General features: G+C 67.3%; 85 protein-coding genes, 3 tRNA genes and 2 pseudogenes. 37 read left to right on the forward strand and 53 right to left on the reverse strand.

Annotated elements, in window-relative coordinates:
* Nucleotides 1-83 precede the first annotated feature (83 nt).
* The 8 genes from AU195_RS24560 to AU195_RS24595 all read left to right on the forward strand — a co-directional run bounded on the left by AU195_RS24560 (nt 84) and on the right by AU195_RS24595 (nt 7,523).
* Nucleotides 84-443 carry a hypothetical protein gene (locus tag AU195_RS24560; RefSeq protein WP_059161622.1) on the forward strand — a complete coding sequence of 120 codons (360 nt, stop codon included), beginning with the start codon at nt 84-86 and terminating at the stop codon, nt 441-443.
* A 45-nt stretch (nt 444-488) separates the two neighbouring features.
* Nucleotides 489-1,223: a hypothetical protein gene (locus tag AU195_RS24565; protein ID WP_059161623.1), complete on the forward strand. Its 735-nt coding sequence runs from the start codon at nt 489-491 to the stop codon at nt 1,221-1,223.
* A gap of 176 nt (nt 1,224-1,399) precedes the next feature.
* Nucleotides 1,400-3,133, forward strand: coding sequence for an AMP-binding protein (locus AU195_RS24570; protein ID WP_059161624.1), 1,734 nt, complete (start codon nt 1,400-1,402; stop codon nt 3,131-3,133).
* A 144-nt stretch (nt 3,134-3,277) separates the two neighbouring features.
* The gene (locus AU195_RS24575) at nt 3,278-4,210 is read left to right on the forward strand and encodes a daunorubicin/doxorubicin resistance ABC transporter ATP-binding protein DrrA (RefSeq protein ID WP_059161625.1); all 933 of its coding nucleotides are present in this window, start codon (nt 3,278-3,280) and stop codon (nt 4,208-4,210) included.
* Complete coding sequence (locus tag AU195_RS24580; protein ID WP_059161626.1) at nt 4,207-4,944, forward strand: ABC transporter permease; 738 nt, start codon at nt 4,207-4,209, stop codon at nt 4,942-4,944. The genes AU195_RS24575 and AU195_RS24580 overlap by 4 nt, the downstream gene beginning before the upstream one ends.
* Nucleotides 4,941-5,735, forward strand: coding sequence for an ABC-2 transporter permease (locus AU195_RS24585; RefSeq protein ID WP_059161627.1), 795 nt, complete (start codon nt 4,941-4,943; stop codon nt 5,733-5,735). Before AU195_RS24580 ends, AU195_RS24585 begins: the two co-directional genes overlap by 4 nt.
* A gap of 100 nt (nt 5,736-5,835) precedes the next feature.
* Complete coding sequence (locus AU195_RS24590; protein WP_286149479.1) at nt 5,836-6,291, forward strand: hypothetical protein; 456 nt, start codon at nt 5,836-5,838, stop codon at nt 6,289-6,291.
* Entirely contained in the window at nt 6,288-7,523 is a 1,236-nt protein-coding gene (locus AU195_RS24595) for an HTTM domain-containing protein (RefSeq protein WP_157531255.1), read from the forward strand. The genes AU195_RS24590 and AU195_RS24595 overlap by 4 nt, the downstream gene beginning before the upstream one ends.
* A gap of 40 nt (nt 7,524-7,563) precedes the next feature.
* On the opposite strand, the gene AU195_RS24600 is transcribed toward AU195_RS24595, so the two are convergent.
* The 5 genes from AU195_RS24600 to AU195_RS24620 form a co-directional block, all read right to left on the reverse strand.
* Complete coding sequence (locus AU195_RS24600) at nt 7,564-8,499, reverse strand: glycosyltransferase family 2 protein (protein WP_059161629.1); 936 nt, start codon at nt 8,497-8,499, stop codon at nt 7,564-7,566.
* A gap of 57 nt (nt 8,500-8,556) precedes the next feature.
* Entirely contained in the window at nt 8,557-9,450 is an 894-nt protein-coding gene (locus AU195_RS24605) for a glycosyltransferase family 2 protein (protein WP_059161630.1), read from the reverse strand.
* An 11-nt stretch (nt 9,451-9,461) separates the two neighbouring features.
* Nucleotides 9,462-10,424 (reverse strand): polysaccharide pyruvyl transferase family protein, encoded by a 963-nt coding sequence (locus AU195_RS24610; protein ID WP_059161631.1) that lies wholly within the window; start codon nt 10,422-10,424, stop codon nt 9,462-9,464.
* A gap of 66 nt (nt 10,425-10,490) precedes the next feature.
* A complete protein-coding gene (locus tag AU195_RS24615; protein ID WP_059161632.1) occupies nt 10,491-11,813 on the reverse strand; it encodes a UDP-glucose dehydrogenase family protein in 1,323 nt (440 codons plus the stop codon).
* 154 nt (nt 11,814-11,967) lie between these two features.
* A complete protein-coding gene (locus tag AU195_RS24620) occupies nt 11,968-15,156 on the reverse strand; it encodes an MMPL/RND family transporter (protein ID WP_059161633.1) in 3,189 nt (1,062 codons plus the stop codon).
* 158 nt (nt 15,157-15,314) lie between these two features.
* Between AU195_RS24620 and AU195_RS24625 the strand changes: the two genes are divergently transcribed.
* Nucleotides 15,315-16,580, forward strand: a complete 1,266-nt coding sequence (locus tag AU195_RS24625) for a glycosyltransferase (protein WP_059161634.1) — start codon at nt 15,315-15,317, stop codon at nt 16,578-16,580.
* On the opposite strand, the gene AU195_RS24630 is transcribed toward AU195_RS24625, so the two are convergent.
* From AU195_RS24630 to mutA, 8 genes are all read right to left on the reverse strand, one after another.
* The gene (locus tag AU195_RS24630; protein WP_059161635.1) at nt 16,562-17,950 is read right to left on the reverse strand and encodes a hypothetical protein; all 1,389 of its coding nucleotides are present in this window, start codon (nt 17,948-17,950) and stop codon (nt 16,562-16,564) included. The genes AU195_RS24625 and AU195_RS24630 overlap by 19 nt on opposite strands.
* Nucleotides 17,951-17,963: 13 nt before the next feature.
* Entirely contained in the window at nt 17,964-19,361 is a 1,398-nt protein-coding gene (locus tag AU195_RS24635) for a hypothetical protein (protein WP_059161636.1), read from the reverse strand.
* Nucleotides 19,361-20,827, reverse strand: coding sequence for a condensation domain-containing protein (locus AU195_RS24640; RefSeq protein WP_059161637.1), 1,467 nt, complete (start codon nt 20,825-20,827; stop codon nt 19,361-19,363). Before AU195_RS24640 ends, AU195_RS24635 begins: the two co-directional genes overlap by 1 nt.
* 61 nt (nt 20,828-20,888) lie before the next feature.
* Complete coding sequence (gene pks2 / locus AU195_RS24645; protein ID WP_059161638.1) at nt 20,889-27,161, reverse strand: sulfolipid-1 biosynthesis phthioceranic/hydroxyphthioceranic acid synthase; 6,273 nt, start codon at nt 27,159-27,161, stop codon at nt 20,889-20,891.
* Nucleotides 27,162-27,952: 791 nt separating this feature from the next.
* Nucleotides 27,953-29,218: an esterase/beta-lactamase LipL gene (gene lipL, locus AU195_RS24650; RefSeq protein WP_059161639.1), complete on the reverse strand. Its 1,266-nt coding sequence runs from the start codon at nt 29,216-29,218 to the stop codon at nt 27,953-27,955.
* A 77-nt stretch (nt 29,219-29,295) separates the two neighbouring features.
* Nucleotides 29,296-30,270: a methylmalonyl Co-A mutase-associated GTPase MeaB gene (gene meaB, locus AU195_RS24655; protein WP_059161640.1), complete on the reverse strand. Its 975-nt coding sequence runs from the start codon at nt 30,268-30,270 to the stop codon at nt 29,296-29,298.
* Complete coding sequence (scpA, locus tag AU195_RS24660; protein ID WP_059161641.1) at nt 30,271-32,559, reverse strand: methylmalonyl-CoA mutase; 2,289 nt, start codon at nt 32,557-32,559, stop codon at nt 30,271-30,273.
* A gap of 1 nt (nt 32,560) precedes the next feature.
* Complete coding sequence (mutA, locus tag AU195_RS24665) at nt 32,561-34,414, reverse strand: methylmalonyl-CoA mutase small subunit (protein WP_502687386.1); 1,854 nt, start codon at nt 34,412-34,414, stop codon at nt 32,561-32,563.
* Between the two features lie 130 nt (nt 34,415-34,544).
* On the opposite strand from mutA, the gene AU195_RS24670 reads away from it, so the two are divergent.
* The gene (locus AU195_RS24670; protein WP_172800715.1) at nt 34,545-35,258 is read left to right on the forward strand and encodes a TVP38/TMEM64 family protein; all 714 of its coding nucleotides are present in this window, start codon (nt 34,545-34,547) and stop codon (nt 35,256-35,258) included.
* Here the strand turns inward: AU195_RS24670 and AU195_RS24675 are convergent.
* From AU195_RS24675 to AU195_RS24685, 3 genes are read right to left on the reverse strand one after another with little or no spacing between them, the layout of a single operon-like run.
* Nucleotides 35,245-35,607 carry a DoxX family protein gene (locus AU195_RS24675; protein WP_059161643.1) on the reverse strand — a complete coding sequence of 121 codons (363 nt, stop codon included), beginning with the start codon at nt 35,605-35,607 and terminating at the stop codon, nt 35,245-35,247. The two genes, AU195_RS24670 and AU195_RS24675, sit on opposite strands and share 14 nt — an antisense overlap.
* Complete coding sequence (locus AU195_RS24680) at nt 35,604-36,782, reverse strand: SPFH domain-containing protein (protein WP_059161644.1); 1,179 nt, start codon at nt 36,780-36,782, stop codon at nt 35,604-35,606. Before AU195_RS24680 ends, AU195_RS24675 begins: the two co-directional genes overlap by 4 nt.
* An 18-nt stretch (nt 36,783-36,800) precedes the next feature.
* Complete coding sequence (locus tag AU195_RS24685) at nt 36,801-37,235, reverse strand: NfeD family protein (RefSeq protein ID WP_059161645.1); 435 nt, start codon at nt 37,233-37,235, stop codon at nt 36,801-36,803.
* Nucleotides 37,236-37,294: 59 nt separating this feature from the next.
* Here AU195_RS24685 and AU195_RS24690 point away from each other — a divergent pair, with 59 nt between their 5' ends.
* Complete coding sequence (locus AU195_RS24690; RefSeq protein WP_059161646.1) at nt 37,295-38,152, forward strand: Rv1486c family protein; 858 nt, start codon at nt 37,295-37,297, stop codon at nt 38,150-38,152.
* Nucleotides 38,153-38,159: 7 nt separating this feature from the next.
* Here the strand turns inward: AU195_RS24690 and prcA are convergent, their stop codons facing one another.
* The 4 genes from prcA to dop all read right to left on the reverse strand — a co-directional run bounded on the left by prcA (nt 38,160) and on the right by dop (nt 41,620).
* Nucleotides 38,160-38,912, reverse strand: a complete 753-nt coding sequence (gene prcA, locus AU195_RS24695; protein ID WP_059161647.1) for a proteasome subunit alpha — start codon at nt 38,910-38,912, stop codon at nt 38,160-38,162.
* The gene (gene prcB, locus AU195_RS24700; protein WP_059161648.1) at nt 38,909-39,820 is read right to left on the reverse strand and encodes a proteasome subunit beta; all 912 of its coding nucleotides are present in this window, start codon (nt 39,818-39,820) and stop codon (nt 38,909-38,911) included. The genes prcA and prcB overlap by 4 nt, the downstream gene beginning before the upstream one ends.
* On the reverse strand, nt 39,817-40,011 hold the full coding sequence (locus AU195_RS24705; protein WP_059094963.1) for a ubiquitin-like protein Pup: 195 nt from the start codon (nt 40,009-40,011) through the stop codon (nt 39,817-39,819). The genes prcB and AU195_RS24705 overlap by 4 nt, the downstream gene beginning before the upstream one ends.
* A gap of 109 nt (nt 40,012-40,120) precedes the next feature.
* Entirely contained in the window at nt 40,121-41,620 is a 1,500-nt protein-coding gene (gene dop, locus AU195_RS24710; protein WP_059161649.1) for a depupylase/deamidase Dop, read from the reverse strand.
* A gap of 210 nt (nt 41,621-41,830) precedes the next feature.
* Here dop and AU195_RS24715 point away from each other — a divergent pair, with 210 nt between their 5' ends.
* Nucleotides 41,831-42,970, forward strand: coding sequence for a G protein-coupled receptor family protein (locus tag AU195_RS24715; protein WP_082703203.1), 1,140 nt, complete (start codon nt 41,831-41,833; stop codon nt 42,968-42,970).
* An 87-nt stretch (nt 42,971-43,057) separates the two neighbouring features.
* Here AU195_RS24715 and arc read toward each other — a convergent pair whose 3' ends face one another.
* On the reverse strand, nt 43,058-44,905 hold the full coding sequence (gene arc / locus AU195_RS24720) for a proteasome ATPase (RefSeq protein ID WP_059161651.1): 1,848 nt from the start codon (nt 44,903-44,905) through the stop codon (nt 43,058-43,060).
* 147 nt (nt 44,906-45,052) lie between these two features.
* Here arc and AU195_RS24725 point away from each other — a divergent pair, with 147 nt between their 5' ends.
* From AU195_RS24725 to AU195_RS24735, 3 genes are read left to right on the forward strand one after another with little or no spacing between them, the layout of a single operon-like run.
* Complete coding sequence (locus AU195_RS24725; protein ID WP_157531256.1) at nt 45,053-45,541, forward strand: MTB12 family secreted protein; 489 nt, start codon at nt 45,053-45,055, stop codon at nt 45,539-45,541.
* Between the two features lie 26 nt (nt 45,542-45,567).
* Nucleotides 45,568-46,095, forward strand: a complete 528-nt coding sequence (lppK, locus tag AU195_RS24730; protein WP_059161653.1) for a lipoprotein LppK — start codon at nt 45,568-45,570, stop codon at nt 46,093-46,095.
* Nucleotides 46,096-46,098: 3 nt separating this feature from the next.
* Nucleotides 46,099-46,395, forward strand: coding sequence for a DUF503 domain-containing protein (locus tag AU195_RS24735; RefSeq protein ID WP_059161654.1), 297 nt, complete (start codon nt 46,099-46,101; stop codon nt 46,393-46,395).
* Here the strand turns inward: AU195_RS24735 and AU195_RS24740 are convergent, their stop codons facing one another.
* Complete coding sequence (locus AU195_RS24740; RefSeq protein ID WP_059161655.1) at nt 46,396-47,250, reverse strand: tRNA (adenine-N1)-methyltransferase; 855 nt, start codon at nt 47,248-47,250, stop codon at nt 46,396-46,398.
* A gap of 85 nt (nt 47,251-47,335) precedes the next feature.
* Here AU195_RS24740 and AU195_RS24745 point away from each other — a divergent pair, with 85 nt between their 5' ends.
* The 3 genes from AU195_RS24745 to AU195_RS24755 are packed head-to-tail and all read left to right on the forward strand — an operon-like array spanning nt 47,336 to nt 49,463.
* Nucleotides 47,336-48,169 carry a RecB family exonuclease gene (locus tag AU195_RS24745; RefSeq protein WP_059161656.1) on the forward strand — a complete coding sequence of 278 codons (834 nt, stop codon included), beginning with the start codon at nt 47,336-47,338 and terminating at the stop codon, nt 48,167-48,169.
* Nucleotides 48,166-48,960: a thioesterase family protein gene (locus AU195_RS24750; RefSeq protein WP_059161694.1), complete on the forward strand. Its 795-nt coding sequence runs from the start codon at nt 48,166-48,168 to the stop codon at nt 48,958-48,960. The genes AU195_RS24745 and AU195_RS24750 overlap by 4 nt, the downstream gene beginning before the upstream one ends.
* Nucleotides 48,957-49,463: a DinB family protein gene (locus AU195_RS24755; protein WP_059161657.1), complete on the forward strand. Its 507-nt coding sequence runs from the start codon at nt 48,957-48,959 to the stop codon at nt 49,461-49,463. The genes AU195_RS24750 and AU195_RS24755 overlap by 4 nt, the downstream gene beginning before the upstream one ends.
* On the opposite strand, the gene AU195_RS24760 is transcribed toward AU195_RS24755, so the two are convergent.
* Nucleotides 49,405-50,157 carry a TetR/AcrR family transcriptional regulator gene (locus tag AU195_RS24760; protein ID WP_059161695.1) on the reverse strand — a complete coding sequence of 251 codons (753 nt, stop codon included), beginning with the start codon at nt 50,155-50,157 and terminating at the stop codon, nt 49,405-49,407. The two genes, AU195_RS24755 and AU195_RS24760, sit on opposite strands and share 59 nt — an antisense overlap.
* Nucleotides 50,158-50,232: 75 nt before the next feature.
* Between AU195_RS24760 and AU195_RS24765 the strand changes: the two genes are divergently transcribed.
* From AU195_RS24765 to AU195_RS24780, 4 genes are read left to right on the forward strand one after another with little or no spacing between them, the layout of a single operon-like run.
* Entirely contained in the window at nt 50,233-50,610 is a 378-nt protein-coding gene (locus tag AU195_RS24765; RefSeq protein WP_059161658.1) for a VOC family protein, read from the forward strand.
* Between the two features lie 48 nt (nt 50,611-50,658).
* Nucleotides 50,659-50,976 carry an ArsR/SmtB family transcription factor gene (locus AU195_RS24770; protein WP_059161659.1) on the forward strand — a complete coding sequence of 106 codons (318 nt, stop codon included), beginning with the start codon at nt 50,659-50,661 and terminating at the stop codon, nt 50,974-50,976.
* Entirely contained in the window at nt 50,973-51,443 is a 471-nt protein-coding gene (locus AU195_RS24775; protein WP_059161660.1) for an SRPBCC family protein, read from the forward strand. Before AU195_RS24770 ends, AU195_RS24775 begins: the two co-directional genes overlap by 4 nt.
* Nucleotides 51,436-52,050 (forward strand): flavodoxin family protein, encoded by a 615-nt coding sequence (locus AU195_RS24780; protein WP_286149481.1) that lies wholly within the window; start codon nt 51,436-51,438, stop codon nt 52,048-52,050. The genes AU195_RS24775 and AU195_RS24780 overlap by 8 nt, the downstream gene beginning before the upstream one ends.
* Here the strand turns inward: AU195_RS24780 and AU195_RS24785 are convergent.
* Nucleotides 52,034-53,413, reverse strand: coding sequence for an FAD-containing oxidoreductase (locus AU195_RS24785; RefSeq protein ID WP_059161662.1), 1,380 nt, complete (start codon nt 53,411-53,413; stop codon nt 52,034-52,036). The two genes, AU195_RS24780 and AU195_RS24785, sit on opposite strands and share 17 nt — an antisense overlap.
* 1 nt (nt 53,414) lies before the next feature.
* Nucleotides 53,415-53,897 carry a hypothetical protein gene (locus AU195_RS24790; protein ID WP_059161663.1) on the reverse strand — a complete coding sequence of 161 codons (483 nt, stop codon included), beginning with the start codon at nt 53,895-53,897 and terminating at the stop codon, nt 53,415-53,417.
* 309 nt (nt 53,898-54,206) lie between these two features.
* On the opposite strand from AU195_RS24790, the gene AU195_RS25535 reads away from it, so the two are divergent.
* A complete protein-coding gene (locus AU195_RS25535; RefSeq protein ID WP_082703204.1) occupies nt 54,207-55,925 on the forward strand; it encodes a hypothetical protein in 1,719 nt (572 codons plus the stop codon).
* A gap of 7 nt (nt 55,926-55,932) precedes the next feature.
* Here the strand turns inward: AU195_RS25535 and hisG are convergent, their stop codons facing one another.
* The 6 genes from hisG to AU195_RS25860 form a co-directional block, all read right to left on the reverse strand.
* Entirely contained in the window at nt 55,933-56,784 is an 852-nt protein-coding gene (hisG, locus tag AU195_RS24805) for an ATP phosphoribosyltransferase (protein ID WP_059161696.1), read from the reverse strand.
* 5 nt (nt 56,785-56,789) lie between these two features.
* The gene (locus AU195_RS24810; protein WP_059161664.1) at nt 56,790-57,071 is read right to left on the reverse strand and encodes a phosphoribosyl-ATP diphosphatase; all 282 of its coding nucleotides are present in this window, start codon (nt 57,069-57,071) and stop codon (nt 56,790-56,792) included.
* Between the two features lie 56 nt (nt 57,072-57,127).
* Nucleotides 57,128-58,606 (reverse strand): sugar porter family MFS transporter, encoded by a 1,479-nt coding sequence (locus tag AU195_RS24815; RefSeq protein WP_059161665.1) that lies wholly within the window; start codon nt 58,604-58,606, stop codon nt 57,128-57,130.
* A 120-nt stretch (nt 58,607-58,726) separates the two neighbouring features.
* Nucleotides 58,727-59,413, reverse strand: coding sequence for an HAD family hydrolase (locus AU195_RS24820; RefSeq protein ID WP_059161666.1), 687 nt, complete (start codon nt 59,411-59,413; stop codon nt 58,727-58,729).
* A gap of 94 nt (nt 59,414-59,507) precedes the next feature.
* Nucleotides 59,508-63,257, reverse strand: a complete 3,750-nt coding sequence (gene metH, locus AU195_RS24825) for a methionine synthase (protein ID WP_059161667.1) — start codon at nt 63,255-63,257, stop codon at nt 59,508-59,510.
* A 205-nt stretch (nt 63,258-63,462) separates the two neighbouring features.
* A complete protein-coding gene (locus AU195_RS25860) occupies nt 63,463-63,609 on the reverse strand; it encodes a hypothetical protein (RefSeq protein ID WP_157531257.1) in 147 nt (48 codons plus the stop codon).
* Between the two features lie 82 nt (nt 63,610-63,691).
* Between AU195_RS25860 and AU195_RS24830 the strand changes: the two genes are divergently transcribed.
* Entirely contained in the window at nt 63,692-64,582 is an 891-nt protein-coding gene (locus AU195_RS24830; protein WP_059094871.1) for a PAC2 family protein, read from the forward strand.
* A gap of 48 nt (nt 64,583-64,630) precedes the next feature.
* Here AU195_RS24830 and AU195_RS24835 read toward each other — a convergent pair whose 3' ends face one another.
* A complete protein-coding gene (locus AU195_RS24835; RefSeq protein WP_059161668.1) occupies nt 64,631-65,938 on the reverse strand; it encodes an HNH endonuclease signature motif containing protein in 1,308 nt (435 codons plus the stop codon).
* A gap of 420 nt (nt 65,939-66,358) precedes the next feature.
* Between AU195_RS24835 and AU195_RS26320 the strand changes: the two genes are divergently transcribed.
* Together AU195_RS26320 and AU195_RS24840 are read left to right on the forward strand one after the other, a co-directional pair.
* Nucleotides 66,359-66,598, forward strand: a complete 240-nt coding sequence (locus AU195_RS26320) for a hypothetical protein (protein ID WP_286149482.1) — start codon at nt 66,359-66,361, stop codon at nt 66,596-66,598.
* Between the two features lie 138 nt (nt 66,599-66,736).
* Nucleotides 66,737-67,252 (forward strand): GIY-YIG nuclease family protein, encoded by a 516-nt coding sequence (locus AU195_RS24840; RefSeq protein ID WP_286149483.1) that lies wholly within the window; start codon nt 66,737-66,739, stop codon nt 67,250-67,252.
* A 307-nt stretch (nt 67,253-67,559) separates the two neighbouring features.
* On the opposite strand, the gene AU195_RS25865 is transcribed toward AU195_RS24840, so the two are convergent.
* On the reverse strand, nt 67,560-68,174 hold the full coding sequence (locus tag AU195_RS25865) for a hypothetical protein (protein WP_157531258.1): 615 nt from the start codon (nt 68,172-68,174) through the stop codon (nt 67,560-67,562).
* 15 nt (nt 68,175-68,189) lie between these two features.
* The gene (locus AU195_RS25870) at nt 68,190-68,642 is read right to left on the reverse strand and encodes a hypothetical protein (protein ID WP_157531259.1); all 453 of its coding nucleotides are present in this window, start codon (nt 68,640-68,642) and stop codon (nt 68,190-68,192) included.
* A 953-nt stretch (nt 68,643-69,595) separates the two neighbouring features.
* Here AU195_RS25870 and AU195_RS25540 point away from each other — a divergent pair.
* Nucleotides 69,596-70,023: pseudogene (locus tag AU195_RS25540) on the forward strand (transposase); the annotation flags it as partial.
* On the opposite strand, the gene AU195_RS24845 reads toward AU195_RS25540, so the two are convergent.
* From AU195_RS24845 to AU195_RS24870, 7 genes are all read right to left on the reverse strand, one after another.
* Nucleotides 69,996-75,368: a sacsin N-terminal ATP-binding-like domain-containing protein gene (locus AU195_RS24845; protein WP_059161669.1), complete on the reverse strand. Its 5,373-nt coding sequence runs from the start codon at nt 75,366-75,368 to the stop codon at nt 69,996-69,998. The pseudogene AU195_RS25540 and the gene AU195_RS24845 sit on opposite strands and share 28 nt — an antisense overlap.
* A 110-nt stretch (nt 75,369-75,478) precedes the next feature.
* On the reverse strand, nt 75,479-76,114 hold the full coding sequence (locus AU195_RS24850) for an MAE_28990/MAE_18760 family HEPN-like nuclease (RefSeq protein ID WP_172800716.1): 636 nt from the start codon (nt 76,112-76,114) through the stop codon (nt 75,479-75,481).
* On the reverse strand, nt 76,098-77,210 hold the full coding sequence (locus tag AU195_RS25545; RefSeq protein ID WP_082703205.1) for a DUF262 domain-containing protein: 1,113 nt from the start codon (nt 77,208-77,210) through the stop codon (nt 76,098-76,100). Before AU195_RS25545 ends, AU195_RS24850 begins: the two co-directional genes overlap by 17 nt.
* Before the next feature lie 41 nt (nt 77,211-77,251).
* Nucleotides 77,252-80,665, reverse strand: coding sequence for a DEAD/DEAH box helicase family protein (locus AU195_RS24855; RefSeq protein WP_059161671.1), 3,414 nt, complete (start codon nt 80,663-80,665; stop codon nt 77,252-77,254).
* 9 nt (nt 80,666-80,674) lie between these two features.
* Complete coding sequence (locus AU195_RS25550; protein WP_157531261.1) at nt 80,675-81,850, reverse strand: restriction endonuclease subunit S; 1,176 nt, start codon at nt 81,848-81,850, stop codon at nt 80,675-80,677.
* On the reverse strand, nt 81,847-83,301 hold the full coding sequence (locus tag AU195_RS24865; RefSeq protein ID WP_059161673.1) for a type I restriction-modification system subunit M: 1,455 nt from the start codon (nt 83,299-83,301) through the stop codon (nt 81,847-81,849). Before AU195_RS24865 ends, AU195_RS25550 begins: the two co-directional genes overlap by 4 nt.
* A gap of 263 nt (nt 83,302-83,564) precedes the next feature.
* A tRNA-Leu gene (locus tag AU195_RS24870) sits at nt 83,565-83,647 on the reverse strand.
* Between the two features lie 231 nt (nt 83,648-83,878).
* On the opposite strand from AU195_RS24870, the gene AU195_RS24875 reads away from it, so the two are divergent.
* The 7 genes and pseudogenes from AU195_RS24875 to pknB all read left to right on the forward strand — a co-directional run bounded on the left by AU195_RS24875 (nt 83,879) and on the right by pknB (nt 93,351).
* Nucleotides 83,879-85,267, forward strand: coding sequence for an FHA domain-containing protein (locus AU195_RS24875; RefSeq protein WP_059161674.1), 1,389 nt, complete (start codon nt 83,879-83,881; stop codon nt 85,265-85,267).
* A gap of 143 nt (nt 85,268-85,410) precedes the next feature.
* Complete coding sequence (locus tag AU195_RS24880; RefSeq protein ID WP_011557448.1) at nt 85,411-85,875, forward strand: FHA domain-containing protein FhaB/FipA; 465 nt, start codon at nt 85,411-85,413, stop codon at nt 85,873-85,875.
* Nucleotides 85,876-85,923: 48 nt separating this feature from the next.
* Nucleotides 85,924-87,327 (forward strand): annotated as a pseudogene (locus tag AU195_RS26425) (PP2C family protein-serine/threonine phosphatase); the annotation flags it as partial.
* Nucleotides 87,322-88,692: an FtsW/RodA/SpoVE family cell cycle protein gene (locus AU195_RS26040; RefSeq protein ID WP_059161697.1), complete on the forward strand. Its 1,371-nt coding sequence runs from the start codon at nt 87,322-87,324 to the stop codon at nt 88,690-88,692. The pseudogene AU195_RS26425 and the gene AU195_RS26040, both read left to right, overlap by 6 nt.
* Nucleotides 88,689-90,164 (forward strand): D,D-transpeptidase PbpA, encoded by a 1,476-nt coding sequence (gene pbpA / locus AU195_RS24895; protein ID WP_059161675.1) that lies wholly within the window; start codon nt 88,689-88,691, stop codon nt 90,162-90,164. The genes AU195_RS26040 and pbpA overlap by 4 nt, the downstream gene beginning before the upstream one ends.
* Nucleotides 90,161-91,474: a protein kinase domain-containing protein gene (locus AU195_RS24900; protein WP_059161676.1), complete on the forward strand. Its 1,314-nt coding sequence runs from the start codon at nt 90,161-90,163 to the stop codon at nt 91,472-91,474. Before pbpA ends, AU195_RS24900 begins: the two co-directional genes overlap by 4 nt.
* Nucleotides 91,475-91,476: 2 nt before the next feature.
* A complete protein-coding gene (gene pknB, locus AU195_RS24905) occupies nt 91,477-93,351 on the forward strand; it encodes a Stk1 family PASTA domain-containing Ser/Thr kinase (protein ID WP_059161677.1) in 1,875 nt (624 codons plus the stop codon).
* Here the strand turns inward: pknB and AU195_RS24910 are convergent.
* Complete coding sequence (locus AU195_RS24910) at nt 93,329-94,003, reverse strand: aminodeoxychorismate/anthranilate synthase component II (protein ID WP_059161678.1); 675 nt, start codon at nt 94,001-94,003, stop codon at nt 93,329-93,331. The two genes, pknB and AU195_RS24910, sit on opposite strands and share 23 nt — an antisense overlap.
* A gap of 22 nt (nt 94,004-94,025) precedes the next feature.
* Nucleotides 94,026-94,862 carry a DUF881 domain-containing protein gene (locus tag AU195_RS24915; RefSeq protein ID WP_059161679.1) on the reverse strand — a complete coding sequence of 279 codons (837 nt, stop codon included), beginning with the start codon at nt 94,860-94,862 and terminating at the stop codon, nt 94,026-94,028.
* Between the two features lie 65 nt (nt 94,863-94,927).
* Between AU195_RS24915 and crgA the strand changes: the two genes are divergently transcribed.
* Both crgA and AU195_RS24925 read left to right on the forward strand, forming a co-directional pair.
* Entirely contained in the window at nt 94,928-95,212 is a 285-nt protein-coding gene (gene crgA / locus AU195_RS24920; protein ID WP_011557440.1) for a cell division protein CrgA, read from the forward strand.
* 154 nt (nt 95,213-95,366) lie between these two features.
* A complete protein-coding gene (locus tag AU195_RS24925) occupies nt 95,367-95,786 on the forward strand; it encodes a PH domain-containing protein (RefSeq protein ID WP_082703207.1) in 420 nt (139 codons plus the stop codon).
* A 13-nt stretch (nt 95,787-95,799) separates the two neighbouring features.
* Here the strand turns inward: AU195_RS24925 and AU195_RS24930 are convergent, their stop codons facing one another.
* Nucleotides 95,800-96,327, reverse strand: coding sequence for a peptidylprolyl isomerase (locus AU195_RS24930; RefSeq protein ID WP_059093880.1), 528 nt, complete (start codon nt 96,325-96,327; stop codon nt 95,800-95,802).
* A 107-nt stretch (nt 96,328-96,434) separates the two neighbouring features.
* Between AU195_RS24930 and cwsA the strand changes: the two genes are divergently transcribed.
* Complete coding sequence (cwsA, locus tag AU195_RS24935; RefSeq protein ID WP_059161681.1) at nt 96,435-96,845, forward strand: cell wall synthesis protein CwsA; 411 nt, start codon at nt 96,435-96,437, stop codon at nt 96,843-96,845.
* Nucleotides 96,846-96,871: 26 nt separating this feature from the next.
* Here cwsA and AU195_RS24940 read toward each other — a convergent pair.
* From AU195_RS24940 to dnaN, 9 genes are all read right to left on the reverse strand, one after another.
* A tRNA-Ala gene (locus tag AU195_RS24940) sits at nt 96,872-96,944 on the reverse strand.
* A gap of 161 nt (nt 96,945-97,105) precedes the next feature.
* Nucleotides 97,106-97,179: transfer RNA gene (locus AU195_RS24945), tRNA-Ile, on the reverse strand.
* 57 nt (nt 97,180-97,236) lie between these two features.
* On the reverse strand, nt 97,237-98,094 hold the full coding sequence (locus tag AU195_RS24950) for a DUF3566 domain-containing protein (protein WP_059161682.1): 858 nt from the start codon (nt 98,092-98,094) through the stop codon (nt 97,237-97,239).
* A gap of 17 nt (nt 98,095-98,111) precedes the next feature.
* A complete protein-coding gene (gyrA, locus tag AU195_RS24955; RefSeq protein ID WP_059161683.1) occupies nt 98,112-101,885 on the reverse strand; it encodes an intein-containing DNA gyrase subunit A in 3,774 nt (1,257 codons plus the stop codon).
* Between the two features lie 30 nt (nt 101,886-101,915).
* A complete protein-coding gene (gene gyrB, locus AU195_RS24960) occupies nt 101,916-103,943 on the reverse strand; it encodes a DNA topoisomerase (ATP-hydrolyzing) subunit B (protein ID WP_059161684.1) in 2,028 nt (675 codons plus the stop codon).
* Nucleotides 103,944-104,163: 220 nt separating this feature from the next.
* Nucleotides 104,164-104,736 (reverse strand): DUF721 family protein, encoded by a 573-nt coding sequence (locus AU195_RS24965; protein ID WP_059161685.1) that lies wholly within the window; start codon nt 104,734-104,736, stop codon nt 104,164-104,166.
* Nucleotides 104,733-105,887 (reverse strand): DNA replication/repair protein RecF, encoded by a 1,155-nt coding sequence (gene recF, locus AU195_RS24970; RefSeq protein ID WP_059161686.1) that lies wholly within the window; start codon nt 105,885-105,887, stop codon nt 104,733-104,735. The genes AU195_RS24965 and recF overlap by 4 nt, the downstream gene beginning before the upstream one ends.
* Before the next feature lie 30 nt (nt 105,888-105,917).
* On the reverse strand, nt 105,918-106,811 hold the full coding sequence (gnd, locus tag AU195_RS24975) for a phosphogluconate dehydrogenase (NAD(+)-dependent, decarboxylating) (RefSeq protein WP_059161687.1): 894 nt from the start codon (nt 106,809-106,811) through the stop codon (nt 105,918-105,920).
* A 28-nt stretch (nt 106,812-106,839) separates the two neighbouring features.
* On the reverse strand, nt 106,840-107,701 hold an 862-nt coding region (dnaN, locus tag AU195_RS24980), incomplete at its 5' end, for a DNA polymerase III subunit beta (RefSeq protein ID WP_059161698.1).

The following is a 107,701-nucleotide window of genomic DNA, read 5'->3' on the forward strand; positions in this document are numbered from 1 at the left end:
TGACGGCCGTGTCAATAAAGGCAGAGGCATCCGATCGGTGGTTGCCACTGCCCAATGCGGGGAACAGCGTCTATCGTGGATGGATGCCACGCACTGACGAGAACGGCAGACAGCTCAAAGCGTTGCTCGACTATCTGCTCGACGGCGACGTGGAGGCCAAGGCGATCTACGACGCGCTGGGCATCTCCAGCAGCACGTATTACCGGCGCATCAAAGAGCACAACTACCCCGATGCCGAAGAGCTACGACGCGTCGCCGACCGGTTCGCGCTGAGTTACCCGGACCTCCAGATCCGGTTCGGCCTGATGAGCCGTCAGGAAGTGTGGCATTACGTCGAGTCGGCGCCCTTCACCGTGACGACCGTTGCCGAGGCCGCGCCCACGACACGGCGCAGGCCCAAACTGTCGGAATTGGCGCCGCGTCCTGACGCTCCGCCGCTGTAAGTCGTACAATTTGCTGAAAGCGATTCAGCACGAGAGCGACTCCCGATGACACTCGCGGTACTCATTGCCATCACGGTTGGCTGCATGGCGTGGAGTCTGTGGATCCGCCGGGTGACCTGGAGTTGCCGCTGGGAAGTTGCCGCGACCCTGAACATCGCGCTGCAGCTCGGCGCGGTCGTGCTGATGTCCCCGGTCGCTTCCGAAACCCTCGGCCACCTGCTCCACGACCTCACCGGCAAGTGGAACCTCGAGGACTACATCGCCCACGACCTCTACATCGTGGCGGCGTCCGCGGTCGTCTACAACACGCTGGGCCGCCTGCAGGACGACCACGCCATGCAGACGTCGTTCAAGCGGTACGTCGAACTCCCGGCCACCCTGTGCATCCCCCTGCTGCTGGCCGCGTTCTCCGCAGGCAACGGCGCGAACGTCTACCGCGCGGACTTCTTCAAGACACCTACCGACTTCTGGCTCAGCGCCTACTGGCTGATGCTCTGCGGCATGTTGATCTACCTGCTGGGCTACGGCGCCCGGGCGTTGATGGTGCTGCGCAGGGACCCGAGGTCGCGACGCATCGCGAACATCTACCTGGTCGCGTCGGCGTTCGGCATCATCGCCTGCGCGATCCGCATCGCCACCGCCTACGTGCCCTGGCTGCAGGCCGTCGAGGGCGGGACCCTGGTCTGGGTGTTCGCCTGTTCCTGCGGGGCCGGCTTTGCTCTCGCCTCCGCACACTCATGGCGGATCAAGACGAAGTGGTTCACCGGCGCACGTCGCTGAACGGCGCCGAGACAGCAACCGGATTCCGGCGTTTCGGAAGGTAGGAAGGCCGGGCCCGGTCGACACATCCACTACGCTCACACCGCATTTCGACGTCGCCGACGAATGCGCGATTTGGGCATCGGTTGCCTTATGCTCGACAACATTGTTCGCTAGGCAAGGACGAAGGGCCCGCTATGACTGCGTCAACACTTCCCACCGTGCTGCGGGAACGCGCAAGTCTGCAGCCCAACGACACGGCGTTCACGTTCATCGACTACGAGAAGGCCGTCGAAGGCGTCCACGAGACGCTCACGTGGGCGCAACTCTACCGCCGCACGGTGAACCTGGCGCACGAGCTGAGCGAGCGCGCGCAGCCCGGCGACCGGGTGGTGATCGTCGCGCCGCAGGGCCTCGACTACCTGGTGGCCTTCCTGGGCTCCCTGCAGGCCGGGCTCATCGCGGTGCCGCTCTCCACGCCCATGCCCGGGGTGCACGACGAACGCATCAGCGCGGTGCTGCGGGACGCCGCCCCCACCGTCGTCCTGACCACGTCGTCCATCGGCGCGATGGTCACCGAGTACGTGACACCGGAGGACGGCGAGACCGCAGCGGCGCTGATCGAGGTCGACCTGCTGGACCTGGAGAGTCGGCGGAAGTCGGCGGCGCGCCGGGTGGACCGGCCGGAGACCGCCTACCTGCAGTACACCTCGGGGTCCACCCGCACGCCTGCGGGCGTCATGGTGTCCTACCGGAACCTGTCGGCCAACTTCGAGCAGATCATGGCCTCGTTCCTGGCCCACTACGGCGGGATCGCCCCGCCGGGAACCACAGCGGTGACATGGCTGCCCTTCTATCACGACATGGGCCTGCTGCTCGGGGTGTTCGCCCCGATCCTGGCCGGCTGGCCGACGGTGTTCACCACCCCGCTCTCGTTCCTGGCCCGGCCGGCGCGGTGGATGCAGATGGTGGCGAGCAGCCCGCTCGCCATCACCGCGGGGCCGAACTTCGCCTTCGAACTCGCGGTGGGCAAGACCTCCGACGAGGACATGGCCGGGTACGACCTCGGCAACACCTGCATCGTCATCAGCGGCAGCGAGCGCGTGCACGACGCCACCCTGAAGCGTTTCGCGCAGCGCTTCCGCAAGTTCAACCTGCCCGAAGAGGTGTTGCGCCCGGCATACGGGCTGGCCGAGGCCACGCTCTACGTCGCGACGAACTCCCCCGGCAAACCGCCGACCATCGTGCACTTCGAACCGGAGAAATTGTCGGCCGGCCACGCCAAACGTACCGAGACCGGCACCCCGCTGGTCAGCTACGGCAGCCCCGATTCGCCCACGGTCCGGATCGTCGACCCGCAGACCCGCCGCGAGTTGTCCGCGGGTGCGATCGGCGAGATCTGGGTGCGCGGTGAGAACGTCTGCCTGGGCTACTGGAACAAGCCCGAGCAGACCGAGGAGGTGTTCAACGCCTTCCTCGACGCCCCGTCGCCCGGCACCGACGACGGACCGTGGCTGCGCACCGGTGACCTCGGCTTCATCTCCGACGACGAGTTGTTCATCATGGGCCGCCTGAAGGATCTGCTGATCGTGCGCGGCCGCAACCACTACCCCGACGACATCGAGGGCACGATCCAGGAGATCTCCGGCGGCCGGGTCGCGGCGATCTCCGTCGAACAGGACCGGACCGAGCAGCTGGTCGCCATCGTGGAGGCCAAGAAGCGCGGGGACACCGAGGAGGACGTGGCCGCGTATTTCGCGGACCTGAAGAACCGGGTGACCAGCGCGATCTCCACCGCGCACGGCATCAGCGCCGCCGATCTGGTGCTCGTGCCTCGCGGCTCGATCCCGATCACCACGAGCGGTAAGGTCCGTCGCGCCTCCTGCGCCGAGCTCTACCGCGAGGGTGCGTTCACCCGGCTCGACGCCTGACAGCACGCGGGTCACGCTGACCGTGAGCGACTCTTCGTGGAACCGGTGGCCGGCTCTGTGCGCACCGCAGAAGTATGAATGGACTCCTACGATGACACCACATCCCACTGATGGTTCGGTTCGCTTCCTGTATGGAGAGCGCCCGTGATCGAGCTGATCAACGTCTCAAAGACGTTCGGCGGGGGTGTTCCGGCGCTGCGTGACGTGAGCTTCTCCGTTCCGACGGGGTCCGTTTGTGCGTTGCTGGGTCACAACGGTGCCGGTAAGACGACGACGGTCAGGATCCTGTCGACATTGCTACGGCCGAGTTCGGGGCAGGCGATCGTCGCCGGTTGCGACGTTTCGCGTGCGCCGGCGGAGGTGCGTCGCCGCATCGGCGTCACCGGGCAGGACGCCGCCCTGGATTCACGGCTCACCGGCTGGGAGAACCTCGTGCTGTTCGGGCGCCTGCGGGGGCTGCGCCGCGCAGCCGCCCGGGCCCGCGCCGACGAGCTCATCGACCAATTCGACATGGCCGATGCGGCTGACCGGCGGGTCAACACGTACTCCGGAGGCATGCGTCGGCGCATCGACATCGCGGTCTCGCTCGTGGTCCCCCCGAAGGTGCTCTTCCTCGACGAGCCGACCACCGGTCTCGATCCCCGCAGCCGACGCGACGTCTGGAATCTGGTGTCCGCCATGGCCGCTCAGGACATCACCGTGCTGCTGACGACGCAGTACCTCGAAGAAGCCGACATCCTCAGCGATTCGATCGTGATCCTCAACGCGGGAGAGATCGTCGCCAGCGGCACCGCGGATGAACTCAAGCAGCAGACCGGTGTCAGCTACTGCCAGATGACCGCGAGGAGTCCGGAGGAGGTGCCGCGCATCGCCGCAGCGCTGGCCGACTTCGCCGAGGTCGAGGTCGACACCGACACCAGCAGTGTCTCCGTACCCGCGGCGCAGGGCTTCGCGACCCTTTCAGAAGTGTTCAGACGGCTCAGTGACTTGGACATCGAGCTGCTCGACATCTCGCTGCGCCGGCCCTCGCTCGACGAGGTGTTTCTCCACCTGACCACCCCGGTGACCTCGAAGTGACCGCGATCGCGCTCCTGACGCGCCGCACGCTGGTGCGCGGTCGCGTGGATCTGGTGTTCGCCGTGCTCATGCCGACGTTCGTGTTGGCCGGCCTGGTACTCCTGCTGCAGGATGTGATCGCCACCGGCCAGATGAGTTACACGCAGTACGTGTTGCCTGCGGTGGTCGTTCAGGCGATGCTGTTCGGCGCGCTGACCACCACCGATCGGGCGGCGTGGGACACGATCAGCGGTCTGAGCACCCGGATGCGCACACTGCCGATCTCCCCGTACGCGATGTTGACGGCAAGGATGGTCTATTGCCTGATCCGGGGCGTCCTGGCGGTGATCGCGTCGGTGATGGCCGCCTACAGCTTCGGGTTCCGGTTCACCACCGGGTTCGGGTACGGCGCGGCGTTCGTCCTGATGGCACTGACGCTGACCTTGGCATTGTCGCTTGGTGCGGATGTCACCGGGACCAAGGCCGGCCGGACCGAGGTGGCCAGCCAACTGCTCCTCGTCCCCCAACTGCTCCTCGTGCTGTTGTCGACAGGGCTGGCACCCCTCGACGCGTTCCCGTCGTGGCTCCAAGGCTTCGTGCACTATCAGCCGGTGTCCCAGATCACCGAGGCGATGCGCGGGTTCACCAGCGGTCACGTCGACGCCGGCAATCTCGGCGTGAGCCTGGCCTGGTGCGTCGGTCTGCTGGTGGTCTTCGGTACAATCGCCGTCCGGTTGCAGGGACGCACGCCGTGACCTCGACGTCGGAACACCGGCATTCACTCCTCACCGAGAGTTGGGTCTTCGCGGGCCGGCTCTTCATCCAGTGGCGTCGCTACCCGATGGTGCCGCTGCAGGCACTGCTGTTCCCCACCTTGTTGCTGATCATCTACGGCGCGCTGGTGGGCAAGTCGATGGTTCGCCTCACCGGTAGCAGCGGTTTGAACGAGTTGATCCCCGTCTGCATGCTCGCCGGTGCCATGGCGGGCGCCGTCGGCGCCGGCCTCATGGTGCCCTGGGACCGCGACAGCGGTCTGCTCACCCGCATGTGGGTCATGCCGGTGCACCGGACGGCGCCGTTGACCGGTGCGCTGCTTGCCGAAGCGCTGCGCACCTTCATGGCATCGACGGTCGTCCTCGCCGCCGGATACGTCATGGGATTCCGGTTCGCGGGCGGTTGGGCCGGGATCGTCGTCTACCTCACGATCCCCGTCATCGTGGTCGTCGTGTTCGCGATGGTGGTGATCACCCTCGCGCTGCGGCCGCAGGGCCGGATCATCTTGACGTGGGCCCAGACGGTGTGTGTCGGTTTGGCCTTCGGAACGCTCGCGCCCCTTGAAAGAATTCCGGCGTTCGTGCGACCGCTCGCGGAGTTCCAGCCGCTCGCTGCGCCCGCGGCGACCATGCGCGCGTTGGCATCCGGAGGCGACGTGATGCGGCCCATGCTGATCACCGCGATATGGGTCATCGTCATCACGGCCGTGTTCGTACCGCTCACCGTCCGGGGATATCGGGCTGCGGTCGAGGGCGGGAAGGTCGACAGCTGAGAACTACCGAACCGGGCACGGCACTGCAGTGCCGGCGCCGACGACGACCACTCTCTGGAGGGGATCGATGAGGCAGACCAGTAAGCGCACCGTACGAATCGTGTTCGCCGCCACATTCGTGTGGATCGCGCTGCTGCAATACGCCCTCTTCGCCATTGATCGTATGGAGCCCTACCCCGCCCTGGTCCTGCCCGGCTTTCCGGCCCACTGCCCGGGTTGTCTCCTCGAGACCGGCGAACCGGCGACACAGGAACCGGAGCTGCTGGTCCGGTTCGCCAACGGAACGACACAACGAGTCCCGACGGAAGCGGTGCTGCCCCCCGGGCCGTCGGTGCGCCTCATCGCATTCACGAGCGCTTACAAGACGGACAGTTTCACGTCCGACCCCGAGGCGGTGGCGTGGCTCAAAACACGGATCACCGAACGCTTTCCCGGTCAAGCCGTCTCGGGGCTCGACATAGTCTGGCGGAAGGCGACGTACAAGGCTGCCGATGAGTCTGCGACCGAATACGAACCCGCGCGCACCATCCACGTCGATTTCGGGAACGCGCGATGAGAATCGCCGAGAAATTCGATTCGTGGGTGGAACGCGGGCCGTTCACGCCGGCAGACCTGGGCATCTACCGCATCGTCTACGCCGTCAGTGTGCTGATGATCGCCCCGAACATCGCGTGGCTGGGCGACTACCCCGACTTCATGTTCAGGCCTCCGACGGGCCCGATTCAACTGTTCTCGAGCTTCCCGTCGCCGGGGATCCTCGTCGGGTTGGAGGTTCTCCGTTCGATCGCCCTGGTCATGCTCGCCTTCGGCCTGTGGACCAGGTTCGCGTCTTTCGCCACAGCGGCGATGCTCATCACCACGTACGGCATCACCTACAGCTTGGGTAAGGTCGACCACACGATTCTGCTGGTGCTGGTCCCACTGGTGCTTGCCTTCGCCAATTGGGGAGACCGCTACTCGATTGATGCGTTGAGGGCTGGCCGCCCACCGTCGCAACAACAGCAGTGGCCGTTACGCCTACTCGGCCTTCTGATCGGATGGGGCTTCTTCACCGCGGCACTCACGAAGGCCTTGACCGGGTGGCTGTCGTTCGACAGTCAAGCCGCGCGTGGTTATTTCGTGCTCGGCTTCGTAACCCAGGACCGGACGAACTGGCTGGCGGGGTGGGTCGCTGCGCACGACTACCGGCCCGTCTGGGAACTCGCCGACTGGTCGACCGTCGCGTTCGAACTGGCCATCCTGCTGGCACTGCCATGGTGGCGCGCATTCCGTACCACGCTGGCGATAGCGACACTCTTCCACCTGGGCGTCTACCTGGTCATGAACATAACCTTCAGTCACGCGGTCATCGCCTATGGAGCGTTCGTGCCGTGGGGCGCCCTCGTGCAGCGGATGAGTGAGCTGCGATTCGGGAGACCGGTCGCGGCGTACATCGACCGGGTACGACGGGCGGCCACGGGAAGGGTCGTGTTTCCGCTGCTATTGGCGCTCGCGGCGCTACTCGGAGTCGGCACGTGGTCCCTGATGCTGAGCGGCGGAAGTCGCTTCTACCTGTCCCTCATCATCTTCGTCGGCGCGGCCTTCGGAATGACGTATCTGGCCCTCGAAGCACGAACTGTGCTTCGCCGATCCCGACGTGGTCCCCGCGCCGCGGATGGCGATACAACCCCCGACAGCCGACCAGCCCGTGAAGCGGTGCCGACGGGCCCGGAGCACGCCGGCGCCGGGCGACCCGGGGACACCACCTGCGGATCCCCCGCAGACCGCGGCGAGCCCGCCGATCCGTGAGCGCCGTGGGCCACGCGATCGACCCCGTGGGGTGCCCAGGTCACTCAGGCGGAGCGAGATCCGGTGCCACGTCGAAGTACGCCGGCATCTCGAACTGCGAACTCTTCAACTTCGCCGAGAAGTAGCCGTACTGAAATGCCAGGCCGACGAGGGCGGTGGCCGCCAGTTCGGCCGGCGGTCGTCGCAGTTCGGCTCGAAGCGTCCCCCAGGCCTCCATCGGCGAATGTCGCCGCAGCGCGGCGTCGCCCTTGCTGACGTCGTCGTTGCGGTGCACCCAGCGCATGTACGCGTTGCTGTGCCCGTAACGCTTCCATTGGCTTGCCAGGTCCCGCATCGAAATACGCGGCTCCCACTCCATCAGGACGCGGGTGTCGGTGGCGATCGTGCCCAGTGACTGCTCTTGGATGCGCCAGCAGATGTCGGTGTCGCCGCCGCCGCGCATCGATCTGAACCCGCCCACCTTGGCGAATGCGGTCCTGTCGATACCGAGGTTGGCGGTCGGATAGTAGTCGGGCCGAGGCGGCACCATGCCGATGGTCGCCTTCATCGCCCCGCCACCGCGCGGAAGCATGAACGGTTGCATACGGGCGGCCAGTCGCGCAGCCGGCGTAGAGCCGGCCAACGTGCGGACATTGGTGCACGACAACGCAACTCCCGGTTGTCCCTGAAGGTTGCGATGCGCCTCGAGTAAACCCGGAAGAGGCCGGCATCGGGCGTCGGTGAACAGCAGTATGTCCGCAGATGATCTGCTCGCCGCGACCTGGCGCGCGTAGTAGGGGCCGCGACTGTCTTTCAACGCCACGACATCGGCCCCCAGAGACCGCGCCACCGCTTCGGTGTCGTCGCGCGAGGCGTCGTCGACGACCGTGACCCGATCGCCGCCCGCCATCTGGTCGGTCAGCGGTCGGAGCAATTTCGGCAGGTGCTCGGCCATGTCGCGGACCGGGATGATGACCTCGATCGTCGAGTCAGCCATCGATCAACCTCCTTGAACAGCCAGTGTGCGCCGCCCTATCGGCGGTCCGACCGTGGCTCAACGCGACAGAACCTTCACCTCTTCGACGAGCATTCCCAAGGCGAAGGCCACCCGCATCACTGTCGGACGCCGCCACCGGCGCAATCGGCCCGCGGTGGCCCACGCGGTGAACCACAGTAGGGCATGGACGACGGCGACCCCCGCCATGGGGAGCGACACCATAGAGGGCTTGAACCTGGTGGCCAGAAGGACTTCGCCGCGGCCGAAGTTGAAGTGCTGGTGGAAGGCCGCCGACAGGTCGGTGTGCTGAAGCTTGTCGACGACCGCGTCCGGCACCAACGTCATCTGATACCCGTTGCGGGAGGTGCGGGCAAAGAAGTCGATCTCGTCGGCGCCGCCCATCAGAGTTTCGTCGAAGCCGCCGACCGCATCGAACGCCGCCCGGGTGAACCCACAGTTCGTGCCGTTCGCGTAGGCACTACCGGTCATCAGCGATGAGTACAACTTCGATTCGCTGGCGAGCACCGTGCCGTCCTTCAGGATCCGACGCAGGGAGCCACCGGCCGTGTGCGCGCCGTTCTGGAATACGCGCCAATAGGCTTGGACCCACCCGGGATGCACGACGTCGTCGGCATCGGTCAGCAGGATGACCTGGCCCCTCGCGGCTCGAGCGCCCACGTTCCGGGCCACGTTCACGCCGGTGCCTCGGGATGCGTCCACAACGCGCACCCGCGGATCTCGCTCCGCGAGATTTCGTGCAATCTGAGCGGTGTTGTCTGTCGACCCGTTGTCGGCCACGATTATTTCGAACGTCGCGTTCGATTCCTGTCCGAGTAACGCTTCGATCTGCTGGCTGATGAACGGGTCCCCGTTGCGCACCGGGATCACCACACTGACGTCGACCGTATCCCCCACGGGCTGTGACGATAGCTGACGTTCTCGACTGCTCACGGTGGACCGACTCAAGACGCGGATCGGCGGCTCAGGCGTTCCGCCAGGGCGGTTTCCGCGTCCCTCCACGTCGGAGCGAAGGCCGCCACCGGCGCGTCGTGAGTCCAGGTGTCCCAGAGCGCACGGACCTTGCCATATCGATCGTTCACCACGATGTGCTCGATTCCGCAGAGCGTGGCGATGATGTGACCGTGCAGTCGATCGGTCACGAGGACGTGCCCGCCCGACAAGGTGCGGATTGCCCACCGAAGGTTCTGTCGCGCAAAGCGGTTCGCCATCGCCGACGTCAGCGAAGGGGCCGGCAGCTTGCCGGCCACGGTGACGGCGCTTCTTCCGACGTTGCGAAGACTGAGGATGCCCGCGCTGTTCCAATCAACGGTCGGGTGCCCCGAAATTCCTTGGTCCGAGGCTTCTTTGTCCTGCCGCGCCTGCAGCACGGCCTCCGCGACAGCCGGCCGACGATCGATGTCACCCAGCGCGAAGGCTGCGTCGGGTACGAGTTCGATGCGGCAATCGAATTCCCGCTGAGCGGTCGCGAGTGACCGACGGTCGCGCACGAGGAGCGTGAAATCCCGGTGCAGCCCGATCGCGCGCTTCAATCGTTCGAGTCCGGCGGAGTTCGTCAGTTGGATCGACTGAGGCATCTGCACGATCGGTCTCGTGGGGAAGTCGGTCATGATACGGATTCTCAGATCGTCGTGTTGCGGATAGAGGCCGCCGAAGTTGCCCCCGCCATGGATGACGACGGGCCCCTCGGCCCTCAACTTGTCGCGTCGGTACATCGGGGACGACGTTGCCGAGACCACCCTGACACCCAACTCTTCGGCGATCTCGACCTCCCCGAGCCAGATCGCGGAGTCACCACAGTTGAAGTGGTGCGGGAAATCGACCAGGTCCCACTCGGGCACCCCAGCGAAGATGGCCCTGAGGTCGGTGATCAGCCGGCCGCGAACCCGGTCGACGAATTCAGTCAAGATCGCCCTTGTCGTCCGGTGCGCAGGTGCGTCGAATGCGGCTTCAGCGTGCCATCGCCCGACCCGTCAGACATTCAGCTGCCCTCGGCCCATGCCATAGACCCGCCAACCGGCGCTCGACCAGAGGTCGGCATCGAGCGCGTTGCGCGTGTCCAACAGGCACGGCGTTCGGACGGTCGACCGGAGCGCTACCGGATCCAGATTGCGGTACTCGTCCCATTCTGTGGCCAAGACGATCAGATCGACGTTCCGGCATGCCTCCTCGACGCTTTCGCAGTAGGTGAGCGTGGGGAACCGGGATCTGGCGTTGGCGATCGCCTTCGGGTCGTGCACGCGGACGTAGGATCCCTTGAGGTGCATGGCAGCGGCGACGTTGAGAGCCGGCGAGTCTCGCACGTCGTCGCTGTCGGGTTTGAACGCCGCCCCCAGCACGGCGATGTTCTTGCCGAGGAAGTCCCCGCCGATGAGCGCCCCCGCCACAGACACCGCCTTCTCGCGTCGGCGGATGTTGATCTTGTCCACCTCATGCAGGAAGGTCAGCGCCGCGGAGGCGCCAACCTCACCGGCCCTGGCACTGAAGGCTCGAATGTCCTTCGGGAGACAGCCACCACCGAAACCGAGGCCCGCATTGAGGAACCTTCGCCCGATCCGGCTGTCGTATCCGAGCGCATCGCTGAGGGTGACCACATCGGCATCGACCGCTTCACACACCTCGGCCATGGCGTTGATGAACGAGATTTTGGTCGCGAGAAACGAATTGGCCGCGACCTTGACCATCTCGGCGGTCGCGAGGTCTGTTGTGAGATACGGCGTGCCCGCATCGAGGAGGCCGACGTACACCTCGCGCAGTGTCTTCTCGGCGGACTCCGACGTGACGCCGAACACCAGTCGGTCGGGCTGCAAGGTGTCCTCGATCGCCTTCCCCTCGCGCAGGAACTCGGGGTTCCACGCCACTTCGATGCGATGTCGCAGCGACCTCGCGGTCAGCTCGGACTCGAGCCGCTGGGCCGTCCCCACCGGCACCGTCGACTTCCCGACGATGAGACCGTCGCCGTCGGCATGTGTCGCGATCATCTCGACCGCGTTGTTGACGAAGCGGACGTCGGCGGCATCGGAATCGGGGAGTTGCGGAGTGCCGACGCAGACGAAGTGCACGGACGCTCCGGACACCGCCTCGTCGGGTGATTGCGTGAATCGGAGCCGACCCGAGGCCAATTCGGCGGTGAGCAGTTCGTCGAGCCCGGGTTCGAACAGCGGGGACATACCTGCGGAGAGCTTGGCGATCTTCGACGCGTCGGTGTCGAACGCGACGACCTCGTGCCCGAGGTGAGCCATGCATGCCGCATGGACGGCGCCAAGGTATCCGGTGCCGATGACGCTCAACCTCATGAAAAGGCCCTCCCCCATTCGAAACGATTCCTCGAAGTTGTGTGCGCGGCGGCGGTGTGTCCTCTCATCGCAGCGCGGACAGGTCCACTACTGCCCGAACCCGTCGTCGACGCGAAGTGTACTGATCCACGCGCATGTCCCCCCTGAAGAAATGCTAACCATCGGTGCGAGCTGTCGCCTCTGACACCTGCTTCGGCGTGCGACCGTCCCGCTCCGCCCGGTACGCCTCGGTGATCTCGGCGAGACGCTGGCGCACCCGTGCACGCGGACTGCGCGGCAACAGTGGAACGGTTTCCGCGTCGGTCACGTCACCCCGCGGCGCCCGCTCCTCGTACTTCGGTTTGGACGGCCACCAGTTCGCCTTACCGATCAGCACCGCGGCGGCCGGCACGGTGACGGTGCGGACGATGAACGTGTCGAGCAGGAGCCCGACGCCGATGACGAAGCCGAGCTGGATGACCGTCCCGATGCTGCTGACCGTCAGCGACAGCATCGACGCCGCGAAAATCAGGCCGGCAGAGGTGATCACGCCACCTGTGGCGCCCACGGTGCGAATGATCCCGGTGCGGATCCCGTCGCGGGACTCCTCGCGTATCCGCGCGATCAGCAACAGGTTGTAGTCGGCGCCGACGGCCACCAGCACCAGGAACGCCATACCGGGCACCGTCCAGGCCAATTCCTGCCCGAGGATGAACTGGAAGAACAGCACGCCGATCCCGATCGCGGACACATAGGACAGCACGACGGAGGCGACCAGGTAGATCGGCGCGACTATGGCCCGCAGCAGCATGGCCAGGACCAGGAACACCACCAGAAGTGTGAAGATGATGATGAACCGGATGTCGCCGTTGTAGTAATCCCGCAGGTTGCTCTGCACTGGCGAGAAGCCCACCATCGAGATGTCCGCGTTGGCCAGCGTGGTGTTGGGCCTCGCCCCCTCGGCGGCGGCGATGATGTCATCGACCTGGTCCATCGCCTCGGTCCCGAACGGATCCAGCGCCGTCTGTACGAGGTAACGCGCGGTGTGCCCGTCCTTCGAGACGAACAGATTTGCCGCCTTCTTGAACTCCGGCTGGGTGAGAACCTGCGGCGGGATGTAGAAGCCGGCCTGATTCGGCTCTGCGGCATCGCGTTTCATCGCGAGAAGGAAGTCCGACGCCTGGTCCAGACCGCCGCCGATGTTCTTGGTCTGATCGACCAGCAGCTGGACACCCTCAGCGAGTTGGCGGCTCGAATCGGCCAGCGTGTTCGCGCCCTGGGTGACCTCGCGGATCTTGTTCTGCACCCCGTTCGGCTCGTCGAGACCGAGTTCCCGGGCTGCGCTGGTCGCGGTCTTCAGACTCTTGCTCAGACCCTGGATGGTCTCATCGAGCGTCTGATACCCCTCGGTGTCCTGCAGTTGGCTGCCCAGGTCGGAGATGCTGTTCAGGTAAGGGCTTTCCCGGGTGCTGACGATGCGGCGCATGTCCTCTCGCGAGGTGACGCACTCGGGGTCCGCATCGCAACTCGGGCTGTTGTCGAGCGAACGCAGCACCGGATCGGCCCACGCGTAGATGTCGGTCATCCGGTTGACGTCGACACCGATCGCGTTGCCGAGGTCACGCATGTTGGTCACCAGCCGAGCCGTGCGGTCGATCTCGTCGAGCGTCTTGGCGCCGCCGTACTTGCGCGACATGTCGTCCAGCGCACCGGCCAGTCCGCGCACACTGCCCACCGCACCGACGACCCCGTCGCGAACCTCGTCGAGGACGTCCGCGAGCTGGTGTGCTCCACCGCTGAGCCGGTTGAGGTTGGCGTCGTTGTCCTCGATGAGGGTCGACGCCTCGTCGAGCTTTCCGCCCACCTCACCGGCCTGGTAGGTGGCTTTCGCCTGTTCGAGCATCTCCCCCGTCGGCCGGGTGATCCCGCGCACCATGTCGATGTCGGGCAGCGCGGCGATGCGCTGCGCCATCTCCTCCATGTCGGCCAGTGACCGCGGGGACCGCAGATCCTGGTCGGGCGCCTGGATCACGACGAACTGCTGCATCGTCGTGCTGATCGGGAAGTGGTCGTCCATCGCCTGGTAGGCCCGGTTGCTCTCCGAATCGGCGGGCAGCGCCTTGCGATCGTCGTAGTTGAACTTGATGAAGCTCGCGCAGGCCGCGAGCACGATGAGCACGGCAAGGCTCCCGGCCAGATGAACCACCGGCCGACGCACGATATGGATACCGGAGCGGCGCCAAAACCGGCCGGTCAGGTCCTTGCGAGGATTGACCCAGCCCCGCCGCCCCGCGAGCACGATGAGCGAGGGCAGCAGCGTGATCGAGGCGAGGAAGCCGATCGCGATCGTCACCGACAGCGCGGGGCCCACGGTGGCGAACACGCCCAGCGTGGTGAACGCCAGTCCGAGGAACGCGATTGCCGTGGTCGCCGCGGACCCGGCGACCACCTTGCCGATCGTCACCAGGGCGCCCACCATGGCGTCGTCGGACTCCAACCCTTCCCGAATGAGTTCGTGATAGCGACTGAAGAAGAAGATCGAGAAGTCGGTGCCCGCCCCCATCAGCATGCCGGTCATCAAGACGATGGTCTGCGGGCCCAGTCCGAGTCCGAGTTCGCCGAGTCCGGCCACCGCCTGGTTGGACACTCCCAGCGCCAGCCCGATCGTCAGCAGTGGAATCAACATCCCGATGATGCTGCGATAGACCACCAGCAGGATGGTCAGGATGGTTCCGACCGTGGCGATCTCGATCACCCGCTGGTCGCGCGCACCGATCGCGTTGATGTCCTCCAGCGTTGCCGCCGCACCCACCACGTTGGCCTGCAACGAGGTGCCGTCCGTCGTCTCCTTGACGATCTTGCCGGCGGCGCGGTACGCCGCCTGCCCCTTGGGCGTACCCATGCTGCCGACCAGGCTCACCGGCAGGTTCCACGCCTTGCCGTCCTTGCTGGTCATCACCTCCCGAAGTTGGGGAGTCGTCACGAAGTCCTGGGTGGAGATCACATGCTCTTCGTCTGCCTTCAGGCGTTCGACGAGCGTCTTGTAGGTCGCTTCGTCCTCGGGTGACAGTCCGTTCTGGTTGCTGAGGATGACGACGTTGAGGTTGCTGGTGTTGGTCTCCTCCGCCCCCTTGAACGCCTCGCTCATCTCCCGGCTGTCGATTTGGACCGGCGCGTCCTTGGGCAGGAACTCCGGTGGGTTCTTCTGCGACACCACGGCCAGCGGCGGGATGAGCAGGAACAACACGGCGGCGGTCGCGACCCAGGCGATGATGATGAGGACCGGATGGCGGACGATGAACCGCCCGAGGAGGGGAAGTCCCCCGTCTGCAAACGCACCACGGAGTTTGGTGCGATCGAACATGATTTTCACGCTACACGGCTCACAAGATCAAAACCCCTGACGCAGTTGCGCTCAGGGCACATCGCCGGTCTCATCGCCGAGCACCCACCGAAACAATCCATGTTGTAATCGGGTGTGCACTTCTGGTCGTTACACGCGCGCGGTCGAGGCGGGCGCCGGTGAGATTCGTGGTGGCCGTTCACGGTACGCGTGGCGATGTCGAGCCCTGCGCCGCCGTCGGTCTCGAACTGGCCCGGCGCGGGCACGAGGTACGGACTGCGGTGCCGCCCAACCTCGTTACCTTCGTCGAGGAGTGCGGACTCGGTGTCCCGGTCCCCTACGGCGTCGATTCGCAACAGCAACTGGACGCGGACATCTTCCGGGAGTGGTACCGGTTGCGCAACCCGATGACCGTGTTGCGTGAAGCGCGCGAGTACGTCGTCGAGGGCTGGGCGGAGATGAGCCGTTCGCTCGACACGCTCGCCGACGGCGCCGACCTGATCCTCACCGGGACGACGTACCAGGAACTCGCCGCCAACGTCGCTGCGGCGCACGCGGTTCCGCTGGCGGCGCTGCACTACTTCCCGGTGCGTCCGAGCACCAAGGTGCTGCCCGTCCCCCTGCCGTCGGCGGTGGTCGGCCCGGTGTGGGCGGTCGGTGAGTGGGCGCACTGGCGAGTGCTCAAACAGGCCGAGGACGAGCAGCGGCGCGACCTGGGACTGCCCAAGGCGGGAACCCGGGCGGTGCGGCGCATGATCGACGGCGGCGCACTGGAAATCCAGGCCTACGACCGGATCTTCTTTCCCGGTCTGGCCGAGGAGTGGGGTCCGCAGCGTCCCCTGGTGGGCGGCATCACCCTCGAGAAGAACACCGAGGCCGACGACGACGTGGTGTCCTGGATCGCGGCCGGGACACCGCCTGTCTACTTCGGATTTGGCAGCATGCCGGTGAAGTCGCCCGCCGAGGCGGTGGCGATGATCGAAGCGGCGTGCGCCGATCTCGGCGAGCGGGCGCTGATCTGCTCGGGTGTGTGGGATGTCGACGATCTGCCGCACGCGGAGCACGTGAAGATCGTGCGCAGCGTCAACCACGCGGCGGTCTTCCCGTTGTGCCGCGCCGTGGTTCACCACGGCGGCGCAGGGACGACGGCGGCCGGTGTCCGCGCCGGCGTCCCGACGCTGGTGCTGTGGGTGGGCGCCGAACAGCCGATCTGGGGTTCGCGGGTCAAACACCTCGGTGTCGGTGACTACCAACGGTTCTCGTCCACCACACGCAAATCGCTTGGGCAGTCCCTGCGCAGGGTGCTCGGCCCGCGGTACGTCGACCGCGCGCGCGAGGTCGCCGCGGCGATGACGAAACCGGCCACGAGTGTGGGTACCGCGGCCGACCTTCTCGAAGATGCGGCGCGTCAGGGGCGCCGGCATGATCAGACCATCTCGCCGTAGAGGTCGAACTCGGCCAGCGTCAGCGTCGTGAGGTCGCGCAGATGACGCTTGGTGTTGGTCGCGCCCGGCTGGTAGGACACGATGCCGAGCGAGATCACGTCGCCCAGGCGCACACTCACCACGACCAGCTGCCCGCCGGCCCGTTCGATCTGGTCGCGGGTCAGGTTCTGGTCGACGCCGCGCAGCATGAAGTACTCGGCGTCGGTGCCGTCGGGACGCCCCACCGCGAGGTCGATCTCGCCGAGATTGGAACACGACACCGGCAGGTCGCCGAACATGACGTCGGCGGCGCGCCTGACGGCCCGCTTCGGCACGAACGGGTTCAGCGGCAGCAGCGCGAACGTCTCGTCGGGCACGTCGCGCAGCGTCGTGATGGCGTGCCGGATCGCCGTGCGGCAGTCCGTCAGATCCGAGGTCACCCGCGCCGGGTCGACGCACGCGTTGGTCAGCGAAACGGCGTTCGCCCTGGTGTCCTCGGGGGTGCGCTCGCTGATCGCGATCAGCAGCGATACCGCGCCGTCGTCAGGACGGTGGCGTCCGGTGCGTTCGGCCAGCCGCGCCGCGAAACCGGCCAGCAGCGAATACGTCGTGCCGTTCAGTTTCTCCGCGCACTGGTCCCAGTGGGAGGCGTCGATGAAGGCGTTGATCACCGGGATGGTCACCGGCTCGCCGCCGTCGGCGACGGTCACCGCCGGACGCGTCTCGCCGGTCTTCGTGAACTCGTGGCGCCGCCGGTAGGCCAGCCGGGCCGCCGCGGCCAGTGTCCGGCCCACCTCCGGCAGGTCGCGCGCCGTCCGGCGGACGTCGGAACGCACCGCGTCGAGCGTGGATCGCGAACGGGCGGAGGCGTATCCGAGGTGACGGGTGCGGCCCTCGGCGGCGTCGGCGACCGAACGCAACAACCCGACTCCGTCGGTGACGCAGTGCGAGGCCGCCAGGCTGATCGCGGTCGATCCGTCGTCCATCGGCAGGATCCCGAGATGCCAGCTCGGCCCGAACTCCGGGTCGATCGGCACGGCCGAACGTTCGTCGATCCAGTCGCTGAGGTCCGCGCGCGACCGCGTGCGGGACGTCGCGGGCGGCCCAGCGGGCGCACTGACCCAGCGGTGCCTGCCGAAGGGCAGCACGGACGGCTCGATGCGTCTGCCGAGCAGGCTGTGGTCGAGGTTCGCGTGGAATCGCGCGAGCGCGTCGTGGTCGACGGGGTGCTCGTACACCCAGACCGCCTGCGCGAGCTTGCCGATGCCGGTCGCCCGCGTCTGCAGGTACGCCGCCTGGTCGATGTAGGCGAGCCGGTCGTCATGCGCCTGGGTGGCAAGGGATTCGGGTTGCCCAACCGTCGCCCGGGTGGGCCGCGTCTGGATCGCCATGGCCACCAGCCCCTCAGATGACCGCGGCGGTCAGACCGAAGTCCGCCAGCGCCGCGGTCGTCAGTTCGCGTAGACGGGGTTTCGTGTTCGTTGCGCCAGGCTGGTACCCGATGACCGCGATCGACATCTTGTCGCCGACCCGGGCGCCGATCACGGTGAGCAGACCACGGCGTTGCTCGAGCACCGAGCGCGGGATGAAGCGGTCCACCCCGCGCAGGATCACGTATTCGGCGTCGGAGCCGTCGATGCGGCCGATGTCGGGCGGGAGGTCGCCCAGGTTCGAACACGAGACCGGCAGGTCGGAGAACCCGAAAGCCACGTCGGCCGTGGACTTCACGGCGCGCTTGGGGATGAACGGGGTCAGCGGGAGAAGCGCCAGCGTCTCGTCGGGTTCGTCGCGCATCGTCTTGAGCGCCTGTTTGATCGTCGCCCGCGCGGCGGAGAGGTCACCGGTGATCCCGCGCGGGTCGATCCTGGCGTTGGCCAGCTTCACCGCGTTCGCGCGGGTGTCCTCGAGAGAGCGGTCGTTGATCGGGATGATGAACGGCACGCAGCCGTCACCGGGTTGATGACGACCGATCCGCTCCGAGAGCGTCGCGGCGAACCCGGCGAGCAGCGAGTAGCTGTTGCCGCCCAGCGCGGCGGCCCGCGCATCCCATTCGTCGCCGTCGACGAACAGCGAGACCGCCGGGACCACAACGTGTTCGTCGCGGCCGACGAGCGCGGTCGCCTTGTCCGACCGGGCGAAGTCCTTGCGCCTGCGGTAGGCGAGCTTGGCCGCGGCGACCAGCGTCCGCCCGATCTCCGGGGCGTCTCGCAACGTCTGCCGGGCGTCGGCGGCGATGCCGCGCATCCGGGTGCGCGCACCGGGCATCGGGTATCCGAAGTCCGGGGTGTTGCCGGTGACGGCGTTGAAGACCGTCAGCAGCGCACCGCCCCCGTCGCCGATGCAGTGCGACCCCACGAGGCTGATGGCGGTGGACCCGTCTGTCATCGGGAGCACGCCCATGTGCCAGGCCGGACCCCACTCCGGATCGACCGGCAACTGTGCGCGCTCGTCGATCCAGTCGCTCAGTTCCGCACGGGGACGGGGCGTCTGCTCGATGTGCATGCTCGACGGCGGGCCGAGCGAGGAGACCCAGCGGTGCCGACCGAACGGCAGCGGCGACGGTTCGATGCGCCGTCCCGCCAACCCGTAGCCGAAGTTGCGGTGGAACCGGCGCAGACCGTCGAAGTCGACGGCGTGCTCGTAGACCCACACGCACTGCATGACAGCGGCCTGTCCCGTCGCCCGCAGACCGAGGAACAGCGCTTGGTCGAGATACGAGAGCCGCTCGTCGGGCCGCTCGTCGAGTTTGGCCGCGAGACCGCGAAAAGGCCTGCGCACCGGCCTGATCTGCGTCGACAACATCAACCTCCGACTACGGGAACCAATTCGTCGCGACGCCGCACGGCGGCGGCGTGCCGACCGGCCAGTGGTCCGGCCGCGCCACCGTCCGCCACGCGCAGGTACCACGACATCATCACCTGCAGATACCGGTTGATCGACTCCCTGGCGGTCGGATTGTCCGGGAACGCAACGGTCACAGTCGTTTCCCGCTCGGTGCGGTTGACCCACATACCGACCTGGAAGGCCGCGCGCGCGTCGCTGTAGACCTTGCCGTTCATCCCTTCCCACTGGGCGATGACGCTCGGCGACAGCGGCGGCAGCCCGGCGTCGAGATAGGACACCATCGGCACGCCAGGATCGGCGGGCCGCACACCCACCGACTCGGCGAGTTCGAGCACCCGCTCGAACGGCACATGCGCGAGATCGAGCCCGGAGTCGAAGGACTTCTGCGCCGACCGGGCGGTGTCCCCGAAGCTGTTGCGGTCCACCGACACCGTGACCGGCACCAGACCGGTGAACCAGCCCGTGGTCATGAACTCGGCCGGAGTACGCCTGGTGGTCGTGGGCGTGATGATGTGGTAGTCGCTGTTGCCGGTGAACTCGTGATCGGTCAGTGCGGCGCAGGCGAACACGCCACCGATGAACCGCGCGTCGGCGGCGTTGCAGGCCGCCTCGAACCGCTCGCCCTGCTGCTTGTCGAGCAGTCGGACGGTGAGCAGTTCTCCGGAGCAGGGTTCGGCCGGATCGCCGAGCGGGAGCGGGAAGTGCGGCAGTGTGCCACCGTTGTTCTGGGCGAACCGCACCCAGTCCTGCACCTCGGGCGACCCGAGGGTGAGCGAATCGGTGTACTCGCGCTGACGGAGGCAGTAGTCGTCGTAGCTGCCGGCATCGGGCAGCTTCAGCGGCGCCCCGCCGCCGACGAGCGTGGCGTACATCATGTGGATCTCGACGAGCACCAGTCCCATGAACATCGCGTCGGTGTGCACGTGGTCGACGCTGATGTAGAACGTGAAGTGGTCCGCACGCTGAATGATGCCGAAGTGGAAGCAGTTCCACTGCAACGGATCCGGGGTGGACAGCACGTGCCGGCGCCACTGGTCGGCGGTCACCTCGCCGTGCTGGGTGGGCACGAACTTGATGTCACGCGGATTGCCGATCGTGCGCCGTACGACCTCGTCGGCATCGGTGATCTCGAACCGGCTGTGGTACGTGTCGTGCCTGCGGATGTAGGCGTTGATGACATGGGTCATCGCGCGCAGGTCGCACTGACCGGGCATGTCCCAGGCCGGGATGTTCAGGCGGGCCATGTCGGTGCCCTGCGACAGGTGCTTCCGGTAACCCCGGATGTGTTGCTCCTGTTGATAACTGACCGGCACCGGGCTGATCGGCGCGTCCTGCATCTTGGCCAGCGACGTCGCCGACGGATTCCAGGAGACGAGCGTACCCGGGGCGCCGATCCAGTCATGGATCGCTTTGATGGCAACCATCAGACCTCCCGTGCTTCGTGTGTGTTCCCGGGCGACTTCGTCGACGCCATGTGAGCCGCCCTCACGACGAACTCGATGTGGCCGCATCACCGGCGAGCGTGTCGGCGAGGCGCTGAGCCAGCGCCCGGACCGTGGTGATGTCGGTCGATCCGATGCGGATACCTGTCTCGTTCTCGATGCGCGTACGCACTTCCAACGTGCCGAGCGAGTCCAAGCCGTATTCGGACAGCGGCCGGTCCGAGTCGACCGACCGGCGCAGGATCAGCCCGATCTGGTCGGCGACCAGTTTGCGCAGCCGACCCGGCCACTCCTCCTGCGGCAGCTCGTAGAGCTCGGTGAGGAACGCGCTGGTGCCTGCGTTGCCCTGGCCGATCGACGCGAACGCCTCGGCGAACTTGCTGGTCTGCGCGAACGCCGTCAGCCACGGGGCACCGGCGACCGGCGCGTACCCGCTGTAACCACGGTTGTGGCGCAGCAGCGCGTCGAAGGCGTCGGCACCGTCGTCGGGCAGGATCGCCATCGCGGTGTCCTCGGCCATCCCCTGGCCCTTGCCGATCTCGGCCCAGGCACCCCAGGCGATCGCCGAGGCGGGCAGTCCCTGCGCGCGGCGCCAGTGCGTGAACGCATCGAGCCAGCTGTTGGCCGCGGCGTAGGCGCCCTGTCCGGGCGACCCGACCATCGCGGCGGCCGACGAGAACGAGCAGAACCAGTCCAGACGGTCGCCCTGCCCCGAATCCTGCAGCGCCGTGTGCAGATTCCAGGCGCCGTACACCTTCGGCGCCCAGTCGCGGTCGATCAACTCGTCGGTGATGTTGGGCAGGGTCGCGTCCTCGACGACGGCGGCGGCGTGCAGCACGCCGCGCACCGGCAGGCCGGTGGCGTTCGCCGCGGCGGTCACGCGGCCGGCGGTGGCCGGATCGGCGATGTCGCCCAGCGTCACCTCGACCTCCGTGCCGCCGGCGCGGATGCGGTCGATCACAGCCGCCGCTTCCGCTCCCGGCGCCGAGCGGCCGTTGAGCACGATCCGGCCGCACCCCGCCGCAGCCATCTTCTCGGCCAGGAACAGGCCGAGCCCGCCCATGCCGCCGGTGACGACGTACGCGCCGTCGCCGCGGAATGCCTCGGCGTTCTCCGGCGGCACCACGGCGGTGCTCTGCCCGGTGTGCGGGACGTCGAGCACGAGCTTGCCGGTGTGGCCGGCCGCACCCATCACGCGGATCGCGGTCGCACCGTCGGCCAGCGGGTAGTGCGTGGTCTCCGGCAGCGGCAGCACACCGTCGGCGATCTGCTGGTAGACCGTCTCCAGCAGGCGGCGCAGGATGTCCGGGTTGGTCAGCGTCAGCAGCGCCAGGTCCACCGCGTAGAAGGCCAGGTTGCGCCGGAACGGGAACAGGCCCATCTTGCTGTCGCCGTAGATGTCGCGCTTGCCGATCTCGACGAAGCGGCCACCGAAGGACAGCAGTTCCAGGCCCGCGCGCTGCGCGGCGCCCGGCAGCGAGTTCAGCACGATGTCCACGCCGTAGCCGGCCGTATCCTCTCGGATCTCGTCGGCGAAGGCGGTGCTGCGGGAGTCGTAGATATGCTCGATCCCCATGTCCCGCAGCATCTTCCGTCGCTCCGGGCTACCGGCGGTGGCGTAGATCTCCGCACCCGCGGCCTTGGCGATCGCGACCGCGGCCTGTCCGACACCGCCGGTCGCGGAATGGATGAGCACCTTGTCGCGGGCGCCGATGCGGGCCAAGTCGTGCAGGCCGTACCAGGCGGTGGCGTGCGCGCTGGGCACCGCGGCCGCCCGGTCCTCGGGAACGCCGGCGGGCAGCTTGACCGCGAGGTTGGCGTCACAGGTGACGAACGTGGCCCAGGCGCCGTTGGCCGAGATTCCCGCGACCCGGTCGCCCACCTGGTGTTCGGTGACACCGGGTCCGACGCCGGTGACCACACCGGCGAAATCGGCGCCCAGCTTCGGCAGCCGACCCTCGAAGCTCGGGTAGCGGCCATAGGCGACGAGCACGTCGGCGAAGTTGAGGTTCGACGCCGTCACCGAGACCTCGATCTCACCCGGACCCGGCGGGACCCGGTCGAACGCGGCCAGTTCCAGCGACTCCAGGTCGCCGGGGGTGCGGATCTGCAGACGCACGCCGTCGGTTTCGTGGTTCACCACGGTGGTGCGGCGCTCCTCGGGGCGCAGCGGGCTCAGCGCCAGCCGGGCGACGTGGAATTCGCCACCGCGCCAAGCGGTTTCGTCTTCCTCCGAACCGGAGAGCAGCTGCGCGGCGACCGCGGCGGCATCGGTGGCGTCGTCGAGGTCGACCTGCGTCGGGCGCAGCGCCGGATGCTCCATCGCCAGCACCCGCAGCAGCCCGCGCAGGCCCGCCTGTCCGAGGTTGGCGACGTCGTCGGCGAGCACGGTCTGCGCGTTGTGGGTCAGCACGAACAGCCGCGGCGGCTCGCCGGGGATCTCGGGCAGTTCCCGCGCGATGCGGACCAGATGGCGGACGTGCTCGGCCCCCTCGGCCGGTGCGTCGTCACCCGAGGCCGCGGGCGCGGTCACCACGACCACACCGCTGTGGTGGTCGGCGGTGAGCCGGTCGCGCACCTGTGCGGCGACCGCGGCCTGATCGGCGTCGGCGGGCCACACCGTCGTGGTGACCGTGGCGTCGGCACCGCCGAGCGCGTCGGACAACCGGGCGGCCTGCGGCTGCGCGTCGGCCGAGGTGGCGATCAGCAGCCAGCGCCCCGCGTCCACGAGGTCGGCCTCCGGCCGGTCCTGGGTACGCCAGTCGATGGTCAGCAGCCGCTCGTTGAGCAGCCGCTCCCGCTGTCCGCCCGCGGTGGCGCCGCTGCCGAGGCGGAGACCCTCCACGGTGAGCAGGACCGCACCCTCCTCGTCGAGCACCTCGATATCGGCCTCGACCGCGGCGGCGCTGACGTTGGTGACCGTGACGTAGCAGTAGTGCGCATTGCGCATGGAGGCGTGCGCACTGAGCCGGCGCACTCCGAGCGGGAGCATCAGCGTTCCGGTGACGTCCGCCTGCAGGGCGGAATGCGCACCGACCGCCTGGAAGCAGGCGTCGAGCAGCGCGGGGTGGATGCCGTAGGCGCCCTGCTGGGAGCGGATCGAGCCGGGCAGCGCCACCTCGGCGAGGACGGTGTTGCCGCCGTCGTCGCGGGTGTGGGCCGCGACCAGCCCGGAGAACGCCTGCCCGTAGGAGATACCGCGCTCGGCGAACCAGGCGTGCAGGTCGGCGCCTTCGCGCCGCTCGGGATGGGCGGTGAGCAGGTCGTCGACGTCGTGGGCGGGGGGCGTCGCGGCGGTGTCGTCGCCGTGGAGCACGGCGGTGGCCCTGCGCACCTCGGCGCCCTCGTCGTAGGTCTCGACCACGAAGTCGGCCACACCGGGCCGTTTCACGGTGGCGACCGACGAGACCGGCGTCTGGTCCTCGAGAAGCAGCATCGCCTCGAACGTGATGTCGCGGACCTCGGCGGAGTCGCCGAAGACGGTGCGCGAGGCGGCGAGTGCCATCTCGCAGTACGCCGCTCCGGGCAGCGCCGCGACGTTGTGCACCTGGTGGTCGCCCAGCCACGGCTGGGTCGCGGTGCCCACGTCGACCTGCCACACATGGCGCTCGGGCTCCTCCGGGAGACGCACGTGGGCGCCGAGCAGTGGGTGCACCGCCACCGTGGAGCCGCCCTGCGCCTGCTCCTGGCCGTCGCGGGTCAGCAGCAGGTGGACGTGGGTCCAGGTGGGCAGCGGTGCGTCGACCAGACGGCCGTCGGGGTAGATGATCGAGAAGTCCACTGCCCCACCGGCGTTGTGGACGTCGGCGACGAAGCCCAGCAGACCGTCGGGGGAATCCTGCTCACGGCGCATCGCGGCCAGCGCCGCCAGGCTCATGTCGAGGCTGCGGCCGGTCTGATCGACGGCGTGGGTCAGCAGCGGGTGCGGGGCGAGCTCGCCGAACACCCGGAACCCGTCTTCGAGCGCCGCCTGCACGGCCGCGGAGAAACGCACGGCGTGCCGCAGGTTGTCCACCCAGTAGTAGGCGTCGAACTCGGCCGGATCGCGCGGATCGTAAAGCGTGGCCGAGTAATACGGAATCTCGGGCTCCATCGGCTCGATGTCCTCGAGCACCTCGGTGAGCTCGTCGAGGATCGGGTCGACCTGCGGCGAATGCGACGCCACGTCGACGGCGACCTCGCGGGCCATGACACCGCGCGCGTCCCACTCGGCGACGAGTTCGCGGATCGCCTCTTTGGCGCCACCGACGACGGTGGACTGCGGAGAGGCGACGACGGAGAGCACCACATCGCTGATACCGCGGGCGGCCAGCTCCGAAAGCACCTGCTGCGCAGGCAGTTCCACCGATGCCATCGCACCGGAACCGGCGATGCGCGCCATCAGCTTCGACCGGCGGCAGATCACCTTGGCACCGTCCTCGAGGGACAGGCCGCCGGCGACGACAGCCGCGGCCGACTCCCCCATCGAGTGGCCGATCACCGCGCCGGGGGTCACCCCGTAGGACTTCATGGTGGCCGCGAGCGCGACCTGCACGGCGAACACCGTGGGCTGTACGCGGTCGATTCCGGTGACCTTCTCCGGCGCGGACATCGCCTCGGTGACCGAGAACCCGGACTCACGGGCGATCAGCGGCTCCAGTTCGGCCACGGCGGCGGCGAACACCGGCTCGGTGGCCAGCAGACCCTTGCCCATCCCGGCCCACTGCGAGCCCTGACCGGAGAACACCCAGACCGGACCGCGCTCGCCCTTGGCGACGGCGGGCTCGTACGGCGTCTCCCCGTCGGCGATCTCGCGGAGCGCCTTGATGAGCTCTTCGCGGGTGCCGGCGCTGACGCTGGTGCGCACCGGGCGGTGCCCACGGCGGCGCGCCAGCGTGTAGGCGAGGTCGCGCAGGTCCCCGTCGGACTGGGCGTCGACCCAGTCGGCGAGGCGTGCGGCGGTGCGCCGCAGTTCTTCGGCGGAGGTGGCCGACAGCGGGAAGAGCATCGCCTTGTCGCCTGCCTCGATGACCGGCGCCGGCGCCTTCGGGGCCTGCTCGAGGACGGTGTGCACGTTGGTGCCGGAGAGTCCGTAGGAGGAGACCGCTGCGCGCCGCGGCTGCTGGTCACCGAGCGGCCAGGGGGTGATCTCCTGCGGGACGAACAGGTTGGTGCTGATGCGCGCCATCTCGTCCGGCATACGGGTGTAGTGCAGGTTCTGCGGGACGGTGGCGTGCTGCAGGGCCAGGATCGCCTTCATCATGCCGACGGCTCCGGAGGCGGACTGGCCGTGGCCGAAGTTGGTCTTCACCGCGCCGAGCGCGCACGGCGCGTCGGTGCCGTACACCTGCGCGAGGCTCGCGTACTCGATCGGGTCGCCGACCGGGGTTCCGGTGCCGTGCGCCTCGACCAAGCCGACCGTCGTCGGATCCATGCCGGCAGCGGCCAGTGCCGACCGGTAGACCGAGACCTGGGCGTCCCGGGACGGCGTGGCGATGTTGACGGTGTGGCCGTCCTGGTTGGCGGCCGAGCCCTTCACCACGGCCAGGATGCGGTCCCCGTCGCGCTGGGCGTCCGCGAGCCGCTTGAACATGAGGATCACCGAGGCCTCACCGGAGACGAACCCGTCGGCGTCGACGTCGAAGGCGTGGCAGTGGCCGGTGGGCGAGAGCATGCCCTGGGCGGAGCCGGAGGACATCTTGCGCGGCTCGAGCATGACCGAGACGCCGCCCGCGAGCGCCATGTCGCTCTCGCCGTCGTGGAGGCTGCGGCAGGCCATGTGGACCGCCAGGAGGCTCGACGAGCAGGCGGAGTCGACGGTGTACGCCGGTCCGTGCAGGCCCATGGCGTAGGAGATGCGTCCGGAGGCGAGGCTGTAGTTGTTGCCGGTGAAGCCGTAGGGCCCCTCGATGGCGTTGGCGTCGGCGGCCACGAGCTGGTAGTCACCATGCGTCATACCGATGAAGACGCCGGTCAGCGATTCGTGCAGGGCGGCGGGATCGATGCCGGCGTGCTCGACGGCTTCCCAGGCGGTCTCGAGCAGCAGCCGGTGCTGCGGGTCGATGGCCGTCGCCTCGCGCTCGCTGATGCCGAAGAACTCGGCGTCGAAGCCGGCCACATCGTCGAGGAAGGCGCCCCACTTCGACACCGATCGGCCCGGAACGCCGGGCTCGGGGTCGTAATACTCTTCGGCGTCCCATCGGTCCAGCGGCACCTCGGTGACGAAGTCGTCTCCGCGCAGCAGCGCCTCCCACAGCCGCTCGGGAGAGTCGATTCCCCCGGGCAGCCGGCAGGCCATTCCGATGACGGCGATGGGAGTGACCGGTGCATCGACCACGTGTGCAAACCTCTTCTGAAAACGGGATACGGAAGTTTCGGGACGGATGAAAATCGATGGTTTCGGAAATCCAGCACTTTTCGGCGTGCTCCGTCCGCTCCCCTCTGTATCTCTACGGCCCTTCGGTGGCGCCGAGTCGGAGCGTAACCGCTCGCGCCGACTCCGGTGCAAGTACCGAGCAAATCCCCCTCGGCTGTTGCTAGATCAATGTCCGCGGCCAAAACGTTACACGAGCAAGGACAAGATCGCAGTTTCCTCAGGTTGCAGCGCTTTGACCTGCAGTTACTTCGTTTTTTGACTCTAATGTCAATCTTGGCAGGCTCTTGGGTTCCTCTCAGGTTTTTCGCTACGCAAGAACTCAGCAAACTCCAAGCGACCCTCTGCTGTCGTTGCTGCGATTGAACCCGCGGGGCTAGTTCGCACGGGGTGAGCGGCGCCGGCCGGCCGTGCGTGATCTTGTTTCAGCAGCGCACAGCGTTTTTGCGTGCTCAACATCACTGCGGCCAGACAGATGGGCCGGGGAGGCTTCCGGTGTGCTGAATATGTGCAAAAGACAGGACTTTCCTGATCGGGCAACCCGCAGGCGAATAACGATGTTCTCGCGATTCCGGTCACCAGCAAAGGCTTCGAAGGCAGGACAGGGCAGCACGCCGGGCAAACGGACACAGGCTCGGCAAAAGCGAATTGAGTTGTTGGACAACCATTTCCAGGGACAACAAACGTTGTCAGTGAACCTGGTGAAATACCCCACAAATCGGCCCCGGAGGGGCCCTGGGAGGGGGCCGGCGACGCTACCCGGCAACCGGCTTGGGCACCGCGAACGGTGCGCCCAGAGCCGGGATGGCCTGGTATCCACGCCGGCGTGCGCGGGCCACGTCGCGCCGGATGAGCACATTGAGCCCCGCGAAGGAACCCATGTCGAGCAGCATCGGGGTCAGCAGCCGGTTGTGCACGAAGCCGATCGCCAGGCCGCTGGACGGGTCGGCCCAGCCGACGGACCCGCCGAGTCCGACGTGGCCGAACCCGCGCATGAGCCCGAACGGCAGGCTGTGATACCCGAGGTGGAACGCCAGCGGGATGCCGAGGTTGCGGTCGGGGCGCAGGTTCGGCCTCCCGGTCAGCCCGGCGGCGATCTGCGGAGACAGGAACTGCTCCCCGCCGATGACGCCGCCGTTGGCGATCGCCCCGTACATCCGGGCCAGACCGCGGGCGGTCGCGACGCCGTTCGCGGAGGGGATCTCGGCATCCAGGAACGGGATGTCCCCCTGCACGACGGCCTTCATCCCCGGGAAGTACATGGAGCCGAACATCCCGGAGAACTGCAACGCGGCGACCTTCGGCGCGACCAGGTTGAACACCGGATTGGCCATCGTGCCCTGCGGGGCCAGGATCTGTGCGGCCCGCGTTGCGGCGTGCGCCGGCGGACGACCCAGGTGCAGACCGTCGGTGTTGAGCGGCCCGGCCAGTTCGGTGCGGATCAGATCACCCATCCCCTGCCCGGTGACCGCGCGCGCCAGCCCGGAGATCAACCAGCCGTAGGTCAGCGCGTGGTAGGCCGGACGGCCGTGCAGCATCCGGTTGACCGGAGCCGCCGCCAGCCGCTCCTCCATCGCCAGATGGTCGAGAAGATCCTTCCTGCGGACCCCGTTGAGTTGCGACAGTCCGGCGCGGTGCCGCATGACGTCGCGAACGGTGATGGCCTCCTTGCCGTTGGCGCCGAACTCGGGCCAGTACCGCGCGACGGGCGCGTCGTACTCCAGAAGACCCCGGTCGACCAGCCGGTGGATCACCGTCGAGGCCATCCCCTTGGTCGCGGAGAAGACCATCGCGCCGGTGTCGGCGGTCCAGTACTGCCTGCCGCGGCGGTCGGAGTAGCCGGTCCACACGTCGACAACCGGCTCTCCGTGCAGGTAGATGCAGAGGGCCCCGCCCCCGAACCGGCGGCCGGGGAACAGCTGCGAGAAGCCCTGCAGTGTGCACGCGAAGTTCGTATCCGCGGCACCCTGCACACCGTGCGGGAGCGCCGCGCCGCGTTCCCGCGTTGAGAGGTTGGTCACAGTTATGAATTTAACCCTGCTAGGAGCTAATTAAACAGAGCGTTATTGAAGCGTTAAATACCAGGTCAGGTACCGAATCAGTGGGCGGCGTCGAGGATCTGCCGCGCCGCCAGCGCCGGAGTCAGTTCACCGTCGCGAACCTGCCGCTCCACCTCGGCGCGGATGCGGCGCACCTCGGGATGGGTCAGCACCCGGTCGAGCACCGCGTCGCGCACCATCGACCACGTCCACTCGACCTGTTGCGCGCGGCGGCGGCTCTCGAACTGCCCGGCCTCGCGCAGCACGTCACGGTGTTCGAGCACCTTGTCCCACAACTCGCGGACCCCGTCGTCGTGCAGTGCGCTCATGGTCAGCACCGGCGGGCGCCACAGCGTCTCGCGCGGGTAGATCAACCGCAGCGCGGCGGTCAGTTCACGCGCCGCGGACTTCGCCTCGACGGCGTGCTCGCCATCCGCCTTGTTCACCACCACGATGTCCGCCAGTTCGAGCACCCCCTTCTTGATGCCCTGCAGCTGATCGCCGGTACGGGCGAGGGTGAGGAACACGAAGGTGTCGACCATGTTGGACACGGTGATCTCGGACTGCCCCACGCCGACGGTCTCGACGAGGATCACGTCGTAACCGGCCGCCTCGAGCAGCACGATCGTCTCGCGGGTCGCCTTCGCGACCCCGCCGAGCGTGCCCGAGGTGGGCGACGGGCGGATGTAGGCGTCGGGGTGCACGGCGAGTCTGGCCATCCGGGTCTTGTCCCCGAGGATCGAGCCGCCCGTGCGGGTCGACGACGGGTCGACCGCCAGCACCGCCACCCGGTGCCCCTGCCCGATGAGGTGCATGCCGAGCGCCTCGATCGTGGTGGACTTCCCGACCCCCGGCACACCGGTGATGCCGACGTGCATGGCGGAGCCGGCCTGCGGCATCAGCTCCAGCAGCAGCTGCTGGGCCCGGTCCCGGTGGTCGGCCCGCGTCGACTCGACCAGGGTGATCGCCCGCGCGAGCGCCGAGCGGTCACCGCCGCGCAGCGCCGCGGCGAGTTCGCCGACCGATTGCTTCATCTAGCCGAGGTCGTAGCCGAGCCGCTCGGCGAGCTTGTGCAGCAGCCCCGTCGCGGCGTCGGCGATCACGGTGCCGGGCGGGAAGATCGCGGCGGCACCGGCGGCGTAGAGCTCGTCGAAGTCGCCCGGCGGGATCACGCCGCCGACCACCACCATGATGTCGGGCCTACCCACCGCGGCCAGCGCGTCGCGCAGCGCGGGCACCAGCGTGAGGTGACCGGCGGCCAGTGACGAGACGCCGACGACGTGCACGTCGTTGTCGGCGGCCTGCTGGGCGACCTCGTCGGGTGTGGAGAACAACGAACCCACATCGACGTCGAACCCGATGTCCGCGAACGCCGTCGCGATCACCTTCTGACCGCGGTCGTGTCCGTCCTGCCCCATCTTGGCGACCAGGATGCGGGGCCTGCGGCCGTCGGCCTCGGCGAACTTGTCCACGAGTTCGGTGGCGGTGCTCATCTTCGAGATGTTGTCACCCGTCCCGGCCTCGTCGCGGTACACACCCGAGATGGTGCGGATCTCGGCGACGTGGCGACCGTAGACCTTCTCCAGCGCGTCGGAGATCTCCCCCACGGTCGCCTTCGCGCGGGCGGCGTCGATCGCCAGCGCCAACAGGTTGTTGCCGAGCCCGTCCTCGCCGGCCGGCCCCTGCGCCCCGGCCGCGCGGGTCAGCGCGTCGAGCGCCGCGCGGGTGGCGTCCTCGTCACGCTCGGCCCGCAGCTGCTCGAGCTTGGCAAGCTGCTCGGCGCGCACCCGGCTGTTCTCGACCTTGAGCACCTCGATCTCGTGATCCTCGGCGACCTGGTACTTGTTGACGCCGATCACGGTCTGCGCGCCGGAGTCGATGCGCGCCTGGGTGCGGGCGGCGGCCTCCTCGATACGCAGCTTCGGGATGCCGTCGCTGATGGCCTGGGCCATCCCGCCGTGGGCCACGACCTCGCCGATGTGCATCCGGGCGGCAGTCGCCAGCTGGTGGGTCAGCCATTCGACGTAGTAGGACCCACCCCACGGGTCGATCGGCCTGGTGGTGCCCGATTCCTGCTGCAGCAGCAGCTGGGTGTTGCGGGCGATGCGGGCCGAGAAGTCGGTGGGCAGCGCCAGCGCCTCGTCGAGGGCGTTGGTGTGCAGCGACTGGGTGTGCCCCTGCGTGGCGGCCATCGCCTCGATACAGGTGCGCGCAACGTTGTTGAACACGTCCTGCGCGGTCAGCGACCAGCCCGAGGTCTGCGAGTGGGTGCGCAGCGACAACGACTTCTCGTTCTCGGGGGCGAACTCGGCGACCAGCTCGCTCCACAGCAGCCGGCCCGCGCGCAGCTTGGCCACCTCCATGAAGAAGTTCATCCCGATGCCCCAGAAAAAGGACAGCCGCGGGGCGAACTTGTCGATCGACAGCCCGGCGTCGAGGCCCGCCTTGATGTACTCGACGCCGTCGGCCAGCGTGTAGGCCAACTCCAGATCGGCCGTCGCACCCGCCTCCTGGATGTGGTACCCGGAGATCGAGATCGAGTTGAACTTCGGCATTTTCGCGCTGGTGTAGCCGAAGATGTCGGAGATGATCCGCATCGACGCCTTGGGCGGATAGATGTAGGTGTTGCGGACCATGAACTCTTTGAGGATGTCGTTCTGGATGGTCCCGGCCAGCTTCTCCGGCGGCACCCCCTGCTCCTCGGCCGCCACGACGTAGAGCGCCAGGATCGGCAGCACGGCGCCGTTCATCGTCATCGACACCGACACCGTCGACAGGTCGATGCCGTCGAAGAGCTGCCGCATGTCGAGGATGGAGTCGATCGCCACCCCGGCCATGCCGACGTCTCCCTGCACCCGCGGATGGTCGGAGTCGTACCCGCGGTGGGTGGCCAGGTCGAACGCCACCGACAGACCCTTCTGACCGGCGGCCAGGTTGCGGCGGTAGAACGCGTTCGACTCGGCGGCGGTCGAGAACCCGGCGTACTGGCGGATGGTCCAGGGCTGGTTGACGTACATCGTCGGGTACGGCCCGCGCAGGAACGGCGGCGCGCCGGGGAACGAGTCCAGCGGGTAGCCCTCCGCGGCCGCGGCGGCGCGGTCGGCGGCGACGTAGACGGGTTTGACGTCGATGCCCTCGGGTGTCACCCAGTCGAGCTGTTCGGGGGTGTACCCGTGCGCGGCGGCCGCGGCGGCCACGTGTTCGGCGACGGCGGCCTCGGTCGCCGGTTCGACGGCGCGCTCGCCGTGCAGCGGGACGTCGGCGAAGCTCCTGACTCCGGTCGTGTCCGCAGCCGGCTTGCCGGCGAGATCGTTGACGGTCATGTCAGGCCCCCAATCGGGTGAGGAGGTTCGACAGCGCCGCGACCGCGTCGATCTTGGCGGTGAGGTAGTCGTCGGGCTTGTGATCCGCATCGGCGACGGACTTCTCGGGGCCGGCGAGGTAGACGCGGGTGACGCCGGCCTCGCGGGCGGCCGCAACCACCGCGGCGGCGTCAGTGCCGTAACGGGTGTCGGTGCCGCAGATGACCGCGACCGACGGGTCACCGGCGGCCGACACCGCCTGCGCGACGTCGGCGGCGCCCACGGGGCCCGGGTTGACGGCCTCGATCCCGCCCGAGGCGAGCAGGTTGGTGGCGAACGTCGCGCGGATGTTGTGTTCCGCGAGCGGTCCGAGCGGCAGCAGCAGCACCTTCGGGCGGGCCCCCGTGCTCTCGAGCACCGCGTCGGAGCGGTCGCGCAACGCTTCGAACCCGGCGGCGTAGCGGGCGACGGCGGTGAACGCGTCACCCGGCGGCAGCGCGGGTTCGTCGATGTTCGGGTACTCGTTCACGCCGGTCAGCGCGGTGCGCCGGTGGGCGATGTCGTCGGCGCGCCGGGCGGCGACATCGGCGATCTGCTCGGCCGCGTGGTCGTGTGCGGCGACGAAGCCACCGCGGGCCTCGACGTCCTGGAAGTGCTTCCACGCCTGCTCGGCCAACTGAGCGGTCAGATCCTCGACGAACCAGGACCCGCCCGCGGGGTCGAGCACCCGGCCGATGTGGGACTCCTCGAGCAGCAGCAGCTGGGTGTTGCGGGCGATGCGGCGCGCGAAAGTGTCCGAGGTGCCGGGGAATCCGCCCGGGATCGCCGCGTCGAACGGGTGCACCAGCACGGTGTCCGCTCCGCCGACACCCGCGGAGAACGCCGCCAGCGTGGTGCGCAGCATGTTCACCCACGGATCGCGCTGGGCCATCATCGGCAGCGACGACACCGCGTGGACGGTGGCCGCGCCCGCGTCCGCGGCACCGACGACCTCGCAGACGCGCGCCCACAGCAGCCGGGCCGCCCGCAGCTTGGCGATCGTCATGAACTGGTCGTCGTCGGCGGCGAAGCGGAAGCTGATCTGGCGCACCGCGTCGGCGATGGGCAGGCCGCCCTGTTCGAGCAGGCGCAGATACGACACCCCGGCCGCGACGGCGCCCGCCAGTTCCCAGGCGGCGCTCGCCCCGCGGTTGTGCAGCGCGGGCCCGTCGACGGTGATGGCCCGCACGTGGCCGCTGTAGCCGGTGACCTTCGCCGCCGTCGACACGACCTCCGCGACGTCGGGTGCCGGCCGGTCGCTGAACGGTGTGGTGAGCGGGTCGGCACCCAGATCCACCGAAAGACGTTCGCGCTGTTCGGCATCGAGACCGGGGAGCAGCGCCAGCAGGGCTTCGGCGGCGGCGGTGTAGTCGGCGCCCGCCTCGAGCTGAACCGGCACCAGGTCGAGGAACACCGAGTCGAGCAGCCGTCCGAGCCCGGCCGGCGCGACGCCGTCGGCGCCGACGCGCAACACCAGCGCGCTGACACCTTCGGTCAGGCCCACCAGTATCGCGCCGTTGGTCTCGTCTGCGGTGCCCGGTGCGGCCGGGAAGGTCTCGGCGACCTTCCATCCGGACTTGACGTCACGCAGGGCGTCGCCGCCGCGCACGTACGGCCACTGGCCGGGCAGCGACGGCTCGGGCAGCTCGTCGAGGCTGGTGTAGAGGGGGCGGATCGCGAACCCCTCGTAGGTCGGCGAATCGAGCAGCCGGTCGGGTTCGGCGGGCAGGTCGGCGGGGTCCTTGCGGGTGCTCTTGGCCAGCACCCCGGCTACCGCGGAGCGCCACTGCTCCAGACCGGACTCGACACCACTGGCCCCCTGCACAGACACCGGCATCTCCTGTTGTCGCAGCGTGTGACTGACGTATCCGCCCATCAGGCTAAATGATGGTGGTCACGGCGTTGCCTGCCGGTCGGCCGACGTGCCGGGCGCCGCCGGACGGCTTCGGGCCGTAGGCTTGGTGAACGTGAAAGCCGTCGTCAGGACCCTGCAGGCCGCGCAGTCGACGGTGGCCGCCGCGGCCCTGCAGGTTCCCCGCCGGCGCCTCGTCGCGATCGCCGCCGCGATTGTGATTCTCGTCGCAGTCGCCTGGTGGGTGCCGATCCCGAACGCGCTGGAACTCCGCGACTGGGCGACGTCGGTCGGCGCCTGGTTCCCGCTGGTCTTCCTGGCCGCCCACATCGTGGTGACGACGTTCCCGTTCCCCCGCACGGCGTTCACCCTCGCCGCCGGTCTGTTGTTCGGCCCGTTGCTGGGCATCGCGATCGCGGTGGCGGCGAGCACCGTCAGCGCGCTGCTGGCGGTGCTGTTGATCCGCGCGCTCGGCTGGCAGCTGAACAACTTGGTCAGCCATCCCGCCGTCGACCGCATCGACGTGCGGTTACGGCGCCGCGGCTGGCCGTCGGTGATCGCGCTGCGGCTGATCCCGGCCGTGCCGTTCGCCGTGCTGAACTACGCCGCGGGCGCGTCGGCGGTCCGACTTCTCCCCTATTCGCTGGCGACGTTCTTCGGTCTGCTGCCGGGCACCGCGGCGGTGGTGATCCTCGGCGATGCGCTCACCGGACGCGTCAACCCGCTGCTGGTGCTGATCTCGGCCGCCACCGCGAGCATCGGCGTCGTCGTGCTGCTCTACGAGAACCGCATGCAGCGGCGCAGGGCGACCCCGGTCACGGTGTCCTGACGTCGGGACCCTTCGCGGTCATCGCGCCGAACAGCACGAGCAGCGACGAGGCCGCGACCAGCCCCGGGCTCCAATCCCTGGCCCGGACATGGGATCCGACCGCGAGCACGAAGTACACCGTCAACATGAACGTGGTGACCCGGGCCAGCGGTGGCCAGCGGAACACCGACAGCAGACCGACCGCGCTGGCCGCCTTGACGACCGGGACGAGCGGCCGCAGCTCCTCGGGGAGGCCGACGTCGTCGAACGCCTTCTTGATCGGCGCGATCGGTTTGACACACGCCACCGCGTCGGCGACCTGCATCGCCGCGAGGACCGCGTAGGTCCGGTTCGAGCCGAGCGCGCTCATTGGTCAGGGCTGCCGTGGCGAGGCGCGCTCAGCTGGCCGGGCGGCTCCGTGGCCGACAGGAGGCCGGGACCCTGCACCGGGGTGCGGGCCTCGGCCTCGGCCTTGGCGACCGCCTGCGCGATCGCGGGGTCGGTCTCGGTGGAGAACCAGTCGGCCACCTCGTCGGAGTCGTCGTGGGCCTCCGGCCGCCCCTCGTCGGGCGACGGCGTGTACCGGACGACCCCGTCCTCCCCCGGTGTGCCCAGCAGCTTCGTGAATCCCTGGAGCGCACCGGCGAAGTCGCTGGGCACCACCCAGACCTTGTTGGCCTCACCCTTGGCCATCTCCGGCAGTGTCTGCAGGTACTGGTAGGCCAGCATCTCCGGGGTCGGGCGGCCGGCCTTGATCGCGGCGAACGTCTTCTCGATCGCCTTGGCCTGCCCCTGGGCCTGCAGATAGGCGGCGGCACGTTCACCCTGCGCGCGGAGCATGCGCGACTGGCGCTCGGCCTCGGCCCCGAGAATCGCGGCCTGTTTGGCGCCCTCGGCGGCCAGGATCTGCGCCTGCTTCTGACCCTCGGCCTGTTTGATGGCGGCTTCGCGGCTGCCCTCGGCGGTCAGGATCATCGCCCGCTTCTCGCGGTCGGCGCGCATCTGCTTCTCCATCGAGTCCTGGATCGACGGTGGCGGGTCGATCGCGCGCAGTTCTACTCGCGCGACGCGCAGTCCCCACCGGTTGGTGGCCTCGTCGAGCACGCCGCGCAGCGCGGTGTTGATCTGGTCGCGTGAGGTCAGCGTCTGCTCCAGCGTCATCCCGCCGACCAGGTTGCGCAGCGTCGTGGTGGTGAGCTGTTCGACACCGACGATGTAGTTGCTGATCTGGTAGACCGCGGCCTGCGGGTTGGTCACCTGGAAGTACACGACGGTGTCGATCGCGACGGTCAGGTTGTCCTCGGTGATCACCGGCTGGGGCGGGAAGGACACCACCCGCTCACGCAGGTCGACCCGGGCGCGAATCTTGTCGATGAACGGGATCAGCAGCGTGAGTTGGCCGCTGACCGTGCGGCTGTACCGGCCGAGTCGCTCGATGACCGCGGCCTCGGCCTGGGGTATCAGGGCGACCGATTTGGCCACCACGATGACGGCGAACACGACCAGCACCAGCAGCAGGACCAGGCCGGCGACGGCTCCATCCACAGCGGACTTCCCTTCGGCTCAGGGGTTCTTCCAGACGACCGCGGTGGCGCCGTCGATCCGCATGACGGTCACCTGGTCGCCCGGTTCGTACACATCGTTGTCGTCCAGCGGCCGGGCCGTCCAGACCTCGCCCTCGAGTTTGACCTGACCGGCGTGCTGCGCGACGCGGTCGAGCACCAGCGCCTGCTTGCCCTCCAACGCCTTGACCGGCTCGGGCAGTCCGGTGCCGGAGTAGAAGCGCTTCCGCAGCAGCGGTCGGACCACCCCCAGCAACAGCACCGACACCAGCAGGAAGACCACACCGTCGGCCCAGACCGGCCAGTCGAACAGCCAACTCGTCCCGGTGGCGGCCAGCGCACCGCCGGACAACATCAGCAGGAACATGTCACCGGTCAGCGCCTCTGCCCCGGCCAGCACAATCGCGAGGATCAGCCAGATCAGCCAAACGGGCATGCCGCCAGCCTAACGCGTGCGGCGCCGGTACAGCGGCGAACAACTACACTGCGGGCATCATGTGGTGTCCCAGTGCAACGCTGGCGGTGTGGGCCAATTCGTGGCTCGCGGGAACCGCCGCGCCCGACGACGTGCTCGACTCGCTCTCTGCTTGGGCGCCAAGGCATTCGGTGACCGCTTACGACTCCGCCGCGGCGGGCCGCACCGGTCTGCCGTGGCCCGATCTCAACGGCACCGGCGCGGTGTCGCTGCTGCAGACGCTGCGGACCGCGGCCGGGCCCGCACCGTCCGGCCCGTCGGTGTTCGTGGCCCTCCCGGTGCCCGGCGATGTGCGTGGACTACCCGCAGGCACCCAATTCCAGCGCGATGCGATCGCCGTCGGCGAGGCCCTCATCGTCGCCGACCCGCACCTCCCGTCGACCGCGGTGGGCCTGGTCCCGGATTTCGAGTTCGACGACGACAGCGACGATCCCGAGTTCGACCCGGAGGTGTCGGCGCTGTCGTGGACGGTCTACTCGGCGCCTGCGACCCCGCCCGCCGCACACATCGACCTCGGTGAGGCGGAGTACGAACTGCGCTCGGCGGTGCGCGCGGCCGCCGAGGCCCTCGGCGCGCTGCGTGCCGGCATGGGCGGCGCCGACGTCGACGATCCGCGGGGCCTGGTCGAACAGGTGCTGGAGTCCGGGCGCGGCCACCGCCTGCCCGACCACGCACCGAACCGGGCGGCACGGGTGCTGGAGAACGCCGCGCACGTCGACGCCATCATCACCGTGAGCTCCGGGCTCATGCCGATCGGCCTGCAGAGCTCATCGGAGGTGCAGATCGCCAGCGACGCGCTGCGGCCGCTGGTGAATGTGGTGCGGGCGGCGCGGATCGCCGCACTCACCGCGATCCTGCACTCCGCCTGGCAGCTCTGACCCGGCCTTACTCGCCGGGTCGGCCCGCGCTGTCGGGTTCTGCGGACGCCTCCGTATCACGCTGCGGCAGAAGCGCTTCGAGTGCGGCGCCGGTGATCCGGCGAAACGCCCGGCGGGGCCGGTTGGCGTCCAGGATCGCGACCTCGAGCGTCGACGGGCCGAGGGTGCGCGATTCGGCACCGTTGCCGCCGGACTCAAGCGCGTCGACGGCGATGCGCACCGCGTCGGCCAGTTCGGCGTTCTCGGTGTAGGAGTCGTTGAGCTTGGCGATGATCGGCTCGGTCGTCCCACCCATCACCACGAAATGGGGTTCGTCCGCGATCGACCCGTCGTAGGTGATCCGGTACAGCTCCGGGGCTTTCGACTCGCCGAAGTGGGCCACCTCGGCCACGCACAACTCCACCTCGTAGGGCTTGGCCTGTTCGGTGAAGATGGTGCCGAGGGTCTGCGCGTAGACGTTGGCCAGCTGTCGGCCGGTCACGTCGCGGCGCGAGTACGCGTAGCCCTGGGTGTCGGCGAAGCGGATGCCGCCGCTGCGCAGGTTGTTGAACTCGTTGAAGCGCCCGACGGCGGCGAAGCCGACTCGGTCGTAGAGTTCGCTGACCTTCTGCAGTGACCGCGACGGGTTCTCGGCGACGAACAGGACGCCGTCCGCGTAGGCCAGCGCGACCACGCTGCGTCCGCGGCTGATCCCCTTGCGGGCGAGCTCGGAACGCTCGCGCATCGCCTGCTCGGGCGAGATGAAATACGGGAAACTCACGAATCTGTACCTCGCGGCGCATGCGCGTCAGGGCCGAAAGTATCGGCGCGGGAACGGTTCTGGATGACCTCACGGGCGAGTCCGGCGATGCGCTCCTGGGTCACCTCTTCGGCCCCGTCGGCGGTGATCAGCACGGCGGTCGGGAAGATGCCGCGCACCAGATCCGGTCCGCCGGTGGCGCAGTCGTCGTCGGCGGCGTCGTAGAGCGCCTCGACCGCCACGCGCAGCGCCGAATCGGCGTCGGTCACCTGGTGGTAGAGCTTCTTCATCGACGACTTCGCGAACAGCGAGCCCGACCCCACCGACTGGAAACCCTCTTCTTCGAGGTTGTGCCCGCCCGCGGCGTCGAACGACACGATGCGGCCCGCGGCCTGTGGGTCGGGGTCGTCGAGGTCGAAGCCGGCCAGCAACGGCAGGGCCACGAAACCCTGCAGCGCCGCACCGAGATTGCCGCGCACCATGGTCGCGAGCCGGTTGACCTTGCCCGCGAAGGTCAGCGCGACGCCTTCGAGCTTCTCGTAGTGTTCGAGTTCCACCGCGTACAGGCGCGCGAACTCCACCGCGATCGCGGCGGTGCCCGCGATGCCGGTCGCCGTGTAGTCGTCGGTGACGTACACCTTCTGCACGTCGCGGCTGGCGATCATGTTGCCCTGGGTGGCGCGCCGGTCACCGGCCATCACCACACCGCCGGGGAACTTCAACGCGACGATCGTGGTCCCGTGGGGCACCGCGTCGGTCGGTGTCACGTGTGCCGCTCCACCGAACGGCAACAGGTGGGGGGCCTGGCGGCGCAGCATGTCAGAGAAGGACGACAAGTCCATGGGTACGGAGGGAACCCCTCGGGTCGTGGAGCGGGAATGGGGGGAAAGGTCAGGAAAGGCCAGCTGCTCGAGGTGCGGCCAGGTCACTGTCCGCCCTTTTGGACGTAAGCGCGCACGAAGTCCTCGGCGTTCTCCTCGAGGACGTCGTCGATCTCGTCCAGCAGGTCGTCGGTCTCCTCGGTGAGCTTCTCGCGACGCTCCTGCCCAGCGCCCGTGCCGCCGGAGAGGTCGTCGTCCTCGCCGCCGCCACCACCACGCTTGGTCTGCTCCTGCGCCATCGCCGCCTCCTGCACTTGTCATCGGCGGGCCCACAGCCACCCACCGGTTCCTCCACACTACCGGTCGAGGTCCGGATTGCCCGGGATAGCCGGGCTTTCCGATGGGCGGTCAGGTGGCGGTGAGCTGCTCGACGAGCTGGACCGCGCTGTCGACCGAATCGAGCAGCGCCCCCACGTGCGCCTTGCTGCCACGCAGCGGCTCCAGCGTCGGGATCCGGACCAGCGAGTCACCGCCGAGGTCGAAGATCACCGAGTCCCAACTGGCCGCGGCGATATCGGCGCCGAACCGGCGCAGGCACTCACCGCGGAAATAGGCGCGGGTATCGGTGGGCGGGCTGTTGACGGCGTCGAGCACCTGCTGTTCGGTGACCAGGCGCTTCATCGATCCGCGGGCCACCAGCCGGTTGTACAGCCCCTTGTCCAGCCGGACGTCCGAATACTGCAGGTCGACCAGGTGCAGCCGCGGCGCCGACCAGCCCAGGTTCTCCCGGTGCCGGAACCCCTCCAACAGCCGCAGCTTGGCCGGCCAGTCGAGGATCTCGGCGCACTCCATCGGGTCGCGCTCCAGCAGATCGAGCACCTCGGCCCAGGTCTCGACGACGTGCGAGGCCCGCGGATCGGGGTCGCGCGAGTCCACGAGCTTGGCCACCCGGTCGAGGTAGATGCGTTGGAGCGCCAGCGCGGTCAGCTCACGGCCGTCGGCGAGCGCGACCGTCGCCCGCAGCGAGGGGTCCCGGCTGATCACGTGCACCGCGTGCACCGGCCGGGCCAGCGCCAGGTCGGAGAGGTCCATCCCCTCCTCGATGAGGTCGAGAACCAGGGAGGTGGCGCCCAGCTTCAGATAGGTCGACGTCTCGGCCAGGTTGGCGTCGCCGATGATGACGTGGAGGCGCCGGTACTTGTCGGCGTCGGCGTGCGGTTCGTCGCGGGTGTTGATGATGCCGCGTTTGAGCGTGGTCTCCAGCCCGACCTCGACCTCGATGTAGTCGGCGCGCTGGGACAGCTGGAAGCCGGGCTCGTCACCCGAGGGGCCGATGCCCACCCGGCCCGAGCCGGTGACCACCTGGCGCGACACCAGGAACGGGGTGAGCCCGGCGATCACCGCGGAGAACGGAGTCTGCCGGCTCATCAGGTAGTTCTCGTGCGACCCGTAGGATGCGCCCTTACCGTCCACGTTGTTCTTGTAGAGCTGCAGCTTGGCCGCACCCGGCACGCTCGCGACGTGGCGCGCCGCGGCCTCCATCACCCGCTCGCCGGCCTTGTCCCAGATCACCGCGTCGAGCGGGTCCGTGCATTCGGGCGCGGAGTACTCGGGGTGCGCATGGTCGACGTAGAGCCGCGCGCCGTTGGTCAGGATCATGTTGGCGGCGCCGCCCTCGTCGGCGTCGACGACCGGCGGCGGGCCGGAGGCCCGGCTCAGGTCGAACCCGCGGGCGTCACGCAGCGGCGACTCCACCTCGTAGTCCCACCGGGTCCGCTTGGCCCGCTGAATGCCCGCCGCCGCGGCGTAGGCGAGCACCGCCTGCGTCGACGTCAGGATCGGGTTGGCGGTCGGATCGGACGGTGAGGAGATACCGTATTCGACCTCGGTTCCGATGATCCGCTGCATGACCTCAGCGTAGGTGACGCGCCCAGGGTCCCGTCACCGGCGGTTGCGGCGATCGGGCCGGGTTGATGAACTGTTGCCCGATGACCGGCGACCGTGTCGCTGATCCTGCCGGGATTCTGGGTGTTGGTGCCGGTTTCGCTGGGCTGATGGGTTTCACGGAGATGACGGGCACCGAAAGCACGGGGTCTCAACCGCGACTGAAGGGTGACCATGAGTCAGCTTGCGCCGGCCCGGCCGGACACCGCCGCGCGGTGGTTTCTCGACCGTGGCGTGCCCGCTGTGCTGGGGTCTCGGGCCCGCTGGACGCATGTGCTGGCTCGCAGCGCGACCGGCCTGGCCGGCTACGCCGCCCTGTCGGTGGTGAACCTGCTCGTCGCGGTGCTGTCCGGTGGCAACGACATCGACATCGACGGCGACCCGACGGTCGCCGAATGGCTGGTCCTGCTGCTGCTCGTCCTCATCGTGCCCACCATCGTGGCCGCCGCGTGGGGAGCCTCCCGCGTCCGGGCGCCCGGGGCGCGGCGGAGCGTCGCGGTCACCGCCATCGCGGTGGCCGTCCTCTGTGACCTCTACCCGGCCGGTCCGGTCGATCTGCTGACCGACCTGGTGATCGACGCGGCGGTGGTCGCGGCCATCGTGATCGCGACCGGGCTGGGTGTCGGTTCGGTCCTGGCCTGGGCGGGGCGCACGACGCTGGCGCACCTGGCGTCGGCGGGTGCGTTGGCGGCCCGCGCGCTGCCGGTGGTCCTCTTGACCGTGCTGGTCTTCTTCAACGGCCCGGTGTGGTCGATGGCGGGCGAGCTCAGCACCGGCCGGTTCTGGCTGATCCTGGCCTTCATGACGACGCTCGCCATCTCGTTTCTGACCATGAGCATGCGCGAGCGTGTCCGGTCGCTGACGACTGCGCCGGCCGGGCGTGAGGGCGACGACGCGCTGCTGGCCGGGTCCCCGTTCGCCGGGAGGGTGCGCTCGGGCACCGCGCCCCCGCTGAGCACCGGCGAACGTGTCAACCTGCTCCTGGTGGCGGTCGCCTCGCAGGTGATCCAGATCCTCACGGTCGCGCTGGTGACCATGGCGCTGTTCTTCGTGCTGGGCCTCATCGTGGTGAGCCCCGCCGTGCTGACGCGGCTGACCGCCGGGCACACCGGTCGGGCCACGTTCCTCGATGTCACGTGGCCCGTTCCGCTGGCGCTCCTGCATGTCGTCCTGTTCCTGGGCGGGCTGACGTTCATGTATCTCAGCGCCCGGGCGGCCACCGACCCCGAACATCGCGTCTCGTTCCTCGATCCTCTGATCGAGGATCTGCGGGTGACGCTGGTGGCCCGGGACGTGTTCCGGGCGGTCCCTTGACAGGAGCTACTGGCTGCTCACCTGACCAGACACGAAAGCTCCTGCACGCAAGGCGTGTCGGGAGCTGTCGTGTCTACCGCTCAGAAATCAGAGGTACTGACCCAGGTTCGACTCGGTGTCGATCGCCCGGTTCGCACTGCTGCTCTTGCCCGTGACCAGCGTGCGGATGTAGACGATCCGCTCGCCCTTCTTGCCCGAGATCCGTGCCCAGTCATCCGGGTTGGTGGTGTTGGGCAGGTCCTCGTTCTCGGCGAACTCGTCGACGATCGAGTCGAGCAGGTGTTGGATCCGCAGGCCGCGCTGGCCGGTCTCCAGCACCGACTTGATCGCGTACTTCTTGGCCCGGTCGACGACGTTCTGGATCATCGCCCCGGAGTTGAAGTCCTTGAAGTACATGACCTCTTTGTCGCCGTTGGCGTAGGTCACCTCGAGGAAGCGGTTGTCGTCGATCTCCGCGTACATCCGGTCGACGACCTTCTCGATCATCGCCTTGATGGTCAGCGCCCGGTCCCCGGAGAACTCCGACAGATCGTCGTCGTTGACGGGCAGTTCCTCGGTGAGGTACTTGCTGAAGATGTCCTGCGCCGCTTCGGCATCGGGCCGCTCGATCTTGATCTTGACGTCCAGGCGGCCGGGCCGCAGGATCGCCGGGTCGATCATGTCCTCGCGGTTCGAGGCGCCGATGACGATGACGTTCTCCAGGCCCTCGACACCGTCGATCTCGCTCAGCAGCTGCGGCACCACCGTCGTCTCGACATCCGAACTGACACCGGTGCCGCGGGTGCGGAAGATCGAGTCCATCTCGTCGAAGAACACGATCACCGGCGTGCCCTCGGACGCCTTCTCCCGCGCCCGCTGGAAGATCAGCCGGATGTGGCGCTCGGTCTCGCCGACGAACTTGTTCAGCAGCTCCGGGCCCTTGATGTTGAGGAAGTACGACTTCGCCTCGCGGGCATCGTCACCGCGCACCTCGGCCATCTTCTTGGCCAGCGAGTTCGCGACGGCCTTGGCGATCAGCGTCTTACCGCAACCGGGCGGGCCGTAGAGCAGCACACCCTTGGGCGGCCGCAGCGAGTACTCGCGGTAGAGCTCCTTGTGCAGGAACGGCAACTCGACGGCGTCGCGGATCTGCTCGATCTGACGGCCGAGACCGCCGATGTCGCTGTAGCTGACGTCGGGCACCTCTTCGAGGACCAGATCCTCGACCTCGGCCTTCGGGATGCGCTCGAAGGCGTAGCCGGCCTTGGTGTCGACCAGCAGCGAGTCGCCGGGGCGCAGCCGGCGGGGACGGTCGTCGTCGAGTTCGGGCCCGGCGACCTCGTTGTCGGGCAGGTGTTCGACCGACACCAGCGGCTCGGCCAGCCAGACGATGCGCTCCTCGTCGGCGTGGCCGACGACCAGGGCGCGGTGTCCGTCGGAGAGGATCTCGCGCAGGGTGCTGATCTCGCCGACGGCCTCGAAGGTGCCGGCCTCGACCACCGTCAGCGCCTCGTTGAGGCGGACGGTCTGCCCTTGCTTGAGCGCCTTGACATCGATGTTGGGCGAGCAGGTCAGCCGCATCTTGCGCCCGGAGGTGAACACGTCCACCGTGTCGTCCTCGTGGGCGGCCAGCAGTACGCCGTACCCGCTCGGGGGCTGTCCCAGCCGGTCGACCTCTTCGCGCAGCGCGAGCAGTTGCTGCCGCGCCTCCTTGAGGGTGTCCATCAGCTTCGCGTTGCGCGCGGCGAGCGAATCGATACGTGCCTCGAGCTGGTGGACGTCACGGGCGCTGCGCAGACCGCTCTGCGGGCCTACCGCGTTCTCGAGCTGCTCTCGGAGGGCGGCCGCCTCACGGCGCAACTCCTCCAACTCCGCGGCGTCCTCACCGGACAGGCCGGACTCATGGGGTGTCGTGAAACCGTCATCTCTGGCTTCGTGACGCTGTGACTCACTCATGTTGCGCCCCTTTCCCACACCGAATAGTGGTGCAGTAACAACTTCAACGCTACCGGCGATTCAGACTTTGTGTGTGGCGTAGGGAGTTCGACACACCCGCAGCACTGTTAACCTCGGACCCGAGTCAGACAGATCGAAAGGACAGCCGTGACCCTGAAAACCCTCGTAACCGGCGTTGCAGCAGCCGCTGTAGTAGCAGGTGGCGCGGCAGGTGTGACCTCCATTGCATCGACCACGGTGGCCTCGCCCGCCGTGTCGCCGGTCGTGTTCGGCGTCCCGATGCCGCAGGTCCCGGCACCCGACCTGGCAGGTCCGCTGACCCAGACGCTGCAGGCCCTCGCCGGGCCCGGCTCGTTCCGTGGCAAGGCGCCGTTCATCCAGGGTGGCATCGGCCGCTTCGAGGCGATCACCGCCGACCGCGCGTACAGCAACGCCGCGGCGCAGGGCAAGTTCCCGCTGAGCTTCAACATCGCCAACGTCGACCAGAACGGCGGCGTCGCCACCGCCGACGTCACCGCGACCGCGGCCACCGGCGGCACCGCCACCCAGAACATCGTGTTCGTCGCCGGCCCCAGCCCCAGCGGCTGGCAGGTGTCGAAGGGCTCCGCCCTCAACCTGCTCTCGGCGGTCGGCTGAGCCGTCCGTCGGTGCCCCGACGCACCATGACCGCAGTGGTCCGCAGCGCCGTCACCCTCGTGGTGGCGGCGTTCGGCCTTTCCTGGTGTCTGAGCGGGTGCGGTAGCGACAACCCACCGGCCCCGCCGCCGGCGCCGGTGTCCTCGACCCCGGCCGCGGCACCGGCTCCCCCGGTGCCGGCGCCGCTGCCGCCGCCCATCGCCCTGACCGACGTGCTGTACCGGCTGGCCGATCCCGCCGTGCCGGGCACCGAGAAGCTCGGCCTCGTCGAGGACGCCGGACCGGGTGACGCGGCGGCACTCGACCGGTTCGGCAAGGCGTTGGCGGACAACGGCTATCACCCGATGACGTTCGACGCCGCCGACCTGGCGTGGGCGGCCGAATCCGATGATGTGGTGGCGACCGTGATCGCCCGGACCCCGCCGGGCCGCACCGGGGGCGACTTCACGTTCCCGATGCAGTTCGCCCGGACCCCCGACGGCGGCTGGCAGCTCACCCGCGACAGCGCCGACACGCTGCTCGAGGTGGACGCCGGCCAGAGCCCGCCGCGCTGACCCATGTGGATCGGCTGGCTCGAATTCGACCTGCTCCTCGGTGACGTGCGCTCGCTCAAACAGAAGCGTTCGGCGATCCGGCCGGTGATCGCCGAACTGCAGCGGCGATTCACCGTCTCGGCCGCCGAGACCGGGGCCCAGGATCTGCATCGCCGTGCCGGGATCGGGCTGGCCGTCGTGGCCGCCGACCGCGCGCACGTGGTGGATGTGCTCGACGCCGCCGAGCGGCTGGTCGCCGCCCGCCCCGAGATGGACCTGCTCTCTGTGCGCCGCGGGCTGCGGCGCAGCGACGACGATTGACTAACTCTCGGCCGGCTCCGTCGGAGCGGCGAGCTGACGCTTGCGCCGCAACGGAATCGGTGCGACGGCCCCGGGCGCCAGCCGGCGGGCGCTGATCAGGAATGCGGTGTGGCCGCGCATGGTGTGCTGGGGTCGCACCGCCAGCCCGACGACGTACCAGCCGCGCTGCATGCTCTCCCACGCGCGCGGTTCGGTCCAGCACTGCTGGGTGCGCAACGCCTCCACCGCCCGCGAGAGCTGGGTGACGGTCGCGACGTAGATCATCAGCACGCCGCCCGGCACGAGGTGGCGCGAGACGGTGTCGAGGACCTCCCACGGTGCGAGCATGTCGAGCACGACGCGGTCGACCTCACCGCCGCTGTAGTCGTTGAGGTCGGCGATGACGAGGTCCCAGTTGTCGGGCCGCTCACCGAAGAACGTGTCGACGTTGCGCGCGGCGTGCACCGCGTGGTCGTCGCGCACCTCGTAGGACGTCACCCGGCCGTGCGGTCCGACCGCCCGCAGCAGCGAGCAGGTGAGCGCCCCCGAGCCGGCGCCGGCCTCGAGTACACGGGCGCCGGGGAAGATGTCGCCCTCGTGGACGATCTGCGCGGCGTCCTTGGGGTAGATGACCTGCGCCCCGCGCGGCATCGACATCACATAGTCGACGAGCAGCGGCCGCAGCACCAGGAACTGGTCGCCGCTGGTCGATTTGACGACGCTGCCCTCGGGCAGCCCGATGACGCTGTCCAGCGCGATCATCCCGCGGTGGGTGTGGAACTCCCCGCCCGGCGTGAGCAGCATCGTGTAGTGCCGCCCCTTGGCGTCGGTGAGTTGGACGCGGTCTCCGACGGTGAACGGACCGGTTCTGGGCATAGTCGCTCAGCCTGCCAGTCGGCGCGCCGCAACAGGTCCGCGGGGTTGCGCAGATCTGTCGGGGACCCGTCCTAGGCTGCAGAGCATGAGCGAACAGCCCGCGCCGGTCCGGCGTCCCGCGCTGTCGCCGTCGCGGGCCGCCGACTTCAAACAGTGCCCGCTGCTGTACCGGTTCCGCGCGATCGACCGGCTGCCCGAGCCGCAGTCCACCGCGCAGTTGCGGGGGTCGGTGGTACACGCCGCGCTCGAGCAGCTCTACGCGCTGCCCGCGGCGGACCGCGGACCCGACACGGCGTTGACCCTGGTCGCCCCGGCCTGGGACCGGGTGGTCGCCGAACGGCCCGAGGTGGCCGACGACATCGAGCCCGCGGTGCGCGACGCCCTGCTCGGCGAGGCCCGCGCGCTGCTGGCGGGCTACTACCGCCTGGAGGATCCGACGCGGTTCGACCCGCAGTGCTGCGAACAGCACGTCGAGGTCGAACTCGACGACGGGACCCTGCTGCGCGGATTCGTCGACCGCATCGACGTCGCGCCGACGGGCGAACTGCGGGTGGTCGACTACAAGACCGGGAAGGCGCCGCCGGAGGCGCGGGCGCTGGCCGAGGCGAAGGCGCTGTTCCAGATGAAGTTCTACGCGGTGGTGCTGCTGCGTTCTCGCGGCGTGCTGCCCACACGGCTGCGGCTGCTCTACCTCGCCGACAGCCAGGTGCTGGACTACTCGCCCGACCTCGAAGAGCTCATCCGGTTCGAGCGCACGCTGACCGCGATCTGGCGGGCGATCCTCGCGGCCGGGGCCACCGGGGACTTCCGCCCCAAACCGTCGCGGCTGTGTGACTGGTGCTCGCACCGCCCCCTGTGCCCGGAGTTCGGCGGCACCCCGCCGCCCTACCCGGGCTGGCCGGAGAGACCGGCGGCGTGATCGGCCACCTCTACCACCGGCTGCCGGACGACGGCGGCCCCACCGCGTACGAGTCGACCGCCGATACCCGCAGCAACTGGGATCCGGCCATCCAGCACGGATCACCGCCGCTGGCGCTGCTCACCAAGGCCGTCGAGGATCTCGCGGCCGGCAGTGGGCTGCGCGTCGGCCGGCTCGCTCTCGACATCCTCGGCGCGATTCCCGTGGCACCGGTCCGGGTGCGCGCCGAGGTGTTGCGGCCGGGCAACCGGATCTCGCTGATGGCCGCCGAGATGCTCGCCGATCGCCCCGACGGCAGTCTGCGCGCGGTCGCCCGGGTCACGGCGTGGCTGCTCGCGCCCAGCGACACCGCGGACGCCGCCACCGACCGCTATCCGCCGCTGACCGAAGGCGAGATGTCGGGGGTGGCGCATGCCTGGGAGGGTGCGCCCGGCTACCTGGAGACGGTGAGCTGGCGCCGCCAAGCCGATGACGGCAACTCCGCGGTGGCATGGCTGACCCCGCTCGTTCCGGTCGTCGACGACGAGCCGACGACGGCGCTGCAGCGGCTGGCGATGGTGGTCGACTCGGCCAACGGCATCGGCGCGGCGTTGGATCCGCAGGAGTTCATGTTCATGAACACCGACACCGTCGTGCATCTGCACCGTTTGCCCGACGGTTCGGACTTCGGTCTGCGCACCCGCGGGTCCATCGGACCGGACGGGATCGGCGTCACGACGGGCGAGATCTTCGACCGCCGGGGTTTCATCGGGACGTCCGCCCAGACACTGCTGGTGCAGCGGCAGCGGTGAACGGTCTGGCCGGCCAGTTCGAGTTGGCGTGGGCGCTGGCGGAGCTGCACCTGTCCGCACTCACCGACGACGACTTCCTCTGGGAGCCCGCCGACGTCGTGTGGACGGTCCGGCGCGACGCCGCGGGCACGTGGCGGCCCGACTGGGCCGACGTCGAGCCCGATCCGATCCCGGTGCCCACGATCGGCTGGTTGACGTGGCACATCACCTGGTGGTGGTCGGTGACGCTGGCCCACCTCGACGGCGACGAGCCACCCGTACGCACCGACATCAACTGGCCCGGCGGCGCCGCGGCGGTAGCCCGCATCCGCGAGCTGTCCGCACGCTGGCGCGCCACCCTCGACCGCCTCACCGGCGCAGACCTCGAACGCCCGTCGGCGTTTCCGTGGGGCGCCGACAGCGGGCGCACCATCGCCGACACGGTGCTGTGGCTGCATGTCGAGCTCACGAAGAACGTCGCGGAGATCGGACAGCTCCGGATGCTGCGGGCGGTATCGCGCTGAGCCCGTCGAGCAGCACCTCCAACCCGAACGCCAGTGCGGCATCGGCGTCGTGGGCCGCACCGCGGGCCTCACCGGCGGCCGTACCGATGCGCGAGGCCAGCGGGTAGCGTTCGGCGATCCCGAGTGCGGCGAGCTTGGCGCCCTCACGCTCCCACCACTGCCGCGGCGGCTCCTGCTCGCGTTCCCGGCGGGCGTGGGCCAGCGCGCGTGCGCAGGACCGGGCGAAATCGAGCACCACCGCCAGCGCCGCGTCCTTGTCGGCGTCGCTGAGCGGCAACGGCTCCACCGCACCCAGTTCGCGGTCGTACTTGGCGAGGGTGCCCGGCCCCAGAACCGCCCGTTCGGACTCGATCTCGGCCAACCACGGGTGCCGGCCGAACAACCGCAGGTTGTCGTCGACGATGGCGGTCAGCCGTTCCCTCCAGTCGCCGGCCGGTGCGGTGACGTCCATATCGGCCCGGCACTTATCGGCCATGAGCTCGAGCAGCTGCTCCCGGCTGCGCACGTAGGTGTACAGGGTCATCACCGGGACCTCGAGCGCGGCGGCGACGTCACGCAGGGTGAACGCCGATCCCAGCCGGTCGGCGACCCCGATCGCGGCGCCGACGATCTGGTCCGCGCTCAACCGGGGCGGGCGGCCGCGGCGCGCCGGGAGTGGTCTCTCGTGGCGCCACAGCAGGTCGACGGTGTCCATGTGGGCCATCCTCGCTTGCTTTTCCGTACACGATACGGATACTGGTTCTCGTACATCATACGAGAAAGGCGCCCCATGAACATCACTGCCACCGCGATCTCACTCAACGTGCCCGAACCGCAGGCCTCGGCCGACTTCCTGACGCGCCACGTCGGACACACCGTCGCCGTGCAGGACGACGGATTCGTGTCTGTGGAACACCCCGGTGGCGGGCCGAATGTGGTCTTCCTGCGCACCGGACTGGCCACATTCAAACCGCCCCACCGGGCGGGCACCGCGGGCGACGGCCTCCTGCTGGTCTTCGTCGTCGACGACGTCGACGCCGCGTTCGAGGCGGTGCGCGCCGGCGGCGCCCCGGTGGTCACCGCTCCCGAGACCGAGCCGTGGGGTGAGCGGTACTGCCAGTTCGAGGACCCGAACGGAATCATCGTCCAGTTCGTCCAATGGGTGTGACAGTCTATAGACTTGCGTCTATATAGACACGGTGCAATACTCGCTCTCATGGACGTTTTCGAGGCGGTGGCCGAACCGAGCAGGCGCGCACTGCTCGACGCGCTGGCCGACGGCGAACGCACCGCGGGCGAGTTGGTCGCGACGCTGCCCGGGCTGGCCCAGCCGACGGTGTCGCGGCATCTGCGTGTGCTTCGCGAGGTGGGACTGGTCGAGGTGCGGCCGGATGCGCAGCGCCGCATCTACGCGCTGCGGGCCGACGGGCTCGTCGAGATCGGCGCGTGGATCGAGCGGTACCGGCGCTTCTGGGCCGGCCACCTCGACGATCTCGAGGCGCATCTGCACGGGCGGGCGCGGGGGTCGCGATGAGTGTCAGGGACGGTCGACTCATCGTCGACGGCGACCGTGCGGTGCTGACCTTCGAACGCCGGCTGCCCTTCCCGATCGACGTGGTGTGGTCGGCGATCACCGACCCGGCCGAGCGCGGACAGTGGTTCGGCCACACCACGATCGACGGCCGGGACGGCGGCAGCATCGAGATGGTGGCGACCGGCCCGCCGCTGCCGGATGACCGCAAGCGGATGACCGGTCGCATCCTCGTCTGGGATCCCCCACACGTCTTCGAACACGAATGGCACCAACCGATCGTCGAGAAGGGAGTGGTGCGCTACGAGCTGCGCGCCGACGGTGCCGACACGGTGCTGCGGTTCACCCACCGCGGGCTCGGTATCCGCAACGCCTCCGGGTTCCGCGGCGGCACCGCCTCGTATCTCGACCGCCTCGCCGCCCACCTGGCGGGCGCCCCGCTGCCGGAATGGAGCAATTCCCTTGGCTGACAACGCGTTGGCCGCTACGCCGGTATGTGTGGCCGTGGCCTTCCACTCCGGCTTCGGTCACACCGCCGTCCTCGCGGAGGCGGTGGCGGCCGGGGTGCGCGCCGCCGGCGCCACGGCGATGCCGGTTGCGGTCGACGCCCTCACCGACGACGGCTGGCGGGCACTCGACGACGCCGACGCGATCGTCTTCGGCAGCCCCACCTACATGGGCAACGTCTCTGCGGCGTTCCAGGCCTTCGCCGAACGCACCGGCAGGCGGTGCCAGGAGGGCACATGGCGCGACAAGGTGGCCGCAGGCTTCACGAACTCCGGCGCCAAGAGCGGTGACAAGGTGGCCACGCTGATGTCGTTGGCCGTCTTCGCCGCTCAGCACCACATGCACTGGGTGAACCTGGGTCTGGTAGCGGGCTGGAACAGTTCGGCCGGCAGCCCCGAGGATCTCAACCGGCTCGGCTTCTTCCTGGGCGCCGGCGCGCAGAGCGATGTCGACACCGGACCCGACGGCGTGCACCCCGCCGATGCACGGACATGCCGTCATCTGGGCGAGCGTGTCGCACGGGTGGCCGCGCAGCTCACGGCAGGCCGCCGCGTCACGTCAGCGGTGTGAGGTCCTGCAGCATCGTCGGTACCAGTTCGCTGACCGTCGGGTGGATGTGCATGGTGCGCGAGATCGCCGTATAGGGCTTCTTGGCCGTCATGATGTCGAGGATGGCGTGGACGACCTCGTCGCCGCCGACACCGAGGATGGCGGCGCCGAGGATCTCCTCGGTCTCGGCGTCCACCACCACCTTCATGAAGCCCTGGGTCTCCCCTTTTTCGACCGCACGGCCGACGCGCGTCATCGGGCGCTTGCCGACGAGCGCCTTGCGCCCGGACTTGCGCACCTGGTCGGCGGTCATACCGGCGCGGCCGAGCGGCGGGTCGATGTAGAGCGCGTAGGTGGTGATCCGGTCGCTCACACGGCGGGGGTCGTCATCGAGGAGGTTCGCCGCGACAATCTCGAAGTCGTTGTACGAGGTGTGTGTGAACGCGCCCCTGCCGTTGCAGTCCCCCATCGCCCAGATGTGGTCGGCGCTGGTGCGGAGCTGGTCGTCGACGACGATGTAGCCGCGCTCGTCGGTCTGCACGCCCGCGGCGTCGAGCCCCAGATCGTCGGTATTGGGCTGCCTGCCGACCGCCACCAGCAGATGGCTGCCGACGATGGGTTCCGCCCCCGCGCGCGCGACGACCTCGAACCCGTTGTCTCGCTTGGTGAATTCGATCCCGTCGGCGTCGAGGATGATCTCGATGCCTTCGGCTTCCAGGATGTCCTTGATCGCCGCCGAGATATCCTCGTCTTCACGGGAGGTCAGCCGCGGGCCGTGTTCGAGCACCGTCACCCGGGCGCCGAATCGGCGGTACATCTGGGCGAACTCCAACGCGATGTAGCTGCCGCCGACGATGACGAGATGCTCGGGCAAGGTCTCGAGGTCGAGGATGCCGACGTTGGTGAGGTAGTCGATGTCGGACAATCCGGGCAGATCCGGGGCGACGGCGCGGCCGCCGACGTTGAGGTAGAAACGGTCGGCCTTGAGTACCTGATCGTCGACCCGCACGGTGTGCGGATCCTCGAAGCGGGCATGGCCGCGGATGAACGTGCACCCGTCCATCCCCTGCAGCCACGATTCGACGCCGTCGCGGTCGTCGAGCATGATCCTGTCCTTGCGGGCCTTGACCTTTCCCATGTCGACGGTCACCTCACCGGTGCCGACGCCGTATTCGGCGCCGCGCCGGGCCAAGTGGGCCGCGTGCGCGCTGGCGACGAGCGTCTTGGTGGGGATGCACCCGTAGTTGACGCAGGTGCCGCCGACGAGCTTGCGTTCGATGACGGCGACGGACTGCCCGGCCTCGGTCAGCCGACCGGCCAGGGGCGGGCCGGCTTGCCCGGCGCCGATGATGATCGCGTCGAATGTCGTTGGCTCCGTTGCCATCTCACACCACCGAGGTGAGCCAGGCGATGGCGAGGCCGCCGGCCACGGCGACTCCGTCCTCGAGCAGCGCGATCGGCAGGTCGCGTCCGCGGTTGGCGGCCACCAGGCGTTTGCGAGCCTCATATCCCCCGAGCGTGCCGAGCACTGCGCCGATGACCCCGGCGCCCAGCCCGCCGAACGTGTACCCCCAGGCGGTTCCGATCACCGCGCCGGCGAACCCGCCGGAGACCAGGCGGGGAATGAACTGCATCGGTGTCTTGCGACTGGGCGTCTTGGGCAACTGGTCGGTGACGAGTTCACCCACCGCGAGGACGGTGGCCACCGTGACCGTGATCGGGTGCGCCAGCCATTGCGCCCACGTCCCGTCGAGGACGATCCAGCCCAGCATCGCCGCCCACGCGACCGCCGCGGGGGCGGTGAAAGTGCGCAATCCGGCGACCACACCGATCAGCAGCGCGAGGAGCAGGACAAGGGCATGCGTCATGGCAACCTCCGGCCGACGGTGAGTCTCCCGGACGCTAGCACGCAACATCGGTTCGCACCGGGCAACGAGCGACGGCGGCGCGGCCGCGCCGTGGGCAACGTTCGCCGGCGGGAGTTGCTCAAATCTGCAAAGACACCGCTTGCGTGGTTTTCGCGCTGTGCTACGTTATTGACGCGTTTGCTGGTGATGGTGGTTCGGACATGGTTCCGGCCCGCCGTCGGGGGGTGGAACCGCAAACGCTGGGCACCGCCGGAACTCACCGGCGGGCGTTCGTCGTCGCACCCCCCGCAGTGAAAGGCTCGGGTCCCGATGCGATCAGCACCCAACTCTGGACGGCGCATCGGCGTCATCGGCGTCGTCTCGACCACGGCGATCTCGCTCACCGCGGCGCTGTCCGGCGTCCCCGCGGCGGCCGACCCGTTGGACGACTCGTCGTCACCGACGACCACGGTGTCCGCGCCCGAGCCGCAGTACGAACAGGCTCCGCAGTTCGAGATGCCCTCGTTCGAGGTGCCGTCGTTCCCGGCGCCGGCACAGGTCGAACAGGCTCCGGTGCAACAGGCGCCAGTCGAAGCACCCGTCCAACAGGCACCGGTGCAGGAGGCGCCCGTCCAACAGGCACCCGTCGAACAGGCACCCGTTGAGGAAGCGCCCGTCGAAGCACCGGTCAAACAGGCGCCCGTCGAAGCGCCGGTCGAAGCGCCGGTCGAGCAGGCCCCGGTCGAACAGGCCCCGGTGCAGGAGGCGCCCGTCCAACAGGCACCCGTCGAACAGGCCCCCGTCCAGCAGGTGCCCGCCGGCCCGACGCCTTCCGCCATCCCCGAGCGGCAGCCGGATGCCGAATTGCGTCCTGGCACAGATCCTTCCGATACAAAGCCGTCCGACACGAAGCCGTCCGACACGAAGCCGTCCGACACGAAGCCTTCCGATGCGAAGCCGTCCGACACGAAGCCTCCCGACACGAAGCCTTCCGATGTCATCACCGAGCCCAGCGCGCCACAGCCCAGCGCGCCCGAGCCCAGCGCGCCCGAACCCGGCGAAGCCAACGACGACACCCCCCAGGGCCGGGTGACGTCGGTCGCCGTCGAACCGAAGGCCGTCCCCGAGGCCAGGCCCGACAGCCTCGCCGCACCCGAAGAAGACGTCCGGCTCGCGCAGAACGCCCGGCCGGTGGAGGTCAGCCCGGCGCCCGCCCCGGTCACCGAGGTCAACCAGTTCCGTCAGCAGGTCACCAACCTGACGACGAACAACATCACCACCAACAACACGACCATCAACCAGAACACGATCAACCAGAACACGACGGTCATCCAGAACACCGTCGTCCGGTCGAACATCGTGCAGTACTCCCCGCGGTGGGTGCAGTACGACACCTACTACCGGCCGCGGATCTGCAATCCGTATCGCAACCCGCTCCGCGTCGTCTACTACTACGAGGGCGCACCCCGGGTCGGCATCATCCCGCCGCTGGGCAACATCGTCGTCGAGGCGGCCGCCGTCGGGGCCTACAACTTCACCGCCATGGTCCTCGACGCCGCGGGCGCAGCGACGAATGTCGCCGTGGGCAGCTTCTTCGGAGGGGGCTACTTCCCCGGCCCGGGCCTGCCGCCACCTCCAGCGCCGCCGCGCCTCGTCCGCTACGACAACGTGCCCGTGCAGGTGCGGTACACCTCGGCGACCTACCGGCCCTTCCGTGTGCAGCGGGTGGTCGACGCCGGGTTCGACCGGGTGGTCGGACAGCGAAAGGTGTTGCTGGACGGCGTGACACCGGCGTGGGGTGAGTGGAAGCAGAACTCCGCCGGTGAGCGCCAGTTCGAGATCAACCAGACCCAGCAGTTCCCCGGTCTCGACTCCCCCGCGCAGGTGCCGCTGCCCGGCGACTACCCGCTGGAACTCGTCAACGACGAAGCCTCGGGTCTGAGCATGCGGGACAAGTTCCTGATCGGACTCGCCGGGACGCTGGGCACGCTGGCGCTGGCCGCGGTGGGGCTCAGCGTCCACCTCAACCGGCGCCGGCCGCGCGCCTGAGCGGTGCTCAGAAGCGGCAGAACCGGATGTCGGAGGCGAGGATCGCCTTGGCGCCGATCGCGGCGAGTTCGTCCATGATCGCGTTGACGTCGCGTCGGGGCACCAGCGCCCGAACCGCCACCCAGTCCGGGTCGGCCAACGGGGCGATGGTGGGCGATTCCAGCCCCGGCGTCACCTCGGTGGCCCGTTCGAGCACGTGCCGCGGGCAGTCGTAGTCCAGCATCAGGTACTGCTGGCCGAACACCACACCCTGCACGCGGGCGGCGAGTTGGTCACGCGCAGCGGCGTTCTCGTCGTCGGCGCCGTCGCGCTCGATCAGGACCGCCTCCGAATCGCACAGCGAGTCACCGAACGCGACCAGGTTGTGCAGCCCCAGCGTGCGGCCGGAACCGACCACGTCGGCGATCGCGTCGGCGACACCGAGCGCCACCGAGATCTCCACCGCACCGTCGAGCCGGATCACGGTCGCCTCGATCCCCTTGGCGGCGAGGTCTTTTCGCACCAGATTCGGAAACGCGGTGGCGATCCGCTTACCGTTCAGATCCGCCGGCGTCCAGTCGCGTCCGGCCGGGGCGGCGTAGCGGAAGGTCGACGATCCGAACCCCAGCGCCAGCCGTTCGCGCACCGGTGCGTCCGATTCGGCGGCCAGGTCCCGGCCGGTGATCCCGAAGTCGAGTTGGCCGGAGCCGACGTAGATCGCGATGTCCTTCGGGCGCAGGAAGAAGAACTCGACGTTGTTGGCCGGGTCGACGACCGTCAGGTCCTTGGTGTCGGTCCGGCGTCGGTAGCCCGCCTCCGACAGGATCTCGGCGGCCGGTTCGCTCAGCGTGCCCTTGTTGGGCACGGCGACCCTCAGCATGCCGTTCACAGCTTGCGGTAGACGTCGTCGGGCGACAGGCCGCGGGCGATCATCAGCACCTGCGTCCAGTACAGCAACTGGCTGATCTCCTCGGCGAGCGCGTCGTCACTCTCGTGTTCGGCGGCGAGCCACACCTCGCCGGCCTCCTCGAGGATCTTCTTGCCCAGGCCGTGCACGCCCCCGTCGAGGGCCGCCACGGTGCCGCTGCCCTCGGGCCGGGTGCGCGCGCGCTCGGTCAACTCGTCGAACAGCGCATCGAAGGTCTTCACGGGCTGCGATTCTCCCACGCCGTCAGGGTCAGCCCCGTGCGGGCACGGTCATCAACACCGAGCGGGCACGGCCCTCAACCCTCCTTGGCGGCGGTGGGCAGGTCCTCCTTGAGGATCTCGCCGTGCATGTCCTCCAGCGACACGCCCTTGGTCTCCCGCACCCAGCGCCACACGAACAGGCCCGACAGAATCGCGCACAGCCCGTAGAAACCGTAGGCCAGACCGAGGTGCTCGCGCAGTCCCGGGAAGGTGACGGTGATCAGCCAGTTGGCCGCCCACTGACCGGCGGCGGCCAGGCCCAGCGCGGCGGCGCGGATGCGGTTGGGGAACATCTCGCCGAGCAGCACCCACACGACCGGGCCCCAGGACATGCCGAACGCGACGACGAACAGGTTCGCCGCGATGAGCGCGATCACCCCGGACGCGCCGGGCAGGCTCGGGTTGCCGTCGGGGCCGATGGTGGCGTTGGCGAAGATCACCGCCATGGTGATCAGCGTGACCGCCATTCCCGATGAGCCGATGAGCAGCAGCGGTTTGCGGCCGATCTTGTCGATCAGCGCGATCGCGATGAGCGTGGTCAGCACGTTGATCACCGACGTGATGACGGTGTAGATCGCCGACTCGTCGGCGCTGAAGCCGACCGCCTGCCACAGCACGTTGGAGTAGTAGAAGATCACGTTGATACCGACGAACTGCTGGAAGATCGACAGTCCGAGGCCCACCCAGACGATGCCGTAGAGACCGCCGGTCGGCTTGCGCAGATCCCGCCACGACGGCTTGTCCTCGCGCTCGAGCGTGTCGCGGATCCGGGTGATCGTGATCTCGAGGTTCTTGCCGCCGAGCAGCGTGCTCAGCACCCGCCGCGCCTCCGGGATCCGGTGGCTGGCAACCAGATACCGCGGGGATTCGGGGATCGTGAACGCCAGCGCGCCGTACACCACCGCGGGCACCGCCATCGCCAGGAACATCCACCGCCAGGCGTCGACGCCGAACCACAGCGGTTCGTTCGGGCCTCCTGCCGCCCACTGCAGCAGCCAGTTGACGACGAACGACAGGAAGATGCCGGACACGATCGCCAGCTGCTGCAGGGATCCGAGCCGGCCGCGGATGCTCGGCGGCGAGGTCTCCGCGATGTACGCGGGTGCGATCACCGACGCCACGCCGACGCCGATGCCGCCGACGATCCGGAACAGCACGACTGCCCACACCTCGGGTGCGAAGCCCGTCCCGAAGGCACTTATGAGGAACAGCACAGCGGCGATCTTCATCACCGCGATACGCCCGATCTTGTCGGCGATGCGGCCCGCGGTCATCGCCCCGGCCGCGGCGCCCAGCAGCGCCGATGCGACCGCGAAACCGAGTGAGGCGTTGCCGATGCCGAAGTCCTCCTGGATGGAGTCGACGGCGCCGTTGATGACCGCGCTGTCGTAGCCGAACAGCAGGCCGCCGAGCGCCGCCACGGAGGCGATCCGGACCGCGGTCTTGCCGGAGGTGAATTGGTCGTCCCCGACCGGCAGATCGTCCCCTACCGGCGCCCCTCCGTGACCAGCCATCGAACGTCCCTTCCCGCGCATCGTCGCGTGACCGGAATCACATTCAAGCACTCATCCGGTCGGAAAAGGCGGGTTCCCGGAAGTGGAGGACGTGAAACCGGGCGGCCCGGGATGCCGCTGTCAGGCGCTGCGTCGGCCGGAGGTGACGTCGATCTCCGCATGAAAGGCACGTAGGTCCTCGACGGCGACGTCGCGCAGCGAATCAACGTGCCTGCGGCGCGGACTCAGGGGGACGACGACATCGTTGGGCACCACGAGCACCGGACAACCGGCGAGTTCGGCGGCCAGCGTTCCGGTCGCCGAATCCTCCACCGCCAGGCAGGCGCCCGGATCGAGGCCGAGCAGCTCGGCGGCTCGGCGGTAGGGGTCCGGTTCGGGCTTGCCGTTGGGCACCTCGTCACCGCACACCGTCACCGAGAAGAAGTGGCGGCCGATGCTGTCGAGCGCCTGCTCGGTCAGCGCACGCTGGGTGTTGGTGACCAGGGCCATCGGAACATCTTCGCGCGCAAGCGCTTCGAGCAGTTCGCGGGCGCCGTCACACCACGGCAGGCCGTGGGTGGCGAACAGCTCACCGGTGTGGTGGTGCAGCCAGCGGTCGGCCTCGGCCATCGCCGCCGGGTCGGGCTCGAGACCGAGGTCGGCGAAGATCGTCCTGATGGTGTTCTCCGCGGAGCTGCCGACAAGGGCGGTGCGCAGTTCGTCGGTGATCACCCCGCCGAGCCGGTCGTAGAGCGCGGCGAGCGAGACGTCCCAGAGCTTTTCGGAGTCGACGAGCGTTCCGTCCATGTCCCACAGCACCGCTCGCATGAGGCCATTGTGTCACGGGTCCGTGACGTCGAGCGAACCGCGAGGAAACGCCGTGCAGCCGTGGACATTCGTGCGCTCGCCACCCGCGTGGGGCTCAGTCCTCCGGGTTGTAGCCGAGGTTGGGGGCGAGCCAGCGCTCGGCTTCGGCTAGGGTCCAGCCCTTGCGCCGCGCGTAGTCGGCGACCTGGTCCTGGGCCAGCCGGCCGACCACGAAGTACTGCGACTGCGGATGCGAGAAGTACCAGCCGCTGACGGCGGCACCGGGCCACATCGCCATCGACTCGGTCAGCTCGATCCCGGTCCGCTCCTGGACGTCCATCAACTCCCATAGCGTCGCCTTCTCGGTGTGCTCCGGGCAGGCGGGGTACCCGGGGGCGGGGCGGATTCCCACGTACTTCTCACCGATGAGTGCGTCGTTGTCCAGCTGCTCGTCGGGCTGGTATCCCCAGAACTCCTTACGAACCCGTTCGTGCATCCGCTCGGCGAACGCCTCCGCGAGCCGGTCGGCGAGCGACTCGAGCAGGATCGCGCTGTAGTCGTCCAAGGCTGCCTTGAACTCCATGATCTTGTCCTGGCCGCCGAGCCCCGCGGTGACGGCGAACGCGCCGACATGGTCCCGGAGACCCGTTTCCTTCGGGGCGACGAAGTCGCCCAGCGACCGGTTCGGGATGCCTTCCCGGTGCTCGCCCTGCTGACGCAGGTTGTGCAGCGTGGTGAGCACCTCGGTACGGCTGTCGTCGGTGTAGACCTCGACGTCGTCGCCGACCGCGTTGGCCGGGAAGAACCCGATGACCCCGTTGGCGGTCAGCCACTTCTCCTTGATCAGGGTGTCGAGCATCTCCTGGGCGTCGTCGTAGAGCTTGCGGGCGGCCTCGCCCGTCGCCGGGTTGTTGAGGATGTCGGGGAAGCGGCCCTTCATCTCCCAGGCGTTGAAGAACGGCTGCCAGTCGATGTACTCGCGCAGCTCGGCGAGGTCGTAGTCGCGAAACTCCCGCACGCCGAGGCCCTGGGCGGGCACCGGCGGCGTGTAGCCGTCCCACTCGATCGGCGTCCGGTTCGCGCGGGCCTTCTCCAGCGTCAGCATCGGCCGCTCGTTCTTCTGAGCGTGCCGTTCGCGCAGTGATGCGTAGTCCTTCTTGGTGGCCTCGAGCAGCGCCGGCCGCTGCTTGTCGTCGAGGAGCGCCGCGGCGACCGGCACGGAGCGGGACGCGTCCTTCACCCAGACCACCGGACCCTTGCGGCGCGGCGCCACCTTCACGGCCGTATGGGCGCGCGAGGTGGTCGCACCACCGATCAGAAGCGGGATCTCCAGCCCCTCGCGCTCCATCTCGACCGCGAAGTTGACCATCTCGTCCAGGGACGGGGTGATCAGACCGGACAGCCCGATGATGTCGGCGTTGTGTTCCTTGGCCGCGTCCAGGATCTTCTGCGCGGGCACCATCACCCCGAGATCGATCACCTCGTAGTTGTTGCACTGCAGGACGACCCCGACGATGTTCTTGCCGATGTCGTGGACGTCGCCCTTGACGGTCGCCATCACGATGGTGCCGTTGGTGTCCTTGTTGCCGGCTGTGCCCAACTCTTCCTTCTCGGCCTCGATGAACGGCAGCAGGTACGCGACCGCCTTCTTCATCACGCGCGCCGACTTCACCACCTGGGGCAGGAACATCTTGCCCGCACCGAACAGGTCGCCGACGACGTTCATGCCGTCCATCAGCGGGCCCTCGATCACCTCGATGGGGCGCCCGCCCGCGGCGGCGATCTCGGCCCGCAGTTCCTCGGTGTCGTCGTCGACATGGGCGTCGATGCCCTTGACCAGGGCGTGCGTGATCCGCTCGCGGACCGGCAGGTTGCGCCATTCGGCCGCCGCCGGATCCTCGGACTTCTCCGAACTGTTGAACCGTTCGGCGATCTCCAGGAGCCGCTCGGCCGCATCCTCGCGACGGTTCAGCACGACGTCCTCGATGCGGTCGCGCAGTTCGGGGTCGATCGAGTCGTAGGGCACCAGCGCACCGGCGTTGACGATGCCCATGTCGAGGCCGGCCTTGATGGCGTGGAACAGGAACACCGAGTGGATCGCCTCGCGGACCGGGTTGTTGCCGCGGAACGAGAACGACACGTTGGAGATACCGCCGGAGATGTGCACCCCGGGGAGGTTCTCCTTGATCCAGGCGCAGGCCTCGATGAAGTCGATCCCGTAGGTCGCGTGCTCCTCGATCCCGGTCGCCAGCGCGAAGCAGTTCGGGTCGAAGATGATGTCCTCGGCCGGGAAGCCGACCTCTTCGGTCAGGATCCGGTAGGCGCGCCCGCAGATCTCCTTGCGGCGCTCCAGGTTGTCGGCCTGACCCTGCTCGTCGAAGGCCATCACGACGACGGCCGCGCCGTACTTGCGGCACAGCCGTGCCTCGCGGATGAACTTCTCCTCGCCCTCCTTCATGGAGATCGAGTTGACGATCGGCTTGCCCTGCACGTTCTTCAGGCCCGCCTCGATGACCTCCCACTTGGAGGAGTCGATCATCACCGGGACGCGGCTGATGTCGGGCTCGGCCGCGATCAGCTTGGTGAACCGGTCCATCGCAGCGACGCCGTCGATCATGCCTTCGTCCATGTTGATGTCGATGACCTGCGCACCGACCTCGACCTGCTGCAGCGCCACCGACAGCGCGGTGTCGTAGTCCTCGGCCTTGATCAGGTTGCGGAACCGGGCGGAGCCGGTGATGTTGGTGCGCTCACCGATGTTCACGAACAGGGAGTCGTCGGTGATGTTGAGCGGCTCCAGGCCCGACAGGCGGGTGGCCACCGGGATCTCCGGCAGCCCGCGCGGCGGCTTGCCCTCGACGACCTTGGCGATCTCGGCGATGTGCGGCGGGGCCGTGCCGCAGCACCCACCGACCAGGTTGACCAGCCCGGCTTCCGCGAAGTCGGCGATGTAGCCGGCCTGACGCTCGGGCGACTCGTCGTACTCACCAAACGCGTTGGGCAGGCCGGCGTTCGGGTAGCAGGAGACGTAGGTGTCCGCGATGCGCGCCATCTCGGCGATGTACGGCCTCATCTCCGGTGCGCCCAGCGCGCAGTTGAGACCCACCGCGAGGGGCTTCGCATGCCGGATGGCGTTCCAGAACGCCTCGGTGACCTGACCGGACAGGGTCCGCCCCGATGCGTCGGTGATGGTGCCGGAGATGATCACCGGCCAGCGACGTCCGCGCTCCTCGAACAGCGTCTCGACGGCGAACACCGCGGCCTTGGCGTTCAGCGAGTCGAAGATCGTCTCGATGATGATCAGGTCGGCGCCGCCGTCGACCAGGCCGTTGGCGGCCTCCAGGTAGGCGGCGACCAGCTGGTCGTAGGAGACGTTGCGGGCCCCGGGGTCGTTGACATCGGGCGAGATCGAGGCGGTGCGGGTCGTCGGCCCGATCGCACCGGCGACGTAGCGGGGCTTGTCCGGGGTGCTGTACTCGTCGGCGGCCTTGCGCGCCAGGGCGGCGCCGGCGTAGTTCAGCTCGTAGGCCAGGTCCGCCATGTCGTAGTCGGACAGCGAGATCGCGTTCGCGTTGAACGTGTTGGTCTCGAGGATGTCGGCGCCCGCCTCGAGGTACTCGCGGTGGATCGCCTCGATGATCTGCGGCTGGGTCAGGTTGAGCAGGTCGTTGTTACCCTGCAGAGCGGTCGGCCACTCCGTGAACCGGTCACCGCGGTAGCCGGCCTCGTCCGGGCGGTCCCGCTGGATCGCCGTGCCCATCGCGCCGTCGATCACCATGATCCGCTGGTCGAGCGCAGCCTTCAGTTCGTCGGTGCAGTCAGGGCGGAGGTTCGGTTCGAAGATGCTCGGGTCAGAGGCGTTCACGTGCGTTCCTTCCTTGACGGAAGGCGTCCTTGACTTCGCCGAGCGTGGCGGATACCGGCGGCGACCCGGAACCGTTGCAACGCCTCTCGACGGGGAAAGTCTACGTCGTCACCAGATCGACGTCTGGACGCCCAGTTCATCGCCGTTGCGCGAACGCTCCGTGATCGTGTCGGCAATGTCGTCGGCAATGTCGTAGTCACCAGGGTTAACCAGAGTGCAGCCAAACGTATTTCGTCTCGACGGCGCCGGCCGCCTGCAGCTGGGTCCCCCTGGTGCCGTCGCCGGCCACGACACCCATCGGCAGGGTGCCGAGCGGGTCGGTGTCACAGACGCGTTCGTCAGCAGCAGTCACATCGCCAGGGTAGTCGGTGACTGCAAACCGCTGGGTGAGTCGATGGGGCTCACGCGGGCCCGCCAGGCCTTAGGCTGGCGTTGTGACCCCATCGGACTTCGGCCCAGAGAAGGGACCTGACCTGCCGCCGTTGCGCGACGCCGTGGTCGTCGCCGCGTTCGAGGGGTGGAACGACGCCGGCGACGCGGCCAGCGACGCGCTCGAGCACCTCGACGCGATCTGGGAGGCCGAACCGATCGCCGAGATCGACGACGAGTCGTACTACGACTACCAGGTCAACCGTCCGGTGATCCGCCAGGTCGACGGGGTGACCCGTGAGCTGGTGTGGCCCTCGATGCGGATCTCGCACTGCCGGCCGCCCGGCGCCGAGCGCGACATCGTGCTCATGCACGGGGTGGAACCCAACATGCGCTGGCGCACGTTCTGCGCGGAGTTGCTGAACATCGCCGACAAGCTCAACGTGCAGACGGTCGTCATCCTGGGGGCGCTGCTCGCCGACACCCCGCACACCAGGCCGGTGCCGGTGTCCGGGGCGGCGTACTCCCCCGAGTCGGCGAAGTTCTTCGGGCTCGAGGAGACCCGCTACGAGGGTCCGACCGGTATCGCCGGGGTGTTCCAGGACGCCTGCGTGCAGGCCGGGATCCCGGCCGTGACGTTCTGGGCGGCCGTTCCCCACTACGTGTCGCAGCCGCCGAACCCGAAGGCCACCGTCGCGCTGCTGCGCCGCGTCGAGGACGTGCTCGACATCGAGGTCCCGCTCGCCGATCTGCCGACGCAGGCCGAGGAGTGGGAGGAGGCGGTCACCGAGATGACCGCCGAGGACGACGAGATCGCCGAATACGTGGCCTCGCTCGAACAGCGCGGCGACGCGGAGGTCGACATGACCGAGGTGCTCGGCAAGATCGACGGCGATGCGCTGGCCGCAGAGTTCGAGCGGTACCTCCGCAGGCGCGGTCCCGGCTTCAGGAGTTAGATCTCTGTGCGCCAACGCTTTTCCTTGGCATCGCGACGCTCGGAGCGCCTAGTTGTTGGTCGTTGGTGGAGGGGGTTGGTATGGCGGGTACCACCACCAGTCGGCGCGCTCCCCGGTAGGACCTCGGTAGGGGGCGACGGTGGGCGGGGGCTGATTCGGGGGGCGCGCGAGTGAACCAGCTCCGAGTGTTCGGCCGGTGCCGTCGGTGACGGTGAGTCGGGAGGCGGGTCCGGTGATGGTGATGACGCCTTTGTGGTGCAGCCGGTGGTGGTAGGGACAGACCAGCACGAGGTTGTCCAGGTCGGTGCGGCCGCCGTCTTCCCAGTGCCGGAGGTGGTGGGCGTGCAGACCGCGGGTGGCCCCGCAGCCGGGGACCGCGCAGGTGGGGTGGCGGTGTTCCAGGGCGCGGCGCAGCCGGCGGCTGATCAGCCGGGTGGCGCGCCCCGAGCCGATGGGCTGGCCGGCGCGTTCGAACCACACCTCGCAGGTGGCGTCACAGGTCAGATAGCGGCGGTCGGCATCCGAGAGCAGCGGCCCCAGGTGCAGGGCGGCGATACGGTCTGTGAGGTCGAGGTGCACGACCACGGTGGTGCGATGCCCGTGCGGGCGGCGGGCGGCCTCGGCGTCCCACCCGGCCTCGACCAGGCTATTGAACGCATCGCCCAGGGTGGGGAACGGCGGCCGCCCCGCTGACGGGCCCGTGCCCGGGCTGTCGGTGTCGTGGTCGTGTTTCCACTGGGCGACCAACCCGTCGTGATGGGACTGCAGGGCGGCGTCGAACGCCGCCGCCTCGGCATGCGGCATCGCGATGTGCCAGTAGGTGTACTGCTCGTCGGAGGTCTTGGTGATCGACGCCTGCGGGACCGGCTCGGGAGCAGGCGCGGGCGGGATGTCAGTGTCGGCTTGAGGTTCGGGTGCGGGTTCGGGTTCGGGTCGGGGTTCGAGTTTGATCGCGGTTCGCAGCTGGTTGACCGTGGCGCTTCGGGCCAGCTCGGCGTAGTGCTCATCTGACCCTTCCCCCGCCCCGTCGGCGATGACCCCGACCTGATCCAGCGACAGCCGCCCCTCCCGCAGTGCCTGCACGCATCGGGGGAACTCCGCGATCCGGTGGGCGATGGCGGCGATGGTCTTACCGTTCCTCGACGAGGACCCGGTCTTCCAGGCCATCAGATGCGCCACCGACTTCGCACCCGTCATCCCACACAGTTCGTCGTGGTCGATCTCGGCGGCGATCTCCACCAGACGCCCATCGATCGCGTTGCGCTGACCGGTCAACTCCGCCAACTCCTCGAACAACACCTCGAGCCGGTCGACAGGGCGCACCACCACCGCGCCGGACGCCAAGCTCGAGGACATGACCCCATACAACCAGGGGGGTCTGACATTTAGGGCGTCCGGCGAGGGTGCCGAAGGCGACGCCCGGAGTGGGGTTCTCCGGACTGAGTATTCACCAACGGCCACAACGGTTTTCGACGGCCACCCGTAACTGGGAGCAATCGAAAGCCTCGTCATCGGCACAGCGGTCGATCAGCTGAACCGCCGGCCCGACCGCATCCGTCGGTGTCCGTCCACGGCGCGGCAAGAAGCGCTGTTCTCGGCGTGTCGCTCTAACGATCACGACGCCTATGCCGCTGCTCACGGCCCGCCTACATATCTTTGATGGCTCACCAGCTCGGGAACCGACATCCTGCCCCCAAGCACCGCGATGGCAGGGTTCCAGTCAGTTGCCGCAGAAGTGGCGTTGCTGCGGTGACTGCTGGCTCTACGGTGGAGGGCGTGACAGCACGGCATTCCGACGTCGCGGGGTTGACTCTCGGCCACGTCCTGACCAGCCTGGGCGCCGAGCACGATCCGCCGATCGGCCTGCAGGACATCCGCATCATCCGGCACAGCTTCAACACCGGAGAACAGGAGAGCTTGCGCGGACCGCAGGATCTGACCGAGGAGCGCGTCCGCGACTACACTCGCTCACAAGGTATCTCGCCGCGGCAGTTTCCCCGTGATCCGGAGCCCTAATGGGTTCTGCTCGTCGCCGACGGCCAGCGACGGTCCCGGCTCTGGGGAACGTTCGAGAACCTCGGCGAGGTCGCCGCCGAACAGACGACCACGAACCGCTTCTTCGACCTTCGCCGCCATAACTTCCTCGCGGCGCTGGTGAACCTGCTCGTCGTGGAGTGGGACACCCCACGCGTCTGGCATCGCCAGGCGACCAACGCCGCCCGCATGCCTGTCCTTGAGATCGCCGACCGAGACAAAGTGTCGTTCCCGGGGTTCGACCGAGTCCTGCTGACCTACCCCGAACTGGTCGAGATGGTGTCGGACGGCCGCTACGCCGACTGGCGGGCGGCGCTGTCACAGGTCCAAGGTATCTACCTGATCACCGACTCCTCCACCGGCAAGCACTACGTAGGCAAAGCCGCAGGTGCCGAGCGGATCCTGGGCCGCTGGAAGGACTACGCCCTAGACGGCCATGGCGGCAACCGGGCGCTGCGGGAACTGATCGTTGACAGCGCCGGCGTCGCCGCTGCCAAGACCGGCCACGCACACCACTTTTTGTTCAGCATCCTGCCAGTATTCGGGCCCAGCACCCCAGCCTCTGAAGTCGGCGACGCTGAATCCCAATACAAGAACGCATTGTTGACTCGCAAATTCGGGCTCAACCGCAACTGACGACAAGGTGCACTGGTTCAGCTCAGCTGCCGGCCGGCAAACTCCTCGATCTGGCTTGTCCACGCGGAACCCGGACGAGACAGGTCAGCAATGCGGGTTTGCCAACTGGCGTTAAGGCGAAAGGGCCGGATGCCAGAAATCCCGGACATCTGTTCTCTGGTCACGACTCTGTGAGCCCGCGAAGGAGGACGCCCACTCAGCCCCGTTTATAGGCAGAACCGACATAAGCGACCAGCACATCGTCCCACGGAGCGCACCGCGGTCGCTGGTCCAGAGCGTGAGCGGAACTCCTGTCCTACGCTCCTACTTAGGCCTTATCGGTCAGCTCCATAATTGCCTTTCTGAGGCTTGGCGCGAAATCATCGGTAACCCGTTCGCGGGCGAGCCATGGTCTGGTTAAGCCGCAGTCGACAAAAGTTTGATCGTGTGTCAGGTAGACTCCGGATTGATCGACCACTACGCACACACCGTGCTGTTTCGGAAAGTACTCTGTGTCTGATTTCTTACGGATGGTGGGCGCAAATCTGTCAACTCTTAGGTATTTACCGATCTGGCCGAGAAGGTCGCTTTCTGTAAGTATGTTCAGTTTTGCCTCAATGGGAATCCATCGCCCACCTACCATTACAAAGTAGTCAGCTCGCCCCGTGGTCTTACCATATCTCGATGTAACACATTCCTCCAATATCGGAGTTCGTGGATCCTTGATGTCCCCAAGTAGGTAATCGATGAAGTACTCACGTACAAGCTCCTCGTTGAGGAATCGCGCCTGCGGGGAGGCAACCACCTGTCGCCAGTTCTCCTTCGAGATATCTTGGAAAGCGACTTCACTAATCTCAGCACGCTCTAGGAAGTCTGGAATGCTGTTGCCCCGCTGGATGAGTTCCCTGATGGCCCCGAAGTTTCGCTTGTAGAGCGGGGTCACGGTGTTCTGTCCAATTTAGAAGTGCAGACCAAAATCGCTTGAATGTAGGGGCTTCTCAAAAACGCTAACCTGATTGAACGGGACGAAGCTACGGCTACTAAAGTGAAAGGTCTCTTCTTTCGCGTAGTATGTCGCGCTTCCTTGCACGGGCGCACACGCGAAGATGCAACTCTCTACGCCTGTCGACAGCACGAGGTTCCGTTCAAGAGTTTCGATGGTTTCGACATTCGAACCTGGTCGAGTTGATTCACACCTTCGCAGCTCCTTAAGCAGCCGCCTGATTTTCTTGTGGCCTCGATTCGTATGATAAAAGAACAACACGTCGCCTTCGGTCATCCATCGTGCCGCAGTCCATTCGACGAATTCGCTATTCAGTTCCCCGAAATTCAGAATTATTTCGAGATCGGTAAGCTGCCTGCCCGGGGCAAAACCTTCATTTTTCTCGAACATAAATTCGAGATCCTCCACGGACTCCGGAAATCCGATACTCGTGACACATGATTGAACAAATCTAGGTTCCATGAACTGCTCTCCCAATCACTCAAAGTGGAATCATGGAGGTGCATCGCCTCCAATCGGTCTTAAGCTCTCAAGCCCCGCCTCCTTGGGTAATGTCCGAAGAGGCCGAGGACAAGGACTGTAGGTCGGCCAACTGCTTCCGTCATCGGGTGGCCTGACCGGGACGGCGAGGCTCTTCGGGCTGGCGGTACTTACGCCCTCATGACAGCAGGCCGCCGCTCACAGTGCGAACGCTGTACTCGCCCTCACTGGGCGGCGGCGGAGAAGCCTACTTCTTGTTGGCCGGGCCGACTGGACGGATCATGCCATCGCCACTTGGGTCGCAGCCGCCGGGGCACCGACCTCGCTGTTCCAACGGGTGCGGCCGCCTTCACCTCGATAGTGCGGCCCGAGCGTCCCATCGTCGCGAACCGTAACGCGGTTGCCGCACTCGACGCACTCCGCACGCTGCGGGCGTCGCTTGGCCATCTCGTCTCCGAACTAATTCTCACGGCGCCTTTTTCGTCCCTCCGGGCATCTACAGGAGACTGGCTGTCCCTCCCGGTGCCAGTTCACGGGTGAACACGGAGGCTCTCTGGTGGTGTCGGTGGGTTGATCGGGTTACCGACGGGAATCCCGCGCGTGACACAACCGTCTGGGAGCACAATCCACACACAGTCGTCGACGGGCATGTCCCTGGCATCGCGTTCGCTGACGTACCAGAGACCGTCGTGCATCGATCCAGCCGGCGCCTGGCGGGCCCTGTAGCGGTGCGGTGCCAGCCCACGCTCGGCCGCGACCGCCGCGATCGCCTCGGAATTGTTCATGTGGACCCTCCTCTAACCTGCCGTGCCCTCGCCGGCCTTCTGCACCGCCGTCAGTAATCGGGCGTTGACCTCTGGCCGTGCCGGTCACGATAGGCGCTGCAGCCGACAAAGCTGTGCTTGTAGGCGATGATCCGAGTGCGTGCTGATGGCCGCAAAGAAATGGTGCGATCACCGACGGCTATCGGGAGTCCAGCCAGTCGTGCGCCGATCTGCTGCGCGGCTGCAAACGCCGTGTCATGACCGCCCCGGTGTTGGCTGTCGGTGACGGGGCGCCCTGGGGTTCTGAAAGGCGGTCCGGGAGGTGTTCCCGGCCACCAAGAGCACCGCTGCTGGTTTCACGATCAAGCTCATCGACGCCGCACAGTGGCCCGTTGGCGGTCCGTCAACGGGCCCACACCTGGTCGCTCTGGTCCCGCCCCGGCGCGGGCTTCCACAAAGGCAAACTGCTTGACCGCCCCACCGACATCCCACCATCGCAGCCGGCCTCGGACGGCGGTCAGCATACCGGAACGGAGGTCGCCTGAAACACTCCATCCGCAGGTATTGACAACTCCTCGGCGCCTCCCCGCGAATAGTCGAATTGGCAGCTGTACCGAAGACCTTTACCTATGAGGGAGTACTTGCCTCGCCCGGCAGTTGAGAGCGGGTTGGGTACCCGAAGAATTCGGCGCCGGTCACTATCCCGGGCCTCGCTCACCAGAAGCAGCTCGTACCGGTTTCCATGTTGTTGTGCAGCACGGACTTCCGTCTCACCCAGCATGAATTCGGCTGCACCGCTGATGTCACCGCTGAACGCCTTCACTTCGAAGTACCGCTTCTGGCGCGATTGCGTTTCTACCTGAAAGTCAAATCCGTAGGAATCAGAGCCTACGTCACCGCCCTGAATGATGTTGCGGTAACCGGAGACCCATTCGACTTTCGGGTAGCGGCGCTCGAGCCACAGCTTCACTGCCGCCTCGCCAGCCAACCCGATAGCCACCCGTTGCTCGTCGCTCAAATCCCTGCTTGTCGGTGCCGCGACTGCGGCCTTGGCGGGACGGTTGCCGCCGCCGTGAGCGGCGTTCGACGGAACAACCCTCAGCGTCAGCTTCTCTGCATAATCTAGCGTCGTTTCGGTGATCCCCTGCGCCACGGCCTCGGCGATCTGGCGGAGGTCTTGCAGGTTCGTCGACATCTCGCGCCCATCGACAGTGATGTGAGTGCGCTCGTAGCGAAGCCGCGCTCTTTCCTCGCTGTCGAACTCTTCGCGTGATAATAACTCATCCTCGGAAAGGTCCAGCTGGCTCAAGTCCAGAGTCGCTGGCATGCCATCGGGCCAGCCGAGCTCGTTCCTGATCATCTTGAAAAGAATTTCTTGGGTGAGGATCTGGAAGTCTGCGAGCTGACTGGCTTCCAGTGCGGCGCGACCGCCGAGGGTTGGTGCCTGCCACGCCGACGGCAGGCGGCGGTCGTTGCGCCGGGACCACGCCCGGACCCGCGGTTCAGTTTCGGCGAGAAGCACTTCGAGTGCGTTGTGGTTTTGTCGGCGCAGTTCATCAACTGGCGCTAGTTTGCAGACGGCGGTGAGATCACCGCTGGCCTCGTGGGTTCCCAGCCAATCTACGACAAGCGCCGCGATTAGCTCGCGCGGCGGGATCGCGTACTCACTCAGCCAGTCGGGGTCGGGCAACAGGCCCTCCAAGTTCTTCGCGGCCGCGTACTCGCTCAGATCCGCTCCCAATTGCGCCCGGGGCGCATAGGCCTCCCGGAGCCTGTCGACTATTCCGGTTCGGTGGAGCTCTACATAGTCCGACAGGGCTCGGCTGTGTTGGTCGGGATGCGTCAGCGGAAGCTGTGTGGGGTTGGCATGAACGATGGCGGCGTTGAACCTTCGGAAATCCAACGACAGGCTGTCGCGCAGCTCCGAAAGCGATGTGTTCCTATGGCACAGTTCGATCAGTTCTTGCGCCGAAATCGGTAGCACGTCAACTATGGGGTCGAGGGCTGTTCCGAGCTCGGCAGCATCGGTGACGTGCCGCACTCGGGTGTCGAACTCTTCGAGGTCGCCGTCTGAGGCAAAATAGCTGACCACGATTCTCAAGCGCGCGATGAGGTCCGCCACCGAACCACGCAATCCTGCCCGGGCCTCGGCCACTTGTTCAATGCTGATCTGCAGGGCCGCTGCGAGTTGGGTGTCACTGGGCGCGGAGTCGCCCTCCGGCTCGACCTGCCCGAGCCGGGTAAATACCAGAGCGAGGTGATCCGCGAGGTCTGGATTGTGGATGAGGGTTGCTATCGCAGGCGCACACTGTTCAAGCTCGTCATACGTGCTCACCAGGGGGGGCCAGACGACGATCGTTGGGTCCGATTCACTCTCTAACGGAAGGCATTTCGTGTGCAGCGGAGGATCGATCTCGGAGCCTGCGACGATGAAACGGGTCGATTCCACGCGTACCACCCGGACTTTGCGTAGCCGCTGAAGGATCGTGTTGATGCTCTGGTCGGTTTGGCGGACGAAGGAACCGGACTTGAACTCTGCAACGATTGCCACGATCGTCGCGATCCAGGGCCGGTCGTCGCCGACCAGGAGTGGGTAGTCGTCAGTCGGAATAATTCGTTGCTCGTCGCCGTAGACGTCGACAGCTATCTCTGATGTCAGCTTTACCTCGACGCCGTGATGCCTCATGAGGCTTGCGATCTGTGATCCCTTCGCAGCGTCGGCCAGCAGGACAGCTTGACCGGTGAGCCCGATCAACGATTGCTTGGTGGGGTCTGCCTCGTCCTGAACAAGTAGGTCCGATTCTTCTTCTTCCAGAGCGACGGACTCCATGAGCCCGTTTTTGATGACGACGACGACGGGGGCGGTGTCCTCGTCCCACGGCCAGTCTTGTTCTCCGCGCAATTGGTTATCCCATGCCTGGCGGTACTGACGCTTGAACTGGGTAACACGTAAGGGGCTTACCCGGCCTTCCTCCAGGTACTTCGGCAGGTCGCGAAGCATATCTGCGCTGTAGCGCTCTGTTCCAAAGACTCGGACCCCTAGGTCTTCGATCCGTGCCCGGGTACGCGGTGTTTTAACGAGCTGGCCACGCAATGCGGCGGTGATGTGGGGTACGAAGTCCGGCAGTTGCGGCCCCTCGGCGGGTAGCCAGGCCTCGGCACAGGTGGCGAAGTCGTGCTCCGAATCGTCGTCGTGCCGGCGTCCGAGTGGCAGCCACGGCGCTCGACGAAGATAGGCCGCAGCCGGGGTGGCCCAGGAGTAGACGTTGTGCTCGTCCCTCGATCTACCCGGTCGATACACCTTGACGTTGAGTGCCTCGTCCGGCCAGGCATCTAGCCCTAGCGCAATCAGCTGTGCAAAGGTCTGCCTCGCTGCGTGGCCGAGCAATTCGATCTCGCCCGCGCCGGGAAGCAGGCTCAGCTCGGTTGCGAAACCGTACTCAGTATATGGGTTATGGCCACCGTCCCAGCGCACTTCCGCCGTCCAGGCCTCTCTGGTAACGGCATTGAGGCCGAGCAGTTGTGATAGGCCTGAGGGCCACAAGCTGTCGCCGATACGCGGCGCAACCGCGACTCGGATCAGCGGGAGTCCGTCGGTGACCCCGATACACTCCAGGAACTTCTTCCACTCCGTGAGTTCGTCGACCGGGAGCGGCCACTCGGTCGGACCGGCGGTGAGCTGGGTTCCCAACTCGAGCAATTGAGGGGTTTCGTCAGTCGCCGAACGCAACAACCGTTCTAGCAGGATCCCTCCCGGCGTGTCCCATGCAGCGGAGAAGGCCGCCGTCCGGGCCAGCCGCCACTTGCCCTCACGAGTAGGGACTGTAAAGGGAATAGCCGCCAACGTATTTCGCTGGTTCGGTGCAAGCTGGGAGTAGAGGTTGAAGCCGTATTCAAGCGCAGCTTTCTGGACCGCCTGTGTTGGACGTGATTCCAGGAAGCCACCGATGATCTCCAACAGTTCATCGGTGCCATAGCAGTGCACCAGCCCGGCCTCGGTGAGTAGGTCGGCCGCCGAGTACCATTCGGCTGTGCTCTTCGCCCAGTCGATATCGCTGTGGGCGTAGACAATTCGGCGGGCGAGGGCGGCGGGAACGCGGGTGGCCTGAGCAAGATCTCCGCCGTCGTCTGCCGGTTCGGGAGGCAGGAAGATCACTGGGGCTTTTGTCGTCGCGCCCTCCCCGCTCATCGCCTTCCGTAGCTTACCTTTTTGATCGAGGATGACCTTCTTGCTAGCGAGCTCGCTGGCGGTGTCTGGGTCGAACAGTGATGTCAAGTCGGCGTAAAAGTCGGTCCAGCGGCGGGCAGAGGCCTTCTTCTTATGAAGCTCACCGGCGACCTTCTCGACGACGTCGGCGATAATCGCGAGGCTCGGAACCATTCTGGTCTCGAGTAGGTCAAGGTGCAGCGCGGCTAGTCGCGCGATCCGGATGTCGCCGATCGTCGGTTGAACCACCGGGAATCCCTGCCGGGCTACCACTGCCGCGGTGATCACCGACCGCAGCGAATCATCGTCGTCGGCCGGCCAGATGTATGCATCGTCGAAGCACGACCAGGTCCGTCCGTCAGCGACCGGAACGCAGCTTTCCGCTACAAACTCTGGGCAGGCTTCGATGAGATGGCTCGATCGCTCGGGATCCCAGGCGACGAGGTCCGCGCACAGTGCGGAAACCCGTGCCTGCTCGGCGTTGTCGCGCAATATCCGCATGAATTCAATGCAGGTAGACGCGATTCGGGTCATGAGAAAGTTGTTCAGCGGCACGTCGAGCTCGACCTGGCGGCGCGCCAGGTTCGCAAAGAACGGCGCCTGGATGTGCGCACATACGGGTGCGGTCTGCTGTGTCGGCAAGAAGGTGTACACCGTTCCCGCGTCCAGGTCTTCATCGGTCCGCAAGGCGACGCCGACCCATGCCTCCTCGGTGCTGGTCCACTCGAGCCATTTGGGATCGATCAGCTTCACCTCGACGCTGTGGCTGATGGCTGCCCTTATGTCAGCGAGATCGACTCGACCGCGGAGCAGGAGATAGCGGCCCTGAGGGCCTAAGTCGACATCGCGCACAGTCGGCTGGTTGGGAGGAACTGTTGCGTCGGTCTCAACCCGGGTCAGCCTGGTCGTATCGGAGATGGCGGCTTCCGAATCCAGGATGTCGATCCTGAGTTCGGTAAGTCGATCCAGGAATAGCAGGATCGGAGCTTCCGCAGACTCCACGGCGTTGATCTGTTGACGCGCCGCATTGACGGCGGCGGAGTCGCGCAGCGGGAGCTTAACAACCGTCGCGAATCCTTCGTCGGCGAAACGCTGTAACTCGAAGTCGGCGCCGATACTCGCGGGAACGGGCAGATCCAGAGGTGAGGCATCAGCCATCCGCTGTTCGGGTACGCCCGCTCGGGCCGCGAGCGCGACGATTTCCTCGTGGTGTGGATAGCGGAAGCTGTATCCGGCGAATCGGCGGTCGGTCGGATCGTCGGGGTCACGAGAGTAGACTTCGGGGTGGTCGGTGAGTTGTAGCACGCTGCGGAAGCCCAGGCCTTTGTTGCCGATGCCCTGTCCGGCGACCTTGCTGGAGAGCCCGAAGTCGACGATGCCTTTGAAGTTTTTCTCGGTGAAGGGCTCTCCTTCGTTGGCGACGTACAGCGCCGGGTGCTGCGGGTTGCTGTCGAGGAGCACATGGACCCGCCCCGGATTCTCAGCGGTCAGGGCATCGTGACCGTTCTGTACCAGTTCCAGCAATGCTCGTCCGGCGTACTCCCGGGATGTGCTCTCACTGAGAGATTTGATGGTCGCGTGGAAATCCCAGACGTCTTCGCCTTGGCCGATGAGCTCAATGCGCTTGAGCGTGCGGGCCCTGATCTGCTCAGCGATCGTCTGCGAGTCGGCAGGCTTGATCACTTCAACGCCCCTAATCTCGTGGGTTGTGTCGCCGCAAAGGCGGCTTCAACCTTAGGTGGAGCGGCTTGACGTATGTCGTTCTTATCGGCGCCTCGAGTACCTGTCGGGATCTAGAGATGATCGAGCATCGCGGCTTGAAACGCGTCAGCGACCAGCACCATCACCTCCCCCACGAGACGAACGTGATCGCTGGCATCGAGTTGACCCAGGTTCGGGGCACTTCCGTGTGCAACGCCGTGTCTCCAACCGACGATCTCCACCTCTAGGCGATTCTTGTGTCTCAACAGCGGCGACACATCAAAGTCCATCAGCAGGAAGCTCTCGGCCAACCGATCCCAGTTGAGGTTGGAGCGGGCCTTAAGCGGTTTGCGGTCGAACTCTGTGAAGTCGCACCCTAAGGCGTCCTTCAAGCCGATAGTGAAATCCCGCTTCGCTGCGGGGGAATGGTTCCTGCCCCGGAGAGATTCAAACTGTGCTTCGAGGACTCCTACCATCAAATTCCATCCAACGTCTGCCACTTTCATTCCGCGGCTCAGCAGGAAATCGCAATAAGCGTCCACACACTCATTGAAGAAGCCCTCCCAAGCGGCATAGCTAAGAACTACCAGCGCTTTCGATTGGACACCTAACGGATCGTCGCCGGACGTGGAGGCGCCGAACATTCGCTTAATCTCTGATAGTTCCCGGACCCGCAACGATCGAGCGACATCGATCTCGTCAAAATAGTCGTCAATTGTTTTGGGCATCGGGGTTAAACCATTCAGCTCCAAGGGGCACGCTACGTTGAATACGCGCTGTTCCACGTAATCCAGCACTGCTCAGCTCCGCAGCCACAGGATTCTTCCAGAAGTCTGCGATCCGCGCTTCGATAAATTGATCGGGGGTGGGGTGATTCATAATCGCTACCCGGTTCTTTGAAATCCCGACCGCGATAACTTCGAGAGCCCGCAGAGAGAACCGACGGCCAATGCCCTCGACGCGATCCTCTGGTGGCATCAACGCATCGTTGTCGCCCACCCGCAGGAGGGTCTCGACAGCCCATCTAGCGGTGTCGAGGACTTCCGCTTGCTTTCCCATCTCGATTATCGAGAGTATGCCGTTGCTTAAATACTCCTCTACGTCCATTGCAGGGGAGTAATCAACATGTGCATGCACGATCAATCGCACCAAGTACTCAAGATCTTTTTGTCTTTGATGTTGATCCTCGGTCACATTGAACAGCTCTTTGAATGACGATGCGGTTGCAATTCTCCTAAGCTGCTGCGTGAAATCAGGGTCGCCTAGGACCATAGAACACGTCCTGACTTCTTGGGCATTTGCGTATGCACCCCCTCGGTTCAGCCTCTGGAATAGGTCAAATTTTGTCTTTGGATCACTCGGATGCTTTAGAATCTCAAAATCTAGTCGCGCACGCCGAAAGAACAGCTGAAGCGCTTTATCCAGAGTTTCCTCACCGCTTTGAGTAGCGCTCCATGCGATGTTCTGCAGGCTAGGTAAGTACTTCGTTTCGGTTAACACGCTACGCTTTGTGCTCTTCGGGTCGTCCACATCTCGTAGTATCCCCATGAACTCCAGAATGGTGGAGATTCTCTGCAGCCCATCTACTAACTCCCAGGTGCCCTCGTGTGTTTCGAAAACGAATACTGATGGAATAGGAATGCCAATCAAGATCGACTCGATGAAATTCGATTTCTTTTCGAGGCTCCAACGATGCAACCTTTGAAACTCAGGGAGGATGTTCAACTCCTGCCCCGAGTACATGGTCGCTACCTCACCTATCGTGATCTGCACCCGATCCGTATTTACGCTGCGCTTCGCCGCGTCGATCTCCTGCTTGAGCATGCTCGCCTCCCTCTTGACTGCTGAGTCTCGGACCGCCTCAATCAGGCTGCCCCGTCTCGCGGTGTCGCGTTATCTCTCACTTTGTTCAGAATGGCCACAATGTTGTCGACATCGGCCTCTCCGAACACATCGTCGGGCCCCGTGGGCGCGTGGTCGATGTAAGGCGACTCGTAGAGCCGCACGGGTTCCATGAAGCCGTTGGCCGTCAGTTCGGTGACGATGAGGTTCACGAAGCGGATCTGGTCCGCGTTGAACTTCGTGCCGTCCAAGTACGCGCCGAAGGCTTCGGCGGCTGCCTCGCGGTCCAGACCGATCAGCGACCGCACGAACAACCCCAGGCCGTGCGACTGCTCTTTGGCCAGATCAATGTCGGCTTGCTCTCCCGTACCGCTCTCGATGAGCATCTGCTCCAGCGAAGCGAGGTCATCGGGGGTCAGGGGCTTGTTGCGTCGTAACCGTTGCAGCGCAACGTGATCCTGGTGCTGTCTGAGATATGCGCGAGCCTTGGCCTGGAAGCGTTCCCAGTTGGTGCCGGGCGTGATCCCTGGCAGATCAACAAGGGTCGCTTCGCTGAGTTCGTCGGCGAAGTCGGTATAGACCTGATTCCGTTTCACCTTCTCCAGGAACCGGAGCAACCCGCGTAACTTGCGCCGTACAGATTCAAGCATCGGCAGGGTGACGTCGACCCACCACTCGTCCCCGCCGACCTCTTCGAGAAGCACCTGCTGTGCCTTTACCGACGGGATCGCGGTCTGGCTCAGCAGGCCAGTCGCGATGTTCTGGATCTGTTCGCGTAGCCGTTCGGCCGCGACAGCGTCGCCTTCAAGTTGGGCTAGTTGACGGCGTAGAACGAGCATGTCGAAGCGCTTGGCGTCCTCGTCGTCGTCCTTATGGGCTGATGGCAGGCCGGCGAGGTGTTCGGCGACATCGCCGGCGACTTCGGGCGTCAACGATGTCCAGGCCGACCATTGTGAGTATTGCTCGACCAACCTACGGTGTGGTCGCACCAGGAAGTTGTCCACGTTCATCCCCGTGACGGCCCGATGGAGCGACCACGCAACATCGACCCGCAATCCTCGTTCGGTCTCAGTGCCTTGCCCCTCTTCGGGTTCTGGCTCCGAGGGCGGCCAGGCGTGGTCGATAGCGGTGATCAGCCCGAGGCGGGTTTCGAACAGCCGCTGGTTCAATGACTTCTGGAACGAGCCTTCCGAGCCGGGCAGGTCCTGGCTGAAAAATTCGAGGTTGCCGCAGAAGTCGAAGACGTAGAAGTTCTGCTTGTCCTTGCCGGGGCCGAAGAGGTCGGGACGTAGGCGGGTCCCGCGGCCGATCATCTGCCAGAACTTGGTCTTGGACCGAACAAGCTTGAAAAAGACGAGGTTGACGACGTCGGGAACGTCGATGCCGGTGTCGAGCATGTCGACCGATATGGCGATGTGCGGGGCCTTGTCGGTGACGGAGAAGTCGTCGATCAGCGACTGGGCATAGGCAGTGCCGTGGGTGATGACGCGGGCGAATGTTCCGGCGTACTGCGGGTACTGGATGTCGAAGCGTCGCGCGATGAACTCGGCGTGCGCCTGGTTCTTCGCGAAGATGATGGCCTTGCCGAGCCGGTCGCCTTCAGTTACACGGTGGCCCTTGCTCATCAGCTCGGCGAGCACCTTGTCGACGGTGTCCTCGTTGAACAGGAACCGGTTGATCTCCTCGGAGCTCACCTCGTCAGGTGGATCCTCGTCGCCCCAGTCCAGGGCGTCCCAGTCGTCCTTCTCTTCTTCGGAGAGATCAGCGTAGCGGATGCCTTGGCGCAGGAATTTGGTGCTGACGGAGATCCCGACAGCAGGCACCAGGAAGCCCTCCTTGACCGCGTCGTCGAGGCTGTAGGCGTCCGTGGGTACGCCATCTTCGAGGTGGAACAGTCGGTAGGTGTTGTGGTCCACTTCGTCTTTAGGCGTGGCGGTCAGACCAACCAGCAGCGAGTCGTACCAATCGAAGATGGCCCGGTATTTCTGATAGACGGAGCGGTGGGCTTCGTCGATGACAACGAGGTCGAAGTAGCCGGGTCCGAATTTCCTGATGCCACCGTCGGTGTCGTTGATGAGGTTCATCATCGTTGGGTAGGTGCATACGTACACCCGGCCGTCGGTGATCTTCTCGGTCACCAGGTTCACAGTGGTGGCGTCGGGAAGGTGCGCCTTGAACGCATTGGCGGCTTGCGTGACCAGTGCGGTGCGGTCGGCCAGGAACAGGACCCGTTTGACCCAGTTGGCTTCCATCAGCTGCTTCACCAGCGCGATGACGGTGCGGGTCTTCCCCGATCCGGTGGCCATCACCAATAGGGCTTCGCGTTCCTTGGCGGTGAATGCGTCGTTGATCGCGCGGATCGCACGGTGTTGATAGTGCCGTTCTACGATGGCCGAGTCGACCGGCATGTCGGTCAACGGCTTGCGGGTGTCGCGGCGTTGGATTAGGAGCTCCAGCTCATCCCGGGTGTAGAAACCCTGGATGTCCCGCGGAGGGTAGCCGCCGGTGTCATCCCAGATCCAGTGCTCGAAACCGTTGGTGTAGAAGATGAGCGGCCGCCGCCCTGTCATCTTCTCCAGGCAGTCCGCGTACAGCTTGGCCTGCTGCTGGCCGACCTGCGGGCTTTTAGTCGTCCGTTTGGCCTCCACGATCGCCAACGGGAGACCGTCTGCACCCCACAGGACGTAGTCGACGAACCCCTTGCCGTCGCCATTGGGCATGCCGGTGACCGGGTACTCGCGGTCCTTGGTGTCTGTCAGGGGCCAACCGGCTTCGGCGAGCATAACGTCGATGAACCGATCTCGGGTGTCGGCCTCGTTGTAGTCTCGGCCGTCGGTCTGCTGGTTGGTGGCTTGGGCCTGCTTGACAGCTTCGCGCAATGCCGCAATCTCGGCGTCCTTCTGCGCGGCCAGTTCGTCCTTCTCCGCCAGCGCCTTTGCATGAGCTTCATCCTGGGCGGCAAACTTCACGGCGAGCTGGGCGACTTCCTGCCGCGTCAGCGGCGCGGCCTTGGCGGCGATCTTCGGGTCGAAGGCAGCCTTCATCGGAACTGCCTGCGGCTGAGTCGAATACCGGAATGCCGCCCACAACATCACGTGGTGCAACTCACGCAACGCATCCAACGCCGCCCGCGGTGGGATCTGCTGCGTATCATGCACGGCGGTGTTGCCGAGCTTGCGGATCAGGTTCAGCTTCGTCGCGATCCCGACGCCTACCTTGGACTTAAACTTTGGATCATTGATCTTGGCGGCCAGGTCGTTCTTGTACGGAATCGGAAGCGCTAGAACGTCATACAGGTGGTCGACCAGCACCTCGACGGTGCGGCGGCTGTAGAAGCACGCCGAGCGTGCGTCATTGGTGGCGTAACTCTCCGCCCGTGTGCAATCGGCGTGCATCTCCGGCCAGCCGACGGACTGCAAAAAGGCGAAGTTGGACATCTCGCTACCTCACAACTGACCGGAGAATGCGCGGAATTGTAGGGAAGCGAACAGCTCGTCGAGAAGCCGTCGTTGGATGTTAATCTTCGCGCGCAGCTTTCCAATTGCTGCCAACACCTGGCAGAACTCGTCCTGCTGCTCGCGCGATGGCACAGGAACCAAGAGCGACTTCAAGACGCCAGTGTTCACCACTGACTGCGCTGAACCTACGCGGCGCCCCAAGAGCTCATGCTGAGTCTCCCGCAGGCTCAGGTAGCTGGTAATGATGGCCGGTCGAATCCGTAATGAAGGACGAATAATGATGATATTTGCACAGTTGGAACCATCCAGACTTTCTGGAATTATCGCCGACCGGATTCGATCGCCGATTACCCTAGACACCACCACATCACCTGCTTGCAGTTGGCTCTTCGCAAGTCGCGCATGGAATTCGCGATCGATTCGGAGAAGATCGTCTTCCACGATAGACCCGTCACCGACATTGCCAGTCCGCAGGAATGGGATACCGTCGAGAGTGAAGTGCTTGCTGGTCGGTCCAACGTGTCCAACCACGACTCGTTCGGCAACCGTCTCCAACGGATATCTCTGCGCCGGGTCCTGCTGCTCAAAGAACCGAGCTGAAGCGGAAGAACTTGCCTCGTCCACTGCCGCCGCCGCCTCGCTCAAGTTGCAGCGCATCGTTTCGACATAATCAAGGATCGTCGCGATGCGGCGTTGCTCCTCGCAGGGAGGAAGGGGAATCCTCCACTTGGATAAGGCATCTCGTCCCAGATGGTGGATGCCAACACCACGCGAGCCCCGAGCAAACTCGCCGGAGACGGCCTGCTGTCTGAAGAAATGGAGCAGATACTTCGGATCGGCCTCAGAATAGGAGCGCACTCGCAGCAGCGTGTTCTGGAAGGCACAATCTTCAATTTCACCATTCCAGAGCGCCGGTTTGCCAACCTCCTTGGCAGACCCCGAAGCCTCGTTAAGTAGAACGTCACCTGGTTCGAGGCGGAAGGTCTTCATCTCGTCGTCAGTGAAGTTCATTTGCTTTACGTCGTCGAGGATTAATCCTGACCAGCCGACGTTTGCAGCGCGGAGGTAGTTCCGCATAGTTGGTCCGGCATGATGCTGGGGGGATCGTTGACGCCCTAGCTTTACCTCAGCAATGGACGACAATTCGACTATCGGCCATCTCACGCGAGCATAGCCTTCAACTCCGCCAGTCCTGCGGCGATCTCACCTTCCAGAGCTTCGATTTGGGCGATGATCTCGAGCGGAGCCCGGTGCCTGATATCGTCGCGAACAATCTGCTGATACCGGTTCAGTGAGAGGTCATAGCCCTGCGCGACAATATCGGCGGCAGGTACGCAAAACGACTGTTCGGTCCGGCCCCGATCAACCTCCGATGAGGAGCGCTTACCCCACCGCGACAGCGCATCTGGCAAGTCGTTGGCATCAATCTGGTTCCGCTTATCATCCAACGAAAACCCATCGGCTTTCACGTCGTAGAACCAGACGTTGTCGGTACCACCGGAGTTCGTCTTCGTGAACAGCAGGATGGCGGTGGACACCCCGGCATACGGACGGAATACTCCCGACGGGAGCTTGACTACACCGTCGAGCTTCTGATCCTCGACTAGAGTTCGTCGAAGTTCCTTATGCGCTTTCGACGACCCAAATAGCACACCGTCGGGCACGATGACCGCTGCACGCCCACCAGGCTTGAGCAGCTTCAAGAACAGCGCCACGAACAACAGTTCGGTCTTCTTGGTCTTCACCACCCGTTGCAGATCCTTGGATGTTGCCTCGTAGTCCAACGAGCCGGCGAAGGGCGGGTTCGCGAGAATTAGCGTGTACTTCTCGGCATCATTAGAAGCGCCCTCGGACAATGAGTCCCGGTAGCGGATGTCCGGCGATTCGATTCCGTGCATGAGCATGTTCATGCTGGCGATGCGGAGCATGGTGTTGTCGAAGTCGAAGCCATGGAACATGCTGGCGTGGAAGTGCTTACGTTGCGCCGCATCGGTGAGCACTCCAGGATGCTGCTCGCGAATGAACTCAGACGCGGCTACTAGGAAGCCAGCTGTGCCGGACGCCGGGTCGCAAATCTCGTCGGTCGGCGTCGGCGCCATCATGTCGACCATCAGCTTGATGATGTGGCGCGGCGTGCGGAATTGACCGTTGACACCGGCGCTCGCGATCTTCGACAGCAGGTACTCGTAAAGATCTCCATTGGTGTCGCGGTCGTTCATGGGAATTTCGTCGAGAAGATCGACCACTCTAGAGAGCAGCTGTGGCGTCGGGATCGTGAAGCGGGCATCCTTCATGTGCTCGCCATAGGTTGAGCCGTCGCCACCGAGGGTCCGCAGGAACGGGAAGACCTTTTCCCCGACCGTCGCGAACATGATGGCCGGCTCCTCATTCTTCAAGCGCGACCACCGGAGCTCCTGCTGGTCTGAAGCGAATCGGAGCTCACCGGCTGCGCCGAGGCGAGCCTTGCGCTCCTCCAGAGTCTCCATGTCATCCAGCCGCCGGATGAACAACAAGTAGGTGATCTGCTCGATGACCTCCAGCGGATTGGAGATGCCGCCGGACCAGAATGCGTCCCAGACTCGGTCGACTTTGCTCTTCAACTCACCGGTGATCACGGCGGCAGCCCCCTCAACTCCTCGTTCTGAACTGAACGGAACTGTATATAGGACCCCGCCGACAAGTCGCGAACAACGCTGAGGATCGACTTTGCAGTTCGAGACGGGTCGCTTCACGCGACGATTCGAGGGGGATTTCGCGCCAGAAATCCCGCGGTCCCACCGCAGGGCAGTTCAATCGCGCCGTAGCCACAAAACACAAAGGTCACGACCCATTTCTGGTTCGTGACCTTTACGCCTGGAGTTCGTCGAACTCCTCACTGTGGGCGAAGGGGGACTTGAACCCCCACGTCCCGAAGGACACTGGCACCTGAAGCCAGCGCGTCTGCCATTCCGCCACTCGCCCGTAACGACCGCAGGAGCCTATCACCCGCGTCGGGCCGCCCCAAAACCGCAGCGGATGCTCCGACGACATGTGATCGACGGCGCACTGACCTGCTCCGATGTGATTCTCAGAGTTTCGTTGGTCCCATCGGCGGAACATGGGTAGATACCATGCAGGAAGAATCCGGACCAGCCGACACGCGGCGGTCCGACTGCGTGAGCAGCGACGACGACGAGTGAGGCGGGCGGTGACATGGGTCTGGTGGACCGCATCGAGCGCAAGCTCGAATCCACCGTCGGCGACGCCTTCGCCCGCGTATTCGGCGGATCGATTGTGCCGCAGGAAGTCGAGGCGCTCCTCCGCCGTGAAGCGGAGTCCGGAATCCGCCCCCTCGGCCGCGGCCGCATTTTGGCACCCAATGAATACGTAATTACCCTCAGTGTGCCCGACCATAAGAAGGTAAGCGCTGATCCTGACCTGACCGCGACCACTTTCGCCAAGCATCTGGAGGGATACATCCGTGAGCAGGGGTGGCAAACGTATGGTGATGTGGTCGTCAAGTTCGAACAGGCACCGAATCTGCACACTGGACAGTTCCGCGCTCGTGGTGCGGTCAACCCCGACTCGACCACCGGCGAACCCGCCCCAGCACACCGAGACCACGCGTTCCCCGCAGAATCAGGAGTACCACCGATGAGCGACAACCCGACGTACCGCGGCGGCGGCCAGGGACAGGGACGGCCCGGCGACGAGTACTACGACGAGGGCTACGGCCGTCCGCAGGAGGAACCGCGCGGCCAGGAGCCCCGGGCCCCCTACCCGCCGGAGCAGGGCGGTTACCCGCCCCGCGGCGGGTATCCGGACCAGGGTGGCTACCCCGACCGCGGCGGGTACCAGGACCAGGGCGGCTACGGCGGCGGCTACGAGCAGCGCGGTCCGGGCGGCTACGGCCCGCCCCCCGGCGGCGGCTACGACCAGGGCTACCGGCAGGGTCCGGGCGGCTACGGCCCGCCCCCCGGCGGCGGCCAGCCCGGCTACGGCGCACCCGGCGCACCCGGCGCGGACTATGACTACGGCCGCTCCCCCGGCGGCCCCGGCCGCCACGAGGACGGCGGCTACGGGCGTCCCGGATACCCCGATCAGGGCGGCTACCCGGACCAGGGCGGCTACGGCGGCGGCTACGGCCGTCAGGACTACGGGCAGGACTACGGCCGCGGCTACGCCGAGCCGGCCGGCGGCGGCTACGGCGACCCGGGATACGGCGAGCCCGCCGGGCGCGACTACGACTACGGCCAGGGCGCCGGCGGGTACGGCGGCGGCTACGGCCAGGGTGACTACGCGGCCGGCGCCGTCGGCACCACGGTGACCCTTCAGCTCGACGACGGCAGCGGCCGCACGTACCAGCTGCGCGAGGGCGCCAACGTCATCGGCCGCGGTCAGGACGCACAGTTCCGCCTGCCGGACACCGGGGTGTCCCGCCGTCACCTGGAGATCCGGTGGGACGGTCAGGTCGCCCTGCTGTCCGATCTGAACTCCACCAACGGCACCACCGTCAACAACGCGCCGGTCCAGGAATGGCAGCTCGCCGACGGCGACGTCATCCGGCTGGGCCACTCCGAGATCATCGTCCGCGTGCACTGAGCACACGGCGCGCCCGGTCACGTTCAGGTCAAGCTGTCGGCTTCGTCTTCGCCCCGATCGCTCCCCCAAGTATCGTGACGTTGCCAGCAGGCGCGACCGACGGTTGTACCGGCGTGCGGTGAACAGTACGGAGAGGACGTCAGATGCAGGGGTTGGTGCTGCAGCTGACGCGTGTCGGCTTCCTGCTGCTGCTGTGGCTGTTCATCTGGTCGGTGCTGCGCATCCTGCGCACGGACATCTACGCGCCGACCGGTGCGGTCATGGTGCGCCGCGGCCTGGCGCTGCGCGGCTCACTGCTGCCCAACCGGCAGCGCAGCGTCGCCCGCCAACTCGTCGTCACCGAGGGTGCGCTGACCGGAACCCGGATCACCCTCGGATCGCAGCCGGTGCTGATCGGGCGGGCTGACGACTCCACGCTCGTGCTCACCGACGACTACGCGTCCACCCGGCACGCCCGGCTGTCGCCACGCGGGTCGGAGTGGTACGTCGAGGACCTAGGATCGACCAACGGCACATACCTTGACAGGGCGAAGGTGACGACTGCGGTAAGGGTTCCGATGGGCACGCCGGTCCGGATCGGCAAGACGGTGATCGAGCTGCGCCCGTGACGCCGCGCACGCGAGGAGCGAAATGATCGCGCGCACGCGAGGAGCAGTATGACCCTCGTCCTGCGATACGCCGCGCGCAGCGACCGCGGCCTGGTCCGCGCCAACAACGAGGACTCCGTCTACGCCGGCGCTCGCCTGCTCGCGCTGGCCGACGGCATGGGCGGCCACGCCGCGGGTGAGGTCGCCTCGCAGCTCGTGATCGCCGCCCTGGCCCACCTCGACGACGACGAGCCCGGCGGGGACCTGCTCAGCAAGCTCGACAACGCCGTGCGAGAAGGCAACTCGGCGATCGCCGCCCATGTCGAGGCGGACCCGGAGCTCGAGGGCATGGGCACCACGCTGACCGCGATCCTCTTCGCGGGGAACCGCCTGGGCCTGGTACACATCGGCGACTCGCGCGGCTACCTCATGCGCGACGGTGAGCTGACCCAGATCACCAAGGACGACACATTCGTCCAGACGCTGGTCGACGAAGGCCGCATCACCGCCGAGGAGGCGCACAGCCATCCACAGCGCTCCCTGATCATGCGGGCGCTCACCGGGCACGAGGTCGAGCCGACGCTGATCATGCGTGAGGCCCGCGCCGGTGACCGCTATCTGCTGTGCTCCGACGGGCTGTCGGATCCGGTCAGTCACGACACCATCGCCGAGGCCCTGCAGATCTCCGACGTCGCCGAGAGCGCCGACCGGCTGATCGAGTTGGCGTTGCGCGGCGGTGGGCCCGACAACGTCACCGTCGTCGTCGCCGACGTGGTGGACTACGACTACGGCCAGACGGCGCCGATCCTGGCCGGCGCGGTGAGCGGTGACGACGATCAACCGCCGCCGAACACGGCCGCCGGTCGCGCGTCGGCGTTCAACCCGAAGCGCAACGCACCCAAACGCGTTGTGGCGCAGCCGGAAGAGCCCGTCAAGAAGCCGCGGTCCAAACGCCGCATGATCATCGCGGCCACGCTGCTGGTCCTGGTGGTGCTGGCCGGTCTGGCGATCGGCCGGGAGATCGTGCGCAACAACTACTACGTGACGGCCCACGAGGGCACCGTATCGATCATGCGCGGTGTCGACGGCTCGTTTCTCGGCTACTCACTGCAGGAGCCGTACCTGCTCGGCTGCCTCAACGCCCGCAACGAACTGTCCCTGATCAGCGCGGGCCAGTCCGGCGACAACCGCGGGTGCCAGTTGCTCGACGTGCAGGACATGCGCGAATCCGAACGCGCCCAGGTCATCGCCGGTCTGCCCGGCGGTTCCCTCGACGAGGCGATCGCGCAGATCGAGGAACTCGCCCGCAGTTCGGTCCTGCCGATCTGCCCGACCCGGCCACCGACGACCACCCGTCGCACACCGCCGCCGCCTCCCCCCACTCCCGCGGGATCGCCTGCGACGAGCGCGGTTCCGCGCCCGGGCACCTCCCCCGCACCCGAGACACCGACGACGGTCACCCCGCCGCTGCCGAATCGGCGCAACGCCGAGCTGCTACTGCTGGCCTTCGCCGCGGTCATCACCACCGTCGCGCTGCTGATGGTGGAGGCCAACCAGGAACAGGGCATCAGCTGGGATCTGGCGCAGTACACCGCCGGATACCTCGCGTTGTTCGCCGGCGCGCACCTCGCCGTGCGCCGCTACGCGCCGTACGCCGACCCGCTCCTGCTGCCGGTCGTCGCCCTGCTCAACGGGTTGGGCCTGGTGATGATCCACCGCCTCGACCTCGCCCAGGGCGAGCTGACCGGACGGGGACTCGGCGGCACCGCGAACCAGCAGATGCTGTGGACGCTGGTCGGGGTCATCGGATTCGCCTGTGTCATAACCTTTCTCAGCGATCACCGGATGTTGGCCCGGTACGGCTACGTCTGCGGGCTCAGCGGCCTGATCCTGTTGGCCATCCCGGCGATCCTCCCGGCGTCGATGTCGGAACAGAACGGCGCCAAGATCTGGATCGAATTGCCGGGCTTCTCGATTCAGCCCGCGGAGTTCTCCAAGATCCTGCTGCTGATCTTCTTCGCCGCCGTGCTGGTTGACAAACGGGAACTGTTCACCAGCGCGGGCAAGCACTTCCTGGGGATGACGCTGCCGCGGCCGCGCGATCTGGCGCCGCTGCTGGCGGCGTGGATCGCCTCCATCGGCGTGATGGTGTTCGAGAAGGACCTCGGCACCTCGCTGCTGCTCTACACGTCGTTCCTGATCCTGCTCTACGTCGCGACCGACCGGGTCAGCTGGGTCGCGATCGGGCTGAGCCTCTTCGCGGTGGGCTGCGTCGCGGCGTACTACCTCTTCGGCCACGTCCGCGTGCGGGTGCAGACGTGGCTGGACCCGTTCGCCGATCCCGAGGGCGCGGGTTACCAACTCGTGCAGTCGATGTTCAGCTTCGCCACCGGCGGCGTCTTCGGCACCGGACTGGGCAACGGCCAGCCGGGAACGGTGCCCGCGGCGTCGACGGACTTCATCATCGCCGCGATCGGTGAGGAACTCGGCCTGGTCGGATTCTCCGCGGTGCTGATGCTGTACACGATCCTCGTCATCCGGGGCCTGCGCACCGCGATCGCCGTGCGCGACAGCTTCGGCAAGCTGCTCGCCGCCGGTCTGGCGTCGACGCTGGCGATCCAGTTGTTCATCGTCGTCGGCGGCGTGACGCGGCTCATCCCGCTGACCGGGCTCACCACCCCGTGGATGTCCTACGGCGGTTCCTCACTGCTGGCCAACTATCTGCTGCTGGCCATCCTGCTGCGCATCTCACACGCCGCGCGCAGGCCGATCAGCACCAAACCGCTGCCGCAGACACCGATCGCCGCCGCCAGCACCGAGGTGATCGACAAGGTATGAACACCTCACTGCGGCGCATCTCCGTCACGATCATGGTGCTGATCGTGCTGTTGCTCGGCAACGCCACCGTCACCCAGGTCTTCACCGCCGACGGGCTGCGCACCGACCCCCGCAACCAGCGCGTGCTGCTCGACGAGTACTCCCGCCAGCGCGGCCAGATCACCGCCGGTGGTCAGCTGCTGGCGTACTCGGTCGCCACCCCGGGCCGGTTCCGGTTCCTGCGCGTGTATCCCAATGCGCCGGCCTACGCGCCGGTCACCGGGTTCTACTCGCTGACCTATTCGAGCACCGGCCTCGAACGGGCGGAGGACACGATCCTCAACGGCTCCGACGAGCGGCTCTTCGGCCGTCGGCTGGCCGACTTCTTCACCGGCCGGGATCCGCGCGGCGGCAACGTGGTCACCACCATCAACCCGCAGGTGCAGCAGGCCGCCTGGGAGGCGATGGAGCAGGGCTGCAACGGCCCGTGCAAGGGTTCGGTCGTGGCGCTGGAGCCGTCGACGGGCAAGATCCTGGCGATGGTGTCCGCACCGTCCTACGACCCGAACCTGCTGGCGACCCACGACGTCGAGGAGCAGTCCGCGGCGTGGCAGCAGTTGCGGGACAACCCCGACAACCCGCTGCTGAACCGGGCGATCTCGGAGACCTACCCGCCCGGGTCGACGTTCAAGGTGATCACCACCGCGGCCGCCCTGGAGAACGGCGCGACCCCGGACACCCAGCTGACCGCCGCGCCCCGCGTCCCGCTGCCCAACAGCTCCGTGACGCTGGAGAACTTCGGCGGCTCCGCCTGCGGCGGCGGACCCACCGCGCCGCTGCGCGAGGCGTTCGCCCGCTCGTGCAACACCGCCTTCGTCGAGATGGGCATCGACAACGGTGCCGAGGCATTGAAGAGGACTGCGTCCGCCTTCGGGCTCGACACCCCGGCCGCGCCGATCCCGCTGCAGGTCGCCGAATCCACGGTGGGCCCCATCGGAGACGCCGCCGCACTGGGCATGTCGAGCATCGGGCAGCGGGACGTGGCGTTGACACCGCTGCAGAACGCGATGGTCGCTGCCACCGTCGCGAATGAAGGGGTAACCATGCGGCCCTACCTGGTCGACAGCCTGCGGGGACCCGACCTGGCAAACCTCACGACGACCGATCCGGTCGAAGAGCGCCGGGCGGTGACACCCGAGGTCGCGGCTACACTGACTGATCTGATGGTCGGCGCCGAGCAGCAGACGCAGCAGAAGGGAGCCATCGCCGGCGTGCAGATCGCTTCGAAGACGGGCACTGCGGAACACGGGACTGACCCCCGCAACACCCCGCCCCATGCCTGGTACATCGCCTTCGCACCGGCGCAGGCCCCCAAGGTCGCCGTGGCCGTGCTGGTCGAGAACGGCGGCAACCGGCTCTCGGCCACCGGCGGACAGGTGGCCGCGCCGATCGGCCGGGCCACCATCGCCGCGGCGCTGCGGGAGGGCTCATGAGCCCCCGCGTCGGCGTCACCCTCTCCGGCCGCTACCGGCTCCAGCGGCTCATCGCCACCGGCGGTATGGGTCAGGTGTGGGAAGCCGTGGACAGCCGCCTGGGCCGCCGCGTCGCCATCAAGGTCCTCAAGGCCGAGTACTCCACCGATCCCGAGTTCGTCGAACGGTTCCGCGCCGAGGCGCGCACCGTCGCGATGCTCAACCACCCCGGCATCGCCAGCGTCTACGACTACGGCGAGACGGACATGGACGGGGAGGGCCGCACCGCGTACCTGGTGATGGAACTCGTCAACGGGGAGCCGCTGAACTCGGTGCTCAAACGCACCGGCCGGCTGTCCCTGCGGCACGCGCTGGACATGCTGGAGCAGACCGGGCGCGCACTGCAGGTCGCGCACACCGCAGGCCTGGTGCACCGCGACGTCAAACCCGGCAACATCCTCATCACCCCGACCGGTCAGGTGAAACTCACCGACTTCGGGATCGCCAAGGCCGTCGACGCGGCCCCGGTCACCCAGACCGGCATGGTGATGGGCACCGCCCAGTACATCGCGCCCGAGCAGGCGCTCGGACACGACGCGACCGCCGCCAGCGACGTCTACGCACTCGGCGTCGTCGGCTACGAATCCGTCTCCGGCAAGCGACCTTTCACCGGCGACGGCGCGCTGACCGTGGCGATGAAACACATCAAGGAGACGCCGCCGCCCCTGCCCGCGGACCTGCCGCCCAACGTGCGTGAACTGATCGAGATCACGCTGGTGAAGAACCCCGGCATGCGGTACCGGTCCGGCGGTCCGTTCGCCGACGCCGTGGCGGCCGTGCGGTCCGGTCGCCGCCCGCCGCGGCCGAACCAGGCGCCGACCCTCGGTCGTGCCACCCCCGCCGCCGTTCCGTCGGCCGCCCAGGCCCGCGCCGCCGCCGACCTCACCGGCCGGGCGCCGGTCACCGCCGCCAGGGCGCGGCCCACCGGCGCGATCCACCGGCCACCGCCGCCGCGGCGCACGTTCTCCTCCGGGCAGCGCGCGCTGCTGTGGGCCGCCGGCGTGCTCGGTGCGCTCGCGATCGTCATCGCGATCCTGATCGTCCTCAACGCCCAGGACCGCAAGGACCGTGAGTTGCCGCCGCCGACGGTGACGAACACCATCACCGAGACCACGCCGTATCAGTCGCCCGCAGCGCTGCCCGATTGGACCTCCTCTGCGGTCATCGGTCATGGTGGAGACACCTCCGGGGCACTCCGCCCCGACGCGGCTGCCACATCCGCGCACCTCAGGGCGCTGCCCGCCCCAGCACAGACATGGCCCCGAACATAGACATGACCACCCCACAGCACCTGTCCGACCGCTACGAACTGGGCGAGATCCTCGGCTTCGGCGGAATGTCGGAAGTCCACCTCGCCCGTGACACGCGGCTGCACCGCGACGTCGCGATCAAGGTGCTGCGCGCCGACCTCGCCCGCGACCCGAGTTTCTATCTGCGGTTCCGGCGCGAGGCGCAGAACGCGGCGGCGCTGAACCACCCCGCGATCGTCGCGGTGTACGACACCGGGGAGGCCGAGACGCCGACCGGTCCGCTGCCGTACATCGTGATGGAGTACGTCGACGGTGTGACGCTGCGCGACATCGTGCACTCCGAGGGGCCGATGCCCGTTAAGCGGGCGCTGGAGGTCATCGCCGACGCCTGCCAGGCGCTGAACTTCAGCCACCAGCACGGCACGATCCACCGCGACGTCAAACCCGCCAACATCATGATCAGCAAGACCGGCGCGGTGAAGGTGATGGACTTCGGCATCGCCAAGGCGCTCGCCGACGCCAACAGCGTCACCCAGACCGCCGCCGTGATCGGCACCGCGCAATACCTGTCGCCCGAGCAGGCCCGCGGGGAGAAGGTCGACGCGCGCTCCGACGTGTACTCGCTGGGCTGTGTGCTCTACGAGTTGCTCACCGGCGAACCGCCGTTCGTCGGCGACTCCCCGGTCGCGGTGGCCTATCAGCACGTCCGCGAGGATCCGGTGCCGCCGTCACAGCGCCATGCGGGCATCTCGCGGGACCTCGACGCCGTGGTGCTCAAGGCGCTCGCGAAGAACCCCGACAACCGCTATCAGACGGCGGCCGAACTGCGCGCCGATCTGGTGCGGGTACACAGCGGCGAGCCGCCCGAGGCGCCGAAGGTGTTCACCGACGCCGAGCGGACGTCCATGCTCGCCGCGGCGCCGCATCCGGACCGCACCGAACCCATCACGCACATGCCGCGCCCCGAGCCGCGGCTGGTGGAGCGCAATCGCGGGGGATCGATCGGCCGGTGGCTCGCCGCGGTCGCCGTGCTGGCCGTGTTGACCGTCGTGGTCGCCGTCGCCATCAACACCTACGGCGGGGAGACCCGCGCGGTACAGGTGCCCGACGTGCGCGGCGAGGTCTCCGCCGACGCCGTCGCCCAACTGCAGAACGCCGGGTTCGCGGTGCGCACCCAGAACGAGCCGAACTCCGAGGTGGCGCCCGACCACGTGATCAACACGTCGCCGGAGGCGAACACCGACGTCGACGCCGGCGAAGAGATCACCATCAACGTCTCCACCGGGCCGGAACAGCGTGAAGTGCCCGATGTGAAGTCGCTGACCTACGCCGAAGCGGTCCGCAAGCTCACCGATGCCGGGTTCGGTCGCTTCCGGCAGCAGGCCTCGCCGTCGACCCCGGAACTCAAGGACCGGGTGATGGCCACGAACCCGCCGGCCAACCAGACGTCGGCTATCACCAACGAGATCACGATCATCATCGGGTCGGGACCCCAGAGCCGCTCGGTCCCGGAGGTCGTCGGGCAGACGGTCGAGACCGCGCAGCAGATCCTCACCGCGTCCGGCTTCAGCAATTCGGTGCCCGCCGAGGTCGACAGCACCGAACCGGCGGGCCAGGTCCTCGGCACCAGCCCGGCGGCTGGCGAGAACGTCCCGGTGGACACGCTGATCCAGCTGCAGGTGTCCCGCGGCAACCAGTTCGTGATGCCCGACCTCACCGGCCAGTTCTGGACCGACGCCGAACCTCGGCTACGCGCGCTGGGCTGGACGGGCGTTCTGGACAAGGGCGGTGACGTGCCGAACAGCGGTCAGCGCACCAACGCGGTGGTCCGTCAGACCCCGCCGCCGGGCGCCGGCGTCAACTTCGACAGCAGGATCACGCTGAACTTCGCGTCGTAGCCGCCGCGACCGTCGTGGCCACCTCGTCCTCGAGCCGGCGGACCAGGGTCTCGTCTGGGGCGCTGCCGCAGTAGCCGAGCCAGTTCGCCAGCATCCGGTGGCCACCCTCGGTGAGGATCGACTCGGGGTGGAACTGGACGCCGTGGATCGGCAGTTCGGTGTGGCGCACACCCATGATGACGCCGCCGGGAGTGCGGGCGGTGACCTCGAGTTCGTCGGGCATCGTCTCGGGCAGGATGGTCAACGAGTGGTACCGCGTGGCGGTGAACGGATCCGGCAGCCCCTTGAGCACACCGGTGTTCGTGTGGTGCACGATGCTGGTCTTGCCGTGCAGCAACTCCGGGGCACGGTCGACGGTGCCACCGAACGCCACACCGATCGCCTGATGGCCCAGACACACACCGAGCAGGGGAGTGCCCGCCGCCGCACACGCGTGCACCAGCGGGATCGACGCCCCGGCGCGCTCGGGCGTGCCCGGGCCGGGACTCAGCAGCACCCCGTCGAAGTCCTCGGCGGCCTTCGCGATGTCGGCGTCGGTGCCCAGGCGGCTGTGGTCGTTGCGCCAGACGGTCACGTCCACGCCGAGTTGCCCGAGGTACTGGACGAGGTTGAACACGAAGCTGTCGTAGTTGTCGACGACCAAGAACTGCATCCGACCAGGTTACCTCCGGTGTTCAGTACCCGACGGGTCCGATCGGCTGCGCGAATTTCATCCGCACCGGTTCGGTGTGCCCGACGAGTTCCACCTCGGCGCGCGGCTCCTCGGTGTAGCCGAGGCCGAACCGCACCACGTACTGCTTGTACAGCGACACCAGCGGCGACTCGGACAGCGCGGCCCGCATGGCGTCGGCGTCGCCGATCGCGGTGATGACGTACGGCGGGCTGTACGTGCGTCCGTTGAGCAGCAGGGTGTTGCCGACGCAGCGGGGTGCGGAGGTGGCGATGATCCGCTGGTCCTGCATCTGGACGCCCTCTGCGCCCGCGCTCCACAGCGCGTTGAGGACGGCCTGGATGTCCTGCTGGTGGACCACCAGGTCGTCGGGGGAGGCGTCCCTGGGGAATCGTCCCTCGGCGTCACGCTGGGCGTCGTTGAGGGTGACGACAAGGCCCGGGCCCTTCACCGGGTTCAGCCCCGCGTCGGCGGCCAGCGCCGCGGACCGGTTGGTGATCGCGGCCAGCGCCGACTCGGTACCCGGGCTTCCGCCGTGGTGCCCGTCGACCTCCGCCGACAGCTCGTCGCGTTGGGCGACGAGGCCGTCGACGGACTGCTGCGCCTCCCGAACGAGGTCGACCAGCCGCGGAGCGTCGCTGCGGCGGATCTCGTCGCCGCCGGACACCCCGTGGGTGGCGGCCAGCAACAGGCCCGCGGCCAGACACACCATCGGCACCCCGAACCGCCAGCCGGAACTCCGGCCGGTCCGGGTACGCGCCGGGGCGGCCGGGGCCGCCGACTCCGTGGGCGGCGGTTCCCGGTCCGGTCCTGCGTTAGGCTCAGGGGGCATCTGCACCATCGTCGCATCTCGGAGCCGGTCAGCACACCGGTGGAACTGCGACGCCGACAGCCACGAAGGTGACCATGCCCAAGTCGAAGGTCCGCAAGAAGAACGACTTCACCATCAGCCCGGTGAGCCGGACTCCGGTGAAGGTGAAGGCCGGCCCGTCGAGCGTCTGGTTCGTCGCGCTGTTCGTGGGTTTGATGCTCATCGGGCTGATCTGGCTGCTGGTGTTCCAGCTCGCCGCGACCAATCCGGTCGACGCCCCGGGCATGCTGCAGTGGATGGCCGACCTCGGCCCGTGGAACTACGCGATCGCGTTTGCCTTCATGATCACCGGTCTGTTGCTCACGATGCGCTGGCGCTGACCCGCAGAACGGCCACATGAATTCATTTCGCGCTCGGTCGGCCGGTAACACAGCAACGATGGACCCGCGCAATCACATCCGTGTAGTTCATCCCCATTGGGGATAGCACCTGTGGATAACCCCATCGGCAACGGTAAAAGGGTGTGCACAACGCATGCAGCAAACTGAGTGGAGCCCCCCTGCGGCGGGAATCGCAGGTTGCGGCCTCGTGGGTGCGCTGATGGCTACCGCGGCTGTGATGGTTGTCACAGACCCACCGGGCAGGATTCTTACAGGGATTGCCGCAGTGGGATTGATCACGTTTGCAATCTTGTCGTGGCGGGCACGACCCAAGCTGGCAATCACACCCGAGGGAGTGGCGGTGCGCGGCTGGTGGCACACCAGCGTGCTCGGGCGCGCCGACATCGAACTCGTGCGGATCACCGAGTTCCGGCGTCTGGCCCGCACGATGCGGCTCCTGGAGATCGACACAGCCGACGACCGGCTGCACGTGTTCACGCGGTGGGATCTGGGGACCGACCCACTCGACGTGCTCGACGCCCTCACCGCGGCCGGCTACACCGGCACGCAGTGACGGGCGGGGTCGGTCAGCTGATGGTGACCGATTCGATGACCACCGGATCGGTCGGCCGGTCGTTGCGGTCGGTCGCGGTCGTGGCGATCGCGTCGACCACCTTCTGGGACTCGGCGTCGACGACCTCACCGAAGATGGTGTGGCGGCGGTTGAGGTGCGGGGTCTTGCCGACGGTGATGAAGAACTGCGAACCGTTGGTGCCCGGCCCGGCGTTGGCCATCGCCAGCAGGTAGGGCTTGTCGAACTGCAACTCGGGGTGGAACTCGTCGGCGAACTGGTAGCCCGGCCCGCCGCGCCCGGTGCCGGTCGGGTCGCCGCCCTGGATCATGAACCCGTCGATGACCCGGTGGAACACCGCGCCGTCGTAGAACGGGCCCGACGTGCTGCCGGAGGCGTTCTCGCCCTTGTAGTCCTTCGTGCCCTGCGCCAGGCCGACGAAGTTCGACACCGTCTTGGGTGCATGGTTTCCGAAGAGGGCGATCTTGATATCGCCACGATTGGTGTGCAGGGTCGCCGTCGCGGTCTGAATAGGGCTCGTCACGGGATGTCAGTGTGCCATCCGCCGATTGGGCGTCGTCATCGCACCCGGTGGTGGCAGGCTGTACCCACGATCACCCGCCCCGTCGACCTGCCGCGAAAGAGGTACCCATGAGCGTGAAGCCACTGACTCCGCGGCAGCGGTTGGCCCAGGGTCTGCGGTACACGGCGGTCGGGCCCGTCGACGTGACCCGGGGCGTGCTGGGGATGGGCGCGGACTCGGCCCAGGCCACCGCGGCGGAACTACGCCGGCGGTACCGCAGTGGCCAGCTGCGCCGCGAACTGGCCGCCGCCCAGAGCACCCTGGTCGCGGAACTCGCGGCCGTCCAGGAGGCGGTGAGCGGTCTGCCCGAGGCCCTCACGGGCACACGCGCGCGCAGGCGCCGCAAGCGCCTGCTGGCGCTCGGGGTGGGAGCCGGTGTCCTGGCGGTGGGCGCGGTGACGTTCTCGATCCTGCGCCGCTCGATGAAGCCCGAGCCGTCGCCGTTGCCGCCCAGCGTCGAGGTGACGCCCAAACCCTGACGGGGCCGGGCGAGATGAGACAAGTGTGGAGCCTAGGAGATTCGAACTCCTGACATCTGCCTTGCAAAGGCAGCGCTCTACCAACTGAGCTAAGGCCCCTCGCGGGTCAGGCTGATCGTTCGTCGAGCGCGTGCCACACCTCGGGGCCGTGCCGTGACCGCCACACCAGGACCGACACCGCCAGCGCGGAGAGCACCAGAACGAAACGCACGGTGCCCCCTTCCAGCGGGCCCGGCCGGTGTGACGACCAGCCTGTCCAGTGGGCCTAGGAGGACTCGAACCTCCGACCTCTTCGTTATCAGCGAAGCGCTCTAACCGCCTGAGCTATAGGCCCGTGGTCACTACGGACGAGCAGCGAGATTACCGTAACCGCGCCTCTGTCCCCAAATCCCTAATCGCGGTCGGCCAGGGTCACTTCGACACCGCCCACGAGGTCGGTGGTGAGGTTGTAGATGAACGCCCCGGCGGTGGCCATCGCCGACAGGATGACGATGTTGACCAGACCGATGAGGGCCGCGCCGCCGAAGATCGTCCCGCTGGACACCAGCTCTCCTCCGCCGGCGCCGCTCGTGCTGGTCAGCAGGTCGCCGACGTTGCTGTTGAGCTTGTCCCACACACCCATCCCGCCGAGGACGAGATACAGGAACGCCACGGCGATCATCCACACGAAGAACAGCGCGACCGACAGCACGAGCGACACCTTCAGCGCGCTCCAGGGGTCGACACGACGGATCTGCATGCTGGCGCGGACCGGGCCGCGAGCGGGCCGATGACCCACCTGGGTGCGGGCGGCGGACCGGGCCGGCTGTTCGGCCGCAGGCCGGTCCGCCGGCTTGCGCTGCGGTGGCCGCGGCACCGGGCCGGAGAGGTCCGGGAGCTCGCTGGCGTACGCCTCGGGCCGGGGGGTGTCCGTGCGTTCGGAGGTCCGGACCGGGGCGGCGGGCGCCTGTGTCTCCTCGGTCGGTGCCGAACCGCTCACCGGGAACCGGCTCGTGTTCCGGGCCTCGGCGCCGGGAGCGTGCGTGGACGATCCGCTGCGGCCGGGCTCCTGCCGGGCCGGTGCGCCCTGCGGCGGGCGGCTGGGGCGGCCACGCTGCCAGGGCGGGACGTCCCCGCCTTCCGTGCCGACCCGACCGGCCGCGTTGGCCGGCGATCCGTTGTCGCGGCCCGCGCCCGGCGCAGGGGAGCCGTTCCCGCTCCCGGGGCCCTCGCCCCCGCGCGGGAATCCCGGCTCGTTCGGTGCACTCACCTACGGCTCCTCACTGATCAGACCGCATCGGGGTCGGTGTTGACCTCGTCGGTGCTGTCGCCCGCCTCGGCGTTGCGCGCGATGGCAATCAGTGTGTCGCCCTCACCCAGGTTCATCAACCGAACGCCCTTCGTCTGCCGCCCGGCCTTGCGGACCTGGCGGGCAGCCGTTCGGATGACACCGCCACCCGAGGTGATCGCGTACAACTCCGTGTCGTCATCGACGATCAACGCCCCGACCAGATTGCCACGTCGGCGGTCGTACTGGATCGTCAGGATGCCCTTTCCGCCGCGGCCCTGCGCGGTGTACTCCTCGATGGAGGTGCGCTTGGCGTACCCGCCGCTGGTCGCGACCAGCAGATAGGTGTCCGGCCGCACCACGTTGAGGGAGAGCAGTTCGTCGTCGGCGTTGAACCGCATGCCCTGCACACCGGAGGTCGCCCGGCCCATCGGCCGCAGCGCCTCGTCGGTCGCGGAGAACCGGATCGACTGCCCCTTGGCCGACACCAGCAGCAGGTCGTCCTCGGACGAGGACAGGACGGCGCCGACCAGCTCGTCACCGTCGCGCAGGTTCACCGCCACGATGCCGCCGGAGCGGTTGGAGTCGAAGTCGGTCAGGCGTGACTTCTTCACCAGGCCGTTGCGGGTAGCCAGCACGAGGTAGGGCGCATCCTCGTAGCTCTTGATCTGGATGACCTGCGCGATGCGTTCCTCGGGCTGGAAGGCCAGCAGGTTCGCGACGTGCTGGCCGCGGGCCGTGCGGGACGCCTCGGGCAACTCGTAGGCCTTCGCCCGGTACACCCGGCCCTGGGTGGTGAAGAACAGGATCCAATCGTGGGTGGAGCAGACGAAGAAGTGGTTGACGATGTCGTCCTGCTTGAGCCCGGCGCCCTGGACACCCTTGCCGCCACGCTTCTGGCTGCGGTACAGGTCGGTCTTGGTCCGCTTGGCGTACCCGGTCTCGGTGATCGTGACGACGACGTCCTCGCGGGCGATCAGATCCTCGTCGCTGACCTCGCCGTCGGCGGGCACGATGCGGGTCCGCCGGTCGTCGCCGTACTTGTCGGCGATCTCCTTGAGTTCGTCCCGCACGATCGAGCGCTGGCGTTCGGGCTTGGCGAGAATGTCCTCGAGGTCGGCGATCTCGGCTTCGATCTTGGCCAGGTCGTCGACGATGCGCTGACGCTCCAGTGCGGCCAGGCGCCGCAGCTGCATGTCGAGGATCGCCTGGGCCTGGATCTCGTCGATGTCGAGCAGCTCGATCAGGCCGGCCCGCGCGATGTCGACGGTCTGCGACGCCCGGATCAACGCGATGACCTCGTCGAGGGCGTCGAGCGCCTTGACCAGACCACGCAGGATGTGGGCCCGCTCGTTGGCCTTGCGCAGCCGGTAGCGGGTGCGCCGGACGATCACGTCGAGCTGATGGTCGACGTAGTGGCGGATCAGCTGGTCGAGCCGCAGCGTGCGGGGGACACCGTCGACGATCGACAGCATGTTGGCCCCGAAGCTGGTCTGCAGCTGGGTGTGCTTGTAGAGGTTGTTCAGCACCACCTTGGCCACGGCGTCGCGCTTGAGCTCGACGACGATGCGCAGACCGACGCGGTCACTGGACTGGTCCTCGATGTTGGAGATGCCGGCGAGCTTGCCGTCGCGGACCTGTTCGGCGATCGAGGTGATGAAGTTGTCGTGGTTGACCTGGTACGGCAACTCGGTGATGACGATGCCGGTGCGCCCGCGGCTGTCCTCCTCGATCTCGACGACGCCGCGCATCTTGACCGACCCACGTCCGGTCTTGTAGGTGTCCTCGATGCCCTGGCTGCCCACGATCAGTCCGTGGGTGGGGAAGTCCGGACCCTTGACGCGTTCCATCACCGCGGCGAGCGTGGTCTCCTCGTCGGCCTCGAAGTTCTCCAGGCACCAGTAGACGGCCTCGGCCAGCTCGCGCAGGTTGTGCGGCGGGATGTTGGTCGCCATACCGACCGCGATACCGCCCGAACCGTTGGCGAGCAGGTTCGGGAACCGGCTCGGCAGTACGGTCGGCTCCTGCACCCTGCCGTCGTAGTTTGGGATGAAATCGACTGTCTCCTCGTCGATTTCGCGCAGCATATCCATCGCGAGCGGGGTCAGCCGCGCCTCGGTGTTGTGGCTGACGAACCCGTTGGTGATGAAGGCGTGGTCTGCGGTGTCGACCCGCAGGCTGTATACCGGCTGAATGCCGGCGTCGGTGACGGAGGCCACCGTCGCGTAGTAGAACCGACCGTCGCTCAGCTCGGTCGCAATGGCACGCACGTCAGCATTCTTGATGTGGCTGCAGATCTCGGCGCCGTCACGCTGCCACCGCGAGATGCGGTCGATGTTGTGCTTCCGCAGCCATTCCTTATCGGCCCACCGGCCGCCACTGTGTGCGCGGATGAAACGCGCCAGGCCGGGCACGAAGTCGCGATCGAGACCTGAAGGTTCGCTCGGCAGTGCCGCCAGTATCTCGAGCAATTTGGCCTGCTTCGCCCCCCCGAATCCGATCTGGCGGGCGAAGAGTTCCGCCTGAGCGCGGTTGGTGAGCACCACCTTGTGCTCACCGACGGCATGGCGATAGCGCCGAGAGACCACACCGAACTCCAGCAGCATCTGCTGGACATCGGCGGCCAGTCGCTCACTACGCGTGGAGTAGGACACCTGCACGGTGTTTCGGGGAAGGCTCGAGCATGAGCCGTCACCTTCGAACAGCGCCTGGAGGAAAACTCGCTTGACGGCCGCGGGCGATTGCCAGACCCAGTCCGGGACGAACTTGTCCGCGGAACGCTGACCCACCGCGACGCCCAGACATGACCTTCGAAGTGCCTCGAGATTGTGGATGTCCAACTCGTGTAGCAGTGATCCAGAAGCGATTCTTCGACTCGCGACGTATCGCGGCCCACCGACGACGGCGTCGTAGGCAGCGACCACCATGCTGAAGAACTCGCCGTCGAGGTTGTTGAAACCCGCTCGCTTCTCCGAGATGAAGCCCTCGCTGATGAACGCACCGGCGAGCAAACCTTCCAGCGTCTCCTGCCAATCAGCCGGGCCGAACTCCATGGGCGGAGTCCGCTGAAGCACGACCGTGTCGCCCGGCCTGATCTCCTCGACCAACTTCCACAAGAGGGTGGGAACGCCGCCAACATCCACTAGGCAGAGCAGCGGGTGGTTTTCGGTACCGGTGACGGTGTAGCCCTCTGTGGTGTTCACCGTGTACGTCTGGTGCTCTCCGGAATGGAAGAGCCTGTCGGCGGTTACGGGATCGCCGTGGCGGTCCACGACCTTGAGATCGATGGGGTTGTCCGAGTCGGGTTTCGCTCCCGGCACCACACCATTGATGGGAACGGACCGCCCCAGCGGCAATCGCACCAGCGCATCGCCCGTGACGCAATACCTCATCGCGGCCGGCGGATCGTTACCCGGCGAGCCGAAGTTGCCCTGCCCGTCGACCAACGGGTAGCGCAGCGACCACGGCTGCGCCATGCGAACCAGGGTGTCGTAGATCGACGCGTCGCCGTGCGGATGGTAGTTGCCCATCGTCTCGGCAACGGAGCGTGCGGATTTCGCGTGCCCACGGTCCGGCCGGAAACCGGAGTCGAACATCGCGTAGAGCACGCGACGGTGCACCGGCTTGAGACCGTCCCGCACCTCGGGCAGCGCACGACCGACGATCACGCTCATCGCGTAGTCGATGTAGCTGCGCTGCATCTCCTGCTGGATGTCGACCGGTTCGATCCGGTCTCCGGTCTCGTCGCCAGGAGGCAACGTGGTATCAGTCATCGAGGATCCCTAGATATCGGTCGGATGTCTCTACACATCAAGGAAGCGAACGTCTTTGGCGTTGCGGGTGATGAAGCTGCGGCGGGCCTCGACGTCCTCGCCCATCAGGATGGAGAACAGTTCGTCGGCGGCCGCGGCGTCGTCGAGCGTGATCTGGCGCAGCACCCGCACCGACGGGTCCATCGTGGTCTCCCACAATTCCTTGGCGTCCATCTCACCCAGACCCTTGTAGCGCTGGATGCCGTCTTCGGCATTGATGCGTTTACCCGCGGCGCGGCCGGTTTCGAGCAGCCCGTCGCGTTCGCGGTCGGAGTAGGCGAATTCCGGTGCGCTGCGCTGCCATTTGAGTTTGTACAGCGGCGGCTGTGCCAGGAACACGTGGCCGTTCTCGATCAGCGGCTTCATGAACCGGAACAGCAGTGTCAGCAGCAGCGTCGAGATGTGCTGGCCGTCGACGTCGGCGTCGGCCATCAGCACGATCTTGTGGTACCGCAGCTTGCTGATGTCGAACTCGTCGTGGATACCGGTGCCGAGCGCGGTGATGATGGCCTGGACTTCGGTGTTCTTCAGCACCCGGTCGATCCGGGCCTTCTCGACGTTGATGATCTTGCCGCGCAACGGCAGGATGGCCTGGAACATCGAGTCGCGGCCGCTCTTGGCCGAGCCGCCGGCCGAGTCACCCTCCACCACATACAGTTCCGACTTACGCGGGTCGGTCGAACGGCAGTCGGCGAGCTTGCCCGGTAGACCGCCGATGTCGGTTGCGCTCTTGCGCCGCACCAGTTCCCGGGCCTTGCGAGCGGCCAGGCGCGCCTGTGCCGACGAAACCGCCTTGTTCACAACGGTCTTCGCCTCGGCCGGGTTGGCCTCGAACCAATGGCTGAGCTGCTCGTTGCAGATTTTCTGCACGAACGACTTCACCTCGGTGTTGCCGAGTTTGGTCTTGGTCTGACCCTCGAACTGCGGCTGGGAGACCTTGACCGAGATGACGGCGGCCAGGCCCTCGCGGATGTCGTCGCCGGTGAGGTTCGGGTCCTTGTCCTTGAGCAGCTTCTTGTCTTTGGCGTACTTGTTCACCACCGACGTCAGCGCCGTGCGGAAACCCTCTTCGTGGGTGCCGCCCTCGTGTGTGTTGATCGTATTGGCGAACGTGTGCACCGACTCGGAATAGCCGGCGTTCCACTGCATCGCGATCTCGACCTCGTGGCCCTCGCCCTTGCCGTCGAAGTCGATGACGCTGGGCTGGATCGGGGTCTTCGTGCGGTTGATGTGCTTGACGAAGTCGACCAGACCGCCGGGGTAGTGGAAGACCCGGTGCTTGACCTTCTGCGGTTTGGCCGCCTCGGCCGATTTCTCCTCGGCGCTCTTGGGCGCCTCGGCGTGGTCGCTGACGACGTCGTCGACGACCTCTTCGGCGGTGACACGCTCGTCGGTCAGCTCGATGGTCAGTCCCTTGTTGAGGAACGCCATCTCCTGCAGCCGGCGGGCGATCGTCTCGAAGTCGTAGTTCGTGGTCTCGAAGATGTTCGGATCGGCCCAGAACCGGATCGTGGTGCCGGTGGCCTTCGTCTTCTCGCCCTGCTTGAGGGTTCCCGGCACGGACCGGTCGTAGGTCTGGAACCACTCGTACCCGTCGCGGCGGATGTCCGCCTCGAGCCGGGTCGACAGCGCATTGACCACCGACACGCCGACACCGTGCAGACCGCCGGACACCTGGTAGGCGCCCTCTTCGAATTTGCCGCCGGCGTGCAGCACCGTCATCACGACGTCGACGGTGGGCACACCTGTCGAGTGCATGGCGACGGGGATGCCGCGACCGTCGTCAGTGACCTGGACTCCGCCGTCCTCGAGGATCCGGACGTCGACCTTGGAGGCGTACCCGGCCATCGCCTCGTCGACGGCGTTGTCGACGACCTCCCAGATGAGGTGGTGCAGGCCGCGCTCTCCGGTGGAACCGATGTACATGCCCGGGCGCTTGCGGACCGCTTCCAGACCTTCGAGCACCTTGATGGCATCGGCGCCGTACTCGCTGGGAGCATTCTTCTTCTGGGCAGCCACGTTGGACGCGTCTCCTCGGGGTTCGCGGGCGAACGGTCGACGGACCGCCGCGTAGTTCCTGTCCAGTCTACCGGGAGATACCGTCAGGACCGACGCTGCGGCGGCGTTTTCACCCATCTATCGTCGCCGTGCGCGGAATTTCGCGAACTTCGGTGCGTCCAGACGCTTGGGAACGCGCCTCGCGAACCCCAGGCGGCTCTCAGCGCACAGTTGTGACCACTCATCCGTACGTGTCGCGGGGTCCGCGGCCCGCGATGTGATAACGGCCCTTCCGCCACGACGGCGCCGTCGGCCCGGTGATCTTCAGAGAGGTGACGACCCCGTCACCGACCGCGGCGGCGATCTTCGCCAGCAGCTGCGACTGCACCATCCGCAGCTGGGTGGCCCACGCGGTCGACTCGGCGGCGACCGTCAGCACACCCTCGCGCAGGGAACTCGGTGTGGCGTGCTCGGCGATCTGCTCGCCGACCACCGTCGACCACTGACCGAACACCGCACCTTCGGCGACGCGGGGCGACCATCCTCGGGTGCGGGCCAGATCGCGGGTGGCGGCGCCGAGCGTCTGGGGGTCGCGGGAGTCGGGGCCGGGGCCCGACCAGGTCCGGCGGCGACCCGTGCCGGCCACCCGGCGGGCGGGGGAGGTGCGCCCGCGGCCCACATCCTTGCCCTGGCTGCGGGCCGCGCCGCGGGCCTCCTCGAGAGTGCGTCGCACCAGATCCATGCCCTTGAGTTCCGCCAGGTGCGCCGGGGGTCCGGCCCCGTCGTCATCGCGGTCCCGGTCGCCGTCGCTCATGACTCCACCATCGACACGCGCCCATCGTCGTCGTCCTGCATCCGGATCATGATCCGCCGCGCATCCCAGTCGGCGGGGATGTCCTCGGCCACCGCCGCGGTGACGAGCACCTGCTCTGCGGACGCGGCGACCTCGGCCAGCGCGCGCCGCCGCGCGGCGTCGAGTTCGGCGAACACGTCGTCGAGCAGAAGGACCGGATCGCTGCCGTCGGTCCGCAGCAGTTCGTAGGCGGCCAGCCGCAGCGACAACGCCATCGACCACGACTCCCCGTGGCTGGCATACCCTTTCGCCATCTGGTCGCCGAGGCGCAGTTCGAGATCGTCACGGTGGGGCCCCACCAGGCAGACGCCGCGTTCCAGTTCGGCGTCACGTCGGCGGGCCATCGCGTCGAGCAGGGCGGCCTCGTAATACTCGGCGCTCACGTCGGCATCGACGGCGTCCTCGGCGTCGACGCTGGTGCGGTACCGGATGGCCGCGGGCCGCGATCCGGGCGCCAGGAGCTGATAGGCCTTCTCGACTTCCGGGGCGAGGTGATGCGCGAGATCGGCGCGCGCGGCCATCAGCAACGCGCCGTGCGCGGCGAGGTGGCCGTCCCACACGTCGAGGGTGTCGAGCACGCTGCGGTCCCCGCGGTACCGGGCCGCCGCGGCGCTCTTGAGCAGTGCGGTGCGCTGGCGGATCACCCGGTCGTAATCGGCGCGCACACCGGCGATGCCGGGACGACGGGTGGTGGCCAGTTCGTCGAGATAGCGTCGGCGTTCACCCGGATCCCCGCGGACCAGCGCCAAGTCCTCGGGGGCGAACAGCACCGCCCTCAGCACCCCCAGCACTTCGCGGGGGCTGCGTACCGGGGAACGGTTGAGCCGCGCCTTATTGGCCCTGCCGGTGGTGATCTCGAGGTCGACGGCCAACTCCCGGCCCTCGTTCACGACGATGGTCGACACCACCGCGCGCGGGGCGCCGGCCCGGATCAGCGGTGCGTCCGAGGCCACCCGATGCGACCCCAGCGTGGCCGAATACCACAGCGCCTCAACGAGGTTGGTCTTGCCGAAACCGTTGGGGCCGACGAATACGGTGCGGCCGGGCTCCAGTTCCAGGTCGGCTCGCGCCCAGGACCGGAAATCGGTCAGCGTCAGGTGCCGGACGAACAACTCATTGCTCCTCGCGTGCGCGGCACGTACCTATCCCGACTTGCTGATCCTCTGTACGGCGTGCCCGCCGAACTGGTTGCGCAGCGCCGAGACCGCCTTCATGGTGGGGGAGTCCTCCTGGCGCGACTCGAACCGCGCGAACAGCGACGCGGCGATGGCGGGCACCGGCACGCGGAGCCGGATCGCCTCCTCGACCGTCCACCGGCCCTCGCCCGAATCCTCGGTGTAGCCGGAGATCTCGGCCAGCCCGGGGTCCTCCCGGAGGGCCTTGGCGAGCAGCTGCTGCAGCCACGACCGCACCACCGTGCCGTTGGTCCACGCCTGGTACACCGCCTGCGGATCGCGGATCAGCTCCTCGGCGGCGAGCATCTCGTAGCCCTCGCCGTACGCGGTCATCAGCGCGTACTCCACGCCGTTGTGCACCATCTTGGCGAAGTGGCCCGCGCCGACGGGACCGGCGTGGACGAAGCCGTCCGCCCGGTCGCCGGGGGGACGGAGGGTGTCGAAGATCGGCATGACCCGTTCGATGTCGGCGTCGTCGCCGCCGACCATCAGCCCGTACCCCTCCGCCAGCCCCCAGACACCGCCGGACACGCCCGCGTCGATGAAGCCGATTCCCTTGTCTTTCAACAACTCCGCGTGCGGAGCATCCTCGGTGAAGCGCGAGTTGCCGCCGTCGATCACCAGGTCGCCCTCGGCCAGGACGTCGGCCAGCGAGACGATCGTGTCGTGGGTGACCGGACCGGAGGGCACCATCACCCACACCACCCTGGGGGCCGGCAGCGCCTCGGCGAGGGCGGCGAGCGACGGAACGTCGGTCACCTCCGGCCGCGGGTCGTAACCGACCACCTCGTGACCGCCCTCGCGCAGGCGTTCACGCATGTTGAAGCCCATCTTGCCGAGCCCCACCAGACCCAGTTGCATGTCCGCCCCTCTAGGTTGCGTCGGCCGGTCAGCCGGGAAGCCGTACCGGCATCAACAGATACACGTAATCGGTCTGCAGTGCCGGGAACGGGCCGGCGCCGCGGGCGGTGTCCTCGTCGCCCGCGGGGCGGAGGACCGCGGGGCGGCTGGGCGTCGTGAAGCCGAACGTCACGCGCTCGGAGTGCAGCGATCCAAGCCCGTCGGTCAGGTAGGTCGGGTTGAACGCGATGGTCAGCGGCTCACCGGAGAAGTCGACCGCCAGGTCCTCCTCGGCGCGGCCGACGTCATCGGCGCCGGCGGACAGCCGCAGCACGTCGTCCGCGAACTCCATGCGGACCTGGGCCCCGCGATCGGCCACCAGCGCGACGCGTTTGATCGCCTCGGTCAGTTCGGCGACGCCGATCGTGGCGACCGCGGTGTGCTCGCCGGGCAGCAGCTGCCGGAACTTCGGGAATTCGGCGTCGAGCAGGCGGGTGGTGCTGCGCTTGCCCTCGCTGCGGATACCGAGCAGGCCCTCTTTGCCGACGGCGGAACCGGCGCCGAGCGCGAGATGGACCTCGTTGCCGTCGGTGCCGGCCTTGGCCGCCTCGGCGAGCGTCTTGGCCGGGACCAGCACCGCCGCCTCGACATCGAGGGAGCTCGTCGACCAGGTCAATTCGCGCACCGCCAGCCGGAACCGGTCGGTGGCCGCCAAAACGACGCTCTCACCGGTGATCTCGACGCGGATACCGGTGAGCATGGGCAGGGTGTCGTCGCGGCCGGCCGCGACCGCCACCTGGCCGATGGCCTCGGCGAACAGGTAGGCGCCGATCACCCCGGTCTCATCGGGCAGCGTCGGCAGCGCGGGGTAGTCCTCGACGGCCATGGTGGGCAGGGAGAACCGGGCGCTG

The organism is Mycobacterium sp. IS-1496, assembly GCF_001499995.1.
Lineage (GTDB): Bacteria > Actinomycetota > Actinomycetes > Mycobacteriales > Mycobacteriaceae > Mycobacterium.

Coding starts and splice junctions, on each gene's coding strand:
- AU195_RS24560 (WP_059161622.1), top strand. CDS start 84: ATGCCACGCACTGACGAGAACGGCAGACAGCTCAAAGCGTTGCTCGAC.
- AU195_RS24565 (WP_059161623.1), top strand. CDS start 489: ATGACACTCGCGGTACTCATTGCCATCACGGTTGGCTGCATGGCGTGG.
- AU195_RS24570 (WP_059161624.1), top strand. CDS start 1,400: ATGACTGCGTCAACACTTCCCACCGTGCTGCGGGAACGCGCAAGTCTG.
- AU195_RS24595 (WP_157531255.1), top strand. CDS start 6,288: ATGAGAATCGCCGAGAAATTCGATTCGTGGGTGGAACGCGGGCCGTTC.
- AU195_RS24600 (WP_059161629.1), bottom strand. CDS start 8,499: ATGGCTGACTCGACGATCGAGGTCATCATCCCGGTCCGCGACATGGCC.
- AU195_RS24615 (WP_059161632.1), bottom strand. CDS start 11,813: ATGAGGTTGAGCGTCATCGGCACCGGATACCTTGGCGCCGTCCATGCG.
- AU195_RS24620 (WP_059161633.1), bottom strand. CDS start 15,156: ATGTTCGATCGCACCAAACTCCGTGGTGCGTTTGCAGACGGGGGACTT.
- AU195_RS24630 (WP_059161635.1), bottom strand. CDS start 17,950: ATGGCGATCCAGACGCGGCCCACCCGGGCGACGGTTGGGCAACCCGAA.
- AU195_RS24635 (WP_059161636.1), bottom strand. CDS start 19,361: ATGTTGTCGACGCAGATCAGGCCGGTGCGCAGGCCTTTTCGCGGTCTC.
- AU195_RS24640 (WP_059161637.1), bottom strand. CDS start 20,827: ATGGTTGCCATCAAAGCGATCCATGACTGGATCGGCGCCCCGGGTACG.
- meaB (WP_059161640.1), bottom strand. CDS start 30,270: ATGAAGCAATCGGTCGGCGAACTCGCCGCGGCGCTGCGCGGCGGTGAC.
- scpA (WP_059161641.1), bottom strand. CDS start 32,559: ATGACCGTCAACGATCTCGCCGGCAAGCCGGCTGCGGACACGACCGGA.
- mutA (WP_502687386.1), bottom strand. CDS start 34,414: ATGCCGGTGTCTGTGCAGGGGGCCAGTGGTGTCGAGTCCGGTCTGGAG.
- AU195_RS24675 (WP_059161643.1), bottom strand. CDS start 35,607: ATGAGCGCGCTCGGCTCGAACCGGACCTACGCGGTCCTCGCGGCGATG.
- AU195_RS24685 (WP_059161645.1), bottom strand. CDS start 37,235: ATGCCCGTTTGGCTGATCTGGCTGATCCTCGCGATTGTGCTGGCCGGG.
- AU195_RS24690 (WP_059161646.1), top strand. CDS start 37,295: ATGTGGTGTCCCAGTGCAACGCTGGCGGTGTGGGCCAATTCGTGGCTC.
- AU195_RS24705 (WP_059094963.1), bottom strand. CDS start 40,011: ATGGCGCAGGAGCAGACCAAGCGTGGTGGTGGCGGCGGCGAGGACGAC.
- dop (WP_059161649.1), bottom strand. CDS start 41,620: ATGCAGCGGATCATCGGAACCGAGGTCGAATACGGTATCTCCTCACCG.
- AU195_RS24715 (WP_082703203.1), top strand. CDS start 41,831: ATGAGTCAGCTTGCGCCGGCCCGGCCGGACACCGCCGCGCGGTGGTTT.
- arc (WP_059161651.1), bottom strand. CDS start 44,905: ATGAGTGAGTCACAGCGTCACGAAGCCAGAGATGACGGTTTCACGACA.
- lppK (WP_059161653.1), top strand. CDS start 45,568: ATGACCGCAGTGGTCCGCAGCGCCGTCACCCTCGTGGTGGCGGCGTTC.
- AU195_RS24735 (WP_059161654.1), top strand. CDS start 46,099: ATGTGGATCGGCTGGCTCGAATTCGACCTGCTCCTCGGTGACGTGCGC.
- AU195_RS24740 (WP_059161655.1), bottom strand. CDS start 47,250: ATGCCCAGAACCGGTCCGTTCACCGTCGGAGACCGCGTCCAACTCACC.
- AU195_RS24745 (WP_059161656.1), top strand. CDS start 47,336: ATGAGCGAACAGCCCGCGCCGGTCCGGCGTCCCGCGCTGTCGCCGTCG.
- AU195_RS24760 (WP_059161695.1), bottom strand. CDS start 50,157: ATGGACACCGTCGACCTGCTGTGGCGCCACGAGAGACCACTCCCGGCG.
- AU195_RS24765 (WP_059161658.1), top strand. CDS start 50,233: ATGAACATCACTGCCACCGCGATCTCACTCAACGTGCCCGAACCGCAG.
- AU195_RS24770 (WP_059161659.1), top strand. CDS start 50,659: ATGGACGTTTTCGAGGCGGTGGCCGAACCGAGCAGGCGCGCACTGCTC.
- AU195_RS24775 (WP_059161660.1), top strand. CDS start 50,973: ATGAGTGTCAGGGACGGTCGACTCATCGTCGACGGCGACCGTGCGGTG.
- AU195_RS24785 (WP_059161662.1), bottom strand. CDS start 53,413: ATGGCAACGGAGCCAACGACATTCGACGCGATCATCATCGGCGCCGGG.
- AU195_RS24790 (WP_059161663.1), bottom strand. CDS start 53,897: ATGACGCATGCCCTTGTCCTGCTCCTCGCGCTGCTGATCGGTGTGGTC.
- AU195_RS25535 (WP_082703204.1), top strand. CDS start 54,207: ATGCGATCAGCACCCAACTCTGGACGGCGCATCGGCGTCATCGGCGTC.
- hisG (WP_059161696.1), bottom strand. CDS start 56,784: ATGCTGAGGGTCGCCGTGCCCAACAAGGGCACGCTGAGCGAACCGGCC.
- AU195_RS24815 (WP_059161665.1), bottom strand. CDS start 58,606: ATGGCTGGTCACGGAGGGGCGCCGGTAGGGGACGATCTGCCGGTCGGG.
- AU195_RS24820 (WP_059161666.1), bottom strand. CDS start 59,413: ATGCGAGCGGTGCTGTGGGACATGGACGGAACGCTCGTCGACTCCGAA.
- AU195_RS24835 (WP_059161668.1), bottom strand. CDS start 65,938: ATGTCCTCGAGCTTGGCGTCCGGCGCGGTGGTGGTGCGCCCTGTCGAC.
- AU195_RS24850 (WP_172800716.1), bottom strand. CDS start 76,114: ATGCCCAAAACAATTGACGACTATTTTGACGAGATCGATGTCGCTCGA.
- AU195_RS25545 (WP_082703205.1), bottom strand. CDS start 77,210: ATGCTCAAGCAGGAGATCGACGCGGCGAAGCGCAGCGTAAATACGGAT.
- AU195_RS24855 (WP_059161671.1), bottom strand. CDS start 80,665: ATGTCCAACTTCGCCTTTTTGCAGTCCGTCGGCTGGCCGGAGATGCAC.
- AU195_RS24875 (WP_059161674.1), top strand. CDS start 83,879: ATGGGTCTGGTGGACCGCATCGAGCGCAAGCTCGAATCCACCGTCGGC.
- AU195_RS24880 (WP_011557448.1), top strand. CDS start 85,411: ATGCAGGGGTTGGTGCTGCAGCTGACGCGTGTCGGCTTCCTGCTGCTG.
- pbpA (WP_059161675.1), top strand. CDS start 88,689: ATGAACACCTCACTGCGGCGCATCTCCGTCACGATCATGGTGCTGATC.
- AU195_RS24900 (WP_059161676.1), top strand. CDS start 90,161: ATGAGCCCCCGCGTCGGCGTCACCCTCTCCGGCCGCTACCGGCTCCAG.
- pknB (WP_059161677.1), top strand. CDS start 91,477: ATGACCACCCCACAGCACCTGTCCGACCGCTACGAACTGGGCGAGATC.
- AU195_RS24910 (WP_059161678.1), bottom strand. CDS start 94,003: ATGCAGTTCTTGGTCGTCGACAACTACGACAGCTTCGTGTTCAACCTC.
- AU195_RS24915 (WP_059161679.1), bottom strand. CDS start 94,862: ATGGTGCAGATGCCCCCTGAGCCTAACGCAGGACCGGACCGGGAACCG.
- crgA (WP_011557440.1), top strand. CDS start 94,928: ATGCCCAAGTCGAAGGTCCGCAAGAAGAACGACTTCACCATCAGCCCG.
- AU195_RS24925 (WP_082703207.1), top strand. CDS start 95,367: ATGCAGCAAACTGAGTGGAGCCCCCCTGCGGCGGGAATCGCAGGTTGC.
- cwsA (WP_059161681.1), top strand. CDS start 96,435: ATGAGCGTGAAGCCACTGACTCCGCGGCAGCGGTTGGCCCAGGGTCTG.
- gyrA (WP_059161683.1), bottom strand. CDS start 101,885: ATGACTGATACCACGTTGCCTCCTGGCGACGAGACCGGAGACCGGATC.
- AU195_RS24965 (WP_059161685.1), bottom strand. CDS start 104,736: ATGAGCGACGGCGACCGGGACCGCGATGACGACGGGGCCGGACCCCCG.
- gnd (WP_059161687.1), bottom strand. CDS start 106,811: ATGCAACTGGGTCTGGTGGGGCTCGGCAAGATGGGCTTCAACATGCGT.